This window comes from Robertmurraya kyonggiensis, assembly GCF_005116465.1.
Classification (GTDB): domain Bacteria; phylum Bacillota; class Bacilli; order Bacillales; family Cytobacillaceae; genus Robertmurraya; species Robertmurraya kyonggiensis.
The window spans coordinates 1,554,441-1,669,783 of record NZ_SWBM01000001.1 but is presented as its reverse complement, the minus strand read 5'-3'; the positions used below and the strand labels follow the sequence as shown (position 1 = coordinate 1,669,783).

General features: G+C 38.2%; 106 protein-coding genes, 2 riboswitches and 2 other annotated features (2 of these 110 cut by a window edge). Of the genes, 83 read left to right on the top strand and 23 right to left on the bottom strand.

The window, feature by feature from the left end; all coding sequences use genetic code 11:
* Positions 1–165: the 5' end (the start) of an NCS2 family permease gene (locus tag FA727_RS08325; RefSeq protein ID WP_136830440.1), read on the bottom strand. 1,131 nt of this gene lie to the left of the window's left edge; only the first 165 of its 1,296 coding nucleotides appear in the window; its start codon is at positions 163–165; its stop codon lies beyond the left edge, outside the window.
* A gap of 84 nt (positions 166–249) precedes the next feature.
* Positions 250–350, bottom strand: a riboswitch (purine riboswitch).
* Positions 351–527: 177 nt separating this feature from the next.
* On the opposite strand from FA727_RS08325, the gene FA727_RS08320 reads away from it, so the two are divergent.
* From FA727_RS08320 to FA727_RS08265, 12 genes are all read left to right on the top strand, one after another.
* Positions 528–1,634, top strand: coding sequence for a glycoside hydrolase domain-containing protein (locus tag FA727_RS08320; protein WP_136830439.1), 1,107 nt, complete (start codon positions 528–530; stop codon positions 1,632–1,634).
* A 128-nt stretch (positions 1,635–1,762) separates the two neighbouring features.
* Positions 1,763–2,320, top strand: a complete 558-nt coding sequence (locus FA727_RS08315) for a YkoP family protein (RefSeq protein ID WP_136830438.1) — start codon at positions 1,763–1,765, stop codon at positions 2,318–2,320.
* 18 nt (positions 2,321–2,338) lie between these two features.
* Entirely contained in the window at positions 2,339–3,460 is a 1,122-nt protein-coding gene (locus tag FA727_RS08310; RefSeq protein ID WP_136830437.1) for an MGDG synthase family glycosyltransferase, read from the top strand.
* A gap of 17 nt (positions 3,461–3,477) precedes the next feature.
* Positions 3,478–4,818 carry an amino acid permease gene (locus FA727_RS08305; RefSeq protein ID WP_170209249.1) on the top strand — a complete coding sequence of 447 codons (1,341 nt, stop codon included), beginning with the start codon at positions 3,478–3,480 and terminating at the stop codon, positions 4,816–4,818.
* 55 nt (positions 4,819–4,873) lie between these two features.
* On the top strand, positions 4,874–5,212 hold the full coding sequence (locus tag FA727_RS08300) for a hypothetical protein (RefSeq protein ID WP_136830436.1): 339 nt from the start codon (positions 4,874–4,876) through the stop codon (positions 5,210–5,212).
* A 162-nt stretch (positions 5,213–5,374) separates the two neighbouring features.
* Entirely contained in the window at positions 5,375–5,818 is a 444-nt protein-coding gene (gene hutP / locus FA727_RS08295; RefSeq protein WP_136830435.1) for a histidine utilization transcription antiterminator HutP, read from the top strand.
* A gap of 159 nt (positions 5,819–5,977) precedes the next feature.
* A complete protein-coding gene (gene hutH / locus FA727_RS08290) occupies positions 5,978–7,498 on the top strand; it encodes a histidine ammonia-lyase (RefSeq protein ID WP_136830434.1) in 1,521 nt (506 codons plus the stop codon).
* Between the two features lie 39 nt (positions 7,499–7,537).
* Positions 7,538–9,214 (top strand): urocanate hydratase, encoded by a 1,677-nt coding sequence (gene hutU / locus FA727_RS08285; RefSeq protein WP_136830433.1) that lies wholly within the window; start codon positions 7,538–7,540, stop codon positions 9,212–9,214.
* A complete protein-coding gene (hutI, locus tag FA727_RS08280; protein WP_136830432.1) occupies positions 9,211–10,479 on the top strand; it encodes an imidazolonepropionase in 1,269 nt (422 codons plus the stop codon). Before hutU ends, hutI begins: the two co-directional genes overlap by 4 nt.
* Positions 10,472–11,440: an agmatinase family protein gene (locus tag FA727_RS08275; RefSeq protein ID WP_136830431.1), complete on the top strand. Its 969-nt coding sequence runs from the start codon at positions 10,472–10,474 to the stop codon at positions 11,438–11,440. The genes hutI and FA727_RS08275 overlap by 8 nt, the downstream gene beginning before the upstream one ends.
* A 106-nt stretch (positions 11,441–11,546) precedes the next feature.
* Entirely contained in the window at positions 11,547–11,897 is a 351-nt protein-coding gene (locus FA727_RS08270) for a rhodanese-like domain-containing protein (RefSeq protein ID WP_136830430.1), read from the top strand.
* Positions 11,898–12,249: 352 nt separating this feature from the next.
* The gene (locus tag FA727_RS08265) at positions 12,250–13,599 is read left to right on the top strand and encodes an IS1182 family transposase (protein ID WP_136830429.1); all 1,350 of its coding nucleotides are present in this window, start codon (positions 12,250–12,252) and stop codon (positions 13,597–13,599) included.
* A 260-nt stretch (positions 13,600–13,859) separates the two neighbouring features.
* Here the strand turns inward: FA727_RS08265 and FA727_RS08260 are convergent, their stop codons facing one another.
* Positions 13,860–14,657, bottom strand: a complete 798-nt coding sequence (locus FA727_RS08260; RefSeq protein ID WP_136830428.1) for a CAP domain-containing protein — start codon at positions 14,655–14,657, stop codon at positions 13,860–13,862.
* Between the two features lie 485 nt (positions 14,658–15,142).
* On the opposite strand from FA727_RS08260, the gene FA727_RS08255 reads away from it, so the two are divergent.
* Positions 15,143–16,135 (top strand): CAP domain-containing protein, encoded by a 993-nt coding sequence (locus FA727_RS08255; protein ID WP_438646611.1) that lies wholly within the window; start codon positions 15,143–15,145, stop codon positions 16,133–16,135.
* Positions 16,136–16,314: 179 nt separating this feature from the next.
* Here the strand turns inward: FA727_RS08255 and FA727_RS08250 are convergent, their stop codons facing one another.
* Positions 16,315–16,494, bottom strand: coding sequence for an H-type small acid-soluble spore protein (locus FA727_RS08250; protein ID WP_136830427.1), 180 nt, complete (start codon positions 16,492–16,494; stop codon positions 16,315–16,317).
* Between the two features lie 65 nt (positions 16,495–16,559).
* Positions 16,560–16,889, bottom strand: coding sequence for a hypothetical protein (locus FA727_RS08245; protein ID WP_136830426.1), 330 nt, complete (start codon positions 16,887–16,889; stop codon positions 16,560–16,562).
* A gap of 191 nt (positions 16,890–17,080) precedes the next feature.
* Here FA727_RS08245 and FA727_RS08240 point away from each other — a divergent pair, with 191 nt between their 5' ends.
* From FA727_RS08240 to FA727_RS08230, 3 genes are read left to right on the top strand one after another with little or no spacing between them, the layout of a single operon-like run.
* Positions 17,081–17,830 carry a DeoR/GlpR family DNA-binding transcription regulator gene (locus FA727_RS08240; protein WP_136830425.1) on the top strand — a complete coding sequence of 250 codons (750 nt, stop codon included), beginning with the start codon at positions 17,081–17,083 and terminating at the stop codon, positions 17,828–17,830.
* Positions 17,827–18,753: a 1-phosphofructokinase gene (pfkB, locus tag FA727_RS08235; protein WP_136830424.1), complete on the top strand. Its 927-nt coding sequence runs from the start codon at positions 17,827–17,829 to the stop codon at positions 18,751–18,753. The genes FA727_RS08240 and pfkB overlap by 4 nt, the downstream gene beginning before the upstream one ends.
* Positions 18,750–20,618: a PTS fructose transporter subunit IIABC gene (locus tag FA727_RS08230; protein WP_136830423.1), complete on the top strand. Its 1,869-nt coding sequence runs from the start codon at positions 18,750–18,752 to the stop codon at positions 20,616–20,618. The genes pfkB and FA727_RS08230 overlap by 4 nt, the downstream gene beginning before the upstream one ends.
* A 46-nt stretch (positions 20,619–20,664) precedes the next feature.
* Here the strand turns inward: FA727_RS08230 and FA727_RS08225 are convergent, their stop codons facing one another.
* A complete protein-coding gene (locus FA727_RS08225; protein WP_136830422.1) occupies positions 20,665–21,198 on the bottom strand; it encodes a DJ-1/PfpI family protein in 534 nt (177 codons plus the stop codon).
* Positions 21,199–21,367: 169 nt separating this feature from the next.
* On the opposite strand from FA727_RS08225, the gene FA727_RS08220 reads away from it, so the two are divergent.
* Positions 21,368–22,165, top strand: coding sequence for a DUF2935 domain-containing protein (locus tag FA727_RS08220; RefSeq protein ID WP_136830421.1), 798 nt, complete (start codon positions 21,368–21,370; stop codon positions 22,163–22,165).
* Between the two features lie 162 nt (positions 22,166–22,327).
* A complete protein-coding gene (locus FA727_RS08215) occupies positions 22,328–23,113 on the top strand; it encodes an alpha/beta fold hydrolase (protein WP_136830420.1) in 786 nt (261 codons plus the stop codon).
* Between the two features lie 12 nt (positions 23,114–23,125).
* Here FA727_RS08215 and FA727_RS08210 read toward each other — a convergent pair whose 3' ends face one another.
* Positions 23,126–24,385: an MFS transporter gene (locus tag FA727_RS08210; protein ID WP_136830419.1), complete on the bottom strand. Its 1,260-nt coding sequence runs from the start codon at positions 24,383–24,385 to the stop codon at positions 23,126–23,128.
* Between the two features lie 202 nt (positions 24,386–24,587).
* Between FA727_RS08210 and FA727_RS08205 the strand changes: the two genes are divergently transcribed.
* The 9 genes from FA727_RS08205 (at position 24,588) to FA727_RS08165 (ending at position 33,698) form a co-directional block, all read left to right on the top strand.
* Positions 24,588–25,226, top strand: a complete 639-nt coding sequence (locus FA727_RS08205) for an MOSC domain-containing protein (protein ID WP_136830418.1) — start codon at positions 24,588–24,590, stop codon at positions 25,224–25,226.
* Between the two features lie 56 nt (positions 25,227–25,282).
* Positions 25,283–25,532, top strand: a binding site (T-box leader).
* A 42-nt stretch (positions 25,533–25,574) separates the two neighbouring features.
* Positions 25,575–25,816 (top strand) — a binding site (T-box leader).
* 307 nt (positions 25,817–26,123) lie between these two features.
* Positions 26,124–27,512 (top strand): anthranilate synthase component I, encoded by a 1,389-nt coding sequence (gene trpE / locus FA727_RS08200; protein WP_136830417.1) that lies wholly within the window; start codon positions 26,124–26,126, stop codon positions 27,510–27,512.
* A complete protein-coding gene (locus FA727_RS08195; protein ID WP_136830416.1) occupies positions 27,509–28,120 on the top strand; it encodes an anthranilate synthase component II in 612 nt (203 codons plus the stop codon). Before trpE ends, FA727_RS08195 begins: the two co-directional genes overlap by 4 nt.
* Positions 28,092–29,117, top strand: a complete 1,026-nt coding sequence (gene trpD / locus FA727_RS08190) for an anthranilate phosphoribosyltransferase (protein WP_136830415.1) — start codon at positions 28,092–28,094, stop codon at positions 29,115–29,117. The genes FA727_RS08195 and trpD overlap by 29 nt, the downstream gene beginning before the upstream one ends.
* Positions 29,118–29,912 carry an indole-3-glycerol phosphate synthase TrpC gene (gene trpC, locus FA727_RS08185; RefSeq protein WP_136830414.1) on the top strand — a complete coding sequence of 265 codons (795 nt, stop codon included), beginning with the start codon at positions 29,118–29,120 and terminating at the stop codon, positions 29,910–29,912. It abuts the gene before it with no gap.
* Positions 29,909–30,526, top strand: a complete 618-nt coding sequence (locus tag FA727_RS08180; protein ID WP_136830413.1) for a phosphoribosylanthranilate isomerase — start codon at positions 29,909–29,911, stop codon at positions 30,524–30,526. Before trpC ends, FA727_RS08180 begins: the two co-directional genes overlap by 4 nt.
* Positions 30,523–31,725 carry a tryptophan synthase subunit beta gene (gene trpB / locus FA727_RS08175; RefSeq protein ID WP_136830412.1) on the top strand — a complete coding sequence of 401 codons (1,203 nt, stop codon included), beginning with the start codon at positions 30,523–30,525 and terminating at the stop codon, positions 31,723–31,725. The genes FA727_RS08180 and trpB overlap by 4 nt, the downstream gene beginning before the upstream one ends.
* A complete protein-coding gene (gene trpA, locus FA727_RS08170; RefSeq protein ID WP_136830411.1) occupies positions 31,722–32,501 on the top strand; it encodes a tryptophan synthase subunit alpha in 780 nt (259 codons plus the stop codon). The genes trpB and trpA overlap by 4 nt, the downstream gene beginning before the upstream one ends.
* Positions 32,502–32,615: 114 nt before the next feature.
* The gene (locus FA727_RS08165; protein WP_136830410.1) at positions 32,616–33,698 is read left to right on the top strand and encodes an AI-2E family transporter; all 1,083 of its coding nucleotides are present in this window, start codon (positions 32,616–32,618) and stop codon (positions 33,696–33,698) included.
* A 40-nt stretch (positions 33,699–33,738) separates the two neighbouring features.
* Here the strand turns inward: FA727_RS08165 and aroD are convergent, their stop codons facing one another.
* Positions 33,739–34,473: a type I 3-dehydroquinate dehydratase gene (gene aroD / locus FA727_RS08160; protein WP_158318820.1), complete on the bottom strand. Its 735-nt coding sequence runs from the start codon at positions 34,471–34,473 to the stop codon at positions 33,739–33,741.
* A gap of 175 nt (positions 34,474–34,648) precedes the next feature.
* Positions 34,649–34,750: a YjcZ family sporulation protein gene (locus FA727_RS08155; RefSeq protein ID WP_136830408.1), complete on the bottom strand. Its 102-nt coding sequence runs from the start codon at positions 34,748–34,750 to the stop codon at positions 34,649–34,651.
* A 483-nt stretch (positions 34,751–35,233) separates the two neighbouring features.
* Here FA727_RS08155 and FA727_RS08150 point away from each other — a divergent pair, with 483 nt between their 5' ends.
* Together FA727_RS08150 and FA727_RS08145 are read left to right on the top strand one after the other, a co-directional pair.
* Complete coding sequence (locus FA727_RS08150; RefSeq protein ID WP_136830407.1) at positions 35,234–38,998, top strand: S8 family serine peptidase; 3,765 nt, start codon at positions 35,234–35,236, stop codon at positions 38,996–38,998.
* Positions 38,999–39,142: 144 nt separating this feature from the next.
* Complete coding sequence (locus tag FA727_RS08145) at positions 39,143–40,291, top strand: acyl-CoA dehydrogenase family protein (protein ID WP_136830406.1); 1,149 nt, start codon at positions 39,143–39,145, stop codon at positions 40,289–40,291.
* 44 nt (positions 40,292–40,335) lie between these two features.
* Here the strand turns inward: FA727_RS08145 and FA727_RS08140 are convergent, their stop codons facing one another.
* Positions 40,336–40,797 carry a DinB family protein gene (locus FA727_RS08140; RefSeq protein WP_136830405.1) on the bottom strand — a complete coding sequence of 154 codons (462 nt, stop codon included), beginning with the start codon at positions 40,795–40,797 and terminating at the stop codon, positions 40,336–40,338.
* A gap of 165 nt (positions 40,798–40,962) precedes the next feature.
* Here FA727_RS08140 and FA727_RS08135 point away from each other — a divergent pair, with 165 nt between their 5' ends.
* The 5 genes from FA727_RS08135 (at position 40,963) to FA727_RS08115 (ending at position 46,259) form a co-directional block, all read left to right on the top strand.
* Complete coding sequence (locus FA727_RS08135) at positions 40,963–43,149, top strand: beta-propeller domain-containing protein (RefSeq protein WP_158318819.1); 2,187 nt, start codon at positions 40,963–40,965, stop codon at positions 43,147–43,149.
* Between the two features lie 114 nt (positions 43,150–43,263).
* Positions 43,264–45,192 carry a hypothetical protein gene (locus FA727_RS08130; protein WP_136830404.1) on the top strand — a complete coding sequence of 643 codons (1,929 nt, stop codon included), beginning with the start codon at positions 43,264–43,266 and terminating at the stop codon, positions 45,190–45,192.
* Positions 45,185–45,448, top strand: coding sequence for a hypothetical protein (locus FA727_RS08125; RefSeq protein ID WP_136830403.1), 264 nt, complete (start codon positions 45,185–45,187; stop codon positions 45,446–45,448). The genes FA727_RS08130 and FA727_RS08125 overlap by 8 nt, the downstream gene beginning before the upstream one ends.
* Positions 45,449–45,973, top strand: coding sequence for a sigma-70 family RNA polymerase sigma factor (locus FA727_RS08120; RefSeq protein ID WP_136830402.1), 525 nt, complete (start codon positions 45,449–45,451; stop codon positions 45,971–45,973).
* On the top strand, positions 45,963–46,259 hold the full coding sequence (locus FA727_RS08115) for a zf-HC2 domain-containing protein (RefSeq protein ID WP_158318818.1): 297 nt from the start codon (positions 45,963–45,965) through the stop codon (positions 46,257–46,259). Before FA727_RS08120 ends, FA727_RS08115 begins: the two co-directional genes overlap by 11 nt.
* A gap of 55 nt (positions 46,260–46,314) precedes the next feature.
* On the opposite strand, the gene FA727_RS08110 is transcribed toward FA727_RS08115, so the two are convergent.
* On the bottom strand, positions 46,315–46,524 hold the full coding sequence (locus FA727_RS08110; RefSeq protein WP_136830400.1) for a hypothetical protein: 210 nt from the start codon (positions 46,522–46,524) through the stop codon (positions 46,315–46,317).
* Positions 46,525–46,725: 201 nt separating this feature from the next.
* Between FA727_RS08110 and FA727_RS08105 the strand changes: the two genes are divergently transcribed.
* The 5 genes from FA727_RS08105 to FA727_RS08085 all read left to right on the top strand — a co-directional run bounded on the left by FA727_RS08105 (position 46,726) and on the right by FA727_RS08085 (position 52,774).
* The gene (locus FA727_RS08105; RefSeq protein WP_136830399.1) at positions 46,726–48,444 is read left to right on the top strand and encodes an ABC transporter ATP-binding protein; all 1,719 of its coding nucleotides are present in this window, start codon (positions 46,726–46,728) and stop codon (positions 48,442–48,444) included.
* Between the two features lie 25 nt (positions 48,445–48,469).
* Positions 48,470–49,354 (top strand): carbon-nitrogen hydrolase family protein, encoded by an 885-nt coding sequence (locus tag FA727_RS08100; protein WP_136830398.1) that lies wholly within the window; start codon positions 48,470–48,472, stop codon positions 49,352–49,354.
* Entirely contained in the window at positions 49,338–50,006 is a 669-nt protein-coding gene (locus tag FA727_RS08095; RefSeq protein WP_136830397.1) for a GNAT family N-acetyltransferase, read from the top strand. Before FA727_RS08100 ends, FA727_RS08095 begins: the two co-directional genes overlap by 17 nt.
* Positions 50,007–50,409: 403 nt before the next feature.
* A complete protein-coding gene (proB, locus tag FA727_RS08090) occupies positions 50,410–51,525 on the top strand; it encodes a glutamate 5-kinase (RefSeq protein ID WP_136830396.1) in 1,116 nt (371 codons plus the stop codon).
* A 1-nt stretch (position 51,526) separates the two neighbouring features.
* Positions 51,527–52,774: a glutamate-5-semialdehyde dehydrogenase gene (locus FA727_RS08085; RefSeq protein WP_136830395.1), complete on the top strand. Its 1,248-nt coding sequence runs from the start codon at positions 51,527–51,529 to the stop codon at positions 52,772–52,774.
* 424 nt (positions 52,775–53,198) lie between these two features.
* On the opposite strand, the gene FA727_RS08080 is transcribed toward FA727_RS08085, so the two are convergent.
* The 4 genes from FA727_RS08080 to pxpB are packed head-to-tail and all read right to left on the bottom strand — an operon-like array spanning position 53,199 to position 57,712.
* Complete coding sequence (locus FA727_RS08080; protein ID WP_136830394.1) at positions 53,199–55,235, bottom strand: metallophosphoesterase family protein; 2,037 nt, start codon at positions 55,233–55,235, stop codon at positions 53,199–53,201.
* 43 nt (positions 55,236–55,278) lie between these two features.
* Positions 55,279–56,046 (bottom strand): LamB/YcsF family protein, encoded by a 768-nt coding sequence (locus FA727_RS08075; RefSeq protein WP_136830393.1) that lies wholly within the window; start codon positions 56,044–56,046, stop codon positions 55,279–55,281.
* Between the two features lie 11 nt (positions 56,047–56,057).
* Positions 56,058–57,029 (bottom strand): 5-oxoprolinase subunit C family protein, encoded by a 972-nt coding sequence (locus FA727_RS08070; protein WP_136830392.1) that lies wholly within the window; start codon positions 57,027–57,029, stop codon positions 56,058–56,060.
* Positions 57,026–57,712 (bottom strand): 5-oxoprolinase subunit PxpB, encoded by a 687-nt coding sequence (gene pxpB / locus FA727_RS08065; RefSeq protein ID WP_136830391.1) that lies wholly within the window; start codon positions 57,710–57,712, stop codon positions 57,026–57,028. The genes FA727_RS08070 and pxpB overlap by 4 nt, the downstream gene beginning before the upstream one ends.
* 220 nt (positions 57,713–57,932) lie before the next feature.
* Between pxpB and FA727_RS08060 the strand changes: the two genes are divergently transcribed.
* A complete protein-coding gene (locus FA727_RS08060; protein WP_136831043.1) occupies positions 57,933–59,975 on the top strand; it encodes a peptidoglycan D,D-transpeptidase FtsI family protein in 2,043 nt (680 codons plus the stop codon).
* Positions 59,976–60,027: 52 nt separating this feature from the next.
* On the opposite strand, the gene FA727_RS08055 is transcribed toward FA727_RS08060, so the two are convergent.
* On the bottom strand, positions 60,028–60,216 hold the full coding sequence (locus FA727_RS08055) for an alpha/beta-type small acid-soluble spore protein (RefSeq protein WP_136830390.1): 189 nt from the start codon (positions 60,214–60,216) through the stop codon (positions 60,028–60,030).
* Positions 60,217–60,622: 406 nt separating this feature from the next.
* Between FA727_RS08055 and zupT the strand changes: the two genes are divergently transcribed.
* The 7 genes from zupT (at position 60,623) to FA727_RS08020 (ending at position 69,569) form a co-directional block, all read left to right on the top strand.
* The gene (gene zupT / locus FA727_RS08050) at positions 60,623–61,432 is read left to right on the top strand and encodes a zinc transporter ZupT (protein ID WP_136830389.1); all 810 of its coding nucleotides are present in this window, start codon (positions 60,623–60,625) and stop codon (positions 61,430–61,432) included.
* A gap of 160 nt (positions 61,433–61,592) precedes the next feature.
* Positions 61,593–62,096 carry a shikimate kinase gene (locus tag FA727_RS08045; protein WP_438646625.1) on the top strand — a complete coding sequence of 168 codons (504 nt, stop codon included), beginning with the start codon at positions 61,593–61,595 and terminating at the stop codon, positions 62,094–62,096.
* Positions 62,096–62,818, top strand: coding sequence for a CDP-diacylglycerol--serine O-phosphatidyltransferase (pssA, locus tag FA727_RS08040; RefSeq protein WP_136830387.1), 723 nt, complete (start codon positions 62,096–62,098; stop codon positions 62,816–62,818). The genes FA727_RS08045 and pssA overlap by 1 nt, the downstream gene beginning before the upstream one ends.
* Positions 62,819–62,951: 133 nt before the next feature.
* Complete coding sequence (locus tag FA727_RS08035) at positions 62,952–64,319, top strand: MATE family efflux transporter (RefSeq protein ID WP_136830386.1); 1,368 nt, start codon at positions 62,952–62,954, stop codon at positions 64,317–64,319.
* 144 nt (positions 64,320–64,463) lie between these two features.
* Positions 64,464–64,928: a MarR family winged helix-turn-helix transcriptional regulator gene (locus FA727_RS08030; RefSeq protein WP_136830385.1), complete on the top strand. Its 465-nt coding sequence runs from the start codon at positions 64,464–64,466 to the stop codon at positions 64,926–64,928.
* A gap of 36 nt (positions 64,929–64,964) precedes the next feature.
* The gene (locus FA727_RS08025; protein WP_136830384.1) at positions 64,965–68,096 is read left to right on the top strand and encodes an MMPL family transporter; all 3,132 of its coding nucleotides are present in this window, start codon (positions 64,965–64,967) and stop codon (positions 68,094–68,096) included.
* 288 nt (positions 68,097–68,384) lie between these two features.
* Entirely contained in the window at positions 68,385–69,569 is a 1,185-nt protein-coding gene (locus FA727_RS08020; protein ID WP_136830383.1) for an aminotransferase-like domain-containing protein, read from the top strand.
* Between the two features lie 52 nt (positions 69,570–69,621).
* On the opposite strand, the gene FA727_RS08015 is transcribed toward FA727_RS08020, so the two are convergent.
* Positions 69,622–70,050 carry a cell wall hydrolase gene (locus FA727_RS08015; protein WP_136830382.1) on the bottom strand — a complete coding sequence of 143 codons (429 nt, stop codon included), beginning with the start codon at positions 70,048–70,050 and terminating at the stop codon, positions 69,622–69,624.
* A gap of 194 nt (positions 70,051–70,244) precedes the next feature.
* On the opposite strand from FA727_RS08015, the gene FA727_RS08010 reads away from it, so the two are divergent.
* Positions 70,245–71,561 carry an alkaline phosphatase family protein gene (locus FA727_RS08010; RefSeq protein WP_136830381.1) on the top strand — a complete coding sequence of 439 codons (1,317 nt, stop codon included), beginning with the start codon at positions 70,245–70,247 and terminating at the stop codon, positions 71,559–71,561.
* A gap of 23 nt (positions 71,562–71,584) precedes the next feature.
* Positions 71,585–72,862 (top strand): MFS transporter, encoded by a 1,278-nt coding sequence (locus FA727_RS08005; RefSeq protein WP_136831042.1) that lies wholly within the window; start codon positions 71,585–71,587, stop codon positions 72,860–72,862.
* A 78-nt stretch (positions 72,863–72,940) separates the two neighbouring features.
* Here FA727_RS08005 and FA727_RS08000 read toward each other — a convergent pair whose 3' ends face one another.
* Positions 72,941–74,107, bottom strand: coding sequence for a pyridoxal phosphate-dependent aminotransferase (locus FA727_RS08000; RefSeq protein ID WP_136830380.1), 1,167 nt, complete (start codon positions 74,105–74,107; stop codon positions 72,941–72,943).
* A gap of 82 nt (positions 74,108–74,189) precedes the next feature.
* On the opposite strand from FA727_RS08000, the gene FA727_RS07995 reads away from it, so the two are divergent.
* The 12 genes from FA727_RS07995 to FA727_RS07940 all read left to right on the top strand — a co-directional run bounded on the left by FA727_RS07995 (position 74,190) and on the right by FA727_RS07940 (position 86,300).
* Positions 74,190–74,969 (top strand): carbon-nitrogen family hydrolase, encoded by a 780-nt coding sequence (locus FA727_RS07995; RefSeq protein ID WP_136830379.1) that lies wholly within the window; start codon positions 74,190–74,192, stop codon positions 74,967–74,969.
* A 138-nt stretch (positions 74,970–75,107) separates the two neighbouring features.
* Positions 75,108–75,215, top strand: a riboswitch (SAM riboswitch).
* Positions 75,216–75,291: 76 nt separating this feature from the next.
* Complete coding sequence (locus tag FA727_RS07990; RefSeq protein ID WP_136830378.1) at positions 75,292–76,305, top strand: methionine ABC transporter ATP-binding protein; 1,014 nt, start codon at positions 75,292–75,294, stop codon at positions 76,303–76,305.
* Positions 76,295–76,966 carry a methionine ABC transporter permease gene (locus FA727_RS07985; RefSeq protein ID WP_136830377.1) on the top strand — a complete coding sequence of 224 codons (672 nt, stop codon included), beginning with the start codon at positions 76,295–76,297 and terminating at the stop codon, positions 76,964–76,966. The genes FA727_RS07990 and FA727_RS07985 overlap by 11 nt, the downstream gene beginning before the upstream one ends.
* A 21-nt stretch (positions 76,967–76,987) precedes the next feature.
* Entirely contained in the window at positions 76,988–77,818 is an 831-nt protein-coding gene (locus FA727_RS07980) for a MetQ/NlpA family ABC transporter substrate-binding protein (RefSeq protein ID WP_136830376.1), read from the top strand.
* A gap of 64 nt (positions 77,819–77,882) precedes the next feature.
* Positions 77,883–78,965, top strand: a complete 1,083-nt coding sequence (locus FA727_RS07975; protein WP_136830375.1) for an iron-containing alcohol dehydrogenase family protein — start codon at positions 77,883–77,885, stop codon at positions 78,963–78,965.
* A gap of 626 nt (positions 78,966–79,591) precedes the next feature.
* The gene (locus tag FA727_RS07970; protein WP_136830374.1) at positions 79,592–80,500 is read left to right on the top strand and encodes an NAD(P)-dependent oxidoreductase; all 909 of its coding nucleotides are present in this window, start codon (positions 79,592–79,594) and stop codon (positions 80,498–80,500) included.
* A gap of 119 nt (positions 80,501–80,619) precedes the next feature.
* Entirely contained in the window at positions 80,620–81,300 is a 681-nt protein-coding gene (locus FA727_RS07965) for a GntR family transcriptional regulator (RefSeq protein ID WP_136830373.1), read from the top strand.
* A gap of 94 nt (positions 81,301–81,394) precedes the next feature.
* Positions 81,395–82,606, top strand: coding sequence for a CaiB/BaiF CoA transferase family protein (locus FA727_RS07960; RefSeq protein ID WP_136830372.1), 1,212 nt, complete (start codon positions 81,395–81,397; stop codon positions 82,604–82,606).
* A gap of 15 nt (positions 82,607–82,621) precedes the next feature.
* Positions 82,622–83,008: a 4-carboxymuconolactone decarboxylase gene (gene pcaC / locus FA727_RS07955; RefSeq protein ID WP_136830371.1), complete on the top strand. Its 387-nt coding sequence runs from the start codon at positions 82,622–82,624 to the stop codon at positions 83,006–83,008.
* 138 nt (positions 83,009–83,146) lie between these two features.
* Positions 83,147–83,875, top strand: coding sequence for a 4-carboxy-4-hydroxy-2-oxoadipate aldolase/oxaloacetate decarboxylase (locus FA727_RS07950; protein WP_136830370.1), 729 nt, complete (start codon positions 83,147–83,149; stop codon positions 83,873–83,875).
* Positions 83,862–84,944: an Ldh family oxidoreductase gene (locus tag FA727_RS07945; protein WP_136830369.1), complete on the top strand. Its 1,083-nt coding sequence runs from the start codon at positions 83,862–83,864 to the stop codon at positions 84,942–84,944. The genes FA727_RS07950 and FA727_RS07945 overlap by 14 nt, the downstream gene beginning before the upstream one ends.
* 33 nt (positions 84,945–84,977) lie before the next feature.
* Positions 84,978–86,300: an MmgE/PrpD family protein gene (locus FA727_RS07940; protein WP_136830368.1), complete on the top strand. Its 1,323-nt coding sequence runs from the start codon at positions 84,978–84,980 to the stop codon at positions 86,298–86,300.
* Between the two features lie 117 nt (positions 86,301–86,417).
* Here FA727_RS07940 and FA727_RS07935 read toward each other — a convergent pair whose 3' ends face one another.
* Positions 86,418–87,446, bottom strand: a complete 1,029-nt coding sequence (locus FA727_RS07935) for a DctP family TRAP transporter solute-binding subunit (protein WP_136830367.1) — start codon at positions 87,444–87,446, stop codon at positions 86,418–86,420.
* Between the two features lie 417 nt (positions 87,447–87,863).
* On the opposite strand from FA727_RS07935, the gene FA727_RS07930 reads away from it, so the two are divergent.
* The 13 genes from FA727_RS07930 to FA727_RS07870 all read left to right on the top strand — a co-directional run bounded on the left by FA727_RS07930 (position 87,864) and on the right by FA727_RS07870 (position 101,470).
* Positions 87,864–88,355, top strand: a complete 492-nt coding sequence (locus FA727_RS07930) for a TRAP transporter small permease (RefSeq protein WP_136830366.1) — start codon at positions 87,864–87,866, stop codon at positions 88,353–88,355.
* A complete protein-coding gene (locus FA727_RS07925; RefSeq protein WP_136830365.1) occupies positions 88,355–89,620 on the top strand; it encodes a TRAP transporter large permease in 1,266 nt (421 codons plus the stop codon). Before FA727_RS07930 ends, FA727_RS07925 begins: the two co-directional genes overlap by 1 nt.
* Before the next feature lie 17 nt (positions 89,621–89,637).
* Positions 89,638–90,468, top strand: a complete 831-nt coding sequence (locus FA727_RS07920) for an HpcH/HpaI aldolase/citrate lyase family protein (protein ID WP_136830364.1) — start codon at positions 89,638–89,640, stop codon at positions 90,466–90,468.
* Positions 90,469–90,646: 178 nt separating this feature from the next.
* Positions 90,647–91,570, top strand: coding sequence for a hydroxymethylglutaryl-CoA lyase (locus FA727_RS07915; protein ID WP_136830363.1), 924 nt, complete (start codon positions 90,647–90,649; stop codon positions 91,568–91,570).
* Positions 91,571–91,607: 37 nt separating this feature from the next.
* Positions 91,608–92,402: an enoyl-CoA hydratase-related protein gene (locus FA727_RS07910; RefSeq protein ID WP_136830362.1), complete on the top strand. Its 795-nt coding sequence runs from the start codon at positions 91,608–91,610 to the stop codon at positions 92,400–92,402.
* Positions 92,403–92,443: 41 nt separating this feature from the next.
* Positions 92,444–93,604, top strand: coding sequence for an acyl-CoA dehydrogenase family protein (locus tag FA727_RS07905; protein WP_136830361.1), 1,161 nt, complete (start codon positions 92,444–92,446; stop codon positions 93,602–93,604).
* Positions 93,605–93,683: 79 nt separating this feature from the next.
* Positions 93,684–95,039: an MmgE/PrpD family protein gene (locus FA727_RS07900; RefSeq protein ID WP_136830360.1), complete on the top strand. Its 1,356-nt coding sequence runs from the start codon at positions 93,684–93,686 to the stop codon at positions 95,037–95,039.
* A 43-nt stretch (positions 95,040–95,082) separates the two neighbouring features.
* Complete coding sequence (locus FA727_RS07895; RefSeq protein WP_136830359.1) at positions 95,083–95,925, top strand: fumarate hydratase; 843 nt, start codon at positions 95,083–95,085, stop codon at positions 95,923–95,925.
* Positions 95,926–95,937: 12 nt separating this feature from the next.
* A complete protein-coding gene (locus FA727_RS07890; RefSeq protein WP_136830358.1) occupies positions 95,938–96,489 on the top strand; it encodes a Fe-S-containing hydro-lyase in 552 nt (183 codons plus the stop codon).
* Between the two features lie 16 nt (positions 96,490–96,505).
* Positions 96,506–97,723, top strand: coding sequence for an MFS transporter (locus FA727_RS07885; RefSeq protein WP_158318817.1), 1,218 nt, complete (start codon positions 96,506–96,508; stop codon positions 97,721–97,723).
* Positions 97,720–98,778: a tartrate dehydrogenase gene (locus FA727_RS07880; RefSeq protein WP_136830356.1), complete on the top strand. Its 1,059-nt coding sequence runs from the start codon at positions 97,720–97,722 to the stop codon at positions 98,776–98,778. Before FA727_RS07885 ends, FA727_RS07880 begins: the two co-directional genes overlap by 4 nt.
* A gap of 39 nt (positions 98,779–98,817) precedes the next feature.
* Positions 98,818–100,281 (top strand): SLC13 family permease, encoded by a 1,464-nt coding sequence (locus FA727_RS07875; protein WP_136830355.1) that lies wholly within the window; start codon positions 98,818–98,820, stop codon positions 100,279–100,281.
* 22 nt (positions 100,282–100,303) lie between these two features.
* A complete protein-coding gene (locus tag FA727_RS07870) occupies positions 100,304–101,470 on the top strand; it encodes a mandelate racemase/muconate lactonizing enzyme family protein (RefSeq protein ID WP_136830354.1) in 1,167 nt (388 codons plus the stop codon).
* A gap of 81 nt (positions 101,471–101,551) precedes the next feature.
* Here the strand turns inward: FA727_RS07870 and FA727_RS07865 are convergent, their stop codons facing one another.
* Positions 101,552–101,812, bottom strand: coding sequence for a DUF3006 domain-containing protein (locus FA727_RS07865; RefSeq protein ID WP_136830353.1), 261 nt, complete (start codon positions 101,810–101,812; stop codon positions 101,552–101,554).
* Between the two features lies 1 nt (position 101,813).
* Entirely contained in the window at positions 101,814–102,947 is a 1,134-nt protein-coding gene (locus FA727_RS07860; RefSeq protein ID WP_136830352.1) for an MBL fold metallo-hydrolase, read from the bottom strand.
* A gap of 132 nt (positions 102,948–103,079) precedes the next feature.
* Here FA727_RS07860 and FA727_RS07855 point away from each other — a divergent pair, with 132 nt between their 5' ends.
* From FA727_RS07855 to FA727_RS07825, 7 genes are all read left to right on the top strand, one after another.
* Entirely contained in the window at positions 103,080–103,838 is a 759-nt protein-coding gene (locus FA727_RS07855; RefSeq protein ID WP_136830351.1) for an NRDE family protein, read from the top strand.
* A 105-nt stretch (positions 103,839–103,943) separates the two neighbouring features.
* Positions 103,944–105,818, top strand: a complete 1,875-nt coding sequence (gene htpG, locus FA727_RS07850) for a molecular chaperone HtpG (RefSeq protein WP_136830350.1) — start codon at positions 103,944–103,946, stop codon at positions 105,816–105,818.
* Between the two features lie 105 nt (positions 105,819–105,923).
* Entirely contained in the window at positions 105,924–107,354 is a 1,431-nt protein-coding gene (locus FA727_RS07845; protein ID WP_136830349.1) for a TerD family protein, read from the top strand.
* 123 nt (positions 107,355–107,477) lie between these two features.
* Complete coding sequence (locus FA727_RS07840) at positions 107,478–107,870, top strand: acyl-CoA thioesterase (RefSeq protein ID WP_158318816.1); 393 nt, start codon at positions 107,478–107,480, stop codon at positions 107,868–107,870.
* Between the two features lie 275 nt (positions 107,871–108,145).
* Positions 108,146–109,630 carry an alanine/glycine:cation symporter family protein gene (locus FA727_RS07835; protein WP_136830347.1) on the top strand — a complete coding sequence of 495 codons (1,485 nt, stop codon included), beginning with the start codon at positions 108,146–108,148 and terminating at the stop codon, positions 109,628–109,630.
* A gap of 106 nt (positions 109,631–109,736) precedes the next feature.
* A complete protein-coding gene (locus FA727_RS07830; protein WP_136830346.1) occupies positions 109,737–110,012 on the top strand; it encodes a DUF3219 family protein in 276 nt (91 codons plus the stop codon).
* An 18-nt stretch (positions 110,013–110,030) separates the two neighbouring features.
* Positions 110,031–111,029: an LLM class flavin-dependent oxidoreductase gene (locus FA727_RS07825; RefSeq protein ID WP_136830345.1), complete on the top strand. Its 999-nt coding sequence runs from the start codon at positions 110,031–110,033 to the stop codon at positions 111,027–111,029.
* A 50-nt stretch (positions 111,030–111,079) separates the two neighbouring features.
* Here the strand turns inward: FA727_RS07825 and FA727_RS07820 are convergent, their stop codons facing one another.
* Entirely contained in the window at positions 111,080–111,220 is a 141-nt protein-coding gene (locus FA727_RS07820) for an FbpB family small basic protein (RefSeq protein WP_126410516.1), read from the bottom strand.
* 94 nt (positions 111,221–111,314) lie between these two features.
* The gene (locus FA727_RS07815; RefSeq protein ID WP_136830344.1) at positions 111,315–112,265 is read right to left on the bottom strand and encodes an SDR family oxidoreductase; all 951 of its coding nucleotides are present in this window, start codon (positions 112,263–112,265) and stop codon (positions 111,315–111,317) included.
* Positions 112,266–112,368: 103 nt separating this feature from the next.
* On the opposite strand from FA727_RS07815, the gene FA727_RS24385 reads away from it, so the two are divergent.
* A complete protein-coding gene (locus FA727_RS24385) occupies positions 112,369–112,542 on the top strand; it encodes a hypothetical protein (RefSeq protein ID WP_170209248.1) in 174 nt (57 codons plus the stop codon).
* 175 nt (positions 112,543–112,717) lie between these two features.
* Here FA727_RS24385 and FA727_RS07810 read toward each other — a convergent pair whose 3' ends face one another.
* Positions 112,718–114,682, bottom strand: coding sequence for a methyl-accepting chemotaxis protein (locus FA727_RS07810; RefSeq protein WP_158318815.1), 1,965 nt, complete (start codon positions 114,680–114,682; stop codon positions 112,718–112,720).
* A 205-nt stretch (positions 114,683–114,887) separates the two neighbouring features.
* Between FA727_RS07810 and FA727_RS07805 the strand changes: the two genes are divergently transcribed.
* Positions 114,888–115,343 carry the 5' end (the start) of an acetoacetate--CoA ligase gene (locus tag FA727_RS07805; protein ID WP_246041748.1) on the top strand. Its footprint extends 1,515 nt past the window's final position, so 456 of the gene's 1,971 nt are visible here — the first part of the coding sequence; its start codon is at positions 114,888–114,890; its stop codon lies off the right edge, out of view.

Here is a 115,343-nt window from a genome sequence, read left to right as displayed (position 1 = left end):
AAGAGCAGTTGCTGTAAAAACAGCACCTTGGTCCATTCCTGACTGACTTAAGATAACTGGGTTAACGACTAAAATATAAGCCATTGATAGAAATGTAGTAACCCCAGCAAGGGTTTCCTTCTTATAAGAAGTTCCACGTTCTTGAAACTGAAAAAATTTATTCATGACCTTTCCTCCTAAATTATATTTAAAAAACAAAAAAACTTTGGCTGAAGCTGCCAAAGTTTGATCTACAGAAGGAATAGGAAATTTTCATTTTCTAAACCTCGTAGACAAGCTATTTATGGTAGCTGGTAGAAACGTTCAAGCCATATTCTTGAACTTATACAAGGTAGTTATTATATTAATATATTAAAAAATCTTAACAAGTTCCCTAAAAGGAGTCAATATGTAGGAAAAAAGTCTGTAGATTAAGTTAATTGAAAGCATTTTACTGCTCGTGCAGGATTGCCAATTTTTCACAAGCCCAACCGACCAGAGAACTTGTCGCATAAAATGTCAATGAAAATAGACAAGGAGGGCATGGTATGGAAAAAGGCAAATTAATACCTTTATTTGTCACAGCATTTTTCGTAGTTGTCGTTACCATATTTTCTTTCTCACTTGTAAAATCTAATCCATCTGAACCAGTAACAGGAAAAGTTTCTGCAGATGGTAGTGAGACGACAGAAAATGTGGAAAGTGGTGATGGAACAGTCACGAATAATGTGGAAAATAATATAAACGGAGAAAATGCCGAAGTAACTAATACGATAAACAATAGTGTGAAAAACGGAAAAAATAACACAGTAGACAATAATGTTTCCAATAATATTGAAGTCAACGTAAATGTTAATGTCACCAATGATATTGGAAACAATATTGAAGGCCAGAACGCAAATGCAAGTCAGGAAAATACGAAAGAAACCTCCAACAATGGACAAGAGGAAAAGCCTGCTGATCAAAATGGAGAGACAGGCGCAAAGGAGAATGATCCCTCAAATGACGATGAAGTCGTTTGGGGTGTCGATTCTGCCAGTAGCACGGATTCAGAGATGCTTTCCTGTGTAAGAGAAAATTATGGGGAGCCAAAAGTATGGGGACGTTATTTAGGTGAAAAGGAAGGTGTTTCTTCAGGAATCACAACTGATGAAGCAGAATTTCTTCACTCCAACAACATATTAGTTCTTCCGATATGGAATCATTTTACGGATGCTACCGGCTATGATAGTGGTAAAAGTGAAGCAGAACAAGCTATTAAGAAAGCAGAAGAGCTAGGATTGCCTGCTGGTGTGCCTATTTTTGCCGATATTGAGCCAAGCTATCCTGTAAATTCGGAATTTATAAAAGCTTGGTATGATGTGTTAGGTAACTCAAATTATAAGCCTGGAATTTATGGAGTTTTTGAATCCGGAAATGAACTAACAACCGCTTTTGAAGAAGCCGCTGGCAATGATAAAAATATTCTTGCCAGCACCTATATTTGGACAGCTTCTCCACATACAGGTACCACTTCTGAATCCAATGCTCCAACCTATGAACCAGAAGCTCCTGAGAATTCTCTTGTAGGAGGATGGCAATACGGTATCGAGGGCAAGGCTTGTAATATTGACACGAACCTATTTAGTGGAAAAATAACTGAAATTCTATGGTAGGGATGGATTGCAAAATCCATCTTTTTTTGTTTTATGCGTCAGTAATTTTATAAATAAATTTAGGATAGAAAACAGCCAGATATTAAAAACTATCAAAAAGGATTGTTTTAAAAGGAGAGACAGAAAGAATGAGAAATCAGATTCTTTCGATTTGGAAAATGTGCGATCCAATTTATTATTTTTGCTCACGTCTTACATATGTAACAACGAATGAAGATAATATTTTCAGAATTCGCCTGACTAAGTATAAAGGGAGAAATATTACTTTGTCTGATGGGACACAAATTCTCAAAAACGATACATTAGTGAAAATTCATCTCCATAATATTCGATTGTTAATGGAGGTAAAGGACATAAAAAGTGAGCTTAAAAAAGCAAAGATGATTTACCGCTCTGTTCAAAATTCCCTTCCAGGAGTTGAAAGCTATATTCGAAATCATCACCGTAACTCAGATATAAAAGGGATAATTGGGATTACATCACTAAGTAAAGGTACCGAAAGATTAGGATTTGAAATCATTGACATTATGAATCCTTTTTATAAATGGTTTAAAAAATTGAGTTTTCTCCCAATTGGCCTTCTTTCTAATAGGGGAATGTCTGTGAATCAAATTCTGAAGTATGAAAGGCCCATTTATTTGTTTATGTCCAAGGAAAAATTAACTCATAACTATTGGCGAAACTAAAATTCCCAGAGGTGAACTATGGAACAGTCAACCAAAACTGTACTTTTTTTGCCGTTTCTACAAATTCCTTCTGGGCATCATCAAGTGGCAAATACATTAATCGATGGGCTCAAGCAAATACATCCGCACATTAAATGTGAAAAAGTTGATATTTTAGCTTATAGCTACGGGAAAGTTGAAAACCTGATTTCGAGTGTCTATCTAAAATGGATTAAGATTTTTCCAAAAACCTATAATTTGGTCTATCGCAAAGTGGTAATTAAAGATAATCAGGAAGAAAAGCGATATCGCTTATATGAACTCCTTTTTTTGCCTTTTATAAAAAGGCTCATACGGGAAAGAAAACCTGATTTAATTGTTTGTACCCATTCTCTCCCTGCGTATATGCTTAATCATCTTAAGGAGAGAGAGGGATTGAAGATTCCAGTCGCCAATGTTTATACCGACTATTTTGTGCATCGGTTGTGGGGTACGAAAAATATAGAATTTCATTTTGCTCCTTCATCAAGCATGAAGGGTTATTTAAAGGAAAAAGGTGTTCGAGAAGAACGCATTTTTGTAACAGGAATTCCCGTACATTCAAAAATCAGAAAAGTAGATTCAACAAAATTCTCTAAAGTACGAGATACATACAATTTCCTTATTACAGGGGGGAATCTAGGAGTCGGAGCGATCGAGGAATTAATCAAGCAGTTCAAAGATTATGTTTCTCCTTTAAAGGTCAAATTTTTTATATTATGCGGTAAGAATAAAAGATTATTGGAGAGACTCATTTCACTTCAAATGGAACATCTTGTCCCATATCCATATATCGATTGTATGGAAAAAATGAATCATTTATATGATGAGATAGATGCTGTTATTACAAAGCCTGGAGGTGTAACGATAAGCGAATGTCTTTCGAAAAGTAAGCCCATCTTTATTTACCACGCCTTACCAGGACAAGAGAAGATTAATCTACAGGAACTTCAGAAATTGGGAGTGGTGTTTCTTTTAAATAAAGACAAGCCATTTGAACATCTTTTTGCTCTTCTTCAAGAAGAACAAGCTCTTTTAGACTATCAACAAAGGGTGGCAGCTTATCAGCAAGATGTCCAATCAACAGAACCAGCAGAAATCCTGGCTTCATTCTTAGGATAGAAAGGAGGAGTACCTTCGTGGAAATTCCAGCATCGGCAGGGGACCGAGGAGGAAAGAAGAAAGAGAACAAATTAGCATGGTGGCAGCTTTCTCTCATTGGGGTTGGCTGTATTATTGGGACCGGTTATTTTCTTGGTTCGGGAATTGGGATCAAAATGGCAGGACCGTCTGTCATTGTGTCATTTATCCTTGCTGCCATAGGGACCTTAATTGTTTCAGATGCATTAATGAAGATGGCCGCAAAGGATCCACAAAAAGGTTCTTTTCGTTCTTATGCCAAAAAAGCTTTTGGGAAATGGGCAGGGTTTAGTAGTGGTTGGGTGTATTGGTTCTCAGAAATGTTGATAACCGGTAGTCAGTTAACGGCTTTATCAATCCTATCTCGTTTTTGGTTTCCGAATGTTCCGCTTTGGATCTTTGCTTCGGGTTATGCAATTTTAGGCATCCTTGTAGTAGTGATCGGCACAAAAGGATTTGAAAGAGCACAGAACATTTTTGCGATTATTAAAGTCGCTGCCATTTTGATGTTCATTGTTTTAGCAATTGCTGTTTTGATTGGGTTATTTGGTGGGAGTAGTATGGATTTTACCGTACCAAAAAAAGTGAATGAATTTTTTCCAAATGGGATGATGGGGCTGTGGTCATCTCTTATTTATGGCTTTTATGCCTTTGGTGGAATCGAAATAATGGGAATTATGACACCTCGATTACGGAAAAAAGAAGATGCACGAAAATCGGGGGCGTATATGCTGTTCATTCTTACCGCCATTTACCTTGCTTCCATGGTGTTAGCAACGGGCCTCGTTTCATTGGACAAGTTTTCCTCAGAAGAAAGTCCTTTTGTCAGTGCGCTCAAAAAATACAATCTCGATTTTTTCCCGCATCTATTTAACGGAGCAATCATTATCGCTGGATTTTCTACAATGGCGGCTTCCTTATTCGCGGTAACAAGCATGGTCGTCACTTTATCGGAGGATGGGGATGCACCGAAATTCTTTTCGAAAAAAAGTTGGGGAAAGGTCCCTCCATACGCCTTAAGCTTAACCATATGCGGGATAATTACCTCGATTATTTTATCGTTTTTAATGCCGGACAGTGTATATGAATACATCACAACTGGTGCGGGATTGATGCTTTTGTATAATTGGATGTTTATCTTAGTATCTCTTCCGAAAATCATTGAAGCAACAGGTTTTGACCATCTAAAACGCTTTATTGGTATGGGTTTGATTTTACTTGCGGTTAGCGGAACTGTCATACAAGATTCAAGTCGACCTGGATTTTTCGTAAGTATCTTATTTGTGGTTCTTGTTTTACTTGTCCTACTGGTTATGCATTTTAAGAATAAGGAAAACTAACGAGAGAATAAAGAAATTATCTAGATAGATAATAATTTTATTGGAGGTGAAGGGAATGTCCATTTTTGTATATCAAACATTTGAGGTCAAACAAGATAAATTCAAAGAAGCCATCGAATGTGCAAAAAAGATAAAAAAATATCGAAATAAAGAATATAACCATCATGTTGAAATCCTTACACCCATAACAGGTCAGGATTATACATACGCTTTTTTAATCACTTATGAAGGGCTTGCAGAAATGGAACTGCAAAACAAGAAGATGTTCGATGACGAGAAATATATTAAATTGATCGGGGAATTCTTTTTAGAAAATATTGTTCAGGGGAGTATGAATACACAAATCTTTCGAGCTATGAATGACAAAGTTGAGGATCAAAAAGAAAAGGAGTAGAAGGCATGAAGGGCTGATTTCATTCAGTCCTTTTTTGTGAACGGCAATTATGATTTGACCAAGTTTAATGAACCAATTCCAATTGACGTATATGAATATTTCCTATATTCTAAAAATAGATATTAGACACTAGTGAATATGAGAAATTGTGAGTGATTATCAATGACTTTGAAGAAGGAACATCGAATTGGACGTCATGCTACATTGCTACTGTTGATGGAAGAAACTCATGAGTTAGAGGAGATCACGAAGCAACTGAACTGGAAAAGTTGTTTAGGAAAAGTGGGTTCAATGGATTCACAAAAAGTTGTTGCAGCGATTGAGGTTGCAGCCAAACAACAAGGGATTATTAAAGAGAACTTGTATCGAGAAAGCCATGCTTTATATCATGCCATTATGGAAGCACTTCATGGGATCACCCGTGGACAGATGCAGTTAGGTTCCGTGATGAGAACCGTGGGACTACGATTTGCCGTAGTTCGTGGCAATCCATACGAGGAAGAAGTAGAAGGTGAATGGTTGGCTGTTGCAATATATGGAACAATCGGTGCACCAGTTAGAGGATTAGAGCATGAGACATTAGGGCTCGGAATCAATCATATTTGAGCCAATCTAGTTAACAAATCAATTAAATAACTTTTGCCCAGAGCGATTAGATACTAGGGGGCTGTACTATTGAAATCAATTACTGATTTCTTTAGTACAGCCCCCTTTGTTATTGTTGCTTTAATTGGGTAAAGGACTACAACGAAAGCGGGTGAACATATGGTGGTATTAACAGGTCATTCACTTACATTAGATGGAATGAAAAGACTTCTCTTTGAACGAGAAAAAGTGTCAGCATCATCAGAGTCATGGAAAAAGGTAGAGGAGAGCCGTAAAGCCGTCGAACAAATTGTTCAGGAGAATAGAGTCGTGTATGGGATAACAACGGGTTTCGGGAAATTTAGTGATGTTCTGATTGACCCTGAAAATGTTGAGGAGTTACAGCTGAACTTAATTCACTCCCATGCTTGCGGGGTAGGAGAACCATTCCCAGAACTCGCATCAAGAGCCATGTTGGTTCTAAGGGCGAACGCCTTATTGAAGGGGTATTCTGGAGTTAGAAAAGTAGTGATTGAAAGATTACTAGAGTTCGTTAATAAAGAGATTCATCCGATTGTTCCACAGCAGGGGTCACTGGGAGCAAGTGGTGATTTAGCGCCTCTTTCCCACTTAGTCTTACCTCTTCTTGGAGAAGGAGAAGTATTTTACAAAGGAAAAAGAGTTGAAGCATTAGATGCCATGTCTCAAGAAGGGATTTTTCCTATCACATTAACAGCTAAGGAAGGACTCGCATTAATTAATGGGACCCAAGCGATGACGGCAATGGGGGTTATAGCCTATCTTGAGGCTGAAAAGCTTGCCTTTCAATCGGAAGCGATTGCTGCCATTACGATGGAGGGGTTAAAGGGGATCATCGATGCATTTGATGAGGATGTTCATATTGCTCGTGGCTATCCAGAACAAATTGCTGTTGCGAAAAGAATGAGGGAGTTCCTTGAAGGAAGCAAACTGATTACAAAGCAAGGAGATATCCGAGTACAGGATGCGTATTCCTTACGCTGCATACCACAGGTTCATGGAGCTACATGGCAAACATTAAATTACGTGAAGGAAAAGCTTGAAATCGAAATAAACGCTGCAACAGATAATCCTCTAATTTTTGATGGTGGAAAAAAAGTGATTTCTGGAGGGAATTTTCATGGGCAACCGATCGCTTTTGCGATGGATTTTCTAGGGATAGCAATCGCTGAGCTTGCCAATATTTCCGAAAGACGGATTGAAAGACTCGTCAATCCTCAGCTTAATGATTTGCCACCATTTTTAAGTGCAGAACCGGGGTTACAATCAGGGGCGATGATCATGCAATATTGTGCAGCATCCCTTGTTTCTGAAAATAAAACGTTAGCTCACCCTGCAAGCGTGGATTCGATCCCATCGTCTGCAAATCAAGAGGACCATGTGAGTATGGGAACGATTGGTTCAAGGCATGCCTATCAAATCATTCAAAATACTAGACGGGTTATAGCGATTGAATTTATTTGTGCGAGTCAAGCGGCGGAAATTCGCGGAAAGGAAAAAATGGCTCCAGCTACAAGAGATATTTTTGAACAGGGGAGAAAAAGGGTTCCCTTTATCGATAAAGACAGAGTTTTTTCCAAGGATATTGAGGAAGCAACAACCTGGCTGAAGACAGAGTTTTCTCCTACGAAAAAAAAAGTGATTTTTGAAGTCGAAAAGTGACGGAAAACAAGATTTTTTGAAACCTAGGAGGGTGTAAAAATGAATCAAACAAATAACAGAGTAGTTCGTTATCAAGGAACCCAGCTAAATACGAAGGGGTGGCAGCAGGAAGCGGCTTTGCGCATGCTGATGAATAACTTGGATCCGGAGGTGGCAGAACGTCCTGAAGATTTGGTCGTTTACGGTGGTATTGGTAAGGCTGCGCGAAATTGGGAAAGCTTTGATGCGATTGTCGAGTCATTAAAGAAGCTTGAAAATGACGAAACGTTGATGATTCAGTCTGGAAAACCAGTTGCTATTTTTAGAACACATGAAAATGCGCCACGTGTATTGATTGCAAATTCCAATATTGTCCCTGCTTATGCTAATTGGGATACATTCCATGAACTGGATAAAAGGGGCTTAATGATGTATGGGCAAATGACGGCGGGAAGCTGGATCTATATTGGCTCGCAAGGCATTGTTCAAGGAACGTATGAAACCTTTGCAGAGCTAGCAAAGCAACATTTTAACGGAACGCTTAAAGATACGATCACTTTAACAGCTGGACTAGGGGGAATGGGTGGTGCACAACCCCTTGCAGTAACGATGAATGGTGGTGTTTGTATCGCTATAGAAGTGGATGAATCAAAAATTGATCGTCGGATTGAAACGAAGTATACCGATGTAAAAACGAAATCGCTTGATGAAGCACTTCAACTTGCGAATGAGGCGAAGCGTGAAGGAAGAGCACTTTCAATAGGTTTATTAGGAAATGCAGCTGAACTTTTGCCAGAAATGCTACAGCGACGATTCATTCCAGACGTGTTAACTGACCAAACATCAGCGCATGACCCGTTAAATGGCTACATTCCAGTTCACATGACTCTTGCAGAAGCTACTAGTTTAAGAGAATTGAAGCCTGAGGAATACGTCAAACTTTCAAAGGAATCGATTGCACTCCATGTAAAAGCAATGCTAGATATGATGGAAAAGGGCGCGATTACCTTTGATTACGGCAATAACATTCGCCAGGTTGCCAAAGATGAAGGAGTAGAAGATGCTTTTGCTTTTCCAGGATTTGTTCCTGCGTTCATTCGTCCGCAATTTTGTGAGGGAAAAGGACCATTCCGATGGGCTGCTTTATCAGGAGACCCGGAGGATATTTATAAAACAGATGAAGCGATTTTACGTGAATTTGCTGATAATGAACATTTATGTAATTGGATTCGAATGGCTCAAGAAAAGATTCAATTTCAAGGACTGCCTTCTCGCATTTGTTGGCTTGGGTATGGAGAACGAGCACGTTTTGGAAAAATCATGAATGACATGGTTGCTAGTGGAGAATTAAAAGCTCCCATTGTCATCGGTCGTGACCATCTTGACTCAGGCTCAGTTGCCTCACCAAATCGAGAAACAGAAGCGATGCTGGATGGTTCAGATGTCGTCTCGGATTGGCCGATATTAAACGCTTTAATTAATGCAGTGGGCGGTGCAACTTGGGTTTCAGTCCATCATGGTGGCGGAGTTGGAATGGGTTATTCGCAGCATGCAGGTGTAGTTATCGTGGCAGATGGGACGAAGGAAGCGTCCGAGCGGATTGAAAGAGTGTTAACAACAGATCCTGGAATGGGTGTTGTACGGCATGCGGATGCGGGCTATGAAATAGCGAAGAAAACGGCCATCGAAAAAGGGATCAAAATGCCTATGCTTAATCAAGAAGGTGCAGCTGAATGACAAAACCCATTTGGATTATTCACGGCAATCAGCTCGCCACTCTAGCATCAAATCATAAAGGTCCTCGTACAGGCAAAGTGATGTCTGAACTTGGCATTATTGAAGACGGAAGCCTTTGGATAGAAGAAGGTATAATTCAAGCAATCGGAACCACACAAGAATTAGCAAAAAATTTTGGTGGTCGCATAGAAGAGGCAGAAATAGTTGATGCTTCCAATCATTTGGTTACACCTGGACTTATCGATCCACATACCCATGTTGTTTATGCAGGAAGCAGAGAAAAAGAATTTGAAATGCGCCTTGAAGGTGCCACCTACATGGAGATCATGAATGCTGGAGGAGGAATTCATGCTACTACCCGCATGACACGTGAGGCAACTGAGGTCGAGATCATGGAACAGACATCGAGGAGACTCGATTCTTTTTTACAGCATGGTGTAACAACTGTCGAAGGAAAAAGTGGCTATGGCATGAATCTCGAGACCGAATTGAAGCAGCTAAGAGTCATGAAGAAATTAAAGAAACAGCATCCAATCGATCTTATACCGACTTTTATGGGGGCCCACGCGGTTCCATCAGAATTTAAGGGTAAAGAAGATGAATACGTAGACATTCTCATTCAAGAATGGATCCCAATTGTAGCAAAGGAAAAGCTAGCAGTCTTCAATGACGTATTTTGTGAAAAAGGGGTGTTCACACCTGAGCAGTCAGAAAGAATCTTAGAGGCTGGAAAGAAATATGGACTGATTCCAAAAATCCATGCTGATGAGATAATATCATACGGTGGAGCAGAATTGGCAGCACGGGTAGGGGCAATCTCTGCCGAACATTTGTTAAAAGCAACGGATGAAGGCATCGGAAAAATGGCTGAAGCTGGGGTTATTGCCTGCCTTTTACCTGCGACAGCATTGTATTTAAGGGAGCTAGCGGCGAAAGGAAGAAAGATGATTGATGCAGGTGTACCTGTGGCGATATCAACGGACTGTAATCCAGGCTCTTCGCCAACGACATCGATGCCACTCGTGATGAATCTTGCCTGTATTACTATGCGACTTACGCCAGCAGAGGCATTAACTGCCGCGACTTACAATGCAGCTTGTGCCATTAAGCAAGAACATCTTGTCGGTTCACTCGAGGTTGGGAAGCAAGCAGATATCGTCTTGTGGAATGTGAAGGATTACCGAGAACTTCAATATCTATTTGGTGTGAATCATGTGAAAGCTGTATGGAAAAAAGGGATTCAGGTGGTGGACCGAGGTGAGTGAAAATTGGTTACAACCGCCTGAATGGGCATGGATAAATGCAGGTGAAAAAGAAGAGTTTGTTCACCAATGGGTGAAGCCACTAAAAGATTGTTCCGGACAACCGGATGTGATTCTCTATGGGGCACCAATATCCCGTTCTTCCATCAGTGTTTCAGGCGCTTCTCAATACCCTGATGAATTTCGGAGGTTATGGAAAAAGTTCGCTACCTACAATTTGGAAGAGGACGTCGATTTAACAAGTTTAGTTGTTGGAGATGCAGGGGATGTGAGCATGCATACAACAGATATATTTCTCTCCCATCAACGGATTGAAGCGGCGACAAAATATTTGGTAGAACAGTATCCTGAATCAATTACCTGTATGATTGGGGGAGATCATTCGGTTACTGCCTGTGCCATTCGGGGGATAAAACAAAAATATTCACAAAAAAGCATTGGAATTCTACAGTTAGATACGCATCTCGATGTAAGAGATCCGAAGGAACTTGGTCCAGCAAATGGGACACCGATTCGGCAACTGATTGATAGTCAGGTGGTTCAAGGAAATCATATCGTGAACGTCGGCTTACATGGATTCTATAATGCCAAATCCTTAATCGATTACGCTAAGGATCATGAAATTCAAATGATTCCGTTGAAAAAGGCAAGAAATAAAGGGCTTCTCAATACCATTCGAGAATCCATTGTAAACTTATCAAGGCAAGTGGACCGCATTTATGTAACAGTTGATATGGATGTTCTAGATATTGCTTTTGCCCCAGGTGTTCCTGCTTCAACGACCGGTGGAATGACATCAGCGGAGTTGTTTGATATCTTACTCGAGATTGGAAAGCATGCAAGTGTTAAACATATAGATTTTGTTTGTCTTGATCCGACAAAGGATTCTTCCGTTCAAGAAACAGTCAAAATCGGTGTTCATGCCTGGCTTCAATATTTGACGGGTAAAGCCATGAAAGAATAAAGTGAAAATTTTCAAAAGACAGTACGCCTAAATTGACCTTACGCAAATATGTGGGTAGAATAAATTCTATCTGAGCACTACATTTGCGTACAGGATGGGGAAGAAAATGGCGATATTCGGATTCTTAGCTGGTCTCGTAATTATTTTTATGCTTTTGAGGTATCTCCCAGTTTTTGGAGTACATTGCATTCACTTGTTTGATATTGATGAGAAAGATCTTACTGTTGTTGATGTAAGAGACTATAATCGGGCCTACAAAGATTCTTTTCATTCAACCATTAATATACCAGTTGCTTATTTAAACAGATATTTTCATGAAATTCCTGGTAAAAAAGTTCATGTGGTGGCTGCGAATCCTCTTGAAAAGAATATTAGTATTCGTTTCCTACGAAAAAAAGGATATCATGTTAAAAGTTATACATTAACAGATGCTAAGTGTGATAAAAAACTAGCCTAAAACCCACTGTCGTGCCCGCAGTCATAAGTAGAGCGTTTCGTTCTTTAAATTAATAGTCTTAGGCATACAAAGAAACCAGATCAAGAGATCTAGCTTCAGAGTGTAGACAAACTCGAAAATTTTCGAGTTTGCCTACACTCTTTTTTCTTTTAAAATAGAATTATGTAAATAGTGTAAGTTGATTTCCGCTCCGGGTGGACGCTTTCCGCGGGCGGGGCCGAGCCGCTTCCCTCGCTACGCTCAGTCCAGGGTCTCGACTTTCCCGCTTTTCCCGCAGGAGTCGCCACCCTCTGCTCCAATCAAATTCAAGCTTTTTAAACATTGGATAAATTACTTTTCGAGGTGACCTACCATGATGACGAGAAACCAATCAAATGAACGTGGACAATTAGAAATCCTGACGATTGATCAATTAGTTCCTGAAGATCATTTAGTACGAAAATTAGAGTCAGCTATTGATTTTTCTTTCATTTATCCCTTGGTTGAAAACCTGTATTCAGGGATTGGTCGTCCAAGTATCGATCCAGTAGTTTTATTTAAGATGATCTTCATTCAATACATATTTGGCATACGTTCCATGCGCCAAACCATAAAAGAAATTGAAACTAACATGGCCTATGGTTGGTTTTTAGGATTCGGTTTCTACACAGAAGTCCCTCACTTTTCTACCTTCGGTAAAAATTATGAACGTCGCTATCATGATTCCGATGTTTTTGAAGATATTTTCTATCATATTTTGAAAGAGATTACAGATAAAGGATTGTTGTCTGCTGACCATATCTTCTTAGATTCTACACATGTAAAAGCGAGTGCTAATAAGCGAAAGTTTGATAAAAAAATGGTTCGTAAGGAAACTCGTGCTTATGAAGAGAAACTACAATTGGAACTCAATTTAGATCGTGAAGAACATGGGAAAAAGCCATTTCCACCTGAGAAATTTAAAAAAGAGGAATGGAAAGAAATCAAGGAAAGTACGACAGACCCTGAAAGTGGCTACTATGTAAAGGATGAACGAACTAAACAATTTGCGTATTCTTTTCATGCAGCTACGGATGAAAAAGGATTTGTGTTAGGCACGATATTGACTCCCGGAAATGTACATGATAGTCATCTGTTACAGCCTCTTGTTGAGAAGGTTGTGGAAAAAGTAAAGAAGCCACTCGCAGCCGCTGCTGATGCAGCGTATAAAACATCAGCGATCACGAACTTTCTACTAGAGAATCAGATGTTACCTGTCCTTCCTTATACTCGCCCAAAAACAAAAGAAGGTTTTTTCCGAAAGCATGATTATGTGTATGACGAGTATTATGATTGTTATCTCTGCCCACAAGGGCAGGTCTTAAAATACACGACAACTACGAAGGAAGGATATCGGCAATATAAATCAAATTCATCGATTTGTGAAAAATGTCCGTTTCTATCCCAGTGTACAGAAAGTAAAAACCATCAAAAGCTTATACAACGTCATATATGGGAAGCTTACTTAGAAGAGGCAGAACATCTTCGTCACAACGTTGAAGTCAAACAGATATACGCAAAACGCAAAGAGAAGGTAGAACGTGTTTTTGCAGATGTGAAAGAAAAGCATGGTATGCGATGGACAACCTTACGAGGTCTTAAAAAATTGTCTATGCAGGCGATGCTTACGTTTGCTGCCATGAATTTGAAGAAAATGGCCACTTGGACTTGGCAACCTGCTTAAGTGGACCTAAACTAGTTGATTGGAGTGGAGGGTGCTTGACTCCTGGGGGATTTGCGGGACAGGTGAGATCCCGCAGGAGCGTCAGTGACGAGGAAGCTCACCGCCCGCCCCCCGGAAAGCAAGTGCCCGGAGCGGAAATCAACGGATTTTAACTGCATTTCCATCCAAAAATGACAAAAGACACCGAGAGGGCGTCTCTCAATGCCTTTTGTCGACAGTCTGAAACCAGATCAAGAGATCTGGTTTTTTGTATGCCTATATTATTTACCAATAAACATTTGTGTCCAGTAGTTTCCACTCTCAACATATCCCACTCCGATATGTGTGTAAGAACCATTTAGAATGTTAGCGCGGTGTCCTTCACTATTCATCCACGCTTGTACTACTTCTTCAGGTGATTGTTGTCCCATCGCGATATTTTCTCCAGCAGAACGATATGAAATACCGAATTGCTTTATCATATCAAATGGAGAACCGTAAGTTGGGCTCGTATGGCTAAAATAGCCTTTTGATTTCATATCCTGAGATTTTGCTCTAGCTACTTTGCTTAATTCAGTGTCTAATTTTAGCGCAGGAAGACCTTGTTTAGCACGCTCTTGATTTGTTAAATCAACAACCTTTTGTTCAAACGCACTTACTTGTGATGTTGCGTTATTTTCTGTTTGCTCTGTTGGTGCAGGAGCAGGTGTTTGAGTAGCTGGTTTTTCCTGCTGAATAGGTGTCGCTGGTTTTGGTTTAGTTTGTGCAGGCTTTTGAGCTTGAACTGGCTTTTCAGCAGGTTTTTGGGCTTGAACGGGCTGCTTTACCGGTTTTTCTGGTTGAACTGCTTCTTTACTAGGCAATTGCTTGTTTACGAAATCCCAATTAATATTGAAATCCTTTAAATATTTCTCTATTACACTATTTAATTGTTCCTTATTAAAGTTGTCAGATTGATAGACATATACTTTCTTTTCCACTTTTGTGTCTAATTCAGCCGCATCCGCGTTCGTAATTCCAGTTGAAGTAAATAGTAGGCCAGCTGCAGCCGCGATAGGTAAAATCATTTTCTTTTTCATTCGTATTCCTCCTAAAAAAGATTCGTGTTTTGCTTGCTCCTAAATAGTAGCATGCGTTTTTTGTCATATTTTAGGAAGGATTTTACAGTGTGTGGAATCTAGAAAAATAAACATTTTGAAATACCATTTCGAAGTCTATTAGGACAATGTTTGAAGCTTAATTTTTATGTGTAGAAATAAAAGGAAAAAAATTCAAGTGTAACCTTGTATTTCCTGCAAATTAGGGTTGACAGGCGCTAGAATCGATAAAGAATCTTACATACATAACGAAACTGTGTCTAGTTTGATCAATTTGTATCAAGAATTACGTAAGAAGTTTTAAAATATGTAGCTTTGCACAATTCTTAAGTATATTCTCTCCTTCTTTAAATAATTCATGAAAAGAATACCGTTTCCAATTGCAACGATAATTACCATCTATATATTCCGTCGTGACAATCAAAACTAAGAAAGTAATTAGAATATCTTAAAGGAGGAGTATTGAATTGTTAAAGAAAACACGTAATGTTCTAGTTACATCAGCTTTACTGCTCGGGCTTACCGCATGTGGTATGGGAGATGATACAGCGTATGATCCATCAAATGATAATCGAGGGGGCACCCTTAATGTTCGAAATGATGGAGACAACCGGGGATTCTTTGATCGAAATTGGACAAATGGGGATAATTTTAATCTAGACAATGTCATTAATGATAATAACGACAGAAGGAATGAAAGAAATAACAAAAATGTAGATCCTGATATTTCTGCTTCTTTTACAAACATGTCAAGTCAAAATTATCCGCATACGAAAGCGGTAGTGATACAAGATGCAAAATACTCATTCACGCCGATTGACGGGAACCAAATTGCTGAGTTACAAAAGCAAATTGAACAGCAGCTAAAAACAAAATTTGGTCAATTAACACCACAATTAAAGCAGCAGGCGAAGCAACAAGCACAACAGCAGGCACAGCAACCAATGCAACAGCAACCGGCACAGCAGCAACCAGCACAGCAGCAGCCGGCACAGCAGCAACCGGCACAGCAGCAACCAGCTAAACAACAACCAACACAGCAACAACCGGCTCAGAAAGAACAACAAAATGCTACAGGAAATATCAGTCAATATGCGCAACAGGTCATTGACTTAACGAATCAAGAAAGAGCTAAAGGGGGCCTTCCAGCTTTAAAGGCTGATGCCCAATTAAGTTCAGTGGCACTAAAGAAATCTCAAGATATGCAGGCTAAAAATTATTTCTCGCATACAAGTCCAACTTATGGTTCGCCATTCGATATGATGAGAGATTTTGGTGTAACTTATAAATCTGCTGGTGAAAATATTGCACAAGGACAAAGAACACCGCAAGAAGTTGTACAAGCATGGATGAATAGTGAAGGCCACAGAAAAAATATTATGAGTAAAGATTTTACACACATCGGAGTAGGTCACGAAGCAACTGGAAACCATTGGACTCAGATGTTTGTTGGAAGATAAAAGGATTTAAAGGAGTCTTATTTTAAACGATAAGGCTCCTTTTTATTCATTTTGATAAACAAAAAAAACCGTCCCAAAAGGAACGGCAAAATAAGAGACGGTGTTCGAGTTGGAACGACCATATGTATTAAAATGATTCTATCATAGGAAACTGTGTAATTCAACCTATTACCAAATGCTTATTTTTCTTCTAACTCAGCAATATCAACAGTTGTTCTTTCTTCTAATGGTCCTCGTAAGTGCGCGGTCGCGGTTTGCCCATCTTCATTTAAATTGTCTATCCAAACAGATGCCCCGTTATATTGAACTTCAATATCTGCTGAAGATGATAAGATCTGCTTTACACGCTTTACTTCCATTATCTCACCCCTCAAATTTGGTCATTTTAGTTTGTGAGTGAAATTAAAATTTATTCAGTTTTTGTTTAAAACAACAACAATAAAACGTAAGGAATCAAAATGAGTGATGCTGATATTGGAATGATGAAGTTCATGGCCTTTTTAGATAATCGCGTTCCTTTCCTTTTAAATGGTAACCCATTTTTATAAGCAATTAGTACAATTCCTAAAAGTCCAAGCGCTTGGATGGCAAACAATACTTTATTGAAGAAACTTGTTTCCATTAATTTGTTACTAGTTGAATCAGTCATTAATTGAATAATACGATCATTAAGGGTGCCGAACAGTCCAAAAAATAGCACCACAAGAAGTAGTATAATGAAAAACTCACGATAAAAGGTTGTTATTTTTGACATGCAATTTATCTCCAATTCTTTATAAATCTTTTTACATGCTACCATGACTTCAGCAAAGAAACAATCATTCATTAATTTGGTTGAATTTGAATGGTTTTGAAATATAGTGACGGATTTTGGTTGATTTTGATTATGATTTGAAGTATGATAATAGCACAAACTGATGAAAACGCTTTAAAGGAGGCGGTGCCATGCTAGAAACTGAACGTCATGAGAAGATTCTACAGCTCTTAAAGGAGAAAAATACAGTCAAAATTCAGGAGCTTGTGGAGCTAACTAGTTCTTCAGAATCTACAATCCGTCGTGATTTAACCGTACTTGAAAAAAAAGAATACTTAAAAAGAGTTCACGGTGGAGCAGCTAAACTACAAGGTAAATTACAGGAACCAACGATGAATGAGAAATCTTCCAAAAACCATCATGCAAAACAAAAAATTGCTCAATATGCTGTTGGTTTGATAGAAGAAGGCGAATCTATTTATTTAGATGCAGGTTCGACGATTGTAGAAATGATTCCTTATCTTCCGGAAAACATCGTCGTTGTAACGAACGGAATTACGCATCTGCCTTTATTACTTGAAAGAAATATAATGACCTATTTAATTGGTGGATTCGTAAAACCATCAACAAATGCAATTATTGGACGTGATGCGATAGCTAGCCTTGAGCATTATCGCTTTGATAAATGTTTTATGGGTGTCAACGGCATTCATCCTCAATTTGGTTATACGACACCAGATCAAGAAGAGGCCGCGGTGAAAAAATTGGCCATGTCCTTATCAAGAGAGGCCTATATTTTAGCGGATGATTCGAAGTTTTCTGAAGTTGCTTTTGCTAAAATTGCTGATATTAAAACAGCTAAAATAATTACAAATGACCTTGATTCTGATATTAAAAATCAGTATGCAGGCAAAACAGACATAAAGGTTGTGACAGCATGATCTACACAGTAACTTTAAATCCATCTTTAGACTATATTGTCGAACTAGATGAAGTTTTATTGGGAGATTTAAATCGCTCTCATAATGAATCGAAATTTCCTGGAGGAAAGGGAATCAATGTTTCTCAAGTACTTAAGAGGGTGGGCATAGTAAGTAAAGCCTTAGGATTTGTTGGCGGCTTCACTGGTTCATATATTGAAGACTTTTTAAAAAATAATGGCATTGAGACTGACTTTGTAAGAGTCGATGAAGACACGCGTATAAATGTCAAATTACGTGCCACTGAAGAAACAGAAGTCAATGCAAAGGGTCCAACGATCTCAGCGCATGATTTTGAATCACTAAAAAACCAAGTTCGAGGGCTTAGCAAAGAGGATATTCTTGTTCTAGCTGGAAGTATTCCAAGCTCAATGCCTAGTAATACGTATGAGCAATTAGCGGAAATTTGTCAGCAAACAGGTGCAAAATGCATTGTAGATGCGGAAGGGGACTTACTTAAAACGATTCTTCCTTATAATCCTTTTCTAATTAAGCCAAATCATCATGAACTCAGTGGATTTTTCGATGTGGAAATAACAAGTGCTGAACAAGCGATTCCTTTTGCGAAAGAATTAGTACAAATGGGTGCCCAGAACGTGATTGTTTCTCTAGCTGATAAAGGGGCCGTATTTGTTAATAAAGACATCACTTTAATTTCCAATACACCAAAGGGCGAATTAAAGAGTTCCGTTGGTGCAGGCGATTCAATGGTGGCTGGTTTTATTGCTAAATGCCAAGAGACAAACGATTATAGTAAGGCATTTCGATTTAGTGTTGCGAGCGGAAGTGCAACCGCATTCTCAATGGGGCTATGTACGAAGGAAAAAATTTTAGACGTTTTAGCACTAGTCGAAATACAAGAAGAAATGGGGAAAGAAAAATGAGAATCACCGAGTTGTTAACAAAAGATACCATTAAGCTTTCTATTAATGGAAATGAAAAAAATCAAGCAATCGATGAGCTTGTTGATGTACTTCAGCAAGCGAATAAATTAGCAGATATAGAGGAATTCAAAAAATCCATTTTGGCAAGAGAAGCACAGAGTACAACTGGAATTGGAGAAGGGATTGCAATCCCACATGCTAAGACGAAGGCTGTACGAGAAGCAGCCATTGCCTTCGGTCGTTCCGTTTCCGGCGTAGATTATCAATCACTAGATGGACAACCAGCTCATTTGTTTTTTATGATTGCTGCAACAGAAGGTGGCAATAATACTCATTTAGAAGCACTTTCAAGACTTTCAACAATTCTTATGAACGAAGAAGTACGTAAGCAACTTTTAGAAGCGGAAACAGAAGATGATATCATTAAGATTATTGACAGTCATGATAAAGAGGAAGCAGAAGAAGAGCAATCAATGACTGGGAAGAAAAACTTTATCGTTGCTGTAACGGCTTGCCCAACTGGAATTGCTCACACTTATATGGCAGCGGATTCTTTAAAACAGAAGGCGCAGGAATTGGGTGTTGAGATTAAGGTTGAAACAAATGGTTCTGGAGGAGCGAAAAACGTTTTAACTGCAGAGGAAATTGAAAACGCTGTAGCGGTTATAGTGGCTGCAGATACGAATGTGGAAATGAATCGCTTCAGTGGGAAACATGTAATTGAAGCACCGGTTGCTGATGGAATTCGCAAAGCACAGCAATTAATAGATAGAGCACTCAAGCAAGATGCTCCTATTTTTAAAGGAAAAGGTACTTCTAAGAACGATGCTAAACAAGAAACTAGAGGAATTGGCTCTACAATCTACAAGCATTTAATGAGCGGTGTTTCTAACATGCTACCGTTTGTTGTAGGTGGAGGAATCTTGATTGCGATCAGTTTCTTATTTGGGATTAATGCTTCAAATCCAGATGACCCAACCTATCATCCGATTGCTGAAGCTTTAAATACGATTGGTGGAGGAACAGCGTTTGGCTTAATGGTTCCGATTTTAGCAGGATTTATCGCGATGAGTATTGCTGACCGTCCAGGATTTGCTGCGGGTATGGTAGGTGGATTACTTGCTGCGAATGGTGGAGCAGGTTTCCTAGGTGGATTAGTTGCCGGTTTCCTTGCTGGTTATCTAGTTGTAGGGTTGAAAAAGCTATTATCAGGTCTACCTGCATCTCTAGAAGGTATTAAGACAATCTTACTCTATCCGTTATTAGGAATTGCTTTAACAGGATTTATCATGCTTTATGTAGTGAACAAACCAGTAGGTGCATTAAATACAGCGATTTCAGATTGGCTTTCAAGTTTAGGAACTGGGAACGCAGTGCTTTTAGGAATTGTATTAGGTCTTATGATGTCATTTGATATGGGTGGTCCTGTAAACAAAGCTGCGTATGTATTTGGAACAGGCTTGTTAGCAAATGGAGTGTATGAACCGATGGCAGCTATTATGGCCGCTGGAATGGTACCACCATTAGGAATTGCTTTAGCTACAACATTCTTTAAAAATCGTTTCAACAAGCAAGAACGTGAAGCAGGAAAAGTCAACTATATTATGGGGTTATCCTTTATTACTGAAGGTGCCATCCCATTTGCAGCGGCAGACCCTGTTCGTGTTATTCCTTCACTTATGGCAGGTTCAGCAGTTGCTGGTGCTCTATCCATGCTATTTGGAATTGGACTTCGCGCACCGCATGGGGGATTATTCGTTATACCTCTTGTTGATGGAGGTTGGTTTATGTATTTATTAGCGATTGTTATTGGTTCGATCGTCTCTGCAGTGATACTTGCAATTCTTAAAAAGCCAATCAAATAATGCCGCAAAAAAACGAACAAAGTCTTATGATTTTGTTCGTTTTTTCTTATCGATACCAATTTGGATTGTAGTCTAGTTCAAGTACTTGTCCAAATTTATTGGCAAAGTCAATAAAGTAGGCTCCTTGCGCTGTTAATATTCCTTTATCAAAAACATAGGGAGCGTCAACATAGCCTTTTTCAGAGAATACACCGAGAAATTCACGCGCTTGTTTTGAAATTCCTGTTGTATAATATCGATCCAGTAAAATACCCGATTTGGCCAATAAAAACGGGGCGCTGGAAATGGCTCCGATAACTGCATCTTGTTCGTAAACCCTTCTTATAAAATGAAAAAGTGGCTCTTTATCGATTAAATGTTGGAAATCATCGACGCCAGGAAGTACGAGACTTTGGAGCATTTCGATATTCACATTGTCGATTGTTGTTTCAGGTAAGCAAGTAAGTCCTGCTTCACCTTTAACAGGTTGATCATTTAGTCCGATAAATATTTTCGGATGGTTTGCCTGTGTTAAGATGGATATGATGACAGACAGCTCATATTCACTAAATCTTGGATATAGTAGTATGCCAGTGGTCATCAGCTTCACCTCCATAAAAAATTCCTTTTCGCATACATAATTCCACATTTTCTTATAAACTCCTTCAAATATCTAAAAATTATGAAAAATGAACCGAGGTCGTATTGTCATATTTATAATGTCTTCTTTGTATATTTTATGTGGGAGAAACTAGAGAGGGGAGAATTGGGTGGAAAATTATGTAGAAGCAGCTAGATATGAGCATCTTTTTTGGCTTCAAGTATTGGGTGATCATGCAAGATTCATTCATGATTCTTTAGGACCAAACGAGAAGGAAGCGATTGAACAAGCAAAGGGATTTATTATTACTTTTGATCAATTGCTTCATAAAGTTAATGAGAGCGATTTAATTTTATTGAGTCAAAAAGCAGAGGTAGAGGTAAAGAAATTAAGAGAGTTTAAATTAAAGCTAATTGAAAGACACTTAGTGGGAAAAATCACGATCCACCTGGGTCCAACTTTTTTAAGTCATATGGTAAACGAACTGGAAGAGTATTTGCTGATACTAGGATATTTGAAAAAGGGTACGATACCTCCGATATTTCATGAGTTACATCATCACTTGCTTTGGCTTCTTGATGGAGCAGGTCATGCAGGAGCAATTTCTGATAATATGGATCGAATCGAGAAAAAAATTAAAGAAAAAAGTGATGAATTTACGAAGGATTTTGAGGATTTTTATCTAAAAGCTGTTGAATTAACTGGATTTTTACGAACTAATCTACATGAATTTCCTGCACTAGACCGCTTTAATGAAGATGTTTTACTCGAAATGAAGTTATTTATGGGTTTTCTCGATGAGATTGAGGAGCTTGAGTTGAGTAAAGAAGCTTTAGGAACCTTTGCAGCTTTAATGGCAGATCATATGATGCGTGAAGAATGCTATTATTTAACGAAGCTTGCTCAAAGTTCTTCGAAAATAGAGAAACCTAACTGTGACCCGACAAAACCAAGATTGGAAGAATAGTCGCATCGAAATTAAAGAAGGCATTTGAAAGCAGAGCATGACCCGAACTTTCAAATGCCTTTTCTATTATTTCCTTGAAATGAGGAACCTGGATAATTGCATGATTATTTTAAAGGTTACTCATATTAAATATAGGTCTATCTATATTAGGAAGGATAAAACATGCCAAATTTTCTCTTTGAAGAAACCCGAATTTACTTTGAAGATTATGGAACTGGAATTCCCATTATCTTTATTCACCCACCAGCAATGGGAAGAAAGGTTTTTCATTTTCAAGCCCAATTAAGTAACCGTTTTCGAGTGATATTACCAGACTTAAGTGGCCATGGAGATTCGATCGGTCCATACAGAGACGTCTCTATAAATGGATATGCTCAAGAAATTAAAGAATTGATAGAGCATTTGGAGATTTCAAAAGCGGTGGTGTGTGGTTACTCATCAGGTGGACTTATTGCCCTAGAATTTGCATTGTCATTTCCTCATCAGACATCAGCTGTCATTTTGGCTAGCGGATTTCCTGAAGTAAAATCTTTAGCATTGAAATATGAACATATAATGGGAATGTATTTTGTAAAAAAATTTCCCCACATGCTTGCTAAACTTATTACTAACAGTCATATAAGGGATAAATCGTTGAGAAATGAAATGTATGAGCATATGTTAAAGACTGACCGAAAAACATGGTTTCAATTTTATGAAGAATCCTTGCATTATTCATGTGTAGAGCGACTTCACCTGCTGGAGTTTCCTTTATGTCTTTTATACGGTTCAAGGGATTTTGCCACTCAAAATATAAAAATCTTCAAAAAAAAGACAACCTTTCAATTAGCAATTATTAAGAATGTTGCACACCAAATTCCTACAAAAAAATGGGAGCATTTCAATCAATTAATTGTCGATTTTTTGAATGAGCAATTGAATGAAATAAATGAAACAAGTCACAATTAAAGGTGACTTGTTTCATTTGGGATCAGGCTTAATCGCAATTAATGTAAGTAAAACTGAAAAAACACCTATTCCACTCAGGATATAAAATAGACTACCCTCTAGGTTCTTCATGAGTATGGCCATCACTGGAGGACCAAAAGCAACTACTACAAATCGCATGGAATGATAAATGGATGTGATGGTCCCTCGCTGTTCCTTTTTGATTCCTTCAGTGATGAGTGAGTCAAGGCACGGCAAACTTGCACCAATGCCGATACCACTTAATAGGAACATGAAAATCATAAACCAAAGCCCTTTGGAAAAGCTTAATGCAACAATAGATAAGGACAGTAAGAGAAGCCCGCTAAAAGTAATCCATTTCATTAAAACCTTATTTTCTTTAATAACTTTACCTGAAATCAAAGAGGTTAGACAAAGTGCCCCAAGTGGAAATGCAAGATATAGTCCTTTTTTGACATTGACAATATCGTAATGTCTTTCTAGAGTTTCAGAAAGATAAAAAAGGACCCCAAACAGAACGAACATCAATATGATCCCAATAATAAAAATGGCAAAAAGCCAGCGACGGTTGTTTCTAAAAATTTCTCTAATTTGATGTATAAATTGTTTAAATGGAATAGGTTCATATTCTGTATTTCCTCTTCGCACAAAAATAGCGAGAAGGAGGATGGAAATTAAGCAAAAGACAGGAAAAGCAAGAAATGGTATAAACCACACAAATGCTGCCAAAAATGCACCCAATATAGGACTAATGACTTTTCCTAACGTATTTGAAGTTTCAATAACTCCAAGAGAGCTGCTTACTTCTTCCTCACTTTCAAACATATCTCCAACTAATGGCATGACGATAGGGGCGGCTCCAGCTGCGCCTATTCCTTGTAAAGCTCGACCTATTAATATAATCCAATAGGGATTGTCTATTTTCCAAGCGGCCCATCCAGAAATAAGTCCTCCAATACCAGCGATAATTAGACTTGGTATTATCACTTTTTTTCGTCCAACATGGTCAGATAAAAATCCTGCTATAGGAATAAGAACAATTGCAACAATTGAATACACAGTAATAATCATGCTTGATTGAAATGATGAAATATTTAATGTATCTTCCATAACAGGTAAGACTGGAATAAGCATGGAATTACCCAGTGTCATAACAAGAGGAATGGAAGATAAAGCGAGTATTGCCCATTTATTAAGCTTCTTTTTGTCGGATCTATTTGAAGCTGAACTCTTTGCGCTCTTTTTAATAAGAGAGTTTTCAATATAATCCATCTTCGCCCCGCCCTTGTTAAGGAATCTCGATATATTATTAGTAAATCCAACAGCATAAAGGAGTTCTAACAACATTAATATTTACATAAAACAAAAAAACTAACTGAAAATAGATTTACTTTTTATGGAATAAGAATCAAGTTGCCAAATTTTGCATAGTTCTTTAAAATAAAACCAATATAAAAGGGAGAAGGCTAAAAACATGAAAACGTTAATATCCTTGAATGTAGGTGAACCGAAAGAGTATCTTTTTAATGGAAAAGCAGAGAAAACAGGGATCGGTAAAAAGCCAATTACGAGTGTTGCACTACACAAAATCGGATTTGACCATGATGCAGTAGCTAGCACTGAATATCATGGTGGAGTAGACCGAGCCGTTTGCCTTTATCCGTACGAGCATTATGGAATGTGGGAAAAGGAATTTAATATTAAGCTCCCACTGCCGGCTTTTGGGGAAAATTTAACAACAACAGGCATGCTTGAGAAAGATGTTTATATCGGTGATACCTTTGAAATTGGTACAACGGTTATCCAAGTGACGCAGGGGAGAATTCCATGTGCAAAAATATCGAAATATAATGGAGTCGATTTATTAAGTCGAATCGTGGAGTCCTGTTATACTGGTTATCTTTTTCGCGTTTTGAAAGAAGGAGTTATTGATGCTGATTCGTCGATCGAGCTTGTTGAACGAGTACAAGAAAAATACTCTGTATTAAAAGCGAATCAAATCATGCTTCATGATCGTAAAAATGCTGAAGCAATTGAGGAAATGCTTCAAATAGAGGAACTTGCGACAGTTTGGAAGAATAAATTGGATAATATGCTTGAAAAAATTAAATAAACTTTTTTGGAAATACGGTTGACTTAACCGAAAATTCTGTTTAATATTACAATTAATATAAAGCGTTGATGAAGAAGAGTAGCTTAAAAGGATACTTTAGAGAGCTGATGGTTGGTGCAAATCAGTGTAGAACTTTAAGTGAATGGGCTTCGGAGCTTCCAAACCGAACTAGGTTTTTCTACAGTAGGCTTTGGCGAATCGGTCTCATCGTTACAAGAGACAGGTATTAGAGCAGACGCTCTTGATACCATAAAGTGAGCTAATGATAGCTAATGAAGGTGGCACCACGGGTTTCTCGTCCTTTTCCTAGGATGAGAAGCCCTTTTTGTGTTTTGGAAAAATAAATACTGTAAATCGTCGAGTAAGAAAAGTACATGGAAAGCTGATTTTTCAAGAGAGCCGGGGAAGGTGAGAGCCGGTAAAATCAATTTCATGGAATGGGCTTACGAGAGACAGCTTGAAGGAACAGTAGAGCTGAACGGAATTCCACCGTTAAAAGGATAGGATTTACTTTTGTGAATCTGAAAAGAGGGAGCAACTATTAGCTCCAAACTGAGGTGGCACCACGGTACATCAATATCGTCCTCTATAAGCACAACTATGTGTTTATAGAGGACTTTTTTTATTTAGGCATTTTCGCGATCATTGCTGCTTTTGAATCGTAGTTCGGAAAACAAGTTACTTGTTTTACTTAAAAAACATATGGGAGAAGCGAAAAGTGCCATGCAAAAATGATGTGTGACTCTAAACCAACCAAATGGTGGCAGTGCCAAGTAAAAAGGGTAAATGTCGGTTTCTGGATTTTTTTCGAAGAAATAAATTAGGACATTTACGAAAAAAACCACATGCATTGCGAAAACAGCGTTTACTTATTTGAAGGAAGGGAGAACAGTCCTAATGACGAAGCTGCAAGAACAAAAAATGATAATTGAAGAACTTCAAGGAGACACATTAACACCGATTTCGATTTTTCAAAGGCTTTCCGGAAAAAAGAAATTCCTTTTAGAAAGCTCATTAAAATATGAGGCGTCGGGTAGATATTCTTTCATTGGAGCAAGTCCTGCGTTTGAAATCAAAGGCGTTGAAGGAAGTACGGTTGTTTTAAAAGATGGGCAAGAAGAGGTAATCAGTGAGAAGCCCCTCGAAGTATTGAAAGGGCTTGTGCCAAATTTAGAGGATGTTCCTGACTTTATGCCTTTAGTTGGCGGTGCGGTTGGCTTTGTCGGTTATGATGTCATTCGTCATTATGAATCGATTGGAGAGACTCCACTTGATGAATTCTCCCTTCCGGATGTCCACTTTATGATGTTCGAAGAGCTTGTTGTCTTTGATCATTTACAACAAAAGGTCTTTCTAGTTGGGGTTCAATTGTTAGAAACGACTAAGCTAGATCATTTGAAAATCCGTCTTCTAGAAAGGAAAAAAGAGATTTTAACAGGTACGGACCATGAACAACCGTCAGTAAAGCTTTCTTCGTTTGAACCTTCAATCCCTAAAGAAGAGTTTATCGAAAAAGTGAAAAAAGCGAAGGCGTACATTGTTGAAGGTGACATTTTTCAGGTCGTTTTATCACAACGGATGAAAGCCAAGATTGATGGAGACCCGTTTTCCTTTTATCGAAAGCTTCGAATCCAAAATCCTTCACCTTATATGTATTACCTTGATTTTGAGGATTACATTGTGGCTGGAGCCTCTCCTGAAAGCTTAATTAAGGCAACAAACAACAAGGTTGTCACCAACCCTATTGCAGGTACGAGGCCGAGAGGGAAAACTCCTGACGAAGATGAACGCTTAGCAAAGGAACTTTTGGCTGATGAAAAGGAGCTAGCTGAGCACCAAATGCTTGTTGATTTAGGAAGAAATGATATCGGCAGAGTAAGTGAATTTGGATCCGTTCAAATCGATAAATACATGGTGATTGAGAAATACAAGCATGTTATGCATCTGGTTTCAGAGGTGAGTGGAACCCTGACCAATCAATATACTCCACTCGATGCCTTAATTGCTTGTTTGCCAGCGGGAACTGTTTCTGGTGCGCCAAAAATACGAGCGATGGAAATCATCAATGAGCTAGAAGAAGTTAAACGAGGCGTCTATTCAGGTGCGATTGGCTATTTATCGGCAAATGGAAATATGGATTTTGCTCTTGCGATAAGAACTATGGTCATGAAGGGAGAAGATGTGTATATCCAGGCTGGAGCAGGGATTGTTTATGATTCGGTGCCAGAAAAGGAATACGAAGAAACCCTTCACAAACTAAAGGCCTTTTTGGAGGATGACAAATGATTTTATTAATTGATAATTATGATTCGTTTACCTTTAATTTGTATCAGTATTTTGGTGAGTTAGGCGAGGAAATAATTGTGAGGCGTAATGATCAAATCACATTAGAAGAAATCTCGAACTTAAATCCAGAAGCTATTTGCTTGTCACCTGGACCGGGAAGACCAGAGGATGCCGGGATTTGTGTAGAGGTTATTAAATCCTTTTACAAAAAGACTCCGATTCTTGGCATTTGTCTTGGTCATCAAGCAATTGGCTCTGCATTTGGTGCGAATGTTGTTAAGGCGAAAACCATTATGCATGGGAAACGCTCACAGATGACACATCAAGGTACTGACTTATTTGACCAGCTGCCAGTTCCAATCGAAATTATGCGTTATCACTCTCTCGTTATTGAAAAAGGAACTCTAGGACATGAGTTTCAAGTGTTAGGTGAATCGATGGACGATCACGAAATTATGGCAATAAAGCATAAAAATTATCCGTTATACGGTTTACAATTTCATCCTGAATCGGTTGGAACTGAAACAGGAAAGCAGTTGCTAGGAAAATTTCTAGAAGAGATTCGAAAGGAGAAGGAAAATGAGAACTTATCTACAGCGTTTATCTGAACGGGAATCATTGTCACAGTATGAGATGAAAGAAGCGATGGAGCAAATTTTTTCTGATGAAACAACAGATAGTGAGATTGCTGGATTTATGGTTGGATTGAAAACAAAGGGAGAAACCGTTGAAGAAATTGTTGGGATTGTCGAGGCCCTAAGAGAAAAGGCACTTCCTTTTCAAACGAAAATTCCCAATTTGATCGATAACTGTGGCACTGGTGGGGATGGCTCAAAAAGCTTTAATATAAGTACGACCTCTGCTTTTGTTATGGCCGGTGCTGGTGCTACTGTTGCTAAGCATGGAAATCGGAGCATCACAAGCAAAACTGGAAGTGCGGATGTGCTCGAATATTTAGGTGTGAACTTGGATTTTCAGCCGGAAGTCTCGATGGAGCTACTTCATGAAGTCGGAATCACATTTTTATTTGCTCCATATGTTCATCCGAAAATTAAACGAATCATGAAAGTTCGAAAAGATTTAAGAATTCCTACAGTCTTTAATTTAATCGGCCCCTTAACAAACCCAGTTGAATTGGATTCTCAACTTCTTGGTATTTACCGAAGAGATCTAATTGGAATGTTTGCTGAAGTTTTAAAAACATTAGGTCGAAAAAGAGCAGTAGTCCTAAATGGAGCGGGCTTTATGGATGAAGCTTCGTTAGCAGGAGAAAACCATTTAGCGATATTAGACAATGGGAAAATTGAACACCGTATTCTTCATCCAGAGGAGTTAGGGTTTGCTGTCTACGATAATGAAGCTATTAGAGGCGGAGATTCCAAAGAGAATGCTGAAATCCTTTTAAGAGTCCTGAATGGTGAAAAAGGAGCCTATCGAGAAACGGTGCTTCTCAATTCTGGCATAGGAATCTTTGCAAACGGTCTTGCACCAACGATTGAAGCAGGCGTACAGCTTGCGGTAGAGAGCATTGATTCAGGTGCAGCCCTTGAAAAATTAGAAAGACTGGTGGAAAAGAGTAAAGTTTTTAAGGCAGAGGTGATTTAAATGGAGACGATTCTAGATAAGATTATTGCCGTGAAAAAGAAGGAAGTAGAAGAGCTTAGGGGAATGGAGATTCGTCCAGCTAGTCTAGAAGTCAATCAGAGAAGGTCTTTTATCGAAAAACTAGAACGAGCTACTGACTTATCCATTATTGCGGAGTTTAAACGGGCCTCACCATCAAAAGGTGATATCAATCCAAACATTGACCCAAGTGTTCAAACAAAATTGTACGTGGACGCTGGGGCTGATGCCGTTTCAGTGTTAACAGATCAAACCTTTTTTAAAGGAACAATGACTGATTTAACTCACGTCAGAGCTACCATTGACAATCCGATTTTATGCAAGGACTTCATTATCGATCCCATCCAAATTGATAGAGCGAAGCAAGCGGGAGCAGATATTATTCTTCTAATTGCCGCAGCCTTGGATGATGAAACTCTAAACACTCTTTATCAGTATGCAATTGCAAAAGAATTGGATGTACTAATGGAGGTTCACAATGAAGAGGAAGCTGAACGAGTTTTAAAAACAAATAATCGTTTGATTGGTGTTAACAATCGTAATCTAAAAACGTTTGAGGTTAATTTAGATGTAACGGAAGGGTTAGCTCCATTAATTAAAAATGAGGGTCGATTTTTAATCAGCGAAAGCGGGATTAAAACGACCGATGATGTAAAAAGGGTAATAAATGCAGGTGCAAACGGCATTCTCGTAGGTGAGACTTTTATGAGGCATGAAAGTCCGCGCGATGTGATCAAAACAATGAAGATTCCCTTAGTCGAGGTAATGAAGCGATGAAGGTGAAGATTTGTGGAATTATGAATGTGGAAACGGGGCTCTATGCGGTCGAGAAGGGGGCAGATGCTCTAGGCTTTGTTTTTGCAGAGAGTAAAAGAAAAATTACTCCTGAACTTGCAAAGGAAATCATTAATCAGCTACCTGAACATGTATTAAAGGTAGGAGTATTTGTAAATGAAAAGCCAGAAGTTATTATGGAAATCGTCAATCAAACTGGTTTAACCCACGTGCAATTACATGGAGATGAATCTCCTAAGGATTGTGAGGCTTTTTCCATTCCAGTCATAAAAGCTTTAAGCATTGAGACAATAGTCGATTTAGGAAAAATCGAACAATACAATTGTGATTACATCCTTCTTGATAGCCCAAAGGGAAAATATCGGGGTGGAAACGGTGTGAAATTTGATTGGAACCTATTAGCTGAATTCGAAGAGACGGGAAAGAAAATTATTCTTGCAGGAGGATTAAGTCCTGAAAATATCGAAGAAGCAATGAATATAGCAAATCCATACATGGTCGATGTGAGCAGTGGAGTAGAAACAGAGGGGAAAAAGGATTTAGCAAAAATACAGAACTTTTTAGCAAGAGCGAAGAGACGGGAGGAAGTAAGATGAGCACATATACATTACCGAATGAAACAGGACATTTTGGAATATATGGAGGGAGATTTATCCCAGAAACACTTATGCAAGCGGTGAAAGAGCTAGAAGAAGCTTATAAGGTTGCGATGAAGGATGAAGCATTTCATTTAGAATTGAATTCATTATTAACAGACTATGTTGGTAGAAAGACCCCACTTTATTTTGCTGAAAATCTCACCAATTTCGCAGGTGGAGCAAAAATTTATTTGAAGCGTGAGGATTTGAATCATACCGGTGCTCACAAAATCAATAATACAATCGGGCAAGCGCTTCTTGCTGTAAGGATGGGCAAGAAAAAGATTGTTGCTGAGACTGGGGCAGGTCAGCATGGGGTCGCAACTGCCACTGTTTGTGCTCTCTTAAATCTTGAATGCGTGATTTTTATGGGAGAAGAGGATATCAAACGTCAGCAGTTGAATGTTTTTCGTATGGAGCTGTTAGGAGCGAGAGTCGAATGCGTTACATCTGGAAGCAAAACGCTTAAAGATGCATGTAATGAAGCTCTTCGTTACTGGGTTTCGAATGTGAATGATACTCACTATATACTAGGTTCTGTCATGGGCCCACATCCGTTCCCAATGATGGTTCGAGATTTTCAAAGTGTGATTGGAAAAGAAACGAAGGAACAATATTTTGAAAAAGAAGGAAGGTTACCGGAAGGCTTAGTCGCTTGTATTGGTGGGGGCAGCAACTCCATGGGGATGTTCTATCCGTTTATAGAAAATCGAGAGGTTAAGCTCTATGGTGTTGAAGCTGCTGGATTAGGCCTCGATACAGATAAACACGCAGCTTCACTAACAAAAGGAAAGCCAGGTGTGTTGCATGGGGCGCTGATGTATTTATTGCAGGATGAAGCAGGACAAATACAAGAAGCACATTCCATTTCGGCTGGTTTGGATTATCCTGGTGTTGGTCCTGAACATAGCTATTTACATGATCTTGGGAGAGTTGAATATAACTCCATTACGGATGATGAAGCTCTGGAGGCGTTACAGCTTCTTTGCAAATTGGAAGGGATCATTCCAGCATTAGAAAGTGCGCATGCAGTAGCCTATGCAATTAAGCTTGCCAAAATAATGAGTGCTGATGAAGGGATCGTTGTTTGCCTATCAGGCCGTGGCGATAAGGACGTTCATACGGTGAAAACAAGATTGGAGGGGGCTGCTGAATGAATCGGTTAGAAAAAGCATTGAAACGCACAAAGGAGAAAAATAAAAAGGCATTTGTTCCGTATATCATGGCAGGCGATGGTGGACTAGACTCGTTAATGGAGCGGATCGTCTTTTTAGAATCATGTGGGGCAACTGCAATTGAGGTTGGAATCCCATTTTCCGACCCAGTTGCAGATGGACCGACTATTCAAGCTGCTGGGTTGCGCTCTCTAAAAGAAGGGACGACATTAAAGGCAGTACTCGAAACTATTTTAAATTTGCGTCCGATTGTATCCATTCCAATCATTGTGATGACGTATATGAATCCGATTTATGCATATGGCATCAACTCATTTATTGAAGATGCGAGTAGAGCAGGTGTGGATGGCCTAATTGTTCCAGATTTACCGATTGAAGAAGAGGAGATAATCCTATCTCATCTAAATGTTGCCCAAATCGAATTAATCCGTTTGGTAACGTTGACTAGCTCTGAGGAGCGAATTAAAGAAATTGCAAAGAGGGGCCAAGGTTTTCTCTATGCTGTTACGGTAACAGGAATAACGGGGGCTAGAGTTGATTTTCACAAACAAGTTGGGGACTATTTGAAGAAGATCCAAAGCGTCAGTCCGATTCCTGTTTTAGCCGGATTTGGAATCTCCACACCGGAACAGGTAAAAGGAATGGGGCAATATTGTGATGGGGTAGTAGTGGGAAGTAAGATCGTCGATTTATTTCAAGAAAATAAATTAGATGAGATTGAAAAATTGATTCAAGCAGCGAAGACAGTAAATGTGTAAAGTATGCGGATGGGAAACCATCCGTTTTTTCTAGATTTGATTGGATTTTTATACGAAAGCTTGATATATTCAAGAGAGGAAAAATTTGGTCAAATGTAGGATGTGAATAGTGTAGTGTCATTATTGGAAAAAAGATGGTTTAAAGTGATGCTGGCCATCATATTATTTTTACTTATTGTATTTTTACTCAATGTGAATCAGTTCTTGTTAGTCCCAGTGGTAGTGTTGATTAAGACAATTTTTCTACCTTTTGTCTTAGCGGGAATTTTGTTTTATTTGTGCCGTCCGTTGGTTACGTTTCTTGAAAAAAGAAAAGTACCAAAATGGGTAGCGATTCTTGCAGCTTATGTCGCCATCGCTTTATTCATTTATGGCGTTGTTAAATTAGTGGCACCGGCAATAAATGATCAGTTGGAAAATTTCGTTAAAAACTTACCGACAATGGTTGCTACTGTAACAGATTGGGTCAATTATGTACAAGAGAATAGGAACACCTTCCCGAGTTTTGTTCAGGATGCTATCAATTCTGCTACTGAGGATTTACAAACGAAAATCCAAGATAATGTAGGAAATATTGCAAATGGTGTTTTAGGGATTTTTGGATTCATCGGAGGATTCATTAATACACTTTTTGCACTCGTGCTTGTTCCGTTTATTCTTTTTTATATGCTCAAGGATAGTCCAAGATTTGCGAAAAGCGTCACAGTATTTTTCCCGAAAACAAAAAAGGATCATGTGCATAAGATCTTAAAGGACATGGATAAAACAATTGCTACCTATATTCAGGGGCAAATGCTTGTAAGCTTAATTGTAGGTGTATTGCTGTACATAGGGTATCTAATCATTGATCTCGATTATTCCCTTGTTTTAGCCGTGTTCGGCATGTTTACAAATGTTATTCCATTTTTAGGTCCGTATATCGCGGTTATTCCTGCCATATTGGTTGCTGTTTTCCAAGAACCGATGATGGTGCTATATGTAGCGATTATTATGGTCATTGCCCAACAAATTGAAGGCAATATCATTTCGCCTAATATAATGGGTAAAACATTAAATATTCATCCATTAACAATTATTGTGTTAATTTTAACTGCAGGAAATCTCGTCGGATTAATCGGCGTTATCTTTGTCATTCCGGCTTACTCGATTGTGAAGGTTATCGTGGTTAACATTGCAAAAATATATAAGACTACATAAAAATAAGGCCAACCATGTAAATTACGTGGTCGGCCCTATCCTATTTCTGATATGTACTAATTGTCTTGATTAATCTTTGTATTTCTTCAATTGGGATTTGCCCTGGAGCAGAACTATTCGCACCGACTGTATAAATAAGCCTTGACCCAAATACCCAACCGAACATTCTACTTATCGCTCCTAGACTGTTCAAGGACATCGTAGCTACAGGAATTTGAAGAACTTCTTTAGCTTGATTGGTCACATCAAGTAATCGGAGGACATCGCCATGGTCATTTGGCATCACCGCGATTTTAGCTACATCGGCTCCCAAAGTTTGTGCCCTTTTGAATATTTCAATGAGCTCTTCGTTTGCAGGGGTTTTAGAATAATCATGGTACGATAAAATTAAAAATTTATCATGTTCAATTGCGGCCTTTTTAATTTGTCGGATTTCTTCGTCAGGGTTGTTTATTTCAAAATCAATTAAATCTATGAAGCTAGTTTTACATATATGTACAAGCAGTTCCACAACTTTCATGGTTGAAAGAGAAGTTGGATTCCCGCCTTCAGCAACAGAACGCAAGGTGAGAAGTAATGGAATATCATTTGAGACTTCTTTCAGAGTACGCGCGACCTCTACAACTTTTTCAAAATCATGAATGTCTTGAAAGTAGTCTACTCTCCATTCAATGATATCCGGATTTTTCAAACTTACACTCGCGATCTCATCAATTAGTTCTTCTTTTGTTTTACCAATGATGGGAGTGCATAAAAATGGTATATTGGATTGCATGAATTTATCTGTAAACCGCAATTTTACCGCTCCTCTAATGGATAATTATTTAAAATCATAACACTATCAACGGACAAAATCTATAAATCATTCATTATAAGTCAAACAAAAGATCAGCCTCTGGCATTAGGCTGATCTTTCTTAGTAAGCAAACTGGTGTTGGCGAACGGTTAGTTTAGTAGTTGAAATAGCTTGCACCAACAATGACAAGTAAAATAAATAGAACAACAATCAAAGCAAAGCTTCCACCGTATCCTCCATTTCCTCCGTAGCTCATTCGATCACCTCCATCCAGCAGCTTAACAACAAGCCTCCTTTGTTGTCGTTATAGTTTATGAAAAAAAGAACCATAGGTTTGGACAAGTAAACGAATCCAAACGCCCAATTTCTAAAAAAAGACAGCTGGTGACGGAAAATATGGGTATTTATCAGGGTGTTTATATAAGGAAATTGGATTAGATTCCAATACGATTATAAAAATTAAAAGAAAAATTGATGAGCTTATAGGTCTGATGAATCTTTTTACCTTCTTATAAAACCTTCTTTTAATCTACTAATTAGAAAGTAGAAAATTAGCTTTTTAAGGTAGATGAAAAAGAATGCCGTCGAAAAGTGGTTGGACACGCGAATAAATAGTGCTTTGTAATCAGAATATTTTCAATTCTATAGGTCTTTTGTATCTGTTTTAGAAGAATTTGGTTATGATACGTTAGAACAGAAATATTCAGAAAATAAATAATTATTCTACAAGGAGGATTTTATGGAAAAGAAAAGAGTAGTCATATTCTTATTAATGTTCTTGCTCGTTTTTTCTAGTTCTGTATCCGCAGCGACTACATTACCTCAACCAGAAAGAACGAACGAGACAAAGACTTCAACAATCAAATCTATCTCAAAAGCTGAAGTAGAGGAACAATATAAGGATTCGGATATTGTTCGTGTCATTGTTGAGTTGGAGAGTGAACCTGTAATTGATTACGCTCAAAAGCAAAAGAAACGTTATAAGGAACTTCCAGAAGCAACGAAGAAAAAACTGAAAGATGAGAAATTGGCTGAACAAAAGAAAGTTAAAGACAAAGTGAAGAAGAAAAATGTAAAGTTCCAAGAGAAAGAAAGCTTTACCACTGTTGTAAACGGATTTAGTGCAGAAGTTAAATATGGAGATATCAAGCAAATAGAAGCACTTCCTGAGGTATCAAATGTTCAAGTTACTCTTGAATATGAAAGACCCGAAGAAACTCCGGACATGATTTACAGTAAAGAAATGGTCCAAGCCCAAGAAGCTTGGAGAGATTATGGCTTTAAAGGGGAAGGGTTGATTGTTGGGGTCATTGATACTGGTATCGATCCAACGCATCGTGACATGGTTGTTTCCTCGAAAAAAGATATAGCACTAACAAAAAGTTCTGTGAATAAATATGTGAAAGAAAATGAATTAAAAGGAAAGTATTATTCAGACAAGGTACCTTACGGTTATAACTATATGGATGAAAACAATGTTATTCGTGATATTGCACCAGGAGCATCGATGCACGGCATGCATGTTGCGGGTACCGTAGGGGCCAATGGTGATGAAGAAAATGGTGGGATCAAAGGAATAGCACCTGAAGCACAATTGTTAGCACTTAAAGTATTTGGAAATGATCCTGAAGTAGCTGTCACGTATAGTGATATTTATGTGAAGGCGATTGATGATGCGATTATTTTAGGGGCAGACGTTCTTAATATGAGCTTAGGCTCTACTTCAGGCTTTGTTAACGCTGAAACACAAGAACAAAAAGCTATTGAAAGAGCAGTAGATAATGGCATACTCATGTCTATTTCTGCGGGAAATTCAGCTCATTTTGGAAATGGCTGGGCTAATCCATGGGCAACAAACCCAGATATCGGGGTATCAGGTTCACCTGGTATTTCCTACGATTCTTTACAGGTTGCGTCGGTAGAAAATACATTTATGGATTTGGATGCAGTTAACTACACAATTGATGGAGTCGCTGAAAAAGCACCATTTTTATCAGCAAGTAGCGTCCATCCAAATGACGTTGCAACAAAATCATTTGAAATTGCTTACGGCGGTCTAGGATATCCAGAAGAACTTTCAAATGTAGCAGGTAAATATGCATTGATTAAACGTGGTGAGCTTGCATTTGTGGACAAGGCTCTAAATGCTCAAAATGCTGGAGCATTAGGGGTCATTATCTATAATAATGCTGATGGTTATGTGAACATGCAATCTGATGCTGCTATCACCATTCCTCAATTATTTATGTTGAAAAACGATGGGGACAAGCTTGCTGCAGCTTTAACTGCTGGAAAGCCAGTGACAATTTCTTTCAATGGAGAGAAAACAACTGCTCCAAACCCTGAGGGCGGAAAAATGAGTGGGTTTTCATCTTGGGGATTAACACCAAACCTAGATTTTAAACCTGAAATTACTGCACCGGGTGGGCAAATTTATTCAACTCTAGAAAACAATCAATATGGCATGATGAGTGGTACATCGATGGCAGCTCCACATGTATCTGGAGGAGCAGCACTTGTTCTAGAGAGAGTGGATAATGAATTCGGTGTTACCGGTTTTGACCGAGTAAATATTGCTAAAAATATCCTGATGAATACCTCTAGTCCAATCAAGGATCAGGGCTTCGTAAATGGTGTGTTTGGATGGGATAATCCATATTCACCTAGAAAACAAGGTGCTGGAATCATGCAGCTACATTCTGCATTGAAAACGCCAGTCATTGTTACTGAAAAGAATACAAATGAAGCCAAGGTTCCTTTAAAAGAAGTGGGCGATGAATTTGAATTTACGTTAACTGCGAAAAACTATAGTAATGAAGCTGTATCATACGATGTATCAGCCAATCTTCAAACAGACTTCGCTGGTTGGGGTGAACTAGGTTATGATTTAGATGTCCTTGAGGCTGCACCAATTTACGATGCTACTATTTTAGTAGATGGACAAGCTTCTACAACAGTTACAGTACCGGCAAATGGCTCTGTTTCTTTCAAAGTCGAAGCTGATTTAAGTACTGCTAAGGTTGTTGAACCATCAACAGGAGAACTAGTGGATGCATCCAGTGTATTCCCGAATGGCTACTTCGTTGAAGGATTTGTAACTTTAAAGGATATTGATGATGTAAATCCAACATTAACTGTGCCTTATGTTGGCTTCAAAGGAGAATGGGATAAAGCTCCAATTATTGACGGAATGGCATATGACGAAGAGTCATTTTATGGCATGGGCGGTGCAGTATATGATGGCGGCTCTACCTATAACTATTTAGGTTATGATCCACTTTCAGATACTATAGTCAAAGACAATATTGCGATTTCACCAAATGGAGATAATATCCAAGATGAAATCATCCCGATTCTGTCCTTCTTAAGAAATGCGAAGCAAGTAGAATTTGCTGTACTTGATGAAGATGGAAAAGAAGTTCGAAAAGTTAGAACGGAAAATGAAATTGTTAAAAACTATTATGATGGTGGTTTAGCTCCAAATTATACACTGGATTCACTTTGGGAATGGGACGGTAAAATAAATAATGCACAAGCTGCAGATGGACAGTACTATTATGAAATTCGTGCTGTAATTGATTATCCAAATGCTAAGTGGCAGTCTGTCTCAATTCCAGTCAAGGTTGATACAGTGAAACCTAATATTGAAGCAGAGCGTGAAGACGGAAATCTTGTGTTAGATGTAGAAGATAATGAAAATGGATCCGGAGTTTCCTATATTGATATTTTAGTAGAAGGAAATTCAATTTTAACTGCTCCATTAGCTGGAGATGCGAATGAATTTGCTTTACCAGAAGAAGTTCAAAATAGTGTTATAACAGTTGTTGCATATGACAATGCTGGAAATACGACAGAACTAGAGGTTGAACCTGCTGAAGAAGATGTGGAAACTACTCCTCCATTTGTCTATTTGTTAAATCCAGAAGCGCTAGAATCCTATAATAGCAATGTTCTCCGAGTAAATGGGTACATCATTGAAGAAGGTTCAGGATTGAAGGAATTTACAATTGCAGGTCAAGAAATTCCTGTTCAATACAATGCTTCAACAAAGCGCTATGAGTTTGACTCAACAATTAAAGTTGAGGATAACTTCCATCGCTTGACTGTTAAAGCAATTGATAATGCAGGAAATGAATTCTCTATTAAGCGAGACATTATTGTCGATGCAACAGGACCAGTTATCGAAGTTAAAGGCGTACCGAAAGATCAATACATCAAATTCAACGGGAAAAATCCAGTTGTTGATGTGAAGGTGACGGATAATTTTGATGAAATTCGTTTCTATTTGAACGGAAATGAAGAATTCTATCAACAGTTCCAAGAGCCATTTGCAATGAGAAGTTTCTCTAAAACTTTTGAGGACTATGTTTTAGAGCTAGAAGACGGTTGGAACACGTTCACGTTTGAAGCTGTCGATATCGCAGGAAACAAGACGACCGAAACTATTGAGCTTTATAAGCTTAAAAAAGGTGAAAAAGAACCAAAAGGTAAAGGGAAAAAATAATAAATAAGATGCTGGCTTATAAAGGTTTTGCAACCTTTATAGGTCAGCATTTCTTTTTACTTGCGAAGCTAGTGATATAAGATCCATAATATAGATAAAGTAATTCCTACAAGAATAGTAGGCTTAATAAGTGGGGGATATATTTTGAAATTTCTTGAGGCTGGTACAATAGAGGAAAAAATCAAGCTAATGAGTGATATGGCGGAGAAGTTTACAGCAAGATCGGCAAAAGTGGATGAGGAAAGTTCTTTTCCGTACGAGAATATTCAAGAGTTAATCGACTCTGGATATACACAGTTAACTGTTCCTAAAGAATATGGGGGTGAAGGAATTTCTCTTTATGAGCTCGTTCGACTTCAGGAGCAAATCGCTGTTGGAGATGGTGCTACAGCTTTATCAATCGGATGGCATTTGGGCATTATCAAAAATCTAGCTGAAAAAAGGCTGTGGAATGAAGAGGTTTTTAAGCGAGTACTAGAAGAAGTGAAAAAGGGAGCCTTACTTAACGGAGCAGCGAGTGAACCACAGACAGGTAGTCCCACACGAGGGGGAAGACCGACTACAACAGCGATGAAAACTAAGGCTGGTTGGAAGATAAATGGGAGAAAAACGTTCACCACGTTATCTCCGATGCTCGATTATTTTATCGTCAGCGCTTCTGTTAAAGATTCAGAAGAAACCGGTAATTTTCTCGTCCACCGTTCCCGTGCGGGAGTTGAGATTGAAGAAACATGGGATAGTATTGCAATGAAAGGAACAGGGAGTCATGATCTCGTGCTAACAGATGTTGAAGTAGGAGAGGATGATTATGTCGAACGTTTTGTCCCAGGGAATAAAGGGGCCAATGGATGGCTCTTACATATACCAGCTTGTTATTTAGGAATTGCTGAAGCAGCACAGAAGTATGCCATTCAGTTTGCTAAAAGCTACTCTCCAAATAGCATTGCAGGTACGATTGCGGATATCCCAACTGTTCAGCAACGAATCGGGCAAATGGAGCTGCTTTTAATGGAAGCTAAATTTTTTCTTTATTCTGTTGCTAAACAATGGGATGCGTCTACAGAAGAGGAAAAGGCAAAACTTAACCCTGAGTTAAGTGCAGTGAAACTAACTGTTACGAATAAAGCGATTGAGGTCGTAGATTTAGCGATGAGAATCGTAGGGGCTAGAAGCCTTTCTCTTCAAAATCCGCTACAACGTTATTATCGTGATGTGCGTGCAGGTCTACATAATCCACCGATGGATGATATGACCATTCAAATACTGGCTAAAAAAGCAATAGAAAGTAACTGAAGTAAGGAACCACCTTCTCTGGTTTGAAGGTGGTTCTTTTTCGATTATCTCTTCACAAATAAAGGGAGTTCAGTGTTTCCCATTAATCGTAAGTATACAAATAAGTTTCCTTTGTGGTTAATTTCATGGTCGATAGCCATTTGTAATAGTTGCTTTGAAGTTAATTTTCTACCAAATTGTTTCGTTAAATCGATTTCCCGTAATAGGTCATCATCATTTATTGAGCGAATGGTTTCGATCGTTAAGGTTGTGTATTTTTCCACTAAATCAATCAGGTTTGTTTCCTGATCCACAGGTTTCTTCGATAAAAATGAAGGATCTCCAGTTTGTGCTATGGTTGCAAAGGCATAAAAGGCATGTATCATATGTTTCACTAATGTTTGTGTGCGCATTGATGTCTCTGTTGGTTTGAAGTCGTATTGATTTTCCTCAATTTTATGAACGAGTTCTTTCGTAACTTCTCTGTGTGATAAAAAATGTGATAGTACCGTTTCTGATTTTGACATTCTCCCACTCCTCCATTTAATCTACCTCCATTTTAAAATAGAACTGACACTCTCCTCAAATTCTAGTTACTCTATGTTGAAAATTATTTTGTAACGAGACTGTAACTTTATATAGGAAAACAAAGTCAAAGAAAATAAAGCGCTTTAAAATCAAGGAGGGTTGGAATGAAAATTAAATGGATAAGTGTTGCAGTGTTTATCGTTCTGGTCGTAGTTGTTTCGAGTTACTTTTTTATCACGCAATTGAAACTGGTAAGTGGATGGAATACAGATGATGAATCGACCGTTGTCCTTGTTAACAAAACATGGAATTTGTCATTTTCTGAAAAAATAGATGAAAAAACAGTTAATGAGAACACGGTGTATGTGACAAATGAAAAAGGAGAAAAGATTAACGCCAAAATCTCTCTTAGTGCGGATAAAAAGACCTTAAAGGTAAGTCCCCCTGAGAAGGGATATAACTTAAAGGCAAAATTTTATACACTACATGTCGGAGATGAGGTTAAATCCGTTTTTGGTAGAGGGATGAGTTCGGACCAAACGATCCAGTTTGTTGTTCAGGAATCCTTACCAATTATCGGTTCAAAGGATAAGCTTGATCAATATTTTGCTAGCATTATGGAAGCAGAAGAAGAAGGGCAATCTAAATTTGGCATAAGGGTAGAGACGATGGAATCGTCAAATGAATCGGCAGATAGTGCTGCTGGTGCTGTGGAGAAACAAGTTTCACAAGATGTATCAGAAACAAATATCCAGGTTCAAGGGGTCGATGAAACAGATATTGTCAAAACAAATGGTAGTCATATTTATCAGATCACTGATAACAAGGTTAATATTATCGAAACAACGAATGGTGCTAAAATGAAGAAGTTAGATCCTCTATTATTTTCAAAAAACTTTACACCTTCTCAGCTTTTCTTACATGAGGATAGACTATTAGTCATTGGGTATAGTTATGAGGAAATGAACATAAAAGAAGAAGGTTCTGCGAAGAAAATGATTGCGCCAGCTACAGATAAGACAAAAGCGATCATCTATAATATTGCAGATCCAAGTAATCCAAAGGAAGAAAGAACGCTCACGTTAGATGGATATATGGTTTCAGCGAGAAAAATTGGTAGTCTTGTCTATTTGGTGACGAATCAATATCCACAATATTGGATCCTTCGAGAAAATGATGAGATAGATTTAAGACCGCGCTATTCAGATAGTAAGGTGAGTGATGAAAATTTGGTCGTTGATTATGACGATATTCAATACTTCCCTGACTCAAAGGAACCAAATTATACATTGATTTCCGCATTTGACCTAGAAAAACCTGATAAGGAAGCATCTGTTACAACTTATCTAGGAAGTGGCGATCAAATGTATATGTCTACAGAAAATTTATACTTAGCCGTACGAGATTGGGGAATTAGACCCTTAATTGATGGGCCGGTAGAAGATCGTGTAAATACCACGGTTTATAAGTTTTCAATTGATGGACTTAAAGTAGAATTTAATAGCTCTACTGAGTTAGAAGGTAGTATTCTAAATCAATTTTCAATGGATGAACATAACGGGTATTTCCGCGTTGCCACTACAGAAGGGGAATCCTGGAATGGAGAAAGTCCTTCCTCTAATAATCTGTTAATTTTTGATGAAAATCTCAAGCAAGTCAGTTCTATTGAGGATTTAGCTCGAGGAGAACGAATCTATTCTGCGCGGTTTATGGGTGATCGTGTATACATTGTTACTTTCAAGGAAACAGATCCGTTATTTGTCATTGATACTTCTGAGCCAGAATCCCCTAAGGTGTTAGGAGAATTGAAGATTCCTGGATTCAGTAATTACCTTCATCCGTATGATGAGAATCATCTTATTGGCTTTGGTTATGATACGAAATCTGTAACAACCAAAGATTCAAAAGAGCCACTGATTTTAACAGGAGGGGTTAAGTTATCCCTGTTTGATGTATCGGATATGAAGAACCCGAAGGAGAAGTTTACGGAAATCATTGGTGGGAGGGGGACGTATTCACCTCTAAATTATGACCATAAAGCATTATTGTTTGATAAAAAGAAAAATCTTTTTGCCTTTCCAATTAATGTTTATCAAGAGGTTGAAGGTAGTGAATTTGATCAAAAGTTTGAATTTCAAGGTGCGTATGTGCTTAGTGTAGATAGCGAGGAAGGTTTTAAGATAAAGTCAAGAATCTCTCATATGAAAGGCAATGAACCATATGAAGAATGGGAGAATGAAATTCAACGTCTGGTCTATGTCGGCGATACTCTATATGCCTTGTCAAATTCAAAAATCACGTCTCACTCACTTAACGATTTTCAATTGAAAGAGGAACTTTCTTTACACTAATAATACCAACGCTCAAATCACTTCGTGGTTTGGGCATTTTTTTTTGAAACTTTTTGCTAGCTCATTTGTCTACACTTTAAGAGCTCAGAACACAAAATAAGAAGGTGATGCAATATGGAATTGATAAGCAGGTTTGTTTTACATATTGAAAACTATTTTTTATTAAGTCATTTTAGTAAAGGGATTATTCTTTGGACGTTAACAGCTTTAGCTATTTATGGAATGATATCTTTCTTTGTGAAAAAGTGGGACAATACAAAAGTATCCATTTATGTAGGTTTTGCAGTACGATTAGCCTTATTAATTGGATTGTCGATTGAAATGCTACATCAGGCAAATATAACTGAAATTGCCAATATTTATTACGATAGACAGCCGTCACTACGTCAGTTTTTGCAATTTTTATTTTTCGGTTACATAATCGTTGTCGGTTTTTATTATATCTTAACGCTTAAGCAAAAAAAGAACCAAGGTATTTTCTACATACTTGATATTGCTGTATTAACGCTCCCTGCCTTGCAGTTCCTTACTAGTATGGTTATTTATATGGTAAAAGGCGAAGTAGAACGTTCTGAGATTACCGTATTTCTTATCATTTTACTGATACTCATAGGATGTCTGATTTTATTTTTCTTGAATTATTGGGAAATTCGTTGGCTAACAATTATTCCATTTTATGTCGTCGTCCTCTTTGTTTGTTTGCTTATTTTTGCCCTTCGCAAGGATACCGGTGTTGATATTATGGAAATATCCAATCTAATTATTTTCCTTGGTTTATTAATGACTTATCATCTATTCAAAAGGAGAGAAGTTGGCCAGTTAGAACGCTTTAAACGGCCATTTTCACTAGCGATAGCCTGTATATTTTTAGTATTATGTAATCCACTTTATAATGTGGCGGATGCGGCCCTTGCAAAAACGGACGCAGAAGTAAGATTACGTTACTACGAATCAACTAATTTAGTTCAGTTAGAAGAAGCAAAAGAGTTAGCAACAATTATTACAGGTGATCGGCGTTTCATGTTACAACAGTCTGAAACAGAGGATTTTCACAATCGGTATTTTTTTCAATCAGAAAACTACGCAGTAGATATTCATGGAATCTCTGGGGAAGTGTTTAATCTCCATCGTCGAACTAAACCGGTAGGTAATGAGTTATCAAATGATGAATATATTGTTCGTTCCAAACAATTGTTACAAAAGATGGGAAGAACTTTACTTCCAGATAATCAGATTAATATTTCTGTCACTGAAGAAGAATCACGAGTTAAAATTGAAATGCAGCCAAAGTTATCTGAGGGGTTTATGAACACGACAATAAGTTGGGAAAAGGAATCCCTTGTAGAATTTCATGAAAACCTAAATATTTATTCAATCGAGACCCTTAAGGATGTCAGAATTGATACTAAGATAATAGAATCTGTTCTAAATCAATGGTACAAATTACTTGGTCAAAAAAGGCCAGAATATGTAATTGATGATGTTCAATACGGCTATAGTAATCGAACGATTGAGATATACATTATTACTAATAATAATCATCTCATTACTATAGATGGACGAACTGGTGAAATTCTATATTTCAGTGGGAGCCTGGAAAGTCAAGGACAGGGCAATTTTGAAGAGATAGAAGCCAAAATACTAGCGCAAAAGAAAGTTAAGACAAAGGAATGGCAAAGAGAACGTCATTCTAATTTTTGGGAATGGAGAGAAAAAGATCCTGATGAAATGAAGCTTACTTATGTACACCAATTTGGCTACACAGAAGGACAACCACTTTTTATGTATGATAAAGGGTTCGATTATTATAGAGAAAAAGACAACAATATTAAAAACGCTTCTAGTAGAGAAGCATATGAAGCTGTTGCACAGGAGCTTGAGTACACACCATACGCATCAAGGGCAAAGCTTACAGAAGTAGTTGACGAAAATGATAAGATACATTTAGCATGGCTAATTGTGATTCAACCATATAAAACGTCAGAACATCGTCTGTACTTGGTGGATGTTGAAACGAAAGAGTGGGTCTCTCTATATGAATAAAAATGAAGAATGTGCTATTTTTCAAGATTTATATGACTTGTACATGGAAGAAGAAGTAGAGGGTGAGTCAAAACAATGGATGATGGAGCATGAGGCGAACTGTACCCATTGTCAAAAAGGGAAAATAGAACGGGAAGAAAAGCCAGTCCTTCATGAAGATAGTGAGAAAATATGGGGAATTCGTATAATGACGACGATGATTTATTGTCTTTTCTTTTTACTTTCAATTTGGATGTCCATTTGGTATTTGTGGTAAATGAGTAACTGGACAACTTTGGAGGACTTGTATTCCCTCTATTATGAAGAGATTTTCCGATATCTGCTGCAGCGAACAAGACAAAAGGAGCTTGCACAGGATCTTGCTCAGGATACATTTTTAAAAGCATTTAATGGGCTAGCTTCTTTTAAAGGAAAATCGAGTATTAAAACATGGTTGTATACGATTGCCCATCACACTTTTATAAACTGGTATCGTCGAGAAACCAAGTTTAGTAGGTATTCCCTAGAAGAAACCTTTTCTCTAGAACAAAAAATATACAAAAATCCAGAAGATGTACTTGCAAGAAAAACAGAACAAGCGCAGCTTTTGTCAGCCGTCTATTCCTTAAAAGAAGATTTTCAGACCGTATTAATCCTACGAGAATACCAAGAGTTATCGTATGACGAAATTGCGGAAGTTACAGGTTGGACCCTTTCAAAGGTCAAGACAAATCTACATCGAGCTAAAATTGAACTTCGAAAGTACATAAGTAAACAAGAGGGTGATGAAAATGAAATGTAGTTTAATACGTGATCTGTTGCCCCTCTATGTAGAAAGGGATTGTTCTGAAGTTACCAATCAACTAGTGAAGGACCATCTAGAAAATTGTTCTGAATGTCATGAGTTATATGAACTGATGAAATCTCCAATTGATGTAAAAGGGATTAGGGAAACCATTAGTTATCGTGCTGATAGCATCATTCCTGAAATTTGGAAGAAATATTATGGGCGGCTTTTAATTAAAGGAATTGGACTTTTTCTCATCGTGTATATAATAGTTGTTACGCTTCTTGTATTATTAAAATAATTCATCAAATAAAGAGAGCTTGGATCTTAGATCCAAACTCTCTATTTAATCTTGTTCAATCACAGCCACCACCACCACCATCATAGCTACCGCCACCACCATCAAAATGATGATGACTCTCCATTGTGAAATTTTGACTTTCACTCAGGTTAGCAAATGAATGAAGTGCTGGATCATGAGAATTGTGATGAATTTTTTTGTTCTTTCGGTCAATAAGCGAAGCCAAGGCAATGACTCCACCAAAAATAATGAGTAACCATATCATTGAAATCACCTCATCTTCATTATATCAGAAATTTCTTACAAATAATCGTTATTTTTCCAACTATTGGATGTTGTTAATGTATAATAATTGAAGATTCCTTGATACTCCTTCATTTACTTTTGGTTTCTTCATCGTATATTATATAGGTTAGTAGATTTTAATTCGTAACCCTAAAAACTGACATGAGAGAGGACTACTTATATGATTCGCCGTTTTTTTTCTTATTATAAACCGCATAAAAAATTATTTACCCTTGATTTTAGTAGTGCGATCGTTGTAGCTTTGTTGGAACTTGCTTTTCCATTAGCTGTCCAATGGTTTATTGACGACCTCTTGCCTGATGAAAATTGGTCGATGATTGTCTCAGTCAGTATTGCATTACTAGCGATGTATTTACTAAGTATGTTTTTACAATATATCGTGAATTACTGGGGCCATAAACTAGGAATCAATATTGAAACAGATATGCGTCAGCAATTGTTCCAACATGTTCAAAAGCAATCATTCCGATTTTTTGATAATACGAAAACTGGTCATATTATGAGCCGTGTGACAAATGATTTGTTTGATATTGGCGAATTGGCCCATCATGGACCAGAAGATGCTTTTATCGCTGTTATGACCTTTGTCGGTGCATTTTGGATCATGCTTACAGTTAACGTTCAATTAGCACTTGTGACGTTTCTTGTCGTTCCGTTTCTTATTTGGTTAATTACTTACTGCAATATTCATATGAACAAAGCATGGAAAAGAATGTATGGTGTAATTGCTGACATCAATGCGCGAGTAGAGGATTCAGTATCTGGTGTCCGTGTTGTTCAGTCTTTTACAAATGAAAAATATGAGATTTCTAGATTCACAACGAACAATCAAAAATTTCGTCTTGCGAAGCTCGCAGCTTATAAAATTATGTCCTATACATCATCAGGAATGTACATGATGACTCGTCTTTTTATTTTGGTTGTGCTTGTCTATGGTGCATGGTTAAGCTTCAAAGGTATTCTTTCCTATGGAGAGTTAGTTGGTTTTGTCCTTTACGTGAATGTACTCTTTAAACCAATTGATAAAATTAGTGCACTTATGGAGTTATATCCAAAAGGAATGGCTGGTTTTAAGCGATTTACGGAACTAATTGATTCAGTTCCTGAGGTTCAAGATCAAGAAGATGCTATTGAAGTGGGAGCATTAAGAGGAGATATCGTTCTAGAGAATGTTGGCTTCGCTTATGACCATAATAAAAAGGTACTCGATGGAGTAAATTTATCTATCGAAGCTGGAAAAACTATCGCCTTTGTTGGTCCTTCTGGAGCTGGAAAAACAACGATTTGTTCCCTTATTCCACGCTTTTATGATGTTAATGAAGGGAGCATCAAAATCGACGGGATTGATATCCGAGAAATGACGAAGGAATCACTTCGCCATAATATCGGAATCGTACAACAAGATGTCTTTCTCTTTACCGGTACTGTTAAAGAGAATATCGCTTACGGAAAACTTGATGCAACGGACGAGGAAATTGTTGAGGCAGCACGTCGTGCCCATTTAGAAGATTTTATCCAGTCTTTACCTGATGGCTATGAAACTGAAATCGGGGAACGTGGCTTGAAGCTTTCTGGTGGTCAAAAACAAAGACTAGCGATTGCCCGTATGTTCTTGAAAAACCCTCCAATTCTAATTCTTGATGAAGCAACATCAGCTTTAGATACAGAAACAGAACTTATTATTCAAAAGGCACTTAATGAACTTGCTAAAAATAGAACGACATTGATTATTGCACACCGATTAGCAACTATTCGCAATGCAGATCGCATTGTTGTTGTAACGGAAGAAGGTATTGCTGAAGAAGGTGGTCATGACGAATTGATTCGCCGTGGTGGCATTTTTGCTAATCTTCATAGCGTTCAATATCAACAAAGTTAAATAATTTTTAAAGGGGGAATACCTAATGAAGCTTCGTGTTTCTGCTGTTCAATACCATCTCCATACGATTGAATCCTTTGAAGAGTTTGCGAATCAATGTATTCATTATGTGAAAACAGCTCAGGAATTTGGTGCAGAATTTGTTTTATTTCCAGAATTTTTTACAACTCAGCTTCTTTCTATTGGGGATGAAAATGGTTCCCCTCTATCTATCAATGATTTACCAGGCTTTACTGAGCAATATCGAAACCTATTCATTGAACTAGCGCAAACAAACGATATCCATATCATTGGCGGAACGCATGTTTTAGAGCGAAATGGAAAGCTCTACAATGTAGCTCATCTTTTTTATCCAGATGGAAGAGTGGCTGAGCAAGCAAAGCTCCATATCACTCCAACAGAAGTGGAAGAATGGAATATGTCAGCTGGGGATTCCTTAAATGTGTTTGATACAGATAAGGGAAGAATTGCGATCCTTACTTGCTATGACATTGAGTTTCCTGAGATAGTTCGGATGGCAAAAGCAAAAGGTGCAGATGTGATTTTCTGTCCTTCATGTACAGATGATCGTCATGGCTTCCACCGTGTCCGTTATACAAGTCATGCAAGAACGATTGAAAATCAAGTCTATGTTGTGTTGACTGGTACAGTTGGTGCATTGCCGACCGTTGATTTTATGAGAGCCAATTTTGGGCAAGCAGCGGTACTCACGCCAAACGATATTCCCTTCCCGCCAAAAGGCATTATGGTCGAAGGTGAATTGAATAACGACATGATCGTTACGGCAGATTTAGATTTAGAATTATTGTATGAGGTTCGTGAAAGAGGGGCTGTTACCACTTGGCGTGATCGTCGTACAGACCTTTATGTTGACTGGGAAAAGGATGAAGTCAATGGCTTATCAAAGTGAGTTTTATGTATTTGATGACGGAAAGCCACTGCCAGCGGTTATTCGAAACTACAATACGAACGACTTTGATGAACTCATTCAAATTCAAGCGGAATGCTTTCCGCCACCATTTCCTTCAGAATTGTGGTGGAATAAAGAACAGTTAACGAATCATACGACTCTTTTTCCAGAGGGTGCGCTCTGTATGGAAATCGATGGAGAGTTAGCGGGGTCTTTGACAGGGTTATTAGTTCATTTTGATCCCAATCATCCACAGCATACTTGGGAGGATGTGACCGATAGCGGCTATATTCGTAATCATCAGCCTGATGGGAATACTCTCTATATTGTCGATATAAGTGTACGTCCGAAATATCGAAAGCTAGGGTTAGGGAAACTCATGATGCAGGCGATGTATCATCTTGTTATTCAAAAGGAACTCGACCGTTTACTTGGTGGAGGGAGAATGCCTGGATACCATAAATTTGCAGAGAGTTTGAGTGCTGAGCAATATGTGAATGAAGTTGTAAAAGGTGAGATAAAGGATCCGGTCATTACCTTCCTCATAAAATGCGGGAGAACGCCTCTGACAATTGTTGAAAACTATTTAGATGATGCTGAATCGCATAACTATGCTGTGCTAATGGAATGGAAGAATCCTTTTAAGAAATGAATGAACACCTATGGGTATATTATCCATAGGTGTTTTTAGTAGGTAAAATACTTTGTAGTTGCATTTACTTTTGATGAAAATAACTTGACATTCCATATCGATACTCGGCATAATATATAAAAAATTGAACGTGAATGAAGGACTAGTAAGCAACGGTGAAAGTGTTAGAGAGTGGAATTTATGAGCTGAAAGATTCCATCACAAGAAACCTGCCCAACCTACCTTCAGAGTCTTATGCAAACATAGGCGCGTGCTCAGCGTTATGAGTTAAGTGGAATGTTGCGACATTCAAGCAAGGTGGTACCACGGAGAGCTCAACCCTTTTCGTCCTTATTTTATAGGATGGAAAGGGTTTTTTTATGTTTCTGGAATCATGAATAAAACGATGGAGGAATTGGAATTCATGGATAAAAAGCGCATTGTTGTCAAAATTGGAAGTAGCTCTTTAACGAATTCAAAGGGTGAAATTGATAAAGCAAAGTTTATGGACCATATCCAAGCAATTGCAGCAGCAAGAAAAGCTGGACATGAACTCATCCTTGTTTCATCAGGAGCGGTGGCTGCTGGATTTTCAAAGCTTGGATATCCAAGTCGTCCTGTGACTTTAAAAGGTAAGCAGGCTGCTGCTGCTGTTGGTCAGAGCTTATTAATTCAGTCATATATGAAAGAGCTAAGTCCGTTTGGGATCCTTCCAGCTCAAATTCTTCTAACAAGAAATGATTTTTCAAAAAAAGAGCGCTATCGAAATGCTTATTCAACGCTTTCAGAGTTATTGGCAAGAGGGATTCTCCCAATTATCAATGAAAATGATACTGTATCTGTTGAAGAGCTCACCTTCGGAGACAATGATATGCTGTCTGCACTTGTAAGTGGAATGATCCATGCAGATCAACTAATCATTTTGACAGATATTAATGGTCTGTACGATCGAAATCCTCGAGAGAATCCTGACGCTAAAAGATTTGATTATTTAGACTCTATAACAGAAGCAATGCTGGGATTTGCGAAGGGTACTGGCTCAAATGTGGGCACTGGAGGTATGAAGTCGAAGCTAATAGCTACGCAAACGGCAAATTCTCTTGGGGTAAAAGTGTTTATTGGGTTAGGAAAAGGTGAAGATAAGCTACTCCGAATATTGGAAGGGAATGGGAACGGAACTTATATTGGGAGCAAGTTGTTAACCCCTGTAAAGAACAACAAACAATGGATATCACTTCATTCACCGGTAGCAGGGAAAATTTTTATCGATAATGGTGCCGAAAATGCCATTTTATCAAAAGGAAGCAGCTTGTTACCAGCAGGGATATATGGGGTAGATGGCGTATTTGATAAAGGAAATGTAGTGGAAGTGTACGGTAGGAATGGATTGCTCGGGAAAGGTGAAGTTCTCTATTCGTCAGAGGAAATTCGTAAGCTGATGGGAAAAAGAAAACCAGAGCTCGAAATAGAAAAAGTCTATTCATCAAATGAAGTAATTCACCGAGATCAGTGGGTTCAATTATTTGAGGGGAGAGATTGATATGAGTGAAGTTCTTTTAAAGGGACAGAAGGCCAAGAACGCGAGTTTAAGCCTGGTTGGCGTCACCACAGAAGAGAAGAATCAGGCTTTATTGAAAATTGCAGACGGATTGCTCATGGCTAAGTCCGTGATTATCGAAGAAAATGAAAAGGATCTACAGGCAGGAAGAGATCGTGGTTTATCTGAAAGTATTCTTGACCGTATTATGTTGAACGAAAAAAGAATCGAAGATATGGCTTCTGCGATTCAGCTTTTAGTTGAATTAAGGGATCCGATCGGGGACAATTTAGAAACGATAAAAAAAGAAAACGGACTCCATATCAAAAAAAATCGAGTTCCTATCGGGGTAGTAGGGATGATTTATGAAGCGAGACCGAATGTGACCGTAGATGCAGCTACATTATCGTTGAAAACAGGAAATGCTGTTATTTTGCGGGGGAGTTCTTCTGCTTACTACTCGAACAAAGCGCTAGTACAAACAATTCATGGAGCTCTATCAGAAACCAACCTTCCAGTCGATTCTGTCCAGTTAATCGAAGATACGAGCCGAGAAACAGCAAAAGAGCTGTTTACGTTAAATGACTATTTAGATGTATTGATTCCAAGAGGTGGAAAGAATCTCATCGATACCGTTGTGCGAGAATCGACGGTACCTGTTTTAGAAACTGGGGCTGGAAATTGTCATGTTTTCATTGATGAGACCGCTGAGTACAAGATGGCTGAGCGAATTGTTGTCAACGGAAAGACCCAACGTCCGTCAGTATGTAATGCAATTGAAACGGTATTGATTCATGAAAAATGGTTTCATCAATATGGAATTGAGCTTTTACAGGTCTTAAATAGTCGTGGGGTTGAGATTTATGGAGATGAACTGGTAGTGCAGGTGTTCAGAGAAGCGAAGCGGGCTACCGAAGAGGACTGGGCAACAGAATACTTGGCACTTAAGGTGAGCGTGAGGATTGTTTCTGATGTTCAGGAAGCTATTAAGCATATCAACACTTACGGAACGAATCATTCGGAAGCTATTGTTACTGAAAAAGTGGAGAATGCAAACCTTTTTATGATGAAGGTTGATGCTGCTGCAGTATATCATAATGCTTCTACTCGTTTTACCGATGGCTTTGAATTTGGCTACGGAGCAGAGATTGGGATTAGTACTCAGAAGCTTCATGCAAGAGGCCCAATGGGGTTAGAGGCATTAACTTCTAGTAAATACTTTGTTTATGGCAAAGGGCAAGTGCGGGAATAGGAAAGGAGCCCATTGTTCCTGAGAAGTTTGATTCTCTGTAGTGATGATTAATCGCAAGCAAAAAACGCTCACTTTGAGCGTTTTTTGTATTTTCATATATGATCTTCTTCAACTAACAGTTCGCGAATTTAAAGATCACTATTTAGGAGTTTTATGAATTTAATAACCTCATCATATTTTACCAGGGTCAATAGCTACTAACTTTCTATAAAGGTAGGTGTTGAATTTATTACATGGGAAAATAAGCGGAAAAAATCCTGCTAAATCAAGAAATTTACCTATTTCCCTATAAATAAACGGAATTTCTCCGATTGAGTAGCTACACACCTATAGAAAATCAAAAAACAACAATGAACATTGACAAAGCCTTTATTAAAATAGTTCCCTAGATATCTAGCGAACTATCTAAAGTAAAGTATACCTTTTATTTGAATCTCTGTTTCTGTACTTGTAAGTCCTTGAGTTGGAGAAGTTGTAGGCTCGCTTCATCTTGTTCCATCGAGAGTAAACCCAAATTGTTTTTTGTTTCTACAATCGAACCAGTTGGCAGAGCCAAGTAATGAATCATTTCCTTCCATAAGCAAGATGGATTGTTCCGAGAAAAGCGGTTTTCAAACATAACGTTAAAGTTAGAATCACAGAAACGCTGAAGTTCTTTCTTCCCGTTTAATAATATATTTAATCGATGAATTCCTTGTAAAAGGAAATTGGTTAAATTGGGGAAGCTATCATTCTTCATTGGACTACATGTAAATTGTTGGATTTTTCTTTTGTTCCCTTTTTGGAAGGAAACAACTGTTTCAACCGCTGATGCCATATGAGCATCTCCTGAGAGAATGATACATTGTTTAGGATTCCATTTTGAAATTTGTTCATGAAAGTCATGATAGCCTTTCCCGTTAAAGAACCAAAATTCCAAGTCAAACGCCGTTTTTACAGGGAGTTGGAACAACGTCAAAGGGGACACATATTGAAATAAAAATGACTCAATCAAGCGAATTCCATAGAATGGAGCCGGTGAAACTAGGATAAGAGGGGAACCACTTTTCCAACCACTGTTCTGTAACTGTGTGGAAATGATTTTCCATCCATCTTGGCCAATTAATTGGGGCCCTGATGTGAGTTCCTTTATTATCCTCCCAGTTGGAGTAGGTTTAGATGCAGGTTCAAATGAACGCATTGTACGCGTATCTAGGAATAATGCTTTTGGATGAGTGGGTGCTACAAAGGACCATTCTTGGAAGGTGAGTAGCTGTTCTTTCCAGGAATCATACGTAGTGGAATGAATTTGATAGGAATACATATAAGATTGGATGTTGTGCAGAAAACGGTTATCAAATTGATCGGGAGAATTTCCCCAACACTGAAAGGCCCAACAGGCAGCTAGTCCATTAGCAATTACATGCCGACCTAGAGGGGAATGTTCGACGTTCTTTTTCCACTCATAAGAAAGATTCCAATCATCGGTCACATCATGATCATCAAACATCATATAGGTTGGGATATTCGCTAATAATCTACGAACCTGCGGAAGCGTTCGTTGGAATTGTTGAAGATTTTTTAATTGCTCTTCATAATTTGTTTGATCCTCCAAAAAGTCTTTTTGAGTCACATCCACATACCCTTTTATGGCTAACTCCTCAAAGGTCATAATATCCTTTTCATTGGTGCTATTCCATAATACAGGATTCAAGCTTAACAAATACATGGCTGCGAACTCACCAAATGTGATGAGATGATTATGTGAATTCCTTGAGGTAAAATGGCAAAAATCCTTCATAATAGATTGCCGACTATGAACCTGTTTCAAAGCTTTCTGAAAACGAGGTTCCTTTAAGCGGCTCTCGAACATAGTTAAATCCTCTTCATATCCGATTAGTTCCTGAGCTAAATCAATAATGAAAGGGAAAATCGGATCGGCTACATCATCCGCATAAATTTGGTCACCGACTAAAAATAGGGCACCTGGACGTTCGCTCGTATCAAGATAAGTTTCCTTTAGTTTCAAGTCTCCGGCAGCAAGTGCATCTTCGCCTTTTCCATGTGGTTTTCGACATGACCCGAATAATTTCTTTTCATTTTTTGTCGCGATAAAAAAGGTGGGGTACTTTAACGGTGTGTAGGCTATAGAATCAGGATTATTTACATCTAGCAAACCGAGACTATTAAAATCAAATTTTTCATTTGAATTGGAAAAATGAAGATTATATCCTATTAGAGCTTCAACTGGGAAAGAGCCACTAATCTCAATTAGATAATGGAAAAGACGTTTGCCTAAATGAATACTTTGAATATTTGTAGTAACTTGTATAGATATATATTGGTAGTTACTTTCAAAGTTCTGTACCTCAAACATTTCCGCTCTAATATCATATTCTTCACTCGTCGCTACCCAAATATAGATTTTCGTAGGCTCAACTCTACGAATAATAGGTCCTGCTAAAAGCTTTGGTATTTTCATGGACATCACAGCTCCATAAATCGAGTTGTGATAGTATATTCATCTATTGGGATTCATGTGTAAGAGACTGAATAGTAATCCCGGCATTGCTTAATCCTTCTGAAATGGTTTTGGCAAACTGAACAGCGTGTGCGCCATCACCATGAAGACAAATGGTATCTGCTTGTATGGGAATTACACTTCCATCAACAACTATTTTTCTTTCGAGAACCATGTGAGTGACTTGCTTTAAAGCAGTGCGATCATCATGAATAAGAGAATTCTTCTTACTTCTTGGAGTTAAAGTACCATCGCTTTGATAGGTCCGATCGGCAAAAGCCTCGTTCGCAGTTCGTAAACCAATTTTTTTCCCAGCTTTTATGAGCTCACTCTCAGCTAAACCAAATAAGATTAGCTTAGGATTTACTTTATAAACAGCTTCTGCAATTCCTTCAGAAAGTTCAGGGCTCTTAGCAGCCATATTATAAAGAGCACCGTGCGGTTTTACATGCTGCATTACGCCACCTTCTGCTTGGACAAAAGCGTTGAGCGCACCAATTTGATAGATTACAAGATCATAAGCTTCTTGTGGAGAGATGTTCATTTCTCTTCTTCCAAAACCATTTAGATCAGGCAATCCAGGATGTGCTCCAATCGCGATGCCTTTTTCGAGAGCAAGCTGTACCGTTTTTCTCATTGTATGAGGGTCTCCAGCATGAAATCCACAGGCAATATTGATACTTGTCGCGTAGTTCATTAATTCTTCGTCATACCCAAGCGTGTATCGGCCAAAACTCTCTCCCATATCACAATTTAAATCTATAACATGCATATGAATTACTCCTATCTAAATTTGAGTTCAATCGCTCGCTTAATGGTTGCTATGTATTTTTCGGTTTTCCTAAAAAGGACTTGTGCTTCTTCAAGTGTAATCATTTGAAAACGAACTTGGTCCATAGGTTTCATTTGCGCAAGGAGCGGTAAATCTATGGAGATAACTTGAGCGATCTTTGGGTATCCTCCCGTTGTTTGTCGGTCTGCTAAAAGAATAATCGGGGAACCATCGGGTGTTACTTGGATAGTACCAATCGTTACAGCCGCAGAAAGCATTTCCGTATGCTCTTTTTGCATCAACTTCGGTCCACTTAAACGATAGCCCATTCTGTCCGCTTCTGCTGTAATAGTGAAGGGTTCATTGATTAGAAGGCTTTTACTTGCATCTGTGAATAAATCAAACTCACGCCCTTGTAGCAAACGAACGATGGGGTGTATCGTTTTTAGAAAGGGTACGAACCAATTTTCAGACGCCTTGGTATGTACATATTCTCGTATCTTTTTAGACAGCTCATTTAAGTAGCCAATTGTGAGCTGGTCTCCTGACTGTAGAACACGTCCCATCACCCCTCCCAATTGTCCTCTCACATAAGTGGAGGCACTTCCCATTACAAATGGGGTGACTATACCACCAGAAACTGCCAAATAAGCACGAGCGCCATTTTTACATTTTCCGAATTGCAGTGTACTATCTTTTTTAACAAAAATAGGACGACCCATTGAGACCGGCAAACCATCTATTGATGGGGATAAGTCTCCCCCACATATCGCAATAAGGCTGTCTTTATGAAACTGAATAGAGGGACCCACTATTGTCATTTCGATGACAGGTGTATTTTCCTCATTCCCAACTAATAGATTGGCAATCCGAAAAGAAAGAGAATCCATTGCCCCACTAACGACTACACCATACTTTTGATAGCCATATCTGCCTAAATCCTGAATCGTTGAAAAAAGGCCCGGTTTAATAATCGTCATCATGATCGCGTTTGCTCCATTTCTTTGTATTGCTCCAGGCTGATTGGAGTAAAGCGGACCCTATCTCCAGCTCTTAATAAACTTGGCACTTCGTTACTAGGTAGAAAAAGATCTACAGGTGTCCGACCGATTATTTGCCAACCACCAGGCGTTTCAATTGGATAGATTCCCGTTTGCATTCCAGCAATCCCAACTGAGCGTGCAGGGATTTTCAGTCTCGGAGTTTCCTTTCGTGGTGCAGCGATTTTTTCGGACATTCCACCTAGATAAGGAAAGCCAGGAGCAAAACCAATCATGTAGACGATATATTCACGTGAGGTATGAATATGGATAACTTCATCTATAGTTAAATTATTTATTTTTGCCACATTAATAAGATCTGGTCCAAACTCTCCACCGTAGCAGACAGGTATTTCAATTATTCTATATTTCTCACGTTCGTCCCAGCTTATATTTGAAAGCAGGTGAGATAATTCCTGACATACCTCTTCGTAAAAAAGAACGGTCGGATTGTAAAAGACGGTTACAGTTGTGAAAGCAGGGGTAAATTCAATTATCCAATCGGGAGGATATTCTTCTAAATATTTTGAAACGAGCTGAACATGCTTGTGGATGGTTGGATTAATGATTTTCCCTAACTCCAAAATCACGGCTTGATCTCCTAAAGGATAAAATTGTAAATCCATGTTAGAACCCCTTTATATCTTTGTAAAAATTATTATATTATGAAATTGAGAATTTTCATATTTTTTAAGAAAAAAAAGAAACTTTTTCCAGATATATATGGTCTAATAGTAATAGAGCATTTCGTTTGGAAAGGGGAAGTGAAGCGTGCAGCGAGACAAGAAAAAGAAGAAAACACATGTGCCTTTTCGTGTAAATATTATATTTTTTGCAGTTTTCCTAATGTTTTCCTTGCTTGTCTTAAGATTAGGGATTGTGCAAATTGTGCACGGTGAGGATTATAAAAGGGAGATTGAAAAAACAGAGGACATCATTATTAGTCATTCGGTTCCCCGCGGAAGAATGTTTGATCGGAATGCCAATGTCATTGTAGACAATACACCTAAAAATGCCATTACATATACTAATTATGGGGCTAGTCAAAAGGAAATGTTTGAAGTTGCCGAAAGACTTGCTCAATTAATAGAGCTTCAGCCAAACAAGGTTCAAGAGAGAGATAAGCAGGATTATTGGATAAAAGAAAACCCTAAACTTGCCAAAGCGAAGGTTAGTAAAGAAGAAAGAGATCAGCTTGGTGATAAGCTTGAGGGAAAAGAATTAGATAAAGAAATCTATGATTTAACACTTGAACGCATAACTAAAGAGGAGCTTCAGGAATTAACAGAAGAAGATTTAGAGATATTAGCTATTTATGTAGCTTTTAATAGCGGCTATGCGCTGACTCCGCAAATTGTCAAAAATGAAGGCGTTACTGATGAAGAGTTTGCATCGGTCAGTGAAAATCTTCAATATATGCCAGGAGTAGATACAACCACCGATTGGGACAGAAAATATGCCTTTGGCAACACACTCCAAACGATTCTTGGCAACGTAACGGATACGAATGAGGGGATTCCAAAAGAAAAGCTTGATTACTATTTGGCGAGAGATTATAACCGTAATGATCGAGTAGGAACAAGCTATTTAGAAGCGCAGTATGAGGATGTTCTTCATGGCCAAAAAGCGAAAGAAAAAAATGTCACCGATAAAGCAGGAAATATTGTGAGCACCGAAGTTGTTTCAGAAGGTCAAAGAGGAAAGGATCTTGTCTTAACGATTGACATGGAACTTCAGCTTGCAGTGGAGGAAATTATCGAGAAACATTTACTAGACGCTAAAAAGATTCCTAATACAGGCTTTTTAGACCGAGCATTTGCTGTTCTTATGGATCCGCGTACTGGGGAAGTGTTGACGATGGCGGGGAAGCAATATGCACGTAACGAAAAGACAGGACAAATGGAAATGAGAGATTTTGCTGCAGGAACGATCAATACTTCCTATAATGTAGGGTCCTCTGTAAAAGGTGCCACGATTTTAACGGGATTTCAAACGGGGGCGATCACACCAAACACCTATTTCCTTGATCGACCGTTGAAAATTAAGGATACACCATTAAAAGGTTCTTATAGTAATAATCTTGGTACCTTAAATCCGGTTGGCGCACTTCGTCTATCATCGAACGTCTACATGTTTGAGACAGCGATTCGAATAGGTGGGGGAAGATATGAATACGACAAGCCATTGAATCTTAATCTTAAAGCGTATGATACGTTTAGAGATTCTTTTAGTCAATTTGGATTAGGAACCAGAACAGGAATTGATTTACCAAGCGAGCAGATTGGTTTTAAAGGAGAGTCATCTAAACCAGGTTTTATACTCGATTTATCTATTGGTCAATATGATACGTATACACCAATGCAGCTTGCTCAATATGCATCGACCATTGCTAATGGTGGAAATCGAATTCAAGCTCATTTAGTTAAAGAGATTCGCGAACCAATTATGGAAAATGAAAAATTAGGACCAGTGTTCGAAGAAATTCAACCGAAAATATTAAATCGTCTAGATTTAGATCCAGGTTGGATGGAAACTGTGCAGAAAGGTTTTCGAGAAGTCGTAACATCCGGTACTGCAAGAAGTGCTTTTACCAATATGACAATTGATTATCTGCCAGCAGGAAAGACAGGGACAGCTCAAGCATTTTACGATGGACCAGAACGGAAAAATTACGATGCGCCGCCTTCTGTCATTAACCTAAGTTTTGTTGGCTATGCACCATATAACAATCCGGAGGTAGCAATAGCTGTCATTGTTCCGTATGCATACACTGGAAGTAGTGGATACCCTTCTACAAACTTGAAAATTAGTAGGGATTCGCTAGATGCGTATTTTAACTTGAAAAAGAGAAGAGAAGATGAGAAGCTCACAGAAATCAATTCTAATTAAATAATTTAACCTGTATAAACTTTGAGGAGACCCATTCGGGCCTCCTCTTTCGTTATTGATTATTTTGCAATTGTTGCTGACCAAGTCGGACAAGGCGTTTTGTCATTTCTCCTCCAACTGATCCATTCGCACGCGCGGTCGTATCTGCACCAAGCTGCACTCCAAACTCGTTGGCGATTTCTTCCTTCATTTGGTTAAGAACATTTTCAGAACCAGGAACCAATAGTTTGTTTCTTGCCATGATACACCACTCCCTAGCATGGATTGAGCAATTGCTAGGTCGCTCATCTTTTTTTCAGAGCAATCACAAAGCAATTGCTCATCATTAATTTGCCCAAAAGCAGAAATATTATTTTTAGATTTTGACCATAAGGTAAGTGAATTAATTGGAGAAAGGATGCCTAGAACAACTCTTTTTCGCATGTTTTCTTAAGATATAACTTAAAATATTCGTAAGTGTATACTTTTCTGTTGTAAGTCAAGTTTCCTATAAGTTAAAATGTTTACTAAAGTAAACTTTTTTATGTGAATCCATAGTTAAAGTGTGATAATGGGGATTGTGATAAATTTTCGGAAGATAGTTCGGTAGGTCTTTCGGTTTATATGTTTTACTGTGCAATAGTCACCAAAGGAGGAGAAACTAAAACATGGTTGATAATCTATTGCTGGCATTTGGTCTTACATTAATGGCTGGCCTCGCTACGGGAATTGGGAGCATCTTAGCTTTTTTTACAAAAACGACAAACACTAAATTCTTATCCTTAGCCCTTGGTTTTTCTGCAGGTGTCATGATTTACGTATCTATGATTGAGATTTTTGTAAAAGCCAAGGTCGCATTAGTAGGGGCATTGGATGAAACATTAGGAAATTGGGCAACAATTGGTGGCTTCTTTGGTGGGATGCTTCTAATTGCTTTAATCGATAAATTCATTCCGAAGCAAGGAAATCCACATGAACTGAAGAAAGTCGAGGACATGAATGCTTCAAGTAAAGCGGTCCAAGATTCTACCCTTTTGAAAATGGGGACATTTACTGCATTGGCCATTGCTATTCATAACTTTCCCGAAGGGATTGCTACATTCACTTCAGCTTTGCAGGACCCAGCATTAGGAATACCGATAGCGATAGCGATAGCAATTCACAACATTCCAGAGGGGATTGCAGTTTCTGTACCAATCTATTTTGCAACAGGAGATAAGAAGAAAGCTTTTAAGCTTTCATTTTTATCAGGTCTGGCAGAGCCAATCGGGGCAATTGTCGCATATTTCCTTTTGATGCCGTTTTTGAATGATATCATATTTGGAATTATCTTTTCTGGTGTAGCTGGAATCATGGTCTTTATTTCTCTTGATGAATTACTCCCTGCTGCGAAGAAATATGATGAAGCTCATATTTCCATTTATGGACTGATTGCTGGGATGGTTGTCATGGCTGTAAGTTTGTTGCTTGTAATATAGGGAACAACAAAACATTCGCTGAATGGCGGATGTTTTTTGTATTGTTTTAGCATTCAAAGAGGTATAAAATGAGTTGTAAACGACTCTAGGTGAGGAGTGTAAACAATTGAAAGATAGAGAAATCCCTCTTAGAGAAAAGAGTATTGTCTTCATTGGCTTCATGGGTGTAGGTAAAACGACAATTGGGAGAAGAGTCGCGAAAAAACTCTATCGTGACTTTTATGATACAGATGTAGAAATTGAAAAAGAATTTGGCATGCCTGTGACGAAAATTTTCGAGACAGTAGGAGAAGAAACTTTTCGTAAAAAAGAGAAAGAAATGATTATTCGTTTATGCAAACAAAGGTTGAATATCATTTCGCTTGGTGGAGGAGCCTTTTTACAAAAGGAAATTAAAGATGTTTGTTTGAAAAACTGCCTTGTTTTTTTCTTAGACTTATCATGGGAGTCATGGAAGGAACGAATTAGTCTTATTATTGATAGTCGGCCAGTGATTCAGGGGCGTACATTAGAGGAAATCGAAGACTTATTTTATCAAAGGCAGGAAGTCTATTCCGTTCATCATTCAAGAGTATCTTTAGATTATCTGGAAATTGAAGAAACAGCCGATTACATTGCTGAATCAATAAAACTAGCCTGGGAATTATATGAACCACAAAAGTAATGGAAAGGAGTGGTCTTTTTTTGCGACTTAGAATAATTAAATCAATTCCTAATATGTTCACACTTGGGAATCTTTATTGTGGCTTTTTATCGATCGGATTTGCCGCAAATGGCGAATACAATAATGCTGCTATCCTGATTTTAATTGGGATGATGCTTGATAGTATGGATGGTCGACTGGCAAGGATGCTAAAAGCTGATAGCACATTAGGAAAAGAATTAGATTCGTTAGCCGATATTGTCTCATTCGGTGTCGCTCCGTCTTTTCTCGTGTATTATACATATTTTTATCAATTTGAACTTATTGGCTTAGTTGTTGCTGGATTGTTTCCGTTGTTTGGAGCTTATAGACTAGCCCGTTTTAATATTAGCTCTGATAAATCTTCGTTGAATTATTTTATAGGGGTACCAATTACCGCGGCAGGAGGTATCCTAGCCCTATTAACGTTATTTGGTGGGGAATTTCCAGATATTATTACGACGGTCGTTTATACGGCGCTTTGCTTTCTAATGATTAGCAGGATCAGAATCCCAAGTTTAAAAGAAGTACCTCTACCGAAATACGGAACGATTGTGACGGTGTTTATTGGCTGTTTACTTGTGGTGATTTATCGTGGCACGTACGTTAAGTTTCCATATCTCATTTATATAGCTGCTCCACTGTATGTCGCTTATGTAGCCTATCGATTTGTTAAAGGTAGAAATAAAAAGCATACAGACTGAGGATAGACCAGATCTCTAGCGATAAAGAGGTCTGGTTTTTTGTGCAATAAAAGGTGAAAAAATAAGGTAATATTTTCAAAGATCAACTATAATGGGGATTGGTTTTAATTTTGTTTCGTTCAAGGAGAATTATATGGATCAAACGTTTACTTATAGAGAAAAAATAAAACAAATCTTCGTATTGCTTATCCCCATCCTAATTACTCAACTTGGGATGTTTTCGATGGTCTTTTTTAACACCATCATGTCAGGGAAGTATAGCCCCTATGATTTAGCGGGTGTGGCGATTGGTACTTCTATTTGGAACCCTGTTTTTACTGGATTAAGCGGAATTTTGCTAGCAGTGTCGCCGATTGTGGCTCAACGTTATGGAGAGAGAAATACAAAGGAAATCTCCGTTACATTGACGCACGGGATTTATTTAGCAATGATAATTGCTGTAACAGTTTTAATTATAGGCTTCTTTTTGTTAAAGCCATTATTAGGATTGATGAATTTAGATGCTAATGTAGAGTCTGTTGCCCATGATTATCTTATCGGCTTAAGTATTGGAATTATTCCTCTGTTTGTCTTTAATACGTTAAGATCGTTCATATATGGACTAGGAAAGACCCGTATAGTCATGTACATTCTTTTATTGGCATTGCCACTTAATTTATTTCTTAACTATGTGTTGATTTATGGGAAATGGGTTTTTCCAGAGCTTGGTGGTGTCGGAGGAGGATATGCTTCTGCGATTACGTATTGGTTTATTTTAGCAATGACAGTACTTGTGATTGTCATGCAAGAGCCATTTAATCAATATGTGAAATTATCAAGCTTCAAAATGTTTAAATGGAGTAAGTGTAACGAAATATTAAAAATCGGAGTTCCAATGGGGTTGTCGATCTTCTTTGAAACGAGCATGTTTGCAATTGTAACCATTTTAATTAGCCAATATGATGTCATAACGATTGCTGCTTATCAAACGGCACTGAATATTGTTTCGTTCTTGTACATGATACCTTTAAGTATTTCCACAGCACTTACTGTTTTGGTTGGCTATGAAGTAGGGGCAAAAAGAAATAAGGATGCAAAAATATATAGTTTTTTAGGTATTGGGTTGGCTATCCTCATTGCATTTATCACTGGAATCCTTGTCATTACGTTCCGATATGACGTGGCTGGATTATATTCGAATGAAGCGGCAGTCATTAAACTAACCGGGCATTTTCTCATCTATGCTTTATTCTTTCAAATGTCGGACGCGCTTCAAGCCACGACTCAGGCTGCATTAAGAGGGTATAAAGATGTGAATATTGCCTTCATCATGACATTAATCGCTTATTGGCTAATTTGTTTACCTTTGGGATATGCATTAGCTCATTTTACAAACCTTGAAGCTAGCGGATATTGGATTGGTCTTTCGATTGGTCTTTTTGTGGCAGGGATTGCGTTAACCACTCGATTACTTCAAGTGCAAAAACGGAAATTTGGAGTAATACAGGAAAAAGTAAGTTAATAGTATTTTGGAAAACAAGGAGCGAGACTGTTTCTTGTTTTTTTATTGACTTGAAATCAAACTCGAATTATATTAGTGATGGAGATAGTTAAACTATTTAACAATTAAAGTGTGAAATTATTTAACAGCGAGGTGATAAATAAAATGTCTAAGGAAAATATTCAGTCAATCGTCGATAGGTATATTGATGTATCCTTCTCGGTAACGAAAAAAGAAGAAGCACTGATGACGAAAGAGTTGGGGAGTGAAATTACTCAAGACCAACATTATATTTTACGGTATATTTACCGCGTCGGATCGTGTACGTCGACAGAGCTTGCTGAAGCATTTGAAGTGAAGAAGAGTGCTATTACTGCGATTATCAATCGTCTTTGGGAAAAGGGTTTTATTAAACGAACTCGAGATGAAAAAGACCGCAGAGTGGTGTACCTAACTTTAACGGAACAAGGGGAAGAATTTTTTCAGAGGATAGAGGAAAAGATTAATTGTCTGATAGAAAAGTTAATTTCTAAATTTGAACCTTCAGAAATGGAACAGTTCATTAAAACGTATGAAAAGCTTAATCAAATGTTAATTGAAATTAAAGACAATCAAATCGACCATTTGTAGAATGTTCTCAAACAAATTTTACTGGAGGAAGGTAACGTGAATTTTATCATTAGAAGAAAGTGGTTCGTTCTTGTTGCTTGGATTGCAGTTGCGGTAGTCTTGTTCTTAACGGCACCAAATATGGGAGAGCTGGTTCGAGAAAAAGGACAGATTAAAGTTCCTGATGAATATTCTTCTGCTCTTGCTGGAGAAATCTTGAAGGATGTTCAAAGTCAAGAGGGTGGGGAAAATGAAACTACCGTTGCTTTAGTGTTTCATAATCCTGATGAACTAACCTCTGAGGACAAAAAGGAAGCAGAAAAAGCGATTCGAATTCTTGAGGAGCATGAGGATGAGCTGGGGATTACGAGTATCCTCACTCATTTTAATGACGATGTTCTTAAGGAACAGCTAGTTTCCGAGGATGGTAAAGCGATTCTGGCGTCTGTAAATTTGAAATGGGAAGACCGTGAACCGAAGGAATTAAAAGATGCATTGTACTCAACCTTAGAAGATGTAAAAGTTGATTATTATTTCACGAGTGAATGGTTAGTAAACGAAGATTTAATGAATAGCTCTCAGGAAGGCGTTAAAAAGACTGAAGGGATTACAGTCGCATTTATTATAGTAGTGTTGCTACTTGTATTTAGATCCTTCATAGCGCCGTTCATTCCATTGATTACTGTTGGGTTTTCGTATGTAGCATCCCAATCGATTGTTTCCTTTTTAGTGGATCAGTTCAACTTCCCGATATCGACCTATACTCAGATATTTTTAGTAGCGATTTTGTTTGGGATCGGAACTGATTATTGTATTCTCTTACTTAGCCGTTTTAAAGAAGAGCTGACGCAAAAAGAAACAGTAGCAGAAGCCATTCTAGAAACATATCGAAATGCTGGCCGAACGGTTTTATTTAGCGGGCTTGCCGTAATGATTGGATTTGCTGCAATTGGATTTTCACAATTCATTCTTTATCAATCAGCTGCAGCAGTTGCAGTAGGAGTTGCTGTATTACTTATTGCATTGTTTACTATTGTTCCATTTTTTATGGCAGTATTAGGTCAAAAGCTATTCTGGCCATCAAAAAGTAAAGCTGAGCATGGTGATAGTAAGCTTTGGGCAATGGCTGGTAAGTTCTCACTTTCACGACCATTTGTTTCTTTACTCGTTGTGGCAGCTATTTGTGTACCGTTCTTAATTAGCTATGACGGAGAGTTATCATATGATTCTATGGAAGAAATCAGCGGTGATGTTGGTTCTTTGCAAGCTTTCAACGCGATTGCGGATAGCTTTAGCCCAGGTGAAGCAATGCCAACACAAGTTGTTGTAAAAAATGATGAAAAGATGGACTCAGTTGAATACATCGCACTAGTTGATCAGATTACAAAGGAATTAGAAAAAGTTGACTATGTTCAAACCGTTCGTTCTGTAACCATGCCTGTAGGTGAGCCAATTGAAGAATTTCTTGTGGCAAAACAAGCGCAAACCTTGGGAGATGGACTTGGAGAAGGGAAAGAGGGTTTAACGAAAATTAGTAATGGGTTGCAGGAAGCAAGCGATGAATTATCAAAATCTGCCCCTGAACTAAATAAAGCAACAGATGGAATCAATGAATTAATTACTGGAACAGGTAAGCTTCAAAATGGATTAACAGAGATTCAAACGAATTTAGCAAAAATCGAAACTGGCATTCGTCAAGGGTCTGCAGGTTCTACGGAGATAAGTAATGGTTTGAAACAGGCTAAAGCTGGGGCAGAGCAATTACTTGACACGTATCGTTCAGAACTATTATCCAATTATGATTTAATGGGGAAAAATCTTTCTGTATTAAGTGGTGGCTATCAGCAAGTTGGTACAGGGATTGCTGGTTTATCAGATGCTGCAGGGCAATTGTTTAGCCATTTAGATAGCAACTACCCAGCGCTTGCAGTGGATCAACAATATCAAGTATTGAAGGACACGATAGATACAATACTTCATGGCATTCCGAACCAACAACCAGGTTTAATTGATTCTATCAATCAACTAAACTCTGGAGTTGCAGGAATTAATGATGGTATGAAGCAGGCGAATGCAGGCTTTGATTTAGCCTTGCAAAAAGGAAAGAGCGAACTTGGTACGGGTCTTCAGCAACTGATTGAAGGAATTGAAGCTCAACAAGCAGGTCTTAATCAGTTAGCCGACGGACAAGGAATGATTGTAGACAATATTCCACAGCTGACGAATGGAATTGCTGGTGTCAATGATGGACAAAAGCAGCTTCTTGATGGATTCGGGCAAATTGGAGGTCAATTAACCCAATTAACAGATGGCCTTGAACAAAGTGCAGATGGTCTAAACCAAGTTTCAGATGGATTACAATCTGCCCAAGATTATCTTTCTGGTTTATCTGATGCAGGAGAGATGAGCGGTTTATATCTACCAGCTGAAGTGTTAGAAAGTGAAGACTTTACACAAGTGCTTGATACGTATATGTCAGAAGACCGCAAAGTGATGACATTTGATGTTATTTTTGAGGAAAGTCCCTATTCCAATGAAGCTATCGCACAAGTAGAAAGCATCAAAGAGGCAGTTAATCGCGCGACGAAGGATACGAAATTAGAAAATGCAGTTGTTGCTGTTGGTGGTATCACAAGCACAAATGCTGATCTAGATACTGTTTCTGGAAAGGACTATACAAGAACAGTTGTCTATATGCTAATTGGAATATCGATCATTTTAGTATTTTTATTCCGTTCATTGATTATGCCTCTATATATTATTGGGTCACTCATTTTAACATTTTTTACCTCGATGGCCATTAATGAAGTCATCTTTGTCAACATTTTAGGTCATGCAGGCATTAGCTGGGCGGTACCATTCTTTGCTTTCGTTATACTAGTGGCCTTAGGTGTCGACTACAGTATTTTCTTAATGGATAGATTCAATGAATACAAGAATTTAACTGTTTCACAAGCGATGTTTATGGCAATGAAAAAAATGGGGACGGTTATCATTTCAGCTGCTGTAATCTTAGGAGGAACGTTTGCGGCTATGATGCCATCTGGAATGCTGTCGTTATTAGAAATCGCTTCGATCACGATAGTTGGTTTACTCCTCTATGCTTTTGTCGTCTTACCATTATTTATCCCAGTAATGGTGAAAAACTTTGGAGAAGCAAACTGGTGGCCGTTTAAGCGAGAAAATTAATATGTTGAGGCTCTATCATAATCTGTAAACAGGTCATAATAGAGCCTCTTAATCTATTTTGCTATAAAGTGTGGGAGGGTTGATCGATAGAATGTTTCTAACATTTTTTCAAAAACATCTTGATACCTTTCATGGCGATAGTATATGATTAGATACAAATATCAAAAATACAGATAATTAAAAATTATTTATAAAATTAGTGCTTGGTTTATAAGGATATTTTCTTAAAATAGTTTTTTGAGAATGTCCGTTCATTACATAATCTTTACGAAAAAGGAAGGGACTTACGTGAAGTATTCATTCTCAGAGCAAACAAAACATTATTCATCATCAGCTGTAAGAGATATTCTAAATGTTATTCAACAAGGAAATGTCATTTCGTTTGCAGGTGGACTACCATCTGATGACTTTTTTCCAATCGAGGCTGTTCAAAATGCTTATGAAAAAGTGTTTGCTTCTGGAAAATCAGCCATGCAGTATGGGTTAACAGAAGGGTTCAAACCACTAAGGGAAGCTTTACAAGAAGTGATGAAACGTAAAGGAATTCATTCAACCGTTGAGACGACTCTATTAACAACAGGTTCTCAGCAGGTGATTGACTTGTTTTCAAGAGTCATGCTTTCAGAGGGTGATGTCGTATTAACCGAAGATCCTACTTATCTAGCAGCCTTACAGGTTTTCCGATCTTATGGAGCAAAAGTTGTTTCTGTAAATAGTGATGAAGATGGAATGGTACCTGAAGATCTGGAGTTAAAAATAAGAAAGTACCAACCGAAATTTATTTATATCGTCCCAACCTTCTCGAATCCAGTTGGTAAGATATGGAGTACCCAAAGACGACAAAAGCTAGTTGAGCTTTGCTATCAATATAATGTTCTTACATTAGAAGATGATCCATATGGGGAATTAAGGTTTTCAGATGAAGTGTATCCACCGGTTGCTTCATTTGATGTTAATCGAACTCATGTGTTATATACGAGTACTTTTTCAAAGACAGTTGTCCCTGCTTTACGATCAGGTTGGGTATCAGGCCCTCCTGAAGTGATTGCGATGATTGCGCAAGGTAAGCAAATGACAGATTTACATTCAAGTTCTATAGATCAACAAGCTCTTTATTACATTATGAGAGATTTTGATTTGGAGAGTCATGTCCAAACTTTGCGAGAAGAGTATTATCGTAGAATGATCGTTATGCGTGATTGTTTAAGTCAATTGGATCTTGGCTTGTTTAAGTGGCAGGAACCTAAAGGCGGTATGTTCATGTGGATTGAGGGTGAAGAAAGCCTTGATGTTACGAAGCTCCTGAATACAGCCGTGAAAAAGGGAGTTGCTTACGTACCTGGAGCACCTTTCTATGTAGACGAACCAAAGCTTAATACATTCCGCTTAAATTTTAGTCACTCTACTCCTGAGAACATTAAATTAGGAATGGACCGGTTAGTCTCGGTATTACTAAATCAAGTAACGGTATAAAGAATAGTAAAGAGTCAGTGAGTTTGTATACTGACTCTTTTTCTTTTGTTTTCTAAAAAGTATTATAAATATTCGCACATGTTTCTGATGTTGGTTCATAGAAACAATGAAGCTTAAATCGTCCGACATGTGGTTGATTATACCATTCGGCTGGACAATCCCCAGGTGGTCTGAAATACCATAAGCTAAATTTTGCTGGCCATATCCTTTCTCCTGCAATGGCTCGCCGTGCTAATTTTCGTTCAACCTCTCTTGCTGGCTGATAAAAATATCCTTTTAATGTTGCTTCGAATGCGTGCTCCTGGTATACCATCTGGTTCATCGTGCGAATCCCTTCGAAATCTGAACAATTTGCCCTTATTCGATTGATCGCAACATTTCCTACCATAAGCATCCCTTGTTGTCCTTCACCCTCGGCCTCAGCTCTAAGCAAACGCGCCAATAAATCTATATCTGCACTTGTCGCTTTTACGACTCCCATACTTTCACCTCCGGAAATCTTATACCATTTCATCTTATTCTCAAATTGTTTGATGTTTCCAATTCGAGATTAGTTAGCAAATGACAATTCTGCTAGAAAATTAAGAATAAATTTACAATAATTTATATCTTATTCACAATTGAACATAGTACAATGGTATTAATCGTCAAATAAGATTTTGCAGGAGGAGGATTATGACAGCGTTCACAAAAAATATGATTGTCATTTCCTTTGATTGTTTAGCAGCCATAGATTATTCACTCATCGAGACCCTACCAAACTTTCAAAGAGTTTTCGAAAATGGTTCTTTTTGTAAAAGGGTAAGGACTATATATCCATCCCTGACTTATCCATGTCATTCCACTATTGTAACGGGGAAGTATCCAAAAAATCATGGAGTTGTAAACAATACGTTGATCCAACCCGGTTCTGCTTCACCTGACTGGAACTGGTATAGAAGTGCGATCGAAGGTACGACACTTTATGATGAAGCTTATAAAGCAAATTTGTCTAATGCAGCCTTACTATGGCCGGTCACAGCAAAAGCAAAATCCATTCAATATAATCTACCGGAAATTTTTGCAAACCGGCCATGGCAAAATCAAATTGTCGTTTCCTTATTAAATGGCACAGCCAGCTATCAATGGGAGTTAAACAAGCTTTATGGGTATATTAGAAATGGCTTAAGTCAGCCAGAACTAGACGATTTTGTTCTTGAATCAACAGTGCATACGATTTTAAAGAAAAAGCCTAATCTACTGCTTGTCCATTTTACCGATCTTGATACGATGCGTCATGATTACGGTGTCCATTCACAAGAGGCTATTGATGCCATTCATCGTCATGATAAGAGATTAGGTCGAATATTAGATGCTCTTGAGGAAAGTGGTCAATTTTCTGAAACAACGATCATCATCTTAGGAGATCATGCTGCTTTAGACGAGAATAAAGCAGTGAATCTAAATGTCCATTTTAGCGATCAAAAATTGCTCACTGTAAATTCAAAAGGAAAAATATTAGATTGGAAGGCTTATTGTAAGGGCTGTGATGGTTCTGCCTACATCTATTTAAAAGATCAAGAGAATGGAGCTATCAAAGATAAAGTAGAAGGTATTCTTAAAAACTTAATGGCCGATCCGAACAATGGCATTGAAAAAATCATAACTGGGAAGGAAGCTGGTAAATTAGGGGCCGACCCGAACTGTGCGTTCATGATTGAAGCAGCATATGGATTTTATTTTATTGAGGATCATCTCGGAGAATTTATAAAAGAGGTGACTGAAGAAAATAGGTTAAGCAATCCGAAATTTTTACGTGCGTGTCATGGTTATTCACCTGACAAAGAGGATTATCAAACGTTTTTTCTGGCTTCAGGGAAAGGGATTCAATCAAGGCAAGAAGTACCTTCAATGGGGCTTATTGATATAGGTCCGACCTTAGCAAAACTGCTGGGTCTTGATTTAGGGGAGACTGACGGCCAGGTTATTGAACAATTTTTAGTATCTGTTTAAGGGGGATTAAATTGGAGAAAAAAATGACTACATCTGAACGAAGCTGGGCTCTATATGACTGGGCTAATTCAGCGTATACAATTGTGATTGTAACGGCAATTCTGCCACTGTATTTCAAGTCTGCAGCAACGGAAGCGGGGATATCGGCCTCTACTTCTACAGCCTATTGGGGCTATGCAAATTCTTTTTCGACCTTAATTGTTGCGTTACTTGCACCCATTTTAGGAACAATAGCCGATTTTAAAGGCTTCAAGAAACGTTTCTTTACTTTCTTTGCCGCATTAGGAATTATATTTACTTTATTACTTGCTGTTGTTCCAGCTGATCAATGGATGATTTTATTGATTGTATTTGTCTTAACGTCAATCGGTTTTGCTGGATCGAATGTATTTTATGATGCCTTTCTCGTCGATGTTACAACAGAGAAACGTATGAATCGGATTTCAGCTAGTGGATTTGCCTATGGGTATATAGGAAGTACGATCCCATTTGTCATTTCGATTGCGATTATCGTACTAGCTCAAACAGGCACCATTCCTTTATCTGTTCCCGTTGCAAGTCAAATTGCCTTTGTTATTACAGCCCTATGGTGGGGGATATTCACGATTCCAATGTTGAAAAATGTGGAACAGAAGTATTATGTGGAACGTGTTCCAAATCCCGTTAAAGCTAGTTTTAAAAAGCTTTTAGTAACCTTCAAAAATATTAAAGTTTACCGCCCTTTATTTTTATTTTTACTTGCTTATTTCTTTTATATTGATGGAGTTAATACAATTATCAAGATGTCAACAGCGTATGGTTCAGATTTAGGAATTGATTCGACAACATTATTAATTGTTCTTTTTGTTACCCAAGTGGTGGCTGCTCCTTTTACTGTCCTTTTTGGAAAATTAGGAACGAAATACGGTGACAAACAATTAATTATGGTTGGCATATGTATTTATATTTTTATTTGTTGTTATGCTTTTTTCTTAGATTCTGCGTTGGATTTTTGGATTCTTGCCATGTTCGTTGGGATGGCTCAAGGAGGAATACAATCCTTAAGTCGTTCGTACTTTGGGAAGCTTGTTCCTAAAGAATCCTCAAACGAATTCTTTGGATTCTATAATATCTTTGGAAAGTTCGCCGCAGTTGCTGGACCACTTTTATTAGGGGTAACGACTCATATTACTGGCAAAACAAATTATGGAGTGTTCACTCTCGTTATTTTGTTTATTGTGGGTGCGGTTATCCTTCTTCGTGTACCAAATACAACTGAGGCCGTATCGATGCCTGCAGTATCGAAGGATTTGGATAAATAAATGGGTGAAACTTAGAATCCGATTATTAAGAAGAACAGCCAAGTACGAAAATTTGTACTTGGCTGTTTTTTCTTACCTTCATTTAAAAACTTCAGTTTTTCCAATTCGTTCTATTGCTTCTACAAGTCTTTCCTCATCTACAAGCAGACCTACTCGTACATATCCTTCACCATATTCGCCAAAGCCTTTTCCTGCAGCTACAGCTACATCTGCTTTTTCAAGGAGAAAATCGGCGAACTCCTCACTGGTAAAGCCATTAGGAACAGGTAACCAAGCGAAAAAGGAACCAGTCGGAGCTTCGGCATTCCAACCAATTGAATGGCATACATCCATTAAAGCGTTACGACGATTTTCATAGCGAGACACGAGCTCTTCAACGCATTGCTGCTCTTCTGTGAGGGCAGCAACAGCAGCTTTCTGAATGGCAGGGAATAAACTCACATAAAGATGATCCTGAATTAAATTCAAAGCGGAGATAATTTTTGCATTACCAACAGCAAAGCCTACACGCCAACCTGCCATATTATAGGTCTTTGATAAGGTGTACATTTCTACGCCAATGTCCTTGGCACCTTCAGCCTGAAGAAAACTGGTTGGTTTCTTCCCATCAAACCCAATCGCACCATAGGCAAAATCGTGAAGAATAGAGATATTATGCTCCTTCGCAAAGGCAACTGTTTCTTCAAAAAAGGCTAAATCTGCTGTTGCGCCTGTCGGGTTATTTGGATAGTTCAAGTACATGAGTTTCGCTGCTTCGACCTGCCCACTAGGAATTGCTTCATAATCAGGTAAAAACTGATTTTCAGCTTTAAGGGGGAACAACTCATATTGGACATTAGCAAGTACTGCTCCAGAAAGATAATCTGGATAGCCTGGGTCTGGTAAGAGCATAAGCTCACCTTCGTTTAATAGACACATAGGGAGTTCAACTAAACCTGTTTTTGTGCCAAAAAGAATCGCTACTTCTGTATTCGGATCGATTTCAACTCCATATTCGCGTTGGTAGAATTCAGCCGCGGCATTTTTTAATTCCTGAAGTCCGCGAAAAGGAGAATATTGATGCATTTCTGGGTCTTCAGCGGCACTTTGAAGGGCACGAACAATATGTGCGGGTGTCGGCTGATCAGGGTTCCCTTGCCCTAGATTGATAATGTCTCTTCCTTCTGCCTTCGCTTTATTAACTTTTTCTACAAGACTAGCGAAAAATTGAACTGGCAATTTTTTTAATCTGTCTGAGTATTCCATATGTTCCACCTTTAAAAAGTATTTGCGATTTTAGATAAAATTCTATAATCTTTAGTTAAAATTGTCTAGAGGGAGGCTTAACATGAAAGTTGCGTGTGTACAGATGGATATCGAGTTCGGGAATCCAGAGAAAAATTTTGAAGCTGTTAATCAATTTATTGAGGAGGCTGTTTCATCAGGTGCTGACACGATAGTTTTACCTGAAATGTGGAATACTGGTTATGCCTTAAACGAACTTGATAGATTAGCTGATAAAAATGGAGCGGCTACAAAAGAATTATTGTCCAGTCTGGCCAAAAAACATCAAGTGAACATAGTTGGTGGCTCTGTATCAACGAAGAGAGATGGAAAATTTCATAACACGATGTATGTGGTGGGACGAAATGGTGAAATTGTAGCTGAATATGATAAAGCCCATTTATTCAAGTTGATGGATGAGCATCTCTATATAGAATCAGGGCAGTCAGTAAATCGATTCACATTAGATGGGATCGACTGTGGAGGTGTGATCTGTTACGATATTCGTTTTCCAGAATGGATCCGTACTCATGTTTTACAGGGAGCGAAAATTATATTTATCCCGGCGGAATGGCCCAAGAAGCGAATTGACCATTGGCAATTGTTGCTTCAAGCAAGAGCGATTGAAAACCAATGCTATATCGTTGCAGTCAACCGAGTGGGAAATGATCCGAACAATGAATTTAATGGTCATTCGATGGTTATTGCTCCTTGGGGTGAGCTTCTAGTTTCAAAAAATGAGGAAGAAGGAATCTTTTACGCCAATATTGATATGGATGAGGTGGATAGGGTCCGTAGTACGATTCCAGTTTTTCAAGATAGACGAGAAGAATTATACTTATAAAAATATTTTTATTATTATAATTTTGTTGATTTCATCGTTATGTAAGCGTTTTTCAATAACTGTAATGTGAAATTTTTAGTTTGACAGAATTTTTGCAGACGAGTATTATCTAAATTAAATTCCAATATAAAATTTTCAAACTTATCCAGAGCGACTGAGGGACAAGGCCCTATGACGTCCGGCAACCCCCTAATGAAGGGAAGGTGCCAATTCCTGCAGAATGTTATTCATTCTGAAAGATAAGTCGAGATATAGTATTTCGATGCGTCTTTCAGTAGAAGGGCGCATTTTTATTTTTTTGAGATAGAAAAGAGGGTTGCATATGATTGAAATTCAAAATCTTTCAAAGATATACAAAACAAAGAATGATGTGGTAAAAGGTGTCGATAATGTGACACTATCCATCCAAAAAGGAGAAATCTACGGGATCGTTGGGTATTCTGGAGCAGGGAAAAGCTCTTTGCTGAGATGCATCAACTTACTCGAGCGACCTTCTACAGGGCATTTGACTGTAGATGGAACGGACCTTACTTCGTTAAGAGGAGAAGCATTACGTTTGGCTAGATTAAAAATCGGCATGATCTTTCAGCATTTCTATTTGATTAGTCAAAAAACGGTATTTGAAAATATCGCTTTTGCATTAAAGGCGGCAAAAATTCCGCCAAAGGAAATAACCAAAAGAGTTGAAAGTTTGCTAGAAATGGTGGGCTTGTCTGATAAAAGAAATGTATATCCTTCACAATTAAGTGGCGGACAAAAACAGAGAGTTGCCATTGCAAGAGCGTTAGCCAATAATCCGAAGGTTCTTCTCTGTGATGAAGCAACATCGGCTCTTGACCCGACAACGACTAAATCGATTTTGAATCTCTTAAAGAAAATCAATGAAGAGCTGGATATCACAATTGTTTTGATTACTCATGAAATGAATGTTGTCAAAGAAATCTGTCATCGGATGGCGATTATGCAGGACGGTAGGGTTATTGAAGAAGGAGCGGTCTATAAGATTTTTTCTAATCCGAAGACCGAGCTTGCAAAAGAATTTATTGCAAGTGTTGTTTCTTTCGAAATTCCTGAGTCAATTGTAAATAGCTGTACAGGTCCAATTGTGAAAGTGACATTTAGAGGGAAGGTTGCCGGTGAAGGGGTTATATCTGATACGCTGCAGCAATTCAATTTAAATGGGAACTTCCTCCATGGTTCCATTGAATATATTCAAGAGAGGCCTCTCGGAATTTTTGTAATGGAATTAAAGGGTGAAAAAAACGAAATTCAGAAGGCGCTTGATTATATAGAACAACGAGATGCGCAAGTGGAGGTGTTAAGAGATGGGATTTGATTTTGCACATTTCATTGAACTTATACCAGATATCAATACTGCTTTTTTACAGACGATTTATATGATAACCATCTCTCTTATCATTGCGGTTGTGATTGGACTTCCAATCGGAATCCTTCTGTATATTACGGATAAAGGGCTGATTTGGGAAAATCGACTTGTTCAAAATGTATTGGGGTTTGTTGTCAATATGGTCCGTTCGGTACCATTTATTATCTTGTTGGTTGCGCTACTTCCCCTTACCGATGCACTTGTTAAAACAACGATTGGACCAACTGCTGCAAGTGTATCTTTATCTGTGGCAGCTATACCATTTTTCGCTCGTATCGTTGAAACAGCCTTGAGGGAAATTGATAAGGGTGTTATCGAAGCGGCAATTGCAGCAGGAGCAACACCTTGGATGATTATTAAGGATGTTCTGCTCCTTGAAGCAAAATCAGGAATTATTTCTGGGATTACTTTAACACTTATTAGTTTAATAGGATTTTCAGCGATGGCTGGAACAGTAGGCGGTGGGGGAATTGGTGACTTGGCGATTCGCTTCGGTTATTACCGCTACGACAACACGATAATGATTGCGACTGTGTTGATTTTGATTATTTTGGTTCAGGTTATACAGCTCCTTGGTGACTTTATTGCCAAGGTTGTAGATAAAAGATAAAAAGGAAAGTAGGAAAATAATATGAAAAAGTGGTTAACAGCAGTACTAATTCTATTTGTAGCAGGATTTTTAGCAGCGTGTGGAGGAAATGAAGAAAAAGACGCTAGCTCAAAAGGGGAAGAATCTAAAGATATTAAGATTGGGGCAACAGCTGGTCCATATAGCGATATGTTATCAAAAGCAATTATTCCAGGTCTTGAGGAAAAAGGATACAAGGTTAAGGTTGTTGAGTTTAGTGACTATATTCAACCAAACAAAGCCCTAGATAATGGGGATATTCAAGCAAACCTTTTCCAACACACTATTTATCTAGAAAACTTTGCAAAAGAAAACAAAATGGAGTTAACAGGATTAATTGCTGTTCCTACAGCTCCAATGGGTATTTATTCGAATGAATTTAAGTCTATCGAAGAAATTAAGGATGGAGCAACAATCACAATTCCGAACGATCCAACGAATGCGTCTCGTGCATTTAATACCCTACAAGATGAAGGTTTGATTGTATTAGACGAAAAGGTTGATCCATTAACTTTTTCAGAGAAAGATATTGTAGAAAACAAGAAAAACTTAGTATTCCAACCAATTGAAGCAGGTCAGCTACCACGTTCAGTCGAGAGTGCAGACCTTGCGGCAGTTCCTGGTAACTTTGCTTTAGCAGCTGGAATGGATTTATTGAGTGCATTAGCTCTTGAAAACATGGATGATTCTTATCGTAACGTCGTTGCAGTGAAAACAGAAAATAAAGACGAGCAGCTAGCGAAAGATATTAAAGCAGTTGTCGAATCTGATGCATTTGAAAAGGTTATTGATGAAGAGTTCAAAGGCTTTGGAAAACCAGAGTGGATGAAATAAAAAATTGGATTTTTGAGGGCCCACTTTTTGAAGTGGGTCTTCTACCATATTTGGAGGGGGAACGATGGTGACTTTTTCAGTACATGGGGCACCGAGCGAATACATATTGCAAGAAGGTGCATTAAATCTATTAGAATCAAAGCTTCTGGAAAGAGGGTTAGAAAAAGTTCTAGTTGTTCATGGAAAAAAATCATGGGACGCAGCAAAACCTTATTGGCCTCTTTTTACAAAAGTTGAGTACGCTGAGCATACATATAGTGGGGAATGTTCCATCGAGGAAATTGCCCTTGTGTCTGAGTTGGTTAAGACAGAAGCCTACGATGGGGTAATAGGTGTCGGCGGAGGGAAGGTATTGGATCTGGTTAAGGCCGTTTGTGACACCACTCGCGTACAAGCAATTTTGATTCCGACTTTAGCCTCCAATTGTTCTCCGTGGACACCTATAAGTGTTCTATATGATCAGTCAGGTTCTTTTATCCGATACGATGTATATCCAGTTTGTACAAGCTTAGTTTTAATTGAACCGAATATCTTGGTTGCTGCACCCGTTGACTTATTTATCGCAGGTATTGGCGATACGTTAGCAAAGTGGTATGAAGCAAATGTGCAAATGGCTGGAATTGAAAACAAGCCTGTTCCATTACAAATATCTCATTATACTGCAAGACAATGTAAAGACCTTATTTTAGAGCATTCAGAAGAAGCAATTAAAGCTGTCCAATTAGGCATTCTAAATGATGCTTTTATTAAAGTGGCAGAAACCATCATTATGTTAGGTGGGATGGTCGGTGGATTTGGCGATCATTATGGTAGAATCGCAGGAGCCCATTCCATCCACAACGGACTAACTATAATAGAGGAAACTCACCATACTCTCCATGGGGATAAGGTCGCTTATGGAATCCTCGTTCAGCTTGTTTTAGAAGAAAAGCTAGCAGAAATTGAGGAGTTGTTGCCTTTTTATAGAGGGATAGGTCTTCCAGTTTCTCTTACTGAATTAGGAATTAAAGAAGTATCGAAAGAGTTAGTCACAAAGATGGCAAAAAAAGCTACGATTAATGCAGAATCGATTCATGTGATCCCGATTGGTCCAATTACTGCAAAAAGAGTTGAAGAGGCGATATTTGAGCTAGAGAAAAAAATATGAAATCAGTTCATAATTTACTACTAGAAGGGGATAATGAAACTTTTAATTGTGGTCATTCTTCCTTATGTTTTTGGTTATTTTTAAGTTGATTAGTTTAATTAACAAAAATAGAATATACACATACAAAAGAGACTCGCTGAGTCTTTTTTTGTATGTGTATATTCAAGTAAAGATCAGTTCTAAAATGTTATAACCCAAGCTGCTGTTTCTCCGGGTTCCACACGATATCCACAAAGCTTGATCATCAATTCTTCTGTTGCTTGTTTATACGTACATAGTAGTTTGAGATAACTGCTTTTAATCAATGCTAACATCACTTAACATGATTGTACTTCATTGCAACAATAAACATAATTATTTATTGAATATTTGCAATTTTATAATGATGAGATAAAATAAAACATAAGATATATGAAAGCGTTATCAGATGGTTCGTGTGTAAAACCTTACAAACAATGTACAAATTAAAGAAAGGTGGTTAGATATATAGCGAGAAATAGTAATGTTTAAAGTGCAAGCAGATTAATAAGATAGAAATATTATATTTTTTTTAGTAAAAAAGATTGAATACTGGATACAGGATTGTTTTATGGATTATCTAAAGATGAAATAGAAAGGGTGATTGTATGCGAATCGGCATAATTGGCGTAGGAAACATGGGAAGTCGAATGGCGAAAAACTTTTTAAAAGCCGGTGTAGATGTAGGATTGTATGATATTAACGAAAAGGCGCTCCAAGAATTAGTACATCTTGGTGCGAACGCAATTGAGACGCCTGCTGAATTGGCGCGAACTTATCCATACATTATTACGATTTTACCTAATAGCAACATTGTAAAGGCTACGATTTTTGGAGAGAACGGATTAATCGAAGGGCTACATAGGGGTAGTATGATTATTGAAATGACCACAGCCATTCCAACAATTACAAAGGAAATTGCTTCAAATTTGGAAGAAAGAGGATTACGAATGATTGATGCTCCAGTGAGTGGCGGGGTAGTAAAAGCAGAAGATGGTACACTTACAATTATGGTTGGTGGAAAAGAACAGGATTTTGAAGAAGTACAATCATACTTGAAGATTATTGGTGAAAATATTGTCCATGTTGGATCGATCGGTGCAGGTCATACGATAAAAGCTCTTAATAATATGGTATCTGCAACAACTTTAGCCGTTACGGGGGAAGCTTTAGCACTTGGAGTCAAACTAGGTTTGAACCCTGAAAAAATGCTTGATGTCATTAATTCAAGTACAGGCAGAAGTTTTTCAAGTGAATTCAAATTTCCTGCACAAGTATTAACGAGGAACTTTGGCGGAAATTTTTCGATTGATTTGATGGTGAAGGATATAACAATCGCTCTTGGAATGGCAGATGAGCAAAGGACTCCGATGGTTGTTTCAAGCGCAACATACCAACTATGGAAACAAGCTTTAGCACAAAGCGATCCTAACGTGGACCATACGGAAGTGATTAAGCATATTGAGAAAATGACTCATGCCGAGATTCAAGGAAGTAAGCTAGAAATAGTGGATTGAGCAAATGGCTAAATAAAATAGGATTTTCTCACTAGAAAAATATTTTGTATATTGAATCCATTTAGAATAATCATTATACTGAAAGTATAATATATAGACAATAGAGGGGTTAAATAAAGATGGATAATTATCGCTTATCGGAACAGGATAGAGCCACATTACAGTACCGTGTCACGACGAAATTAAGGGAAGTAATTTTAAGAGGCGAATTTGAAGACGGGGAACGATTAGTACAGGAAGAATGGGCAGAAAAGCTTGGTGTGAGCCGAATGCCTATCCGTGAAGCTTTAAAACAATTAGAGGTTGAAGGGTTAGTGCGAATTGAACCTAGAAGGGGTGCAATTGTAACTCCTATTTCGGTAGAAGATATTGAAGAGATTTATCAACTGCGAGCTCTTTTAGAAGGGGAAGCCGTTGAGAAATCCCTCCCAAATCTATCGAAGGAACATATAGAAGATTTAGAGAACATATGTGAACAAATGAAGGACTTAGAAGTAAATGAACATAGCGTAGCTGAGTTTATGAGATTAAATGAGAATTTCCATAAGATTTTATATGAAGGGTGTACGTGGAGGAGAATTCACGGCCTAATTGAAACCCTTTGGAAGGGTATTCCTCCATATACACCAAGTTTGTTAACCAATCATTTGGATGAATCACATCAAGAGCACCGTTTAATGTTGGAGTATGTGAAGCAAAATGAGTCTGAGAAGTTAAAAGAGGTAGTTCAAAAGCATATTTTACGTACAAGGGATAATTTAATTAAGTATGTTGTGAAATCAAAAAAACAGGAATCCTAAATCCTGTTTTTTTTTTGATTTTCAGTCTAGACATTTTATATTGTATCCAGTATCCTTGAATTAAGTGAAAATTTAAAAAGTTAGGAGGGGTAAGATGCCTGGACCTTTACAAGGAATTAGGGTCATTGATATTACAACGAATATTTCAGGACCAAGCTTAACAATGATCTTAGCTGATATGGGAGCAGAAATTATTAAAATAGAAAAACCTAAAATTGGTGATGACTCCAGAAAGATGGGCCCACTTTGGGGAGGAGAAGGAGTCTATTACCTACACATTAATCGGAACAAACGCTCGATCGTCATTGACTTAAAAAGCGAAGAAGGAAAAGAAATTGTATATGATCTGGTGAAAGATGGGGATGTTTTTGTAGAGAATTTCCGCTTTGGGAAGGCTGAGCAACTCGGATTTGGATACGAAACTTTGAAAGCGCTTAACGATGAGTTAGTATATTGCTCACTTTCAGCCTATGGACAAGTGGGGGAAAAGCGGCACAAACCAGGTTATGATGCTATCGCGCAAGCAGAAAGCGGAATTATGAGTATAAATGGAACAAAGGATGGTGGGGTTGCTCGTGTTGGGGTATCGGTGCTTGATCAAGGTAGTGCCATGTGGGGAGCAATTGGAATCTTAGCGGCCCTTTATAATCGTACCCAATCAGGAAAAGGGCAAAGAGTAGAAACATCTCTTTTTGAAACCGGGATTTTCTGGACTGGGTATCACCTACTTGCATATATGGCAACAGGAGTAGAGCCGGTCAAAATGGGAACCAATCATGCATCATTTGCTCCATATGGGGCTTTCGAGACAAAAGATGAACAAATTATGATTGGGATTTCAAATGATTCGTTGTTTGCTAAGCTGTGCAAAGTTTTAGAACGAGAGGATTGGATTGCCGATTCACGCTTTTCTAAGAACCTAGCACGTGTTCAAAATCGTGAATTATTAAATTCGTCAATAGAAGAAGTATTAAAAACTAAGTCTGCTAACGCTTGGATTGAACAACTCGAAAACGGAGGCATTCCAAGCTCAATCATATTGAAAATCCCTTCAGTAATTACAAGTCCTCAAACAGAAAGTACGCAAATGTTAATAGATGTAGACCATCCTAATATTGAGAATCTAAGACTACCACGATTACCAGTACAATTATCAGAAACACCTCTTGAAATTACAAAGTCCCCACCATTTTTAGGTGAAGACACAATAAGTATTCTCGAAGAAAGAGGTGTCGCTCCAGATACAATCAGAGAGTTAGTCGAAAAGGGTGTCATACAAGTACATTCAAAATATGTGGAAAATTAGGGAGGAGATTATACGATGAATAAAGAAAAATTCGAGCAAGGATTAGAGGTAAGGAGAAGTGTTCTAGGGGCTGAGTATGTAGATAAGTCTATCCAAAATGCGACCGATTTTAACAGACCTATGCAAGAGCTTGTAACTGAATATTGCTGGGGAGAAGTATGGACACGTCCAGGTCTTACTAAGAAAACGAGAAGTATGTTGAATTTGGCTATGATTACGGCTCTAAATCGTCCTCATGAGTTAAAATTACATGTCCGTGGAGCTATAAATAATGGCTTAACAAAGGATGAAATCAAGGAAGTATTTTTACAAACTGCGATATACTGTGGTGTTCCAGCTGCTATTGATAGCTTTAGAACAGCGCAAGAAGTGTTCGATGAAATCGACAAAGAACAAAACTGACACGTATTAACATAGATAAGAAGACTAGTAGTGTAGCATACTGCGAGTCTTCTTTTTGGGTTGTGATGATAGGGACTATACCTTAGGCATTTCTCGTTAAATTCTTAGAGAAAAACGAAAAATTTGGGAGGGAAGTATATGCAATGTATGAGGGAAGTTTACATAGATATTAATCGTCCGGCCCCTTCATTACTGGAGCAACTGAAAGGGTTAGGTGTTTCAACGATCTATGAGGTTTTAGGGAAAGAAATGTTACTCGATCGTTCTATAAGACCGGTTTGTAATGGACATTCTATTGCCGGGCCCGCTGTAATCGCAGTCAATACACCTGGGGATTATTTAACCATGCATTATGGCTTGTCATTGACCCAACCTGGGGATGTATTTGTTATCACTTTTACAGAATCACCTACTTTAAATGCGGTTTGGGGAGGACTTGCTACATTGTCTGGTGTTGGAAGAGGAATTGTTGGGGTTATTACAGATGGTGGTGTTCGAGATGTAAAGGAAATCAAAGAGTACAATTTTCCAGTTTGGTCTAAAGCAATTTCAGCCGAAAGAAGTAGGAAAGAAAGAATAGGTGGAATCAATATTCCAGCTACTTGTGGTGGGGTTTTGATCTATCCAGGCGATATTATTGTGGCAGATGAAGATGGAGTTGTAGTAGTTCCAATCGACGATGCTGAAGCTGTATTAAAACGTGGATTGGAACGTGAACGAATAGAAGCCAAAATGAAGGAACTATTGTTAGAAGGAAAAACGCCTTTTGAATTATTTAATATGAAAAATGCTTTCGAAGAAAATTCACCATTAATAATAGAAGGAAAGTATTTAGGAAAACGGGGTGATAACAATGCCAATCGTTGATGTAAATAATCTTCGCTCTTTTACGGAGGAAGTACTAAGAAAAGTAGGTATAGATGAAGACAATGTTCTTTTAATAAGCGATGTGCTGGTGGATGCGGATTTGCGAGGTGTTCATTCTCATGGGGTTCAAAACTTACCCCGCTGGGCAAGGGGCTTTTTAAATGGACATTTAATAAGGGATCCAATTTTTGAAGAAGTTACTGACAATGGTCCTATTGCAACGATAGATGCTCAGGGAACGCTCGGTGTGATTGCATCTAATTTTGCCATGGATTTAGCGATTGATCGTGCAAAAAAATATGGAATTGGGATCATTGGCGTCAAGAATAGTAGTCATTTCGGACCGGCTGCTTACTATACAATGAAAGCTTTGCAACATAAACAAATTGGCTATTGTACAACAAATGGACCCGCTGTCATGGCACCCTGGGGTGGAAAAGAGGCACTTCTCAGTAATAATCCCTTCTCGTATGCGATTCCAGCAGGAGAAGAACCACCGATAGTACTAGATATGGCCTGTAGTGTATCGGCAAGAGGAAGAATAAGAATGATGGCAAGAGAAAATGAAACATTACCAGAAGGATGGGCCATTACAAAAGATGGGGAGCCCACAGTTGATCCAAGGGAAGCTGTTGAAGGGACTGTCCTACCATTTGGAGGCTATAAAGGGTACGGGATCGCTGTCATTAATGAGATCCTTTCTGCAGCTTTAACTGGGGCATTATTTTCCTTTGAAGTCGGAGGGATCTCCAAGGGACCAGCGGAGTCAGAGCTACAAAAGCATGAGCAGGAAGCTTGGGGCTGTGGTCATGTCTTTGGTGCAATTGATATTAACCGTTTTGGAAACGGTGAAGCATTTCAGAGTAGAGTCGCATATTTAATTAAAGCTTTAAAGCAATCTCCAACAGCAAAGGGAGTAGAACGAATTTATCTACCGGGTGAAATCGAGTATGATTTAAAACAAAATCGTATGAAGGATGGAATTCCATTACCAGCAAGTACAATCGAACTGATCAATTCATTTGCAATTGAGGAAATAGGAATTACTCCTTTAGTAGATTATTTATAGAGACAATAATAAAAGTATAGGAGAGTGCCGAAAATGATAACTAAAGAATTAGTTAATCACATTTATAACACAAGTTACGAAGACATTCCTGAAAGCGTGATTGAACATGCAAAAAAGAGTCTACTAAATTGGTTAGGCGTAACAATAGGAGCGATTCGCCATGAAACCATTGATATTTTACTAGACGTAGCAAACGATTTATCAACATCAGAACAGGTTTCTATATTAGGAAGAGAAGTGAAAACTGATTTATTATCAGCTGTTTTAATCAATGGAACATCCTCACATATTTTTGACTTCGATGATACTCATCTAGACACGATCCACCATCCTAGTGGACCGGTAGCTCCTGTAATTTTTGCACTTGGTGAAAAACATTCATTTTCAACGAAAGAACTATTACGTGCATTCATTTTAGGTTGTGAAGTGGAACTTAGAATTAGTAATGCAGTATACCCTTCACATTATCAACATGGCTATCATATTACACCGAGCACAGGAGTATTTGGCGCAGCAGTAGCTGCTGGCTTATTACTAAAATTGGATGAAGATCAATTGGCAATGGCGATGGGGCTAGCAGGTACCCAGAGCTTTGGTCTCCGAGAAATGTTTGGTACAATGACCAAACCTTTTCATCCAGGAAAGGCCGCACAGAATGGTTTAATGGCCGCTCTGCTTGTACAAAAAGGGTTTACTAGCTCAACCCAGGTGCTAGAAGCAAAACGGGGGTTTTTTAACGTTTATAGTCCAGAACATAATGTAAATAGAGTGCTTGAAGATTATGGGAGAGTTTGGGAGTTAGAGAAGAATGCTTTTAAGCCATACGCATGCGGGATTGTTCTGCATCCTTCCATTGACGCATGTATTCAATTAAGCGAGCTAGCTACTCCTAGGGAAGTGGATGGAATTATCCTTAAGGTGAATCCATATGTTTTAGAATTGACCGGTAAAAGAGAGCCGAAAACAGGTCTTGAAGGGAAATTTAGTATTTACCATACTGGGGCAATTGCCTTTTTAGAAAAAGATGCCGCTGAGGAACAGTATAAAGATGAAAAAGTACTTGCATCTGAGATAATATCTTTCAGGGGAAAAATAAAACCAATTGCAGATGAAAAAGTCGATAAGGACAAAGTAGAAGCTACTTTAGTTAAAAAGGATGGCACAAGACATCAGGTGTTTATTGAACATGCAACAGGTAGCATTGAGAATCCGATGACAAAGGACATGTTAGACCGTAAGTTTATGAAGCTTTGTAAATCGTCGTTAATCGATGAAAAAATAACTCAAGTAATAGAAGCGATGGATCATTTTGAACAAATGGATTCTGTTGAAGAAATTATTAGAATACTAAGCTAGGATATTTTACAGAGTACAAATTAAATTAGAATATGGTTAAACAAACAAAATCAGGTAGCCCTTAATCGGACTACCTGGTTTGTTTGCGTTTACATTTAGTCAATTAGCGTTCCCAAATTATTCGTTTGCAGCCCGTACGGCTTCATACACATCGGTACCAATTTCATCTTCAAATTCGTCGTATACCGGTTGTAGTACATCGCGGAATGCTTGAATTTGTTCAGGTGTTAATTCTGTGATTTCAGTAAAACCACGCTCTTTAATCGTTTCAAAAGCTTTGTCATTTAATGCCTTTGCTTCTTCGCGTGCAACCTTTGTACCTTCTTCAACTCCAGCCTCTACAATGGCCTTCGTTTCTTCATTTAGACTATCCCAGAATTTTGTATTAGTGAAAATGGCGTAGTCTACACGAGTATGATTTAGTACAGTCATATATTTTTGAACTTCATCAAATTTCTTAGATTCAATGTTACTAAATGTATTTTCTTGTCCTTCTACAACGCCTTGGTCAAGAGCAGTGTACAATTCTCCAAATGGAATTGACTCAGAACCAGCACCAAGTAATCCATAAAGAGCTTCAAGTACTTGCCCACCTTGTGTACGGAATTTCAATCCGTCGAAATCATCAGGTGAATCAATTTGGCGTTCATCGTTCGTGAGATGTTTACCACCGTTTGGCCACATCTTTAACCCAATAACACCATCAGCTTCCAAGCTACTTAAAATTTCCTGTCCTTTCTCTCCATCCCAAAAGGCTATTGCAGCCTCATCGTTATCAAAAGCAAATGGAAGTGAAGGTACATTAAATTGTGGGTTATTTCCAACAAACTTGGATAAGTCAGGAGCGATAAATTGAACGTTGTTAGCAACTAAGTTCTGATATTCATCTTGGTCACCAAACAATGAGCTATTTGGATAAATTTCTACCGTGATTTTTCCATCTGATTCACGTTCGATATATTCTTTCATTGCAATGGCCCCTTGCCCTTTTGGTGTGTTCTCCGCTACTACGTGTGAAAATTTAATGGTGATTTCTTGAATTCCATCGCTGTCAGAACCACCAGCTACCTCGTCCTTTCCACAAGCGGCTAATACAAGGGTAAACGCTAAAAATAGAACACTTAATAGTTTCTCATTTAATTTCATTTTCCTTCCCCCTTAGGTAATCATATTTAAAATCTTAAAAGCTTATTCGTATGATTATAAAAGGAAACACCTCCTTAACCGTATGATCCTATACGTCTGGGTGTAAGGGCTTACATTTGTAATGGTATTTTGGATACAATTTTCTTTTATAAGATAACACATGTTTTTAGGAGTGTAAATATCTTTTCTGAAATATTGGTTAATTTAAAATTTTCAGTCTTGTTGAATTTGGAGAAGTATATTATGATATTTAAAAGAAATGGTATCCAATATACAAAATATCAAGATGGGGGTGAAAAATGCGATTTAAGTGGTTATACCAATTCATAATGGTACACTTCGATAAATTAACCTAAGCCCATTATGAAAATTTCTCAGGTTAATAACTTATTTTTGAATAGATAAAGGAGCGAAGTTATGAAAATACTTTATAAGATTGAGAATTTTGTAGCGATTGTTTTCTTTTTGTTTGGAATCGCAGTAAGCCTGTACGCAGTATTTTCACGTTATGTACTTGGAACATCACAAAGCTGGGCAACAGAGATATTTACGATGATGTTAGTGTGGGCAATATTTATTGGTTTCGCTACAGCATTAAGAGATGATAAGCATGTAACCATTGATATTCTCTATGATCGTATGGGGCCAAGGATGAAAAAAGTTAGTGATATTGTTACGTTAATAATTGGAACCGTTTTCAGCTTCTTCCTTGTATGGACAGGAATAAATATGGTAATGACGGCATTTGAACAAGGAATCAAAACAATTGATGTTGGTTTCCCAATTTGGATGAACTATTTAATTATGCCTATTACTGGAATTTTGCTGTTCATTCACTTTGTTGCTAAAATCTACTATTCTTTCAAAGGCATCACTCCTGAAACGGAATATGAGGAGGAGGAATTTTAATGGAAACGCTTATTCTACTTATCCTATTATTTGGCCTAGCCTTTTTACGTGTGCCAATTGCCATTAGCTTAGGTGTTTCAAGTGTCGTTGCATTGTGGATGGTTGGATTTTCCATTGATACGGTTATCCAAAAGATGTTCACAGGAGTGAATAGTACAACGTTAATGGCCATCCCTGGATTTGTTTTTGCAGGACTGCTTATGGCTAAAGGTGGGATCTCTAGACATTTAATTAACTGTATTAAAGCATGGATTGGTCATACACGTGGAGGTTTAGCGGTTGTAACCGTTGTTACTTGTATGATTTTTGCCGCCATTTCAGGATCAAGCCCTGCAACAGCAGCAGCTATTGGAGCTATAATGATCCCAATGATGATTGAAGCTGGTTATGAAAGAAAGTATGCGATGGGTTTAGTAGCATCCGCTGGCACGTTAGGGATATTAATTCCTCCTTCCATCCCACTAATTTTATATGGCTCTGTAGCTGAAGAATCAACAGGTAAGCTTTTTACAGCCGGGATTATACCAGGACTTTTACTAGGCGGCGTCTTAATCATAAGTGCAATTTTGATGGCCTATCGTAAGGGATATGGTGGTATGGAGAAAGTCCCATTAGCAGATAGATGGCGCCCTACCTTAAAGGCAATCTGGGGACTGCTCATGCCAATTGCCATTCTTTGGAGCATTTATGAAGGGGTAGTGACCCCAACTGAAGCCTCATTTGTGGCTGTTTTATATGCGATTATTGTTTCTACATTGGTTTATCGAGAAATGAGTTGGAAAAAGTTTAAATTCATTACCTTAGATTCTGTTAATACTACTTCCATGATCTTCTTAATTATTGCATCAGCTCTTGTTTTTGGGATGTTCTTGACAACGGAGCAGGTCCCGCAAACTTTTGCACAATGGGTTAGCGATAGCGGATTAAGTAAATGGTCCTTCTTAATTATCGTTAACATTCTCTTCTTTATATTAGGAATGTTCTTGGAACCTACAGCGATTATATTAATCACTTTACCTATCTTTTTGCCTATTTTAGGTGCTTTAGATATTAATGTATACCACTTTGCGATCATTATGGTTATTAACATGGAGCTTGGGATGATTACCCCGCCAGTTGGTTTGAACCTATTTGTGGTAAGTGGAATTATGAAGGAAAAAGTAGAGAATGTTATACGAGGTGTAATTCCGTTTTTCGGGTTGTTTATTCTCGTATTAATTATTGTTATGATTTTCCCTCAAATTGCGCTATTCCTTATTGAATAACTCTGGAGGAAATTACAATGAACCGTTCCTATTTGTTTGTTCCTGCTACCCAGCCTGTACGCATTAAGAAAGCATTGGATAGTCATGCAGACGCCGTTATCATTGATTTGGAAGATGCTGTGCCAGTATCTGAAAAAGAGAACGCAAGAAATAATGTCATAAATGCGTTAAAGGAATTGAGCAAACCTACGAAATCTATTTATCTAAGGATAAATGATCTTTTAACTGCCTTTTGGAGAGATGACGTTTCCTTATTGAAAGAATATCCTTTTGCAGGGATTGTGTTAGCGAAGACGAAATCTGGTGAGGATGTCATAGAAATTGAGAAATATGTCCCTAAAGAGCAGCACATTATCCCATTAATTGAGAATGCAGAAGGAGTTTTGTCTGCCAAAAGCATCGCGGGTGCATCAAACCGAATTAAGCGCCTGGCATTTGGTGCGATTGATTATTCTCTTGAACTAGGAATCAATCTTTCTACTAATCAAGAAGAGTTGATTTATCCTAGATCTGTAATCGCCGTCGCGTCCAAAGCTCATGGTTTGCAGCCTCCGATAGATACGGTTTATACGGAATTTAAGAATCAGGCTGGTCTCATCCATGAAACTAACTTGGGGAAGCAACAGGGGTTCTATGCCAAACTATGCATACACCCAAATCAAACCACCGTTGTGAATCAAATTTTTACACCGACTAGTGAGGAAATACAATGGGCAAAAGAACTTGTAGTGGCTTTTGAAGAAGCGGAATTAGAAGGTTCAGCAGCGATACAATTGAATGGGAAAATGGTGGATTATCCTGTATATAAACAAGCGTTACAAGTGATAGAAAGAATTCCACTGAAGTAAGGAATTGCATTGCCCCGCTGTATTTATGCGGGGTTTTTCGCTGTGGACTACTTAGAGGTATTTAAAAATCAGAAAATATACAAAAATTAGCTCATTCATCTAGACAAAGAATATTGGATACGATATCCTGTAAGTAAACTAATTATTGCGCAATTCGGAATTTTCTAGGAGGTAAATTATGAGCTTACCGAATTCTGTCACGATAAATGATGTTGTGTTAAGAGATGGTTTACAGTTGGAAGCAAAATTGCTGACAGTTGAGGAAAAATTAGATTTATCTAATCGTCTACTGGAAGCCAATGTTAAGACAATTGAATTTGGATCATTTGTTCATCCCAGGCTGGTTCCTCAAATGGCCAATAGCAAGGAATTATTTAAGTATTTAAAAGGGAATCATGATACAACATTCATCGCATTAATTCCAAATTTAAAAGGCGCGGAAATCGCAGCAGAGATTCAGGTAAAGCAGGTAAATTTCGTATTATCTGTCAGTAATACTCATAATCAACAAAATGTTAGACAAACAACAGAGGAATCTCTTCAATCTCTTGCTAAGATTAAAACTTATTGTGATCAAAGTGAAATAAAAGTAGATGTTTCCTTGGCTACCACTTTTGGCTGTCCTTTTGAAGGGAAAATACCCGTTGAGAGGGTACATTCTATCGTTGAGCAACTTACGAAATTATCTGTTCATACGATTACTTTAGCTGATACAACAGGTATGGCAAATCCAAAACAAGTTTACGAGCTTGTTCATAGTTTGGTAGAGAAGTTTTCAAAACAGCATTTTAACTTGCACTTCCACAATACAAGAGGGATGGGACTGTCAAACGTACTAGCTGGCATTCAAGCAGGCGTTACAAGCTTTGATACTTCTCTTGGAGGGCTTGGTGGTTGTCCTTTCGCACCAGGAGCAACAGGAAATGTTTGTACAGAAGATGTCGTTCACATGCTCCATTGTATGGAAATCGATACAGGAATTGATTTAATTAAACTTATTGAAGCCTCAAATTTCTTGCAAACACTTGTTGACCATGAGGTGGCGAGTAGTGTGTTAAAAGCAGGTAAATCGGACCGAAAATACGAGATTCCGGTTTCTTAAAGGAAATTTTAACAAGGAAAAAGGGAGGATATTTTTTATGATCAAATGGGAAACGCTTTCTTTATTTCGGGACGAAGAATCAAGTGGTATATATCTTTTAACCTTAAGTCGTCCAGAAGCACTAAATGCATTGAACACACAAATGGCACTCGATCTCATTTCTTGTCTTTCATACTTAAAAGAACAGAAGGATATCCGAACAGTTATCTTAACTGGTGCTGGTGAAAAGAGTTTTTGTGTGGGTGCAGATTTAAAGGAACGCAATGGGATGACCAATAAAGAATGGCAAAAACAGCATGATATTTTTGAAGAGGCATTTGCAGATTTGCGCAACTTTCCATTTCCAGTTATTGCAGCCATAAATGGATATGCCCTTGGTGGTGGTGTAGAAATGATGTTAAGCTGCGATCTTCGAGTGTTTTCTGAACATGCGAAATTCGGTCTACCAGAGGTTACGATCGGGATCATTCCTGGAGTTGGTGGAACCCAGCTGCTTCCAAGGACAATACCCGTAGGAATCGCGAAGGAAATATTGTTTAGTGGAAAACATATTTCTGCTGCTCGAGCAATGGAAGTAGGGTTAGCAAATGAAGTGGTCCCAATTCAATCCTTAAGTGAGACGGCGCTTGAGCTTGCACGTGGTATCGCAAAAAATGCTCCATTATCCTTAAAGTCGATAAAAAAGGCAGTCAATAATGGTCTACAAACAGATTTAAATACAGCTTTATCTATTGAACTCGACCAATATTATAAATGTGCAAATTCAGAAGACCGTTTGGAAGGGATTCGTTCTTTTAATGAAAAACGTAAACCTGTTTGGCAAGGGAAATAATCTTATTTGATTAAGAAAAAAAGAGAATAGGAGTGAGTGGGTTGGCAATTAGTACAAAACAGGAATTAGAATTAATTAGAGAAAGTGTAAAAGCACTATGTACAAAATTCCCAGAGGCTTATTGGAGAGAAACGGATGAAAAAAATGCTTATCCTGAGGAATTTATTCAAGCATTAACGAAAGAAGGCTGGCTATCTGTACTAATTCCAGAAGAATATGGTGGAGCAGGTCTTGGAATGGTTGAGGCATGCGCTATTTTAGAAGAAATCAATCGTTCTGGTGGTAATTCTGGTGCTGGACATGCGCAAATGTACACAATGGGGGCAGTCCTTCGTCATGGCAGTGAAGAGCAAAAGCGACGTTATTTGCCAAAGGTTGCCTCTGGTGAACTTAGACTTCAAGCATTTGGGATTACTGAGCCGACTGCAGGAAGTGACACAACAAGCATTGAAACAACTGCTGAGCTCAAAGGAGATCGCTATATTGTAAATGGGCAAAAAATTTGGACCTCCCGCGCCGAATACTCTGACTTAATGCTTTTACTTGCAAGAACGACCCCTAAAGATCAAGTGAATAAAAAAACGGATGGCTTAAGTTTATTTCTTTTAGATATGAAAGACCAACAACATAATATAACGATCCGTCCGATCGATACGATGATTAATCATGCTACAACTGAAGTATTTTTTGAAAATGTAGAAATTCCTGTTGAAAACTTGATTGGAGTAGAAGGAAAAGGCTTCCGTTATGTGTTAAGTGGAATGAATGCGGAGCGTATTTTAATTGCATCCGAAAGTGTTGGCGATGGATACTATTTTGTCGACAAATCTGTGCAGTATGCAAATGAGCGCGTAGTGTTTAACCGTCCTATTGGTCAAAATCAAGGGGTCCAATTTCCGATTGCCCAATCTTATATGGAGATTGAGGCGGCAAGACTCATGCGTGACAAAGCGGCTGAGCTATTCGATGCTGGTGAAAACTGTGCAGCTGAAGCGAATATGGCGAAGTATTTGGCATCTGAAGCGGCATGGAAGGCAGCAAACGCAGCTATGTCTACATATGGTGGATATGGATTTGCTACAGAATACAACATCGAGCGTAAATTCCGTGAAGCTAGGCTATTCATTGTTGCACCCATTACAAATAATCTTGTTGTAAGCTATGTCGGTCAGCATGTGCTCGGCTTACCTCGATCCTTTTAAATACTTTTCTGAGTCCCTTCTAAAAGCAGGGACCTTTTATACGTTAAATAATGAATTTCAAAATAAGGGAGGTTCGAGTATGGGATTAAGTAAAAAGTTGGCGGAATATATAACAAGTGTGACCTATGAGGAACTACCGAAAGAAGTGATTGCCTTTACTAAACTCTGTATACTTGATTATTTTGGTTCCGCCATTGCGGGAGCAGACAAACCACCAATACAGATGATTCACAGCTTAATCCAAGAAATGGGTGGAGAAGAACAGGCAACTTTATTAACAGGTGGGAGAAGTTCGGTCTTAAATGCGTCTCTTGTAAATGGAGCGGCAAGTCATATTATGGAGCTTGATGATATCCATAAAGGCTCTGTTATTCATGCCGCAACCGTGGTTGTCCCTGCTGCTCTTGCCATTGCAGAGTGGAAAAATTGTTCTGGAAAAGACCTTATCACAGCTGTTGCAGTTGGCTATGAGATTTGTTATCGAATTGGAGAAGCTGTTACTCCTTCCCACTATTATTACTGGCATAATACGGCTACATGTGGAACATTCGGTTCTGCAGCGGCTGCCGCGAAACTACTTGAGTTAAATGAAGAGCAAACCATTCATGCTTTGGGAAGTGCGGGAACACAAGCTGCAGGTCTTTGGCAATTTATTGAGGATGGGGCAATGTCAAAACAACTTCACCCTGGGAAGGCAGCTATGAATGGAGTCATTAGTGCCCTATTAGCGGAAAAAGGATTTACGGGTGCGACACAGATTTTAGAAGGTAGCCGTGGGTTTTTTCGAGCCATGAGTGAGGAATTTGATGAATCGAAGATTACTAGCGGGCTTGGTAAAGTCTTCAAAATTACAGAAAACTCGTTTAAAGTCCATGCTTCTTGTCGTCATACTCATCCTGCTATGGATTTAATGATCGATTTAACAAAAGAAAGAACTTTCCAATTAGAGGAAATTGACCATATTAAGGTAGGTGCATATCAAGCGGCAATTAATATTACGGATAATGCTCATCCAACAACACAATACGGTTCCAAATTTAGTTTGCAATTTTGTACGGCTTTAGCCCTTTTAAAAGGAAAAGGGGGACTCGACCAATTTACAGAAGAAACTTTATGGGACGAGGAAATTCGAGCGCTAATGAAGAAAGTAACAGTAGGGGTTGACCCTGTAGTAGAAGGTGTTTACCCAGAAAAATGGGGAACGAAAGTAGAACTCACCTTGCGTAGTGAGGAGAAACTCGTGTTACAAACAGAATATCCTAAAGGGGATCCAGAAAACCCAGTTACTTCTAACGAGCTGGTTGATAAATTTATGATTCTAGCAAATAGACTGCCAATTGAAAACAGGGAATTCTTTGCAAATTCTATCTTAGAGTTAGACCTGATAGAACGTATCAATGAGCTTTTTACAGGTGATAAATTATCAATTGTTTAAAGTTTCTAAATTTCGAAACCTAGTACGTAAAGAAGGTGAGCAAATGCGAGAAATCCATTATGACGATATCGTCCAAAAAGTAGCTGATATGTGTATAGAGGCAAATTATGATTTAGGTGAAGATGTCTATAATGCCTTTAAAGCTGCGTTGAAAACAGAGAAATCCGAGACAGGAAAAGAAGTTTTAGCTCAATTAATTGAAAACGCCGATATTGCGACTGAATTACGAGTTCCTATGTGTCAGGATACTGGTACGGTTGTCTGTATTGTGGAACTAGGCCAGGAATGTCAAATTGTAGGTGGTAGTTTGTATGATGCGATTAATGATGGCATAAGGAAAGGGTATGGCAAAGGATATCTAAGAAATTCGATTATTCGTAATCCGATTGATCGTAAAAATACGAATGATAATACCCCAGGAATTGTCCATATCGAACTAGTCGAAGGGAATCAAGTCAAAATTAAGATGACTGCCAAAGGCGGCGGTGCTGAAAATATGAGTGATTTGAAAATGCTTAAGCCGTCTGATGGATTGGAAGGAATTAAAAAGTACATTTTAGACGTCGTACGTGTAGCTGGGCCGAATGCATGTCCACCCTTAATTGTTGGAATTGGGATAGGGGGCAATTTTGAAAGATGTGCTTATTTAGCTAAAAAATCATTGTTCCGACATGTTGGGAAGCGTCATCCGGATCCCGCAGTTGCAAAATTAGAAACAGAGTTAATGGATGATATTAATCGTCTGGGAATTGGTCCACAAGGGATGGGAGGAACAACAACCGCTTTAGATATAAAAATAGAAGTGGAAGCTTGTCATATTGCAGCATTACCCGTTGCTGTTAATTTGAATTGCCATGCTAGCCGTCATAAGGAGGCAATTTTGTAAAGGAGGGATCGTGTGCCGATTTTTTTGCAAGTACCATTTCAAAAGAAAGATATTCAAGGGTTAACTGCCGGGGAGCGTGTTCTATTATCGGGGACGGTATACACTGCTAGGGATGCTGCACATAAAAGGATGGATGATCAACTGATAGAAGGAAAGCCTTTTCCCTTTGATATTGAAGGCCAAGTAATTTATTATGTAGGACCAACTCCAGCAAAACCAGGGCAGGTAATTGGGTCGGCAGGACCAACAACAAGTGGTCGGATGGACAAATACACACCGAAATTGCTCGATTTAGGTCTTGGAGGCATGATTGGGAAAGGTTATCGGAGTGAAGAAGTGAAGCAGTCGATTGTCAAAAATAGAGCAATCTATTTTGGTGCCATTGGTGGATCTGCTGCATTAATTGCCCGCTCCATTAAAGCAGTTGAAATGATTGCGTATGAGGATTTAGGAACAGAAGCCATTCGAAAGCTTACGATTGAAAATTTTCCAGTCATTGTCATAAATGATGTGCACGGAAATGACTTGTATCGTGAAGGTGTTGAAAAGTATAGACAGATTTAAGAATGGAGTTTCTGTTATGAATCAACAATTACTGTCTTATGAAATGAATAATTCAAACTTCTGGAAAATAACGATTGGGTTAACGCTTGCTTCGACGCTGAACTTTGCTAATTTATATGTCACCCAGCCGTTGTTACCCTTGTTTACGAGAGAATTCCAAATATCGCCGACTGTTGCTAGTTTAGCGATTTCGTTGACGACCTTTTCATTAGTTTTTGCGCTGTTATTCTTTGGATTTCTATCGGATCGAATTGGCAGGCTTGTAATTCTAAAGTGGACCCTCATTTTATCAATTATTCCTCTTTTCGTCATTCCACTTGTCCCGTATTTCTGGTGGATTTTAATATGGCGATTTATTACAGGGGTGACGATCGCAGGACTTCCAGCTGTTGCGATTGCCTATATTAGTGAAGAAATTTCGATTCAAGCGCAAGGATTAGCTGTTTCCTTTTATATTGCGAGTAATGCATTAGGGGGGATGTTTGGGAGAGTCTTAAGTGGACATTTTGCTGATGCTTTTAGTTGGCAGGCAGGGTTTTATACACTCGGGGTATTTGGATTAATCGTCAGCTTCCTCTGTTTATGGATGCTACCAAAATCAAAGTTTTTTAAACGGCATAATCGTAGCTATAAACAAGATATAGCGGGAATGGCAGTTCATTTAAAAAATCCGAAACTAGCATTTGCTTTTCTTTTTGGGTTAATGCTACAGGTAGCCTTTTCTGCCGTTTGGACGTATTTACCCTTTTACTTAGAAAGAGAGCCTTTTAACCTTTCAATTCAAATCATTTCCTTATTATATATGACTTACTTTTTCGGGGTCATTGGTTCTCCTTTAGCTGGGAGATTATCAACACGTAATAGCCTAGTTACCATCATTATGTTTGGACTTTTGATTATGTTAGTGGGCACGGTCATTACGTCTATTTCACAATTAGTCTACGTTGTATGTGGCTTATCACTGGTATGTCTCGGATTCTTTATTGTGCACTCTTTAGTGTCGGCATGGGTTGGTACAACAGCCACTCATCATAAAAGTGGTGCGACAAGTTTCTATTTATTTAGCTATTATATGGGAACCACGATTGGTGGTACAGCTGTAGGAGGAGTTTGGAGTCAATTTGGATGGTTCGGGGTAGTTGCCATATCGGTTATTTTACCAGCTATTTCAGGGCTTTTATTTATGACTGTTGCGAGAAAAAAGAAAACAATTGTGAAGGAGGAAGTAAAATGATTACAATCAATTTGGCAGTTGTTCCAGGAGATGGAGTCGGGAAGGAAATTATGCCTGAAGCAGTAGATGTCCTAACGGCTATTGCTGAAGTTCATGGAGGGCTTAAATTCCAATATGAATGGTATCCATACAGCTGTGAGTACTACATAGAGCACGGAAAAATGATGGACGATGATGGTATAGAAAAGTTGAAGAATCACGATGCAATTTTTTTAGGTGCTGTGGGAAATCCTAAACTAGTTGCAGACCATGTATCACTCTGGGGGTTATTACTTCCCATTCGTCGTGAGTTTGAGCAGGTTATCAATATTAGACCCGCCAAGCTAGTAAAAGGTGTATCTTCACCTTTAGCAAATCCGAGTGAGTTTGAATTTGTTGTCGTCCGAGAAAATAGTGAAGGGGAGTATAGTGAAGTTGGAGGTAGGATTCATAAAGGACCGGATGAAATTGCGATTCAAAATGCAATTTTTACTCGTAAAGGAACAGAAAGAGTGATGGAATATGCATTTCAATACGCGATGCAAAGAAGACGGCATCTAACGAGTGCTACGAAGTCGAATGGGATTTTTCATTCTATGCCATTTTGGGATGAAGTATTCCATTCTATGACAGAGCGTTATCCGGAGGTAGATACACAATCTATTCATATCGATGCCCTTTCTGCCTTTTTCGTATCAAAGCCTCACACGTTTGATGTTATTGTAGCTAGTAATCTATTTGGCGATATTTTAACGGATTTGGGTGCAGCTGTTATGGGAAGTATCGGAATTGCACCAGCGGCCAACATTAATTTGAATGGAAAATATCCTTCAATGTTTGAACCAGTCCATGGTTCTGCTCCAGATATTTTTGGGAAAGGGATCGCTAACCCAATTGGTCAAATCTGGACAGGGAAAATGATGTTGGATCATTTTGGAGAACTAGAGTTAGGTACAAAACTATTAAATATTATCGAAGAAGTTGTAGCAGATGGATTTAAGACCCCTGATATTGGAGGTTCTTTCACTACAAAGGAAGTATCGAGTGAAATTATTAAAAGAATTAAGATGCTATAAGAAGAACGGCATCTCTTCATAAATGAGAAGGTGACTTAGTTGGGAGTTCCAAAGGTTCACTCAAATGGAACGGTAGCGGAAAAATTAAAAGCAAGTGGATTATTTTCTAAAAAAGCTTTGAGTGTTCTGCTAGCGATTTTACTGTTTGTTGGCATGTATCTTGGATTACCAGAAAGTTTTCATACATCTGCAAGATTAATGATTGGGATTGTTTCATTCGCCATCGTTTTATGGGCGCTTGAGCCGATTCCATTAGGATTAACTTCTATTATAACAATTATTTTCTTGCTCATTTTTAATGTCGTTAACACCAATGTGGTTTATAGTGGTTTTGCTTCACCAGCCGTATTTTTAATTATTGCAGGAATGATGTTAGCCCGAGCTGTAAATGAAACCCCGTTAGCGAAAAGAATGACGTACTTTCTATTAGCAAAATGGGGAGGGAATGCAAAAGGGTTATTAGCTAGTATTCTAATAATCCCTCAAATTCAGGCATTCTTTATCCCGGCAGTTGCTGTTCGTACCGCGTTATTATTACCAATTGTCGTAAATGTGCTTGACATGATTAAGACAAAACCGAACAGCGATTTAAGGAAAATGATTATGCTTGGGGTAGCATTTGGTAGTACAGTGAGTGGAACCGCTGTTATGACAGCTGCGATTGGAAACATTCTTGCGGTTGAATTATTAAATGAATTTAGCGGTATAAATATAACTTATTTTCAATGGTTCCTTTATGCCTTGCCAATTTGGCTACTCTTAATCCCAGCTGTATGGATACTTCTCATGAAGCTTTTTCCATTAAAGAAAGAAGAGGCTAACTTTCCAGAAGTGCAGGCCCAAATGAAAGAGAGGGCAAAAGACTTTGGTAGGATGGAAAGAAGCGAAAAAAGATGCCTCCTTATACTCATTTTTATCGTTGGACTGTGGATGACTGAGCCTTTACATGGACTTCATCCTAGTGTTCCTGCATTAATTGGTGTTGCACTGATGACATTGCCTGCGATAGGCTGTGCAACTTGGACAAACGTCGTGAAGATCAATTTTGACACAGTTTTATTATTAGGTGCGACATTGTCTATTGGTTATGCGTTAAACGAATCGGGAGCAACTCAATTACTTGGGGAAAGTTTGAGTGCGGACTGGATTTTCTCTTTGATGGAAAGCCCAATTATTGCGGTTATCTTCATTCTTTGTATAACCCAATTATTCCATTTGGCTATGTCCAACGTTTCAACAGCTGTGGTTGCGTTAATTCCTATTTATATTGGATTAGCAAATCAAGTAGGAACTGATCCATTAGTCATTGTGTTTAGTGCAGCACTTGCGTGTTTACATGGTTATATTTTAGTTGTGGAAGCAATGCCAAATGTACTTGTTCATAGTACGGGCCAAATTAAGCAACAAACATTTTTATTACCAGGATTTTATATGACGCTCATTATGACGGGAATAACCGTTATCGTGGCATTAACTTGGTGGCAATGGCTAGGTCTTTTATAAATTTGTCTTGGGAGAGTGGAAAATGAGAATTGTTGAAGTAAGAGAAATGGCTGTACCAATTAGTTCAGATATTCGAAATGCCTATATTGATTTTAGTAAAATGACCGCATCAGTTGTCGCGATTATTACAGATGTAGTTCGTAATGGTAAAACAGTGATTGGGTATGGTTTCCATTCGAACGGTCGTTACGCTCCAAGTGGTATTTTAAGAGAACGCTTTATTCCGAGATTACAAGAAGCAAGTACAGAAGATATTCTTAATGAAGATGGCACTAACTTCGATCCACATCGCATTTGGGATGTATTAATGACAGGAGAAAAACCAGGTGGACATGGAGAACGGTCTGTAGCGGTTGGTACGCTGGATATGGCTGTTTGGGATCTCGTTGCTAAAATCGAAGAAAAACCACTTTATCAACTTTTAGCCGATCGTTATCGTAAAGGTCAAGTAGATGACAAAGTTTTTGTCTATGCTGCAGGTGGATACTATAGTCCGGATAAAGATTATCGAAAGCTTCAAGAAGAAATGAAGGACTATTTAGCACAAGGGTATAATGTTGTAAAAATGAAAATTGGTGGTGCATCTCTAGAAGAAGATCTCCGTAGAATAGAAGCGGTATTAGAAGTAGTACCAAGCGGAAGGTCTTTAGCGGTAGATGTAAATGGCCGATTTGATTTAGAAACAGCCATTCGTTATGCGGAAAAAATAGAGCCATATGATCTTTTCTGGTATGAAGAGGTGGGTGATCCGCTTGATTATGAATTACAAGCAGAGCTTGCGAAGCATTACAAAAATCCGATGGCAACAGGAGAAAATTTATTTTCATTGCAGGACGCTCGAAATTTAATCCGCCATGGTGGTATGCGCTCTGATCGGGACTATTTACAATTTGATTGTTCCTTAAGTTATGGATTAGTCGAATATATGCGTATTTTAGATATGTTGAAGGAATATGGTTGGTCCTCGCGACGTTGTATTCCACACGGAGGACATCAAATGTCCTTAAACATAGCAGCTGGTCTTGGCCTTGGTGGGAATGAATCATATCCAGGTGTGTTCCCGCCATTTGGTGGCTTTGCAGATGGATATCCAATTGAAGATGGATATGTAGGATTACCAGATGTTCCAGGAGTAGGGTTTGAGGCAAAGTCAGATTTGATTAAGTTATTAAGGACATTGGCCAATTAATAAAAACAAGAGTGGGAATAAGATAACCGAGGTTATTTTGTTCCCCTCTGTTTTATGCACTGTATCGTTCTGAAGCATATATTAATCTCTATTAAATTTACTTCCTTTGTTTTTCCCACGAAGCTTGGCAAGTAAGTCTTCCGTTGTTTGTTTTTTAGAATAAGTAGTAGAAGGGTCTAATTTAATCTCGACTATTTCATTGTGTATAACAGTAGCCTCGAACCAAGCACCAGGTACGGCACCAGCAGGTAATTGCTCAATCGGTTTGGTGAATTGTTTCTTTGTTTCTTCTATTAATAGAACAGCAACATCATCTTCAATTCGATCGAAATAAGCCTTCACTTTATTCGCCTCCTACGCAAGCTAGACCTTCTTCCTTGATATCTTCTATTCTTGCTTCTCCAATCCCTTTTATTCTGGAAAGATCTTCAATAGAATTGTAAGGTCTAAGTTCAATTAAATCCTCTGCACGTTCTGCACCAATATGAACAATCTCTTCAATTTCTTCAACTTTTGCCGTATTGATATTGATGCAACTCGTATTGTTAGAAGAAATCCCCTCGGTATCTATCGTCTTTTGAATGTTTTCGGAAGATTGGATGGTACCATTCTTTTCGGTTTCAATCGTGTATGCCTTGCCATTAGTCGTCACAACAATCGTTCCATCAATATCTGTTCCATAAAGTTCTATACCCGAATTTTGCACAAGTGAGACCACTTCTTCATGGGGATGACCATAAGAATTATCTTTCCCTGCACTGTAAATCGCGACTGCTGGTTTTACTGCTTGTAAAAATCTTTCACTAGTTGATGTAGAAGATCCGTGATGGCCCATATGTAAGAAGTCAGCTCTCAAATTTGCTCCGCTTTCAATCATCTCAATTTCGTTCTTTTTCTCAGCATCGCCTGTAAAAACAAAGCTTATCGCACCATATGTAAGTTTGAGGGAAACAGATTCTTCATTGACTTTGCCACTAATTTGTTTTGGATATAATACTTCTATATGAAGAGGACCGAGTTCAAATTGATCCCCCATTCGTGGCTCCTCATAGACAACATCATTTTTATCAATTGCTTCTAGCAAACGAATAAAGGTATCAGAGTTGCTCGTATTTCCAGAAAGCCACACTTCTTCAACATCAAACCCTTCAATCACTTGATCAAGCTGGCCGATATGGTCCGCATCAGGATGGGTACCAATGGCTATATTTATTTTTTTATTTCCACTTGCTTGAAGATATTCAACAACTTCATCACCGCTAAAATCGCCAGCATCGATAAGAAGTGTGTACTCTTGTCCATTATCTGATACTTGAAAAAGAGTAGAGTCTCCTTGTCCTACATCTATGTAATGTACTTTGAGAAAATCACCTTTTTCTAGATTTAGAGAATTCATCTGTTTAGAAGTTGAGGTTAGTTGGGAATTACAGCCAGCTAAGAAAAAAACTGTTACAATACATATAGATAATCTTTTCAATGAAATCCTCCTAATAAACTACCTAGTAAAAAAATATTTCCTTGCCTCACTTATTCTAACATATGGTATCGGTGGATTTTTGTAGGTATTAGGTGGTGTTTTTTCGAAAAATGATCTTGGGGGGTATTGGCCATGTGTTTGATTTTATTTGCCTATCAAAAACATCCAATTTATAAATTAATCGTGGCAGCCAATCGAGATGAAGCTTATAAACGACCAACTGCTGCGGCTCAATTTTGGGAGGATAATCCCCAAATCCTTGCGGGGAGAGATATGGAAAAAATGGGGACGTGGATGGGAGTTACAAAGGGAGGACGGTTTTCTGCTCTAACAAATTATCGGGACCTAAACGAGACCACAGCTGGAAAAAGAACGAGAGGTGAGCTTGTTTCGGATGCGCTAATTTTTCATGGAGAAATTAGCGATTATATGGATGCTTTAGCCAAAAGCGGTTCTATCTATCCGGGTTATAATTTGTTAGCAGGAGATGCAAATGAGCTATATTATTATTCAAATGTTGGCAAAGTTGTATTAAAACTTCAGCCCGGTGTTTATGGATTAAGTAACCATTTGTTAGATTGCGATTGGCCAAAAGTTAAACGGGGGAAAGAAAGTTTGAAAAAACTACTTTCGTTAAGCGAGAATGATCTTATAAATGAACTTTTCCAACTTTTATCTAACGAGGAACAAGCGCTTGATGATGTACTTCCACATACAGGAGTTCCCTTAGAAATAGAGCGAATGCTATCTCCTTTATTCATTAAAAGTGAGGGTTATGGAACCAGATGCTCGACGATACTGTTAATGTCCGACAGTGAAATTAGGTTTATAGAACGAGAGTTTTTAAGTGATGGAACGAGCCATGCACAATCGTTTTTGATACCTTTATAATTGACACTTCAAAAATAATATGATATTTAAATTATGGGTATTAGCACTCGATAAGTAAGAGTGCTAAACAAACATTAATAAACCGATTTGGAAAGGAAGAGGATTATGGAGAAAAAACAATTTCAAGCCGAATCTAAGCGGTTATTAGACATGATGATTCATTCGATTTACTCTCAAAAGGAAGTATTTTTAAGAGAGTTAATTTCGAATGCGAGCGATGCGATTGATAAGATATATTACAAAGCTTTAACCGACGACAGTCTAAGCTTTAACCAGGATGATTATTACATAAAGGTAGAGGCGGATAAGGAAAAGCGATTATTAAAAATCATCGATACTGGTATCGGAATGACGAAGGAGGACCTTGAGAATAACCTCGGTGTTATTGCGAAAAGCGGCTCTTTAGCGTTTAAAGCAGAAAATGAAATTAAGGATGGACATGATATTATTGGTCAATTCGGGGTTGGCTTTTATGCGGCCTTTATGGTGGCAGATGTCGTGACTGTTATTAGTAAAGCGTTAGGTAGTGACGAAGCCTATAAATGGGAATCAGAAGGGGCAGAGGGCTACACGATTGAACCAACTACTAAAAACGAAGTCGGTACGGAAATCATTTTAAAAATAAAGGAAAATACCGAAGAAGAATCTTATGAGGATTACCTTGAAGAATATCGTTTGAAATCAATCATCAAGAAGTACTCAGATTTTATCCGCTATCCTATTAAAATGGAAGTTACAAAAAGTAGGAAAAAAGAAGGTAACGAAGATGAGTATGAGAACTATGTAGAAGAAGAGACGATTAACAGCATGGTTCCACTTTGGAGAAAAAATAAAACTGAATTAACAACAGAGGATTACGAGAATTTTTACAATGAGAAGCGATACGGATTTGATAAGCCGTTGAAGCATATCCATATTAGTGTTGATGGAACTATTCGTTATAATTCGATTCTGTATATCCCTGAGAATATTCCATTTGATTATTATTCCAAGGAATATGAAAAAGGCCTAGAGCTTTATTCAAATGGTGTCTTAATCATGAACAAGTGTGCGGACCTACTGCCTGATTATTTTAGCTTTGTAAAAGGGATGGTAGACTCCGAGGATCTTTCCCTCAATATTTCGAGAGAAATGCTGCAGCATGACCGTCAATTAAAGCTAATTGCGAAAAACATCAATAAGAAAATTAAGAGTGAACTACAAAATCTCTTGAAAAATGAACGTGAAAAATATGAAACGTTCTATTCATCTTTCGGAAGACAATTGAAGTTCGGTGTTTATAGTGATTTTGGAATGAATAAAGAAACACTTCAAGATCTACTTATGTTCTACTCTTCTAACGAAAAGAAATTGGTTACATTGGACGAATATATTTCAAGGATGCCTGAGGAGCAGAAGTATATTTACTATGCGACGGGAGAATCAATCGAGCGTATCGAAAAATTACCACAAACAGAGCTGGTAGCTGATAAAGGCTATGAAATTCTCTACTTTACTGAAGATATTGATGAATTCGCGATTAAAATGCTCATGAGCTATAAAGAGAAGGAATTTAAATCGGTTTCTAGTGGGGATCTTGGTATTGAGGAGAATGAAAAAGATACAGATGTTAAAGACGATGAGACCAAAGACTTATTTGCAGAAATGAAGACGATTTTAGCTGACAAGGTCAAGGACGTCCGCGTCTCAAAACGTTTAAAATCACATCCAGTGTGCTTAACGGCGGATGGGGAAGTGACCATCGAAATGGAAAAAATCCTGAATGCCATGCCTGATAATCAAAATGTGAAAGCCGACAAAGTGCTTGAAATTAATCCGAACCATGAGGTATTCGAGTCGCTCAAGAAAGCTTTTGAAAACGATAAGGAAAAATTAAGTCTATATACAAATCTTTTATACAACCAAGCTCTTCTAATCGAAGGCTTGCCAATCCATGACCCAGTTGAATTTACAAATGATATTTGTAAGGTTATGGTGTGAATTAATAGCAGTCTCTCATATGAATGAGAGGCTGTTTTTTGATCGATTGAAAACGGAAAGTGTGTTATAAAAGAAGTAAGACATTATTCTTGTGGAGGGAATCGGATGGCAGTGATACTGACAAAAGGACAGAAAGTTGATTTAACGAAAAACACTCCGAATTTACATACCATTTTAGTAGGATTAGGCTGGGACATCAATCATATGGGAGGTTCAAGCTATGATTTAGATGCTTCTGTCTTTTTGCTTGATGGGGCTGGAAAAGTAAAAAGTGAACAAGATTTTATTTTCTATAATAATCCTGTTGGTGGAAATCAGTCTGTTTTTTACAGTGGGGACAATCGCACTGGAGCCGGTGCTTCGGATGATGAGCAAATACGAATTGTCCTTCCATCTATTCCACAGCATATCGAGCGAATCGCTTTTACGATTACCATTCATGATGCTGCGGTGAAAGTGCAAAACTTCAGCCAAATTTCAAATGCATATGTGCGTATTGTCAATGAACAAAATCAATCCGAACTGCTACGCTTTACTCTTCAACAGTTTTCAGTAGAGACAGCGATTGTAGCGGCTGAGCTATACCGCTATCAAAATGAATGGAAATTTAATGCGATTGGTAGTGGTTTTCAAGGTGGGCTAGCTGCACTTTGCCGTAATTTTGGATTAGAAGTAGAAGAAAGTAAATCAACTAATAATCAATCTGTTCCTTATCAGAATCAGACTTTTGGAGCCCAGGCCAATCATCATCCATCTTATGGTTATAACAATACACAATCTAATCCATACAGTCAGCCATCAACTTTTAATCAAACCTATACAGAACCGTCATTTCGGAATGAACCGGTAAGACATCTTTCAAGTTCACAAACATCTTTTGGTGGTGGAACTTCTAGACCAACGGGTGATATGCAATGCCCACGTTGTCATTCTGATTATATTACATCGGGTAAAAAGGGATTTGGAATTGGAAAGGCAGCGATTGGTGGACTTGTTTTAGGACCGGTAGGATTACTTGGTGGTTTTCTTGGAGCAAATAAAATGGAGTTTCGCTGTAACTCGTGTCAGTACAAATGGTCATTGGATCAGACTGATTTCAATCGAATGTTCCAACAACAAAAGGAAAATGCGAGAAAATTGCTGCAAAAATATAACAATAATAACTCGGTGCTTGATGCACTAATGGCTTCTTGTGCCTTAGTGGCTATGGCTGATGGTCGTTTGGACCAAAGTGAGCAGCAAAAGGTGTATGATTACATTCATCAAAGTGATGAGCTTCGTTCCTTTGATACACAGCAAGTGATTTCTAGATTTGACCATTTTGTCAGAGGATTGCAATTAGACCCAATTGTAGGACGTGGAGAAGCTTTGCGTGCAGTAGGAAAAGTCCGTGATCAATATGACTTAGCTCGTTTAGTTGTTCGTTACGGTATTGCGATCGGATTTGCTGACGGACAATTTGCCCGTTCTGAACAAGATACGATCCGAGATATTTGTCATGAATTACGTTTAAACCCAGGAGAATTTTTATCATAGGATAGAAGAATGCCTTTTACTTTGTAGAAGGTATTTTTTTATACAACTGTTCAATTAACTAAAAATAATGAATATTAATTCAATTTGTTATATAATGCACTTATGAGAAAGGGGGAGAATCATGTGATAACAACTTTTGAGTTAAGAGTGAAGGAAGAGGATATCGATCGTCTAGGGCATGTCAATTATAATAAGTATATTTCCTATTCAGAAGAGGCATTGGGAGATTGGTACAAAAAGACTGAAAACGACTGGCGGGAGATGGCAGAACGTAGCTTCGGTACAGTTGTTGTTAATCTTAATGTCTCCTACATTAAGGAAGCAAGACTAGGAGAAATCCTCAATATTGTAACAACACCATTACAATTAGGAACAAAAAGTTTTGTCTTTAAACAAGAGATTTATAATGAACAGGAAGAGAAGATTACGGAGATTACGAAGAAATTTGTCATGTTTGATCTTTCTACTAGAAAAGGAATTACCGTTTTAGATAGTATTGCCATGCATTTTAGATAATGAGTGTATTCATTCACAATGCATATATATTAGTTTGCTTATGAATGCTACTATTGATTTACATATAAATAGTTATGCTATTAAATTGTTTGGTAATGAGCTGATAGATAGTACATTTGGTAGCCTATTTAAGCATATATTAGTCATGCATGAATAACCGTAAAACTGAAAAAGTTTCATTTTCTAAAAATTAAAAATTTATGCAAAAAAATAGTTTATTATATAACAAGTCTATTTTATAATGTAAAAGACTATTTTATTTTAGGGGGCATTTGATGGAAGCATTTGTTGGTTGGTTAAATAATATTATTTGGAGTCCCGCGCTTGTTTACCTGTGTTTAGGAGTGGGCCTCTTTTATTCAATTGCAACCAAATTTCTACAAGTTAGACATATTGGAGATATGGGGAAATTGATGTTTGACCGAAATTCATCTGAAGCAGGAGTTTCTTCTTTTCAGGCTATTTCTATGTCTTTAGCAGGAAGGGTTGGAACAGGAAACATTGCAGGTGTTGCTACTGCGATTGCATTTGGAGGTCCTGGGGCAGTTTTTTGGATGTGGGTTATGGCTTTTCTTGGTGCCAGTACTGGTTTTATTGAGGCTACATTGGGTCAGGTATATAAGACCAAAAAAGATGGCCAATTCCGAGGCGGTCCAGCATTCTATATTGAAAAAGGGTTGGGTGTTAAGTGGTACGCAGTATTGTTCGCTATCGTAACAGTAATTGCTACAGGGGCACTTTTACCAGGTGTACAGTCAAATAGTTTAACTGCTTCGGTTAAAAATGCATTCGATATTAGTCCTTGGGTGTCAGGGATTATTGTCTGTCTTGTCTTAGCAGTCATTATTTTTGGTGGAGTAAAACGAATTGCCAAAACAGCTGAGGTAGTTGTTCCGGTTATGGCTATTGGTTATATTGTAGTTGCTCTTATTATTGTTTTTATGAATATCGATCAACTTCCAGAGGTAATCGGACTTATATTCTCAAGTGCTTTTGGGGCAGATGCTGCTTTCGGTGGAATTATCGGTGCGGCTATTATGTGGGGAGTTAAACGCGGTATCTACTCTAATGAGGCAGGTCAAGGTACAGGACCCCATGCAGCAGCAGCTGCAGAAGTTTCCCATCCAGCCAAGCAAGGGCTTGTGCAAGCATTTTCTATCTATATTGATACACTATTAGTTTGCTCCGCTACAGCATTCATGATTTTAATTACTGGGATGTATAACGTGACTCCAGAAAATGGAGATGCTATTGTTACAACATTAGGAGAAATGGAGCCAGGACCAGGTTACACTCAAGAGGCTGTTGAATCAGTATTACCTGGCTTTGGTGCACCGATCGTAGCTATCACTTTAATATTCTTTACTTTTACGACGATTATGGCGTACTACTATATGGCTGAAACAAACTTGGCATATATTAATGGAGAAAAGAGACGTGTTTGGACCGAATATTTATTAAAATTCGTTTTTATTGCTATGACCTTGTATGGAAGTGTGAAAACTGCAGGTCTGGCCTGGACATTGGGAGATATCGGGGTAGGAAGTATGGCTTGGCTGAACATTATTGCCATCCTGTTCCTAACAAAACCAACACTTGCTATTCTTAGAGACTACGAGGCTCAGAAAAAGGCAGGAAAAGATCCTGTATTTGACCCTGTTAAACTAGGTATCAAAGGTGCGGACTTCTGGGAAAACGAATATAAGCATCCTGATGCAAGTGAGAAAAAGGCTGCTACAGGAACATCTATAGAGAAATAAGATTGAGGGCTACCTATTTAATAGGTGGCCCTTTTAAGTCGCTTCATTTGTGGATTAATTAAACAAATGCTATGATAGCGAAAAAACCTAATGGGGTAGATGGAAAGTGGTTATTTTATTAGAAGGAAGAAAAATCAAAGCACATACATATGAAGTACATAAAGAAAAAGGTAAACATAAAATTGCAGTAAAATTTCATGTTAAAAGTGAAGAATACCATGAAGTAACCACACTGTTGTATAAAGAGAACTTTCAAGTTGAAGTCCCTCAACAAAACTTGAACTTTCATGGCAAGATTCAAGAGTACTCCACATCCATCACAAATCTTTATGAAACGAATCAAGTAGGGGACTTTTCATTGGTATTAATAGAAGCTAGATAATAGGAGAATCAATCTACTATGAATTTAAGTATTTTAGATCAAGCACCTATTTCTAAAAATCAATCTCCTCAAGAGGCTCTACAAGCGTCAATGAAACTTGCACAAGCTGCGGAAGAGTTTGGATATACACGTTTTTGGGTAGCAGAACATCATGATTTGCCTGGATTAACAAGCTCAGCACCAGAGGTTATGCTAGGCTACATTGGAGCAAACACAAATAAAATTCGAATTGGGTCAGGCGCAGTGCTCCTACCACACTACAAACCATATAAGGTGGCTGAAATATACAATACGCTAGCAACCTTGTTTCCAGGAAGGATTGATGTTGGGATTGGTCGTGCTCCAGGTGGTTCTGCAGAAGCGACAGAAGCATTGAACGACCAGTTTCTTCAGCAGGTGTGGAACATGCCAACCCTAGTAGAAGAGTTGCTTCATTTTTTGCATCGAGATTTTCCTTCAGACCATAAATTTTCCCAATTGACAGCTGTTCCAGTGCCTGAGATATGCCCAGTCCCATGGCTTTTAGGAACGAGTAAGAAAAGTGCTCTCCTAGCTGCAAAAAATGGTATGGCTTATGCGTTTGGTCAGTTTATGAGTGAAAATGAAGGGTCCGAAATTATCCAAGAGTATCGCAGGAACTTTCAACCGAGGAGTCCCGAACATTCTCCAAGTGTGCTTTTAACTGTTTCAGCCTATTGTGCAGAGACTACCAAGAGAGCTCATGAACTGGCGCTCAGCTCATTAATTTGGTCAATTGCTAGGGGAAAGGGAGAAGCTTCAGGTGTGCCTTCCATTGAAGAAGCGAAGGATTATCCATTAAATGAGAAGGAAAAAGAGAAGCTTGAACAAATGAAGAGCAAAATGATAATAGGAAATTCTAGCGAAGTTAAGAAGAAGCTTGTTCAAATGATGGCCCTTTATCATGTAGATGAAATTATGATTGTCACGATAACGTTTTCTCCACAAGATAAAATTCAGTCCTATAGATTGATTGCTAAGGAAATGCAGGATAACTAAAAAAGAAACGGCTTACAAATGTGAGCCATTTCTTTTTATATTATTATAAATTATCGATTATTGGTTTGAAGACGTTTGTTGTGTTTATCTTCAATCAAACGTTCAATGCGAGCAACTTCTTTTTTATCAGTGAGAATTTCTTGTTTGTTGTTGCTAATTAAAGTTTGCATGCGAATGAATTGTTTTCTCATCCTCAAGGTCCCCTTCCTACACGAGAAACATGTCGAAATTTATCTGAATTAAATATATCAAAATTTTCAGAAATAATCAACGGTTTTAATTTAATTATGAAGACATGACCCTTCCGCCATTTACATGGATGGCTTGACCGGTAACAAACCGAGAATCATCGGATGCGAGAAATACAAAAGCTGGAGCAATTTCGAAAGGCTGACCTTGTCGATCCATCGGATTTCCTGCCTGACTTACAAGATCGGCTGAGAAGCTAGAAGGGATCAACGGAGTCCACATTCTACCAGGTGCGACAGCATTCACACGTATCCCGTCCTTAACGAGATTATTCGCTAATGCACGTGTAAAGCCAACGTTGGCAGCCTTTGTCGCGGAATAATCAATTAGTTGTTCATTACCATAATAAGCTACCTCCGAAGCTGTATTGATAATTGAGCTTCCAGCTTTTAAGTATCGAAGAGCCGCCCTCGTTGTGTAAAAGTGAGAGTAAATATTGACTTTAAAGGTGTCATCAAACTGCTCATCGCTAATATCAAGGAGACTATTTTGATGAAATTGAATTCCTACGTGATTACACAAAATATCTAACTGGCCAAATACCTCTACTGTTTTCTCCACGATGAAAATGCAATGTTCTTTTTTTCTAAGATCACCAGGTAATAAGAGACAGCGCCGCCCAAGTTCTTCAACTCTTCTCTTTGTACGGTTTGCATCTTCTTCCTCATCTAGGTAGGCGATCGCAACATCGGCCCCTTCTTTTGCAAAAGCAATTGCGACTGCTGCACCCATACCGCTATCTCCGCCAGTGATTAAAGCAACCTTATCAGCCAGTTTTCCTGTTCCTATATAATTTGGATTTTCGATGATAGGACGGGGAACCATATATTTTTCTTCTCCAGGCTGACGAAATTGTCTTTGTTCAGGAACTGTTAAAGGTACTTCTTCAAAACGTGTTATTTTTCCATAGTTCGGATACATTGGATAATTTGAGCCTTTATTTTGTTTTGGATTATTTTTTGACAAGAGTATCCACCTCAAAACCATTTTTCAATACTTTATGTTGACTCGTTGAAAAAGTGCCTACTGTACCGGCTCCATTTGTGAGGTAGAGGAATAGGGTGTAGTAATGACTAAAGGGGGAGATTAAGTGCCTGTTTATGAATATAATCCAGAAGTGAAATATTTGTTAATTGAGCAATCAGATGAGCGGGTAGGAGTCTTATATAATCACAATCCACGTCCTTTTTCATTGCCGCTAATTGCGACTAGACCGCCATATTTTGTGAATCCTCGATATGAGCCGCATTATACGAAGCTTTAATAGGTAGGCGTGTAGCACCCATGAAACTAAATTGTTGATTACAAAGGGCTGTTATCGTAAAGAGTGTTTATTCTCTTACGAAAAAAAACTGTTGTTAAAATCTTACGTCCATTGGCCAGCGGCTATTGGCATTAAAAAAGACAAGAGCAACAAAAGCGCTCTTGTCTTTTCGATTTTAAAAATGGAATCTACTAACTTGTGTGGATAATTCTTCAGCCGTCTTAGATAAGTCTTCAACCCTAGTTGTGATTTCTTCCATCGAACTGCTAGATTGTTGGGCGGAAGCGGCTACTTGTTCCACTCCTGCTGCAGATTCTTCAGAAATTGATGCGATTTCTTCAATTGATTGAGTCATGCTGATGCTTGTGTGATTTAAGTCTTTTAAGCTTGTTGAAATATCTTGGATACGATGAGCCATGTCTGTAACAGCCTGCTCGATCTGATTAAAAGTTTCTCCAGTTGTTTCGATTTGACGTTTTCCTTTATTCACTTCCTCATAACCATTTAATAGAGATTCAACAACTATCGCTGATTCACCTTGGATACTTGTGACGATCGTTGTAATATCACTTACTGATACAGAAACTTGTTCTGCAAGTTTACGTACTTCAGTTGCTACAACTGCAAATCCCTTGCCATGTTCACCAGCACGTGCGGCTTCAATTGCTGCGTTAAGTGCTAATAAATTTGTTTGATTAGCTATATCTTGAATCATTTCAATTAATAAAGAGATTTGCTTAGCTTGTTCGTCGAGCCCATTTACTTTTGAAATGGCGTTTTGAACAATACTATCAATGACTGACATTTGAGATACAGATGCTTGCATGTAAGTTGTACCTTCTTTAGTTTTAACGAGCACAGAATTGGACTTATCGGCAATTTCATCGCCATGTGAATTGGCATTATTGATCTTGTCTCTAAATAACTCCATCTTTTCTGCTAAATCAGTTGTATGATGTGCTTGGCTTTCAGTCCCTGCAGATAATTCTTGCATTGTAGTAGCGATTTGAATACTACCTTCTTTTACTTGGTGTGCTGCTTCATTTAGATGATCACTTTGACCTTTAACTAGTTTACTAGCATTTGCTACGCTTTCGATAATCACGAGGAGTTTATCCTTCATGTCTATGACAGAATCAGAAAGAGCCTTTATTTCATCTTTACCGTTGTAGTGGATCGGACTTATTTCAAGATTTCCTTCCGAAATTTCTTTCATTTGTGTGACAATCTGTTTTACAGGTCTAGTAATACTTCTGCTAAATAAAATCGATAATACAATGACAGCTAACAATGTACCTACTAAAACAATAACTGTTATTATCAGATTCTTTTTGGTTAATGCATTTACGTTCGAAATGTCTTCCTTGATTTCCATTATACCTATAATATGAGTATTTGTAGGTTCAAATAATGGCATAAAACTATATAGAAAGTCACCTTTTTCTTCTGTAATAGATTTACCAGAAGAGACTTGTTCGTAAATAGCTTTATTAATCTTGTGATTATTTTCTTCTTCTGTGGTGAGTAGTGCTGTACCTTTGTCGTCATATAAACTAATGCCAACACCATCAACGCTTTTAATGATATTTTGTAAAAATGTGTCATCTAGCCCAGTTTGTAGTGTCCCGATTGTCTTACCGTTCTCTTGAATTGGGACAAATGCGCGTATGTTCAACCCAGAGCTACCTATATCAAAACCAGCGATTTCTTTTCCTTCCATAGCTAACTGAAGAGCAGGATCATCACTTTTGTCGTCACCATGCTTAGCAGGATTGTGAGCTCGATAAAGGACCACTCCATCTAAATTTCCTATTTCAAATATTTCTAAATCATGTTCTTCTTGTAATCTTGTAAATATGTCATTCGTAGCGGAGGCGATTTTTTCACGATCGCCAGTCTTCACAGCTTCAATAAGCTGCTGATTTGTTGCATGTTTTTTGGATAGCTCCAATAATTTATCTGAGTCAATCTTGAACTGTGCTGAAATGGAATTTTGAGATGATTCCAACTCCGTAAGATTGAGATCTGAAAATCCCTTGCTATTAAGGAAAAACGTAATAGACGTGACCAAAATAAGCGGGAGGATAGCTGTAAGAAATAGTAAACTTAATATTTTCCTAGATAGGGTCTTAGTAAACATGGTGTTTCTCCTTTTAATCATATATTATGCCAATATACCTTTTACCCATTCATTATAGTATAGAAATTGGTCTTTTTCACTAAAGTTATGATGTTAAATATATTTTTTCTCCTTCTAATTTCCTGTTTTAATTATTGATTATTTAATAGTTCTTAAATTCAGAATATTATATAATTGAAATATATTTTAAAGGGGGATGAGCGGATTGACACAATTGGTGAAAGAGGGAAGTTTATTATGGGAGCCGTCTGAAAGCTTTAAGGAGCAATCTCAACTCGTCGATTACATGAATTGGTTGAAGGAGAAAAAGAATCTGGAATTTGATAACTATGAATCTCTATGGTCTTGGTCTGTTACAGAAATTGAATCATTCTGGGAAACACTTTGGGAGTATTTCGAAATACAATCGTCAACCCCTTATTTACGAGTGTTGTCAGACCGAACCATGCCTGGAGCAAAATGGTTTGAAGGGGCAAGATTGAACTATGTTGAGCGAGTATTCCGTAATCGTAAGGGGACCGAAGATGCGATAATTTCTCGTTCGGAATTACGCCCTTTACAAACGATGAGTTGGAAGTCGTTAGAGGATAAAGTGGCGGCCTTTGCAGCGGGGCTTAAAGCGAGTGGCATCAAGACAGGTGATCGAGTAGTTGCCTACATA

Excerpts from the sequence above, each read along its gene's own strand:
- FA727_RS08130 (WP_136830404.1), top strand. The coding sequence starts at position 43,264 with ATGGAATTGATAAGCAGGTTTGTTTTACATATTGAAAACTATTTTTTA.
- FA727_RS07985 (WP_136830377.1), top strand. The coding sequence starts at position 76,295 with ATGGGATTTGATTTTGCACATTTCATTGAACTTATACCAGATATCAAT.
- zupT (WP_136830389.1), top strand. The coding sequence starts at position 60,623 with ATGGTTGATAATCTATTGCTGGCATTTGGTCTTACATTAATGGCTGGC.
- FA727_RS07870 (WP_136830354.1), top strand. The coding sequence starts at position 100,304 with ATGAGAATTGTTGAAGTAAGAGAAATGGCTGTACCAATTAGTTCAGAT.
- FA727_RS08245 (WP_136830426.1), bottom strand. The coding sequence starts at position 16,889 with ATGTCAAAAATAACAACCTTTTATCGTGAGTTTTTCATTATACTACTT.
- FA727_RS07975 (WP_136830375.1), top strand. The coding sequence starts at position 77,883 with ATGGTGACTTTTTCAGTACATGGGGCACCGAGCGAATACATATTGCAA.
- FA727_RS08000 (WP_136830380.1), bottom strand. The coding sequence starts at position 74,107 with ATGGAATACTCAGACAGATTAAAAAAATTGCCAGTTCAATTTTTCGCT.
- hutI (WP_136830432.1), top strand. The coding sequence starts at position 9,211 with ATGACAAAACCCATTTGGATTATTCACGGCAATCAGCTCGCCACTCTA.
- aroD (WP_158318820.1), bottom strand. The coding sequence starts at position 34,473 with ATGCAATCCAATATACCATTTTTATGCACTCCCATCATTGGTAAAACA.
- pxpB (WP_136830391.1), bottom strand. The coding sequence starts at position 57,712 with ATGGATTTACAATTTTATCCTTTAGGAGATCAAGCCGTGATTTTGGAG.
- FA727_RS07915 (WP_136830363.1), top strand. The coding sequence starts at position 90,647 with ATGAGCTTACCGAATTCTGTCACGATAAATGATGTTGTGTTAAGAGAT.
- trpD (WP_136830415.1), top strand. The coding sequence starts at position 28,092 with ATGAGAACTTATCTACAGCGTTTATCTGAACGGGAATCATTGTCACAG.
- FA727_RS07995 (WP_136830379.1), top strand. The coding sequence starts at position 74,190 with ATGAAAGTTGCGTGTGTACAGATGGATATCGAGTTCGGGAATCCAGAG.
- FA727_RS07810 (WP_158318815.1), bottom strand. The coding sequence starts at position 114,682 with ATGTTTACTAAGACCCTATCTAGGAAAATATTAAGTTTACTATTTCTT.
- FA727_RS08155 (WP_136830408.1), bottom strand. The coding sequence starts at position 34,750 with ATGAGCTACGGAGGAAATGGAGGATACGGTGGAAGCTTTGCTTTGATT.
- trpC (WP_136830414.1), top strand. The coding sequence starts at position 29,118 with ATGGAGACGATTCTAGATAAGATTATTGCCGTGAAAAAGAAGGAAGTA.
- FA727_RS07970 (WP_136830374.1), top strand. The coding sequence starts at position 79,592 with ATGCGAATCGGCATAATTGGCGTAGGAAACATGGGAAGTCGAATGGCG.
- hutU (WP_136830433.1), top strand. The coding sequence starts at position 7,538 with ATGAATCAAACAAATAACAGAGTAGTTCGTTATCAAGGAACCCAGCTA.
- FA727_RS07820 (WP_126410516.1), bottom strand. The coding sequence starts at position 111,220 with ATGAGAAAACAATTCATTCGCATGCAAACTTTAATTAGCAACAACAAA.
- FA727_RS07845 (WP_136830349.1), top strand. The coding sequence starts at position 105,924 with ATGGCAGTGATACTGACAAAAGGACAGAAAGTTGATTTAACGAAAAAC.
- proB (WP_136830396.1), top strand. The coding sequence starts at position 50,410 with ATGGATAAAAAGCGCATTGTTGTCAAAATTGGAAGTAGCTCTTTAACG.
- FA727_RS08015 (WP_136830382.1), bottom strand. The coding sequence starts at position 70,050 with ATGGGAGTCGTAAAAGCGACAAGTGCAGATATAGATTTATTGGCGCGT.
- FA727_RS07930 (WP_136830366.1), top strand. The coding sequence starts at position 87,864 with ATGAAAATACTTTATAAGATTGAGAATTTTGTAGCGATTGTTTTCTTT.
- FA727_RS07965 (WP_136830373.1), top strand. The coding sequence starts at position 80,620 with ATGGATAATTATCGCTTATCGGAACAGGATAGAGCCACATTACAGTAC.
- FA727_RS07935 (WP_136830367.1), bottom strand. The coding sequence starts at position 87,446 with ATGAAATTAAATGAGAAACTATTAAGTGTTCTATTTTTAGCGTTTACC.
- FA727_RS08195 (WP_136830416.1), top strand. The coding sequence starts at position 27,509 with ATGATTTTATTAATTGATAATTATGATTCGTTTACCTTTAATTTGTAT.
- FA727_RS08115 (WP_158318818.1), top strand. The coding sequence starts at position 45,963 with ATGAAATGTAGTTTAATACGTGATCTGTTGCCCCTCTATGTAGAAAGG.
- FA727_RS08310 (WP_136830437.1), top strand. The coding sequence starts at position 2,339 with ATGGAACAGTCAACCAAAACTGTACTTTTTTTGCCGTTTCTACAAATT.
- FA727_RS08070 (WP_136830392.1), bottom strand. The coding sequence starts at position 57,029 with ATGATGACGATTATTAAACCGGGCCTTTTTTCAACGATTCAGGATTTA.
- FA727_RS08075 (WP_136830393.1), bottom strand. The coding sequence starts at position 56,046 with ATGCATGTTATAGATTTAAATTGTGATATGGGAGAGAGTTTTGGCCGA.
- FA727_RS08105 (WP_136830399.1), top strand. The coding sequence starts at position 46,726 with ATGATTCGCCGTTTTTTTTCTTATTATAAACCGCATAAAAAATTATTT.
- trpB (WP_136830412.1), top strand. The coding sequence starts at position 30,523 with ATGAGCACATATACATTACCGAATGAAACAGGACATTTTGGAATATAT.
- FA727_RS08095 (WP_136830397.1), top strand. The coding sequence starts at position 49,338 with ATGGCTTATCAAAGTGAGTTTTATGTATTTGATGACGGAAAGCCACTG.
- pcaC (WP_136830371.1), top strand. The coding sequence starts at position 82,622 with ATGAATAAAGAAAAATTCGAGCAAGGATTAGAGGTAAGGAGAAGTGTT.
- FA727_RS07835 (WP_136830347.1), top strand. The coding sequence starts at position 108,146 with ATGGAAGCATTTGTTGGTTGGTTAAATAATATTATTTGGAGTCCCGCG.
- FA727_RS08270 (WP_136830430.1), top strand. The coding sequence starts at position 11,547 with ATGGCGATATTCGGATTCTTAGCTGGTCTCGTAATTATTTTTATGCTT.
- FA727_RS08150 (WP_136830407.1), top strand. The coding sequence starts at position 35,234 with ATGGAAAAGAAAAGAGTAGTCATATTCTTATTAATGTTCTTGCTCGTT.
- FA727_RS08030 (WP_136830385.1), top strand. The coding sequence starts at position 64,464 with ATGTCTAAGGAAAATATTCAGTCAATCGTCGATAGGTATATTGATGTA.
- FA727_RS07925 (WP_136830365.1), top strand. The coding sequence starts at position 88,355 with ATGGAAACGCTTATTCTACTTATCCTATTATTTGGCCTAGCCTTTTTA.
- FA727_RS08055 (WP_136830390.1), bottom strand. The coding sequence starts at position 60,216 with ATGGCAAGAAACAAACTATTGGTTCCTGGTTCTGAAAATGTTCTTAAC.
- FA727_RS08265 (WP_136830429.1), top strand. The coding sequence starts at position 12,250 with ATGATGACGAGAAACCAATCAAATGAACGTGGACAATTAGAAATCCTG.
- FA727_RS08135 (WP_158318819.1), top strand. The coding sequence starts at position 40,963 with ATGAAAATTAAATGGATAAGTGTTGCAGTGTTTATCGTTCTGGTCGTA.
- FA727_RS07945 (WP_136830369.1), top strand. The coding sequence starts at position 83,862 with ATGCCAATCGTTGATGTAAATAATCTTCGCTCTTTTACGGAGGAAGTA.
- FA727_RS07990 (WP_136830378.1), top strand. The coding sequence starts at position 75,292 with ATGATTGAAATTCAAAATCTTTCAAAGATATACAAAACAAAGAATGAT.
- pssA (WP_136830387.1), top strand. The coding sequence starts at position 62,096 with ATGGAAAGGAGTGGTCTTTTTTTGCGACTTAGAATAATTAAATCAATT.
- FA727_RS07980 (WP_136830376.1), top strand. The coding sequence starts at position 76,988 with ATGAAAAAGTGGTTAACAGCAGTACTAATTCTATTTGTAGCAGGATTT.
- FA727_RS08100 (WP_136830398.1), top strand. The coding sequence starts at position 48,470 with ATGAAGCTTCGTGTTTCTGCTGTTCAATACCATCTCCATACGATTGAA.
- FA727_RS07880 (WP_136830356.1), top strand. The coding sequence starts at position 97,720 with ATGATTACAATCAATTTGGCAGTTGTTCCAGGAGATGGAGTCGGGAAG.
- FA727_RS07940 (WP_136830368.1), top strand. The coding sequence starts at position 84,978 with ATGATAACTAAAGAATTAGTTAATCACATTTATAACACAAGTTACGAA.
- trpE (WP_136830417.1), top strand. The coding sequence starts at position 26,124 with ATGACGAAGCTGCAAGAACAAAAAATGATAATTGAAGAACTTCAAGGA.
- FA727_RS08250 (WP_136830427.1), bottom strand. The coding sequence starts at position 16,494 with ATGGAAGTAAAGCGTGTAAAGCAGATCTTATCATCTTCAGCAGATATT.
- FA727_RS08315 (WP_136830438.1), top strand. The coding sequence starts at position 1,763 with ATGAGAAATCAGATTCTTTCGATTTGGAAAATGTGCGATCCAATTTAT.
- FA727_RS08215 (WP_136830420.1), top strand. The coding sequence starts at position 22,328 with ATGCCAAATTTTCTCTTTGAAGAAACCCGAATTTACTTTGAAGATTAT.
- FA727_RS08045 (WP_438646625.1), top strand. The coding sequence starts at position 61,593 with ATGGGTGTAGGTAAAACGACAATTGGGAGAAGAGTCGCGAAAAAACTC.
- htpG (WP_136830350.1), top strand. The coding sequence starts at position 103,944 with ATGGAGAAAAAACAATTTCAAGCCGAATCTAAGCGGTTATTAGACATG.
- FA727_RS08085 (WP_136830395.1), top strand. The coding sequence starts at position 51,527 with ATGAGTGAAGTTCTTTTAAAGGGACAGAAGGCCAAGAACGCGAGTTTA.
- FA727_RS08240 (WP_136830425.1), top strand. The coding sequence starts at position 17,081 with ATGCTAGAAACTGAACGTCATGAGAAGATTCTACAGCTCTTAAAGGAG.
- FA727_RS08005 (WP_136831042.1), top strand. The coding sequence starts at position 71,585 with ATGACTACATCTGAACGAAGCTGGGCTCTATATGACTGGGCTAATTCA.
- FA727_RS07815 (WP_136830344.1), bottom strand. The coding sequence starts at position 112,265 with ATGGTTTTGAGGTGGATACTCTTGTCAAAAAATAATCCAAAACAAAAT.
- FA727_RS08205 (WP_136830418.1), top strand. The coding sequence starts at position 24,588 with ATGAAAACGTTAATATCCTTGAATGTAGGTGAACCGAAAGAGTATCTT.
- FA727_RS08230 (WP_136830423.1), top strand. The coding sequence starts at position 18,750 with ATGAGAATCACCGAGTTGTTAACAAAAGATACCATTAAGCTTTCTATT.
- pfkB (WP_136830424.1), top strand. The coding sequence starts at position 17,827 with ATGATCTACACAGTAACTTTAAATCCATCTTTAGACTATATTGTCGAA.
- FA727_RS07825 (WP_136830345.1), top strand. The coding sequence starts at position 110,031 with ATGAATTTAAGTATTTTAGATCAAGCACCTATTTCTAAAAATCAATCT.
- FA727_RS07950 (WP_136830370.1), top strand. The coding sequence starts at position 83,147 with ATGCAATGTATGAGGGAAGTTTACATAGATATTAATCGTCCGGCCCCT.
- FA727_RS08080 (WP_136830394.1), bottom strand. The coding sequence starts at position 55,235 with ATGAAAATACCAAAGCTTTTAGCAGGACCTATTATTCGTAGAGTTGAG.
- FA727_RS08225 (WP_136830422.1), bottom strand. The coding sequence starts at position 21,198 with ATGACCACTGGCATACTACTATATCCAAGATTTAGTGAATATGAGCTG.
- FA727_RS08010 (WP_136830381.1), top strand. The coding sequence starts at position 70,245 with ATGACAGCGTTCACAAAAAATATGATTGTCATTTCCTTTGATTGTTTA.
- FA727_RS07855 (WP_136830351.1), top strand. The coding sequence starts at position 103,080 with ATGTGTTTGATTTTATTTGCCTATCAAAAACATCCAATTTATAAATTA.
- FA727_RS08125 (WP_136830403.1), top strand. The coding sequence starts at position 45,185 with ATGAATAAAAATGAAGAATGTGCTATTTTTCAAGATTTATATGACTTG.
- FA727_RS08140 (WP_136830405.1), bottom strand. The coding sequence starts at position 40,797 with ATGTCAAAATCAGAAACGGTACTATCACATTTTTTATCACACAGAGAA.
- FA727_RS07895 (WP_136830359.1), top strand. The coding sequence starts at position 95,083 with ATGCGAGAAATCCATTATGACGATATCGTCCAAAAAGTAGCTGATATG.
- FA727_RS08300 (WP_136830436.1), top strand. The coding sequence starts at position 4,874 with ATGTCCATTTTTGTATATCAAACATTTGAGGTCAAACAAGATAAATTC.
- hutH (WP_136830434.1), top strand. The coding sequence starts at position 5,978 with ATGGTGGTATTAACAGGTCATTCACTTACATTAGATGGAATGAAAAGA.
- FA727_RS08060 (WP_136831043.1), top strand. The coding sequence starts at position 57,933 with ATGTTTTCCTTGCTTGTCTTAAGATTAGGGATTGTGCAAATTGTGCAC.
- hutP (WP_136830435.1), top strand. The coding sequence starts at position 5,375 with ATGACTTTGAAGAAGGAACATCGAATTGGACGTCATGCTACATTGCTA.
- FA727_RS08120 (WP_136830402.1), top strand. The coding sequence starts at position 45,449 with ATGAGTAACTGGACAACTTTGGAGGACTTGTATTCCCTCTATTATGAA.
- FA727_RS08260 (WP_136830428.1), bottom strand. The coding sequence starts at position 14,657 with ATGAAAAAGAAAATGATTTTACCTATCGCGGCTGCAGCTGGCCTACTA.
- FA727_RS07960 (WP_136830372.1), top strand. The coding sequence starts at position 81,395 with ATGCCTGGACCTTTACAAGGAATTAGGGTCATTGATATTACAACGAAT.
- FA727_RS07910 (WP_136830362.1), top strand. The coding sequence starts at position 91,608 with ATGATCAAATGGGAAACGCTTTCTTTATTTCGGGACGAAGAATCAAGT.
- trpA (WP_136830411.1), top strand. The coding sequence starts at position 31,722 with ATGAATCGGTTAGAAAAAGCATTGAAACGCACAAAGGAGAAAAATAAA.
- FA727_RS07920 (WP_136830364.1), top strand. The coding sequence starts at position 89,638 with ATGAACCGTTCCTATTTGTTTGTTCCTGCTACCCAGCCTGTACGCATT.
- FA727_RS08320 (WP_136830439.1), top strand. The coding sequence starts at position 528 with ATGGAAAAAGGCAAATTAATACCTTTATTTGTCACAGCATTTTTCGTA.
- FA727_RS08180 (WP_136830413.1), top strand. The coding sequence starts at position 29,909 with ATGAAGGTGAAGATTTGTGGAATTATGAATGTGGAAACGGGGCTCTAT.
- FA727_RS08035 (WP_136830386.1), top strand. The coding sequence starts at position 62,952 with ATGGATCAAACGTTTACTTATAGAGAAAAAATAAAACAAATCTTCGTA.
- FA727_RS07885 (WP_158318817.1), top strand. The coding sequence starts at position 96,506 with ATGAATCAACAATTACTGTCTTATGAAATGAATAATTCAAACTTCTGG.
- FA727_RS07900 (WP_136830360.1), top strand. The coding sequence starts at position 93,684 with ATGGGATTAAGTAAAAAGTTGGCGGAATATATAACAAGTGTGACCTAT.
- FA727_RS08210 (WP_136830419.1), bottom strand. The coding sequence starts at position 24,385 with ATGGATTATATTGAAAACTCTCTTATTAAAAAGAGCGCAAAGAGTTCA.
- FA727_RS08110 (WP_136830400.1), bottom strand. The coding sequence starts at position 46,524 with ATGATATGGTTACTCATTATTTTTGGTGGAGTCATTGCCTTGGCTTCG.